The 115,343-nt window shown below is 72.4% G+C and carries 93 protein-coding genes and 3 pseudogenes; 42 read left to right on the top strand and 54 right to left on the bottom strand.

Annotation, left to right across the window (positions count from 1 at the left end; all coding sequences use genetic code 11):
* Positions 1-49: 49 nt before the first annotated feature.
* From OG440_RS35920 to OG440_RS35900, 5 genes are all read right to left on the bottom strand, one after another.
* Positions 50-550: a hemerythrin domain-containing protein gene (locus OG440_RS35920; RefSeq protein ID WP_406010933.1), complete on the bottom strand. Its 501-nt coding sequence runs from the start codon at positions 548-550 to the stop codon at positions 50-52.
* A gap of 206 nt (positions 551-756) precedes the next feature.
* On the bottom strand, positions 757-1,950 hold the full coding sequence (locus OG440_RS35915; RefSeq protein WP_406010932.1) for an acyl-CoA dehydrogenase family protein: 1,194 nt from the start codon (positions 1,948-1,950) through the stop codon (positions 757-759).
* Positions 1,951-2,024: 74 nt separating this feature from the next.
* Positions 2,025-2,645 carry a hypothetical protein gene (locus tag OG440_RS35910; RefSeq protein ID WP_406010931.1) on the bottom strand — a complete coding sequence of 207 codons (621 nt, stop codon included), beginning with the start codon at positions 2,643-2,645 and terminating at the stop codon, positions 2,025-2,027.
* Between the two features lie 131 nt (positions 2,646-2,776).
* Positions 2,777-3,844: a DUF2332 domain-containing protein gene (locus OG440_RS35905; protein WP_406010930.1), complete on the bottom strand. Its 1,068-nt coding sequence runs from the start codon at positions 3,842-3,844 to the stop codon at positions 2,777-2,779.
* Between the two features lie 544 nt (positions 3,845-4,388).
* Entirely contained in the window at positions 4,389-4,625 is a 237-nt protein-coding gene (locus tag OG440_RS35900; protein WP_406011579.1) for a hypothetical protein, read from the bottom strand.
* On the opposite strand from OG440_RS35900, the pseudogene OG440_RS35895 reads away from it, so the two are divergent.
* Positions 4,570-4,845 (top strand): annotated as a pseudogene (locus OG440_RS35895) (MFS transporter); the annotation flags it as partial. The gene OG440_RS35900 and the pseudogene OG440_RS35895 overlap by 56 nt on opposite strands.
* A gap of 51 nt (positions 4,846-4,896) precedes the next feature.
* Here the strand turns inward: OG440_RS35895 and OG440_RS35890 are convergent.
* Positions 4,897-5,757 (bottom strand): oxygenase MpaB family protein, encoded by an 861-nt coding sequence (locus OG440_RS35890; protein WP_406010929.1) that lies wholly within the window; start codon positions 5,755-5,757, stop codon positions 4,897-4,899.
* A gap of 285 nt (positions 5,758-6,042) precedes the next feature.
* Here OG440_RS35890 and OG440_RS35885 point away from each other — a divergent pair, with 285 nt between their 5' ends.
* The 3 genes from OG440_RS35885 to OG440_RS35875 all read left to right on the top strand — a co-directional run bounded on the left by OG440_RS35885 (position 6,043) and on the right by OG440_RS35875 (position 9,910).
* A complete protein-coding gene (locus OG440_RS35885) occupies positions 6,043-8,217 on the top strand; it encodes an FG-GAP-like repeat-containing protein (RefSeq protein WP_406010928.1) in 2,175 nt (724 codons plus the stop codon).
* Positions 8,218-8,427: 210 nt separating this feature from the next.
* On the top strand, positions 8,428-9,114 hold the full coding sequence (locus OG440_RS35880) for a LysE family translocator (protein WP_406010927.1): 687 nt from the start codon (positions 8,428-8,430) through the stop codon (positions 9,112-9,114).
* A gap of 115 nt (positions 9,115-9,229) precedes the next feature.
* Positions 9,230-9,910, top strand: coding sequence for a pyridoxamine 5'-phosphate oxidase family protein (locus OG440_RS35875; RefSeq protein ID WP_406010926.1), 681 nt, complete (start codon positions 9,230-9,232; stop codon positions 9,908-9,910).
* Positions 9,911-9,917: 7 nt separating this feature from the next.
* Here OG440_RS35875 and OG440_RS35870 read toward each other — a convergent pair whose 3' ends face one another.
* Positions 9,918-10,364 (bottom strand): hypothetical protein, encoded by a 447-nt coding sequence (locus OG440_RS35870; RefSeq protein WP_406010925.1) that lies wholly within the window; start codon positions 10,362-10,364, stop codon positions 9,918-9,920.
* A 413-nt stretch (positions 10,365-10,777) separates the two neighbouring features.
* Between OG440_RS35870 and OG440_RS35865 the strand changes: the two genes are divergently transcribed.
* Positions 10,778-11,602, top strand: coding sequence for a class I SAM-dependent methyltransferase (locus OG440_RS35865; protein WP_406010924.1), 825 nt, complete (start codon positions 10,778-10,780; stop codon positions 11,600-11,602).
* A 105-nt stretch (positions 11,603-11,707) separates the two neighbouring features.
* Here the strand turns inward: OG440_RS35865 and OG440_RS35860 are convergent, their stop codons facing one another.
* The 3 genes and pseudogenes from OG440_RS35860 to OG440_RS35850 form a co-directional block, all read right to left on the bottom strand.
* On the bottom strand, positions 11,708-12,061 hold the full coding sequence (locus OG440_RS35860) for a VOC family protein (RefSeq protein WP_406010923.1): 354 nt from the start codon (positions 12,059-12,061) through the stop codon (positions 11,708-11,710).
* Positions 12,062-12,202: 141 nt separating this feature from the next.
* Positions 12,203-12,340, bottom strand: a pseudogene (locus tag OG440_RS35855) (ATP-binding cassette domain-containing protein); the annotation flags it as partial.
* 12 nt (positions 12,341-12,352) lie between these two features.
* Positions 12,353-13,018, bottom strand: a complete 666-nt coding sequence (locus OG440_RS35850) for a DUF4097 family beta strand repeat-containing protein (protein WP_406010922.1) — start codon at positions 13,016-13,018, stop codon at positions 12,353-12,355.
* Between the two features lie 221 nt (positions 13,019-13,239).
* On the opposite strand from OG440_RS35850, the gene OG440_RS35845 reads away from it, so the two are divergent.
* Positions 13,240-13,995, top strand: coding sequence for a helix-turn-helix domain-containing protein (locus tag OG440_RS35845; protein WP_406010921.1), 756 nt, complete (start codon positions 13,240-13,242; stop codon positions 13,993-13,995).
* A gap of 100 nt (positions 13,996-14,095) precedes the next feature.
* Here OG440_RS35845 and OG440_RS35840 read toward each other — a convergent pair whose 3' ends face one another.
* Positions 14,096-15,889 (bottom strand): hypothetical protein, encoded by a 1,794-nt coding sequence (locus OG440_RS35840; protein WP_406010920.1) that lies wholly within the window; start codon positions 15,887-15,889, stop codon positions 14,096-14,098.
* Between the two features lie 323 nt (positions 15,890-16,212).
* Between OG440_RS35840 and OG440_RS35835 the strand changes: the two genes are divergently transcribed.
* The 3 genes from OG440_RS35835 to OG440_RS35825 all read left to right on the top strand — a co-directional run bounded on the left by OG440_RS35835 (position 16,213) and on the right by OG440_RS35825 (position 20,344).
* Positions 16,213-18,279 carry a DUF4139 domain-containing protein gene (locus tag OG440_RS35835; protein ID WP_406010919.1) on the top strand — a complete coding sequence of 689 codons (2,067 nt, stop codon included), beginning with the start codon at positions 16,213-16,215 and terminating at the stop codon, positions 18,277-18,279.
* A gap of 8 nt (positions 18,280-18,287) precedes the next feature.
* The gene (locus OG440_RS35830) at positions 18,288-19,847 is read left to right on the top strand and encodes a mucoidy inhibitor MuiA family protein (RefSeq protein ID WP_406010918.1); all 1,560 of its coding nucleotides are present in this window, start codon (positions 18,288-18,290) and stop codon (positions 19,845-19,847) included.
* A gap of 350 nt (positions 19,848-20,197) precedes the next feature.
* On the top strand, positions 20,198-20,344 hold the full coding sequence (locus tag OG440_RS35825) for a hypothetical protein (protein WP_406010917.1): 147 nt from the start codon (positions 20,198-20,200) through the stop codon (positions 20,342-20,344).
* A gap of 60 nt (positions 20,345-20,404) precedes the next feature.
* Here OG440_RS35825 and OG440_RS35820 read toward each other — a convergent pair whose 3' ends face one another.
* Positions 20,405-20,959 (bottom strand): DUF1360 domain-containing protein, encoded by a 555-nt coding sequence (locus OG440_RS35820; RefSeq protein WP_406010916.1) that lies wholly within the window; start codon positions 20,957-20,959, stop codon positions 20,405-20,407.
* Positions 20,960-21,218: 259 nt separating this feature from the next.
* Positions 21,219-21,689, bottom strand: coding sequence for an SPW repeat protein (locus OG440_RS35815; RefSeq protein ID WP_406010915.1), 471 nt, complete (start codon positions 21,687-21,689; stop codon positions 21,219-21,221).
* A 278-nt stretch (positions 21,690-21,967) separates the two neighbouring features.
* Between OG440_RS35815 and OG440_RS35810 the strand changes: the two are divergent.
* Positions 21,968-22,069: pseudogene (locus OG440_RS35810) on the top strand (hemerythrin domain-containing protein); the annotation flags it as partial.
* A 71-nt stretch (positions 22,070-22,140) separates the two neighbouring features.
* On the opposite strand, the gene OG440_RS35805 reads toward OG440_RS35810, so the two are convergent.
* The 4 genes from OG440_RS35805 to OG440_RS35790 all read right to left on the bottom strand — a co-directional run bounded on the left by OG440_RS35805 (position 22,141) and on the right by OG440_RS35790 (position 29,040).
* Positions 22,141-23,601, bottom strand: a complete 1,461-nt coding sequence (locus tag OG440_RS35805; protein ID WP_406010914.1) for an aminotransferase class I/II-fold pyridoxal phosphate-dependent enzyme — start codon at positions 23,599-23,601, stop codon at positions 22,141-22,143.
* Between the two features lie 156 nt (positions 23,602-23,757).
* On the bottom strand, positions 23,758-25,980 hold the full coding sequence (locus OG440_RS35800; protein WP_406010913.1) for a S9 family peptidase: 2,223 nt from the start codon (positions 25,978-25,980) through the stop codon (positions 23,758-23,760).
* Positions 25,953-27,737, bottom strand: coding sequence for an N-acetylglutaminylglutamine amidotransferase (locus OG440_RS35795; RefSeq protein WP_406010912.1), 1,785 nt, complete (start codon positions 27,735-27,737; stop codon positions 25,953-25,955). The genes OG440_RS35800 and OG440_RS35795 overlap by 28 nt, the downstream gene beginning before the upstream one ends.
* A gap of 115 nt (positions 27,738-27,852) precedes the next feature.
* Entirely contained in the window at positions 27,853-29,040 is a 1,188-nt protein-coding gene (locus OG440_RS35790) for a glutamate--cysteine ligase (RefSeq protein WP_406010911.1), read from the bottom strand.
* 340 nt (positions 29,041-29,380) lie between these two features.
* Here OG440_RS35790 and OG440_RS35785 point away from each other — a divergent pair, with 340 nt between their 5' ends.
* Positions 29,381-30,556 (top strand): amidohydrolase, encoded by a 1,176-nt coding sequence (locus tag OG440_RS35785; protein WP_406010910.1) that lies wholly within the window; start codon positions 29,381-29,383, stop codon positions 30,554-30,556.
* 115 nt (positions 30,557-30,671) lie between these two features.
* Here OG440_RS35785 and OG440_RS35780 read toward each other — a convergent pair whose 3' ends face one another.
* On the bottom strand, positions 30,672-31,484 hold the full coding sequence (locus OG440_RS35780; RefSeq protein ID WP_406010909.1) for an SDR family NAD(P)-dependent oxidoreductase: 813 nt from the start codon (positions 31,482-31,484) through the stop codon (positions 30,672-30,674).
* An 87-nt stretch (positions 31,485-31,571) separates the two neighbouring features.
* Positions 31,572-32,243, bottom strand: coding sequence for a transcriptional repressor LexA (lexA, locus tag OG440_RS35775; protein ID WP_406010908.1), 672 nt, complete (start codon positions 32,241-32,243; stop codon positions 31,572-31,574).
* A gap of 386 nt (positions 32,244-32,629) precedes the next feature.
* Here lexA and OG440_RS35770 point away from each other — a divergent pair, with 386 nt between their 5' ends.
* Complete coding sequence (locus OG440_RS35770; protein WP_406010907.1) at positions 32,630-34,453, top strand: serine/threonine-protein kinase; 1,824 nt, start codon at positions 32,630-32,632, stop codon at positions 34,451-34,453.
* A 127-nt stretch (positions 34,454-34,580) separates the two neighbouring features.
* On the opposite strand, the gene OG440_RS35765 is transcribed toward OG440_RS35770, so the two are convergent.
* Positions 34,581-35,003: a VOC family protein gene (locus OG440_RS35765; protein ID WP_406010906.1), complete on the bottom strand. Its 423-nt coding sequence runs from the start codon at positions 35,001-35,003 to the stop codon at positions 34,581-34,583.
* 103 nt (positions 35,004-35,106) lie between these two features.
* Between OG440_RS35765 and OG440_RS35760 the strand changes: the two genes are divergently transcribed.
* Complete coding sequence (locus OG440_RS35760) at positions 35,107-36,102, top strand: helix-turn-helix transcriptional regulator (RefSeq protein ID WP_406010905.1); 996 nt, start codon at positions 35,107-35,109, stop codon at positions 36,100-36,102.
* A gap of 143 nt (positions 36,103-36,245) precedes the next feature.
* Positions 36,246-37,424, top strand: coding sequence for a spore photoproduct lyase family protein (locus OG440_RS35755; RefSeq protein WP_406010904.1), 1,179 nt, complete (start codon positions 36,246-36,248; stop codon positions 37,422-37,424).
* A 56-nt stretch (positions 37,425-37,480) separates the two neighbouring features.
* Here OG440_RS35755 and OG440_RS35750 read toward each other — a convergent pair whose 3' ends face one another.
* Positions 37,481-38,182, bottom strand: a complete 702-nt coding sequence (locus OG440_RS35750) for a TetR/AcrR family transcriptional regulator (protein ID WP_406010903.1) — start codon at positions 38,180-38,182, stop codon at positions 37,481-37,483.
* Positions 38,183-38,333: 151 nt separating this feature from the next.
* On the opposite strand from OG440_RS35750, the gene OG440_RS35745 reads away from it, so the two are divergent.
* Both OG440_RS35745 and OG440_RS35740 read left to right on the top strand, forming a co-directional pair.
* Positions 38,334-39,875, top strand: coding sequence for an APC family permease (locus OG440_RS35745; protein ID WP_406010902.1), 1,542 nt, complete (start codon positions 38,334-38,336; stop codon positions 39,873-39,875).
* A 95-nt stretch (positions 39,876-39,970) separates the two neighbouring features.
* Positions 39,971-41,638: an amidohydrolase gene (locus OG440_RS35740; protein WP_406010901.1), complete on the top strand. Its 1,668-nt coding sequence runs from the start codon at positions 39,971-39,973 to the stop codon at positions 41,636-41,638.
* A gap of 152 nt (positions 41,639-41,790) precedes the next feature.
* Here OG440_RS35740 and OG440_RS35735 read toward each other — a convergent pair whose 3' ends face one another.
* The 5 genes from OG440_RS35735 to OG440_RS35715 all read right to left on the bottom strand — a co-directional run bounded on the left by OG440_RS35735 (position 41,791) and on the right by OG440_RS35715 (position 49,977).
* Positions 41,791-44,229 (bottom strand): FAD-dependent oxidoreductase, encoded by a 2,439-nt coding sequence (locus tag OG440_RS35735; protein WP_406010900.1) that lies wholly within the window; start codon positions 44,227-44,229, stop codon positions 41,791-41,793.
* A 207-nt stretch (positions 44,230-44,436) separates the two neighbouring features.
* Positions 44,437-45,414: an ABC transporter substrate-binding protein gene (locus OG440_RS35730; protein WP_406010899.1), complete on the bottom strand. Its 978-nt coding sequence runs from the start codon at positions 45,412-45,414 to the stop codon at positions 44,437-44,439.
* An 11-nt stretch (positions 45,415-45,425) separates the two neighbouring features.
* On the bottom strand, positions 45,426-47,399 hold the full coding sequence (locus OG440_RS35725; RefSeq protein WP_406010898.1) for an ABC transporter permease: 1,974 nt from the start codon (positions 47,397-47,399) through the stop codon (positions 45,426-45,428).
* On the bottom strand, positions 47,399-48,487 hold the full coding sequence (locus OG440_RS35720) for a glycine betaine/L-proline ABC transporter ATP-binding protein (RefSeq protein ID WP_406010897.1): 1,089 nt from the start codon (positions 48,485-48,487) through the stop codon (positions 47,399-47,401). Before OG440_RS35720 ends, OG440_RS35725 begins: the two co-directional genes overlap by 1 nt.
* Positions 48,488-48,507: 20 nt before the next feature.
* Positions 48,508-49,977 carry an aldehyde dehydrogenase family protein gene (locus tag OG440_RS35715; protein WP_406010896.1) on the bottom strand — a complete coding sequence of 490 codons (1,470 nt, stop codon included), beginning with the start codon at positions 49,975-49,977 and terminating at the stop codon, positions 48,508-48,510.
* 220 nt (positions 49,978-50,197) lie between these two features.
* Here OG440_RS35715 and purU point away from each other — a divergent pair, with 220 nt between their 5' ends.
* The gene (purU, locus tag OG440_RS35710; RefSeq protein ID WP_406010895.1) at positions 50,198-51,079 is read left to right on the top strand and encodes a formyltetrahydrofolate deformylase; all 882 of its coding nucleotides are present in this window, start codon (positions 50,198-50,200) and stop codon (positions 51,077-51,079) included.
* 103 nt (positions 51,080-51,182) lie between these two features.
* Here purU and betA read toward each other — a convergent pair whose 3' ends face one another.
* The gene (gene betA, locus OG440_RS35705; RefSeq protein WP_406010894.1) at positions 51,183-52,859 is read right to left on the bottom strand and encodes a choline dehydrogenase; all 1,677 of its coding nucleotides are present in this window, start codon (positions 52,857-52,859) and stop codon (positions 51,183-51,185) included.
* Positions 52,860-53,061: 202 nt separating this feature from the next.
* Here betA and OG440_RS35700 point away from each other — a divergent pair, with 202 nt between their 5' ends.
* On the top strand, positions 53,062-53,808 hold the full coding sequence (locus OG440_RS35700) for an IclR family transcriptional regulator (RefSeq protein WP_406011553.1): 747 nt from the start codon (positions 53,062-53,064) through the stop codon (positions 53,806-53,808).
* 9 nt (positions 53,809-53,817) lie between these two features.
* On the opposite strand, the gene OG440_RS35695 is transcribed toward OG440_RS35700, so the two are convergent.
* From OG440_RS35695 to OG440_RS35675, 5 genes are all read right to left on the bottom strand, one after another.
* Positions 53,818-54,948 carry an aromatic ring-hydroxylating dioxygenase subunit alpha gene (locus tag OG440_RS35695; protein WP_406010893.1) on the bottom strand — a complete coding sequence of 377 codons (1,131 nt, stop codon included), beginning with the start codon at positions 54,946-54,948 and terminating at the stop codon, positions 53,818-53,820.
* 126 nt (positions 54,949-55,074) lie between these two features.
* A complete protein-coding gene (locus tag OG440_RS35690) occupies positions 55,075-56,238 on the bottom strand; it encodes an NAD(P)/FAD-dependent oxidoreductase (RefSeq protein WP_406010892.1) in 1,164 nt (387 codons plus the stop codon).
* Entirely contained in the window at positions 56,235-56,597 is a 363-nt protein-coding gene (locus OG440_RS35685; RefSeq protein WP_406010891.1) for a bifunctional 3-phenylpropionate/cinnamic acid dioxygenase ferredoxin subunit, read from the bottom strand. The genes OG440_RS35690 and OG440_RS35685 overlap by 4 nt, the downstream gene beginning before the upstream one ends.
* Before the next feature lie 263 nt (positions 56,598-56,860).
* A complete protein-coding gene (locus OG440_RS35680) occupies positions 56,861-57,493 on the bottom strand; it encodes an MBL fold metallo-hydrolase (RefSeq protein ID WP_406010890.1) in 633 nt (210 codons plus the stop codon).
* Positions 57,493-58,581, bottom strand: coding sequence for an S-(hydroxymethyl)mycothiol dehydrogenase (locus tag OG440_RS35675; RefSeq protein WP_406010889.1), 1,089 nt, complete (start codon positions 58,579-58,581; stop codon positions 57,493-57,495). Before OG440_RS35675 ends, OG440_RS35680 begins: the two co-directional genes overlap by 1 nt.
* Positions 58,582-58,922: 341 nt before the next feature.
* Here OG440_RS35675 and OG440_RS35670 point away from each other — a divergent pair, with 341 nt between their 5' ends.
* Together OG440_RS35670 and OG440_RS35665 are read left to right on the top strand one after the other, a co-directional pair.
* Positions 58,923-59,291, top strand: coding sequence for a hypothetical protein (locus OG440_RS35670; protein ID WP_406011578.1), 369 nt, complete (start codon positions 58,923-58,925; stop codon positions 59,289-59,291).
* A complete protein-coding gene (locus OG440_RS35665; RefSeq protein WP_406011552.1) occupies positions 59,288-59,755 on the top strand; it encodes a BlaI/MecI/CopY family transcriptional regulator in 468 nt (155 codons plus the stop codon). Before OG440_RS35670 ends, OG440_RS35665 begins: the two co-directional genes overlap by 4 nt.
* A gap of 76 nt (positions 59,756-59,831) precedes the next feature.
* On the opposite strand, the gene OG440_RS35660 is transcribed toward OG440_RS35665, so the two are convergent.
* Together OG440_RS35660 and OG440_RS35655 are read right to left on the bottom strand one after the other, a co-directional pair.
* Positions 59,832-60,461, bottom strand: a complete 630-nt coding sequence (locus tag OG440_RS35660; protein ID WP_406010888.1) for a ScbR family autoregulator-binding transcription factor — start codon at positions 60,459-60,461, stop codon at positions 59,832-59,834.
* 188 nt (positions 60,462-60,649) lie between these two features.
* Positions 60,650-61,384, bottom strand: a complete 735-nt coding sequence (locus tag OG440_RS35655) for an SDR family oxidoreductase (RefSeq protein WP_406010887.1) — start codon at positions 61,382-61,384, stop codon at positions 60,650-60,652.
* A 110-nt stretch (positions 61,385-61,494) separates the two neighbouring features.
* Between OG440_RS35655 and OG440_RS35650 the strand changes: the two genes are divergently transcribed.
* Entirely contained in the window at positions 61,495-62,109 is a 615-nt protein-coding gene (locus tag OG440_RS35650) for a TetR/AcrR family transcriptional regulator (RefSeq protein ID WP_406010886.1), read from the top strand.
* A 192-nt stretch (positions 62,110-62,301) separates the two neighbouring features.
* Positions 62,302-63,222, top strand: coding sequence for an SGNH/GDSL hydrolase family protein (locus OG440_RS35645; protein ID WP_406010885.1), 921 nt, complete (start codon positions 62,302-62,304; stop codon positions 63,220-63,222).
* A 227-nt stretch (positions 63,223-63,449) separates the two neighbouring features.
* Here OG440_RS35645 and OG440_RS35640 read toward each other — a convergent pair whose 3' ends face one another.
* Positions 63,450-63,767: a hypothetical protein gene (locus tag OG440_RS35640; protein ID WP_406010884.1), complete on the bottom strand. Its 318-nt coding sequence runs from the start codon at positions 63,765-63,767 to the stop codon at positions 63,450-63,452.
* Between the two features lie 365 nt (positions 63,768-64,132).
* Between OG440_RS35640 and OG440_RS35635 the strand changes: the two genes are divergently transcribed.
* Entirely contained in the window at positions 64,133-66,232 is a 2,100-nt protein-coding gene (locus OG440_RS35635) for an FUSC family protein (RefSeq protein WP_406010883.1), read from the top strand.
* Positions 66,233-66,263: 31 nt separating this feature from the next.
* Here OG440_RS35635 and OG440_RS35630 read toward each other — a convergent pair whose 3' ends face one another.
* Positions 66,264-67,586, bottom strand: a complete 1,323-nt coding sequence (locus tag OG440_RS35630) for a cytochrome P450 (protein ID WP_406010882.1) — start codon at positions 67,584-67,586, stop codon at positions 66,264-66,266.
* A gap of 152 nt (positions 67,587-67,738) precedes the next feature.
* Here OG440_RS35630 and OG440_RS35625 point away from each other — a divergent pair, with 152 nt between their 5' ends.
* Both OG440_RS35625 and OG440_RS35620 read left to right on the top strand, forming a co-directional pair.
* On the top strand, positions 67,739-68,143 hold the full coding sequence (locus OG440_RS35625) for a DUF6153 family protein (protein WP_406010881.1): 405 nt from the start codon (positions 67,739-67,741) through the stop codon (positions 68,141-68,143).
* A gap of 100 nt (positions 68,144-68,243) precedes the next feature.
* Positions 68,244-68,906 carry a DUF305 domain-containing protein gene (locus OG440_RS35620; protein WP_406010880.1) on the top strand — a complete coding sequence of 221 codons (663 nt, stop codon included), beginning with the start codon at positions 68,244-68,246 and terminating at the stop codon, positions 68,904-68,906.
* Positions 68,907-69,027: 121 nt separating this feature from the next.
* Here OG440_RS35620 and OG440_RS35615 read toward each other — a convergent pair whose 3' ends face one another.
* Positions 69,028-69,726, bottom strand: a complete 699-nt coding sequence (locus tag OG440_RS35615; protein WP_406010879.1) for an SDR family NAD(P)-dependent oxidoreductase — start codon at positions 69,724-69,726, stop codon at positions 69,028-69,030.
* 141 nt (positions 69,727-69,867) lie between these two features.
* Here OG440_RS35615 and OG440_RS35610 point away from each other — a divergent pair, with 141 nt between their 5' ends.
* A complete protein-coding gene (locus tag OG440_RS35610; RefSeq protein WP_406010878.1) occupies positions 69,868-70,740 on the top strand; it encodes a helix-turn-helix transcriptional regulator in 873 nt (290 codons plus the stop codon).
* Between the two features lie 163 nt (positions 70,741-70,903).
* Here the strand turns inward: OG440_RS35610 and gap are convergent, their stop codons facing one another.
* From gap to OG440_RS35590, 4 genes are all read right to left on the bottom strand, one after another.
* Entirely contained in the window at positions 70,904-71,902 is a 999-nt protein-coding gene (gene gap / locus OG440_RS35605) for a type I glyceraldehyde-3-phosphate dehydrogenase (RefSeq protein WP_406010877.1), read from the bottom strand.
* A 107-nt stretch (positions 71,903-72,009) separates the two neighbouring features.
* A complete protein-coding gene (locus OG440_RS35600; RefSeq protein ID WP_406010876.1) occupies positions 72,010-72,966 on the bottom strand; it encodes a GlxA family transcriptional regulator in 957 nt (318 codons plus the stop codon).
* A gap of 126 nt (positions 72,967-73,092) precedes the next feature.
* A complete protein-coding gene (locus OG440_RS35595) occupies positions 73,093-73,395 on the bottom strand; it encodes a protealysin inhibitor emfourin (RefSeq protein ID WP_406010875.1) in 303 nt (100 codons plus the stop codon).
* Positions 73,392-74,603, bottom strand: a complete 1,212-nt coding sequence (locus tag OG440_RS35590) for a M4 family metallopeptidase (RefSeq protein WP_406010874.1) — start codon at positions 74,601-74,603, stop codon at positions 73,392-73,394. Before OG440_RS35590 ends, OG440_RS35595 begins: the two co-directional genes overlap by 4 nt.
* Before the next feature lie 569 nt (positions 74,604-75,172).
* Here OG440_RS35590 and OG440_RS35585 point away from each other — a divergent pair.
* Both OG440_RS35585 and OG440_RS35580 read left to right on the top strand, forming a co-directional pair.
* Positions 75,173-76,354, top strand: a complete 1,182-nt coding sequence (locus OG440_RS35585; protein WP_406010873.1) for a S1 family peptidase — start codon at positions 75,173-75,175, stop codon at positions 76,352-76,354.
* A 218-nt stretch (positions 76,355-76,572) separates the two neighbouring features.
* Positions 76,573-81,708 (top strand): hypothetical protein, encoded by a 5,136-nt coding sequence (locus OG440_RS35580; protein WP_406010872.1) that lies wholly within the window; start codon positions 76,573-76,575, stop codon positions 81,706-81,708.
* A gap of 174 nt (positions 81,709-81,882) precedes the next feature.
* On the opposite strand, the gene OG440_RS35575 is transcribed toward OG440_RS35580, so the two are convergent.
* Positions 81,883-83,541, bottom strand: a complete 1,659-nt coding sequence (locus tag OG440_RS35575) for a sigma-70 family RNA polymerase sigma factor (protein WP_406010871.1) — start codon at positions 83,539-83,541, stop codon at positions 81,883-81,885.
* A 314-nt stretch (positions 83,542-83,855) separates the two neighbouring features.
* On the opposite strand from OG440_RS35575, the gene OG440_RS35570 reads away from it, so the two are divergent.
* Entirely contained in the window at positions 83,856-84,260 is a 405-nt protein-coding gene (locus OG440_RS35570; RefSeq protein ID WP_406010870.1) for a hypothetical protein, read from the top strand.
* 138 nt (positions 84,261-84,398) lie between these two features.
* On the top strand, positions 84,399-85,589 hold the full coding sequence (locus OG440_RS35565) for an MFS transporter (protein ID WP_406010869.1): 1,191 nt from the start codon (positions 84,399-84,401) through the stop codon (positions 85,587-85,589).
* A gap of 332 nt (positions 85,590-85,921) precedes the next feature.
* On the opposite strand, the gene OG440_RS35560 is transcribed toward OG440_RS35565, so the two are convergent.
* Positions 85,922-87,544: an MFS transporter gene (locus OG440_RS35560; protein ID WP_406011551.1), complete on the bottom strand. Its 1,623-nt coding sequence runs from the start codon at positions 87,542-87,544 to the stop codon at positions 85,922-85,924.
* Positions 87,545-87,650: 106 nt separating this feature from the next.
* On the opposite strand from OG440_RS35560, the gene OG440_RS35555 reads away from it, so the two are divergent.
* From OG440_RS35555 to OG440_RS35545, 3 genes are all read left to right on the top strand, one after another.
* On the top strand, positions 87,651-88,595 hold the full coding sequence (locus OG440_RS35555; protein WP_406010868.1) for a hypothetical protein: 945 nt from the start codon (positions 87,651-87,653) through the stop codon (positions 88,593-88,595).
* Between the two features lie 122 nt (positions 88,596-88,717).
* Positions 88,718-90,196, top strand: a complete 1,479-nt coding sequence (locus OG440_RS35550) for a glutamate-cysteine ligase family protein (RefSeq protein ID WP_406010867.1) — start codon at positions 88,718-88,720, stop codon at positions 90,194-90,196.
* A 96-nt stretch (positions 90,197-90,292) separates the two neighbouring features.
* Positions 90,293-90,790 carry a peptidylprolyl isomerase gene (locus tag OG440_RS35545; RefSeq protein WP_406010866.1) on the top strand — a complete coding sequence of 166 codons (498 nt, stop codon included), beginning with the start codon at positions 90,293-90,295 and terminating at the stop codon, positions 90,788-90,790.
* Between the two features lie 92 nt (positions 90,791-90,882).
* On the opposite strand, the gene OG440_RS35540 is transcribed toward OG440_RS35545, so the two are convergent.
* Positions 90,883-91,614, bottom strand: a complete 732-nt coding sequence (locus OG440_RS35540; protein WP_406010865.1) for a flavodoxin family protein — start codon at positions 91,612-91,614, stop codon at positions 90,883-90,885.
* Positions 91,615-91,759: 145 nt separating this feature from the next.
* On the opposite strand from OG440_RS35540, the gene OG440_RS35535 reads away from it, so the two are divergent.
* Complete coding sequence (locus OG440_RS35535; RefSeq protein ID WP_406010864.1) at positions 91,760-92,761, top strand: NAD-dependent epimerase/dehydratase family protein; 1,002 nt, start codon at positions 91,760-91,762, stop codon at positions 92,759-92,761.
* 27 nt (positions 92,762-92,788) lie between these two features.
* Here OG440_RS35535 and OG440_RS35530 read toward each other — a convergent pair whose 3' ends face one another.
* Positions 92,789-93,898 (bottom strand): sensor histidine kinase, encoded by a 1,110-nt coding sequence (locus tag OG440_RS35530; RefSeq protein ID WP_406010863.1) that lies wholly within the window; start codon positions 93,896-93,898, stop codon positions 92,789-92,791.
* Between the two features lie 2 nt (positions 93,899-93,900).
* Positions 93,901-94,632 carry a response regulator transcription factor gene (locus OG440_RS35525; RefSeq protein WP_406010862.1) on the bottom strand — a complete coding sequence of 244 codons (732 nt, stop codon included), beginning with the start codon at positions 94,630-94,632 and terminating at the stop codon, positions 93,901-93,903.
* Between the two features lie 114 nt (positions 94,633-94,746).
* Here OG440_RS35525 and OG440_RS35520 point away from each other — a divergent pair, with 114 nt between their 5' ends.
* The 3 genes from OG440_RS35520 to OG440_RS35510 are packed head-to-tail and all read left to right on the top strand — an operon-like array spanning position 94,747 to position 96,901.
* The gene (locus OG440_RS35520) at positions 94,747-95,445 is read left to right on the top strand and encodes a glycosyltransferase family 2 protein (RefSeq protein WP_406010861.1); all 699 of its coding nucleotides are present in this window, start codon (positions 94,747-94,749) and stop codon (positions 95,443-95,445) included.
* The gene (locus tag OG440_RS35515) at positions 95,442-96,059 is read left to right on the top strand and encodes a DUF2064 domain-containing protein (RefSeq protein WP_406010860.1); all 618 of its coding nucleotides are present in this window, start codon (positions 95,442-95,444) and stop codon (positions 96,057-96,059) included. The genes OG440_RS35520 and OG440_RS35515 overlap by 4 nt, the downstream gene beginning before the upstream one ends.
* The gene (locus OG440_RS35510) at positions 96,056-96,901 is read left to right on the top strand and encodes a class I SAM-dependent methyltransferase (RefSeq protein WP_406010859.1); all 846 of its coding nucleotides are present in this window, start codon (positions 96,056-96,058) and stop codon (positions 96,899-96,901) included. The genes OG440_RS35515 and OG440_RS35510 overlap by 4 nt, the downstream gene beginning before the upstream one ends.
* A 319-nt stretch (positions 96,902-97,220) precedes the next feature.
* Here the strand turns inward: OG440_RS35510 and OG440_RS35505 are convergent, their stop codons facing one another.
* On the bottom strand, positions 97,221-98,549 hold the full coding sequence (locus tag OG440_RS35505; RefSeq protein ID WP_406010858.1) for a molybdopterin-dependent oxidoreductase: 1,329 nt from the start codon (positions 98,547-98,549) through the stop codon (positions 97,221-97,223).
* A gap of 65 nt (positions 98,550-98,614) precedes the next feature.
* Between OG440_RS35505 and OG440_RS35500 the strand changes: the two genes are divergently transcribed.
* The 4 genes from OG440_RS35500 (at position 98,615) to OG440_RS35485 (ending at position 103,963) form a co-directional block, all read left to right on the top strand.
* Positions 98,615-100,108, top strand: a complete 1,494-nt coding sequence (locus tag OG440_RS35500) for a hypothetical protein (RefSeq protein WP_406010857.1) — start codon at positions 98,615-98,617, stop codon at positions 100,106-100,108.
* Positions 100,109-100,301: 193 nt separating this feature from the next.
* The gene (locus OG440_RS35495; RefSeq protein ID WP_406010856.1) at positions 100,302-100,889 is read left to right on the top strand and encodes a hypothetical protein; all 588 of its coding nucleotides are present in this window, start codon (positions 100,302-100,304) and stop codon (positions 100,887-100,889) included.
* 168 nt (positions 100,890-101,057) lie between these two features.
* Positions 101,058-102,992, top strand: coding sequence for a glycoside hydrolase family 5 protein (locus OG440_RS35490; protein WP_406010855.1), 1,935 nt, complete (start codon positions 101,058-101,060; stop codon positions 102,990-102,992).
* A gap of 191 nt (positions 102,993-103,183) precedes the next feature.
* Complete coding sequence (locus tag OG440_RS35485; RefSeq protein WP_406010854.1) at positions 103,184-103,963, top strand: polysaccharide deacetylase family protein; 780 nt, start codon at positions 103,184-103,186, stop codon at positions 103,961-103,963.
* An 8-nt stretch (positions 103,964-103,971) separates the two neighbouring features.
* Here OG440_RS35485 and OG440_RS35480 read toward each other — a convergent pair whose 3' ends face one another.
* From OG440_RS35480 to OG440_RS35450, 7 genes are all read right to left on the bottom strand, one after another.
* Positions 103,972-105,012, bottom strand: coding sequence for a YihY/virulence factor BrkB family protein (locus OG440_RS35480; protein ID WP_406010853.1), 1,041 nt, complete (start codon positions 105,010-105,012; stop codon positions 103,972-103,974).
* A gap of 130 nt (positions 105,013-105,142) precedes the next feature.
* Positions 105,143-108,178: a glycosyl hydrolase gene (locus tag OG440_RS35475; RefSeq protein WP_406010852.1), complete on the bottom strand. Its 3,036-nt coding sequence runs from the start codon at positions 108,176-108,178 to the stop codon at positions 105,143-105,145.
* A 396-nt stretch (positions 108,179-108,574) separates the two neighbouring features.
* The gene (locus OG440_RS35470; protein ID WP_406011550.1) at positions 108,575-109,021 is read right to left on the bottom strand and encodes a hypothetical protein; all 447 of its coding nucleotides are present in this window, start codon (positions 109,019-109,021) and stop codon (positions 108,575-108,577) included.
* Positions 109,022-109,032: 11 nt separating this feature from the next.
* Entirely contained in the window at positions 109,033-109,923 is an 891-nt protein-coding gene (locus OG440_RS35465) for a DUF1932 domain-containing protein (protein ID WP_406010851.1), read from the bottom strand.
* 84 nt (positions 109,924-110,007) lie between these two features.
* On the bottom strand, positions 110,008-111,489 hold the full coding sequence (locus OG440_RS35460) for an MFS transporter (protein ID WP_406010850.1): 1,482 nt from the start codon (positions 111,487-111,489) through the stop codon (positions 110,008-110,010).
* 454 nt (positions 111,490-111,943) lie between these two features.
* A complete protein-coding gene (locus OG440_RS35455; RefSeq protein WP_406010849.1) occupies positions 111,944-112,915 on the bottom strand; it encodes a helix-turn-helix domain-containing protein in 972 nt (323 codons plus the stop codon).
* A gap of 49 nt (positions 112,916-112,964) precedes the next feature.
* Positions 112,965-113,612 carry a hypothetical protein gene (locus tag OG440_RS35450; RefSeq protein WP_406010848.1) on the bottom strand — a complete coding sequence of 216 codons (648 nt, stop codon included), beginning with the start codon at positions 113,610-113,612 and terminating at the stop codon, positions 112,965-112,967.
* 341 nt (positions 113,613-113,953) lie between these two features.
* Here OG440_RS35450 and OG440_RS35445 point away from each other — a divergent pair, with 341 nt between their 5' ends.
* Positions 113,954-115,279 carry an alpha/beta fold hydrolase gene (locus tag OG440_RS35445; RefSeq protein WP_406010847.1) on the top strand — a complete coding sequence of 442 codons (1,326 nt, stop codon included), beginning with the start codon at positions 113,954-113,956 and terminating at the stop codon, positions 115,277-115,279.
* The last annotated feature ends 64 nt before the right edge of the window (positions 115,280-115,343 follow it).

Raw genomic sequence — 115,343 nt, 5'->3', positions numbered from 1 at the left:
GCGTGTGCTCGCCCTCCGGCAGCCAGGGGGGTCACACGACGGGCCCCGGTCAGGAGCCGACGATACGACGCACGTTGTCCACGGACCCGCAGTCGGCCTTCAGCTGACGCTCCCTCTCTTCCAGGAACGCCTCGCCCAGCTCCTCCCGTCGCTCCATGGCGACGTTCTCGCGGGCACCGTTGAGGATCGTGCGTTCCTCCTCGTCGGTGTGGTGGGCGACGGCCTCGACGAGCTCCTCCAGCTTCTCGTCCCACTCCTCGGAGCCGACCTCGTCGACCTCCAGGAGCTCGAGGAGTGCCTTGTTGCCCTCGTCGTGCTCCTCCTCGCCGTGCTCCACCTCTTCGTCGTCGATCTTCTTGAAGCGCTTCAGGGCGGGGTACACCTTCGCCTCCTCCGCCAGCGCGTGCGCGATCAACAGGTCGGCGAACTCTCGCAGGGCCGCTGCCCGGTCGGCCTCGACGCTGCGCATCAGACGGAAGAGGTCCTCCATTCTTCTGTGGTCCTGGAGGATGAGTGCGACGACGTCTCGCGTGTCGGTCGTGTCAGGCATGTCGGCCATGGGGATGGGCTTCACTTTCGTACGAGGGACCTGGGCAGGACCGAGTACCCCCGAACGCCGACTTCATTGATCCCCGCCCCTCCCTGTCACCCCTGGTCATTGCTGGTCGTTGCTGGTCATCCATGGTCCTCCCTGCCCTGCGGCGGCTCACGCTCGCCCGGACAGCCGGACAGCCGGACGGGCGGACGGCCCGACGGTCAGACGAAGGCGCTCTGTCCGGTGATCGCCTTGCCGACGATCAGTGTGTTCATCTCCCTGGTGCCTTCGAACGAGTAGATGGCCTCCGCATCGGCGAAGAAGCGTGCCACGTCGTACTCCAGGACGATGCCGTTGCCCCCGAAGATCTCCCGGGACCAGGCCACGACCTCGCGCATGCGGGCGGTGACGTGGGCCTTGGCCAGGGACGAGTGCTCGTCCCGGAACACCCCCGCGTCCTGCAGTCCGGCGAGCCGACGCAGCATGCCCCAGCTCGACGTGATGTTGCCCAGGCACTTCACCAGGAGGTCCTGCACGAGCTGGAATCCCGCGAGCGGACGGCCGAACTGCTGCCTCTGCGTGGCGTAGCGCAGGGCCGCCTCGTACGCGCCGATCATGACGCCGAGAGCCTGCCAGGCGACCCCGCTCCGCGTGGCGCGCAGGACTTCCGCGACATCACGGAACGAAGAGGCGTTCCGCAGCCGATCGCTTTCCGGCACCCGGACGTCGGTGAGGGTGATGTCCGCGTTCTGGACGATGCGCAGCGACGTCTTGTGGGCGATCTTCTCGGCCTTGAATCCGGGCGTGTCCTTGGCGACGACGAATCCCTTGACCTGGTCGTCGTCGACATCGCGGGCCCAGACGACGATGAGGTCGGCGAAGGTGGCGTTGCCTATCCAGCGCTTGGCGCCGTTGAGGACCCATGTGTCGCCGTCGCGCCGGGCGGTGGTGTGCATACCGGCCGCGATGTCGGAGCCGTCCAGCGGCTCCGTGAGGGCGAACGCCCCGATGGTGTCCATCCTCGCCATGGCGGGCAGCCACCGGTCGCGCTGGGCCTGGTCGCCGCCCGCGTGGATGGCGTACATGGCGAGTCCGTTGTGGACGCCGAAGAAGGTGGCGACCGAAGCGTCGACACGGCTCATCTCCATCGCCATCATTCCGGTCAGCAGATGACTGGCGGTGGGGCCGTGGTCGCCATAGCCCTCGTACGACAGTCCGACCAGTCCACTCTCCCGGAAACGGCTGATCAGCTCCATGGGAAAGGTGCCGTCGGCCCAGTGCTCGGCCACCAGGGGCTGGACCTCGTCGCGCATGAAGGCCCTCGTCCTGAGCAGAACCTTGCGCTCCTCCTCCGTGAGATCCGCCTCGAAGTCGTAGAAGTCGGCCACGTTCTGCTGTTCCGTGAGTGAAGTCATGGGGCCCTTCTTCCACGCTTGTCCCGAGCGATGCGCGCAGAGGACCTCGTCGTCCCTGACCCACCCGCCTCGCTCTACCCGCCCTCGACGGCGGAGTTCGAGCGGGTCGCGTCGGCGTTCCTCCGCGCCCGGGAGCGGTCGAGGAACCATGCGCCCAGAGCCACCAGCACCGCCGCCCCGAGCCCGTACAGCGGGAGCCACCGGGTCGTGGTGGATGCCAGGCAGTCGGCGACGGCCTCACGTCGTTGGATGTCCTGCGTCCGAACCAGGGCCGCACGGTCGCGGTCCGCGAGGCTTCCCAGCGAGGCCTCCGTCCGCAGGCTCTCGTAGGCGCCCACCTCCTGGCACTCGCTGCGGGTGCCCGGCATCGGGAAGAGCCAGACCGAGCGTTGCAGCACGGGGGCCAGCGCGATCGCGACGCACAGGCCCACCACGAGGGAGTAGGCGACCAGGGTCTGTACATAGGCGCGGCGCGGGCCGGGCGTCCAGGGAGGCAGCCGGCAGAAGCCGACGATCACCGCGAGGAGGGTCATGCCGATGTACGCGGCGAACCACTCCCAGGAGCCGTCCGCCAGGGCGAACGTCAGGACGGCGGCGAGCCCGATGCCGATGACCCCTGCCTGACCGGGGGTGCCGTGGGCGCCCGGGTCGGCCGGCGTGGATGTCCCGGTGTGCCGAGCAGCGCGATCGCCCACGGTCTTTCCTCCCTCGTCCGAGGCCACCAGTCTTCGCGCACATCGCGCCGGTGGCCTGACACCGCGGGTCGGCCGGGCCCCGGAGCCGCCCGATCGGCGGAGCCCGCGGGGAAGCTGACGAGAGGAAAGCGCTAGGACTCTGCCAGCCATGCCAGCAGGCGGCCCCGCGACCAGCAGCGGCCGAGGGCCTCGGCGTGCAGGGCCGACCGGTCGAGCTCTACCAGGCCGATGATGCTGTGGCCGGAAGCGTGACGGTCACCCAGTGTCGGTACCGTCGGCGCGACTCCGACACCCTCCGCCGAGACCCACGCCACCGGCCGGCCGGCCGCCGCTTCCTCGAGGCGCCGCAGGAAGCGCAGGCGGCGTTCGGGCGGGAAGCGTGACAGCGCCCACGTCGTGGTGACGACCGGCAGGGCGTCCGCGGGCACGTGGGCGAAGGCGTCGGGCAGCATGTCGACGGCGTCGCCTCGCAGCAGGAGCGGAGGGGCCGTCGCCGCCAACGCGATCTCCGCTTCGAGCATCGCGGCCCGCTCCGGCTGACCGGGCCACAGGCAGGCGCGCAGCCACCGGGCGTCATCCGCGTCGCTCACGTCGAGCGGGTCGGGGTCGACGCCCACGCGGGCCACGACCTCGGGCATCGCCCGCGCCGGGACGGGCCGGTCCCCCACGATCGTCGCGGACAGCTGTACGGGAGACGACGAGGCGCCCAGCGATGGTCCGTTGCCGTACCTGATGCCGACGCGGTCGACACCGAGGTTGAGCCCGGCCGAACAGCCCACGTCGATCAGCCCCACCGCGTCCGCGCCCGCCCGCCGCGCCGCCTCGGCGACGGCCGGATACAGCACGGCGCCGCGTCCGCTCTCGTCGGTCCGGAGCCTCCGGCGCGTGGCGATCTCCACGACCGGGTCGGTCATGCACAGCAATGTGTCGATGGCCGCGTCGGCGGCGGCGTCGGCGTCCGCGGCCGCGTAGGCCGCTGCCAGCGCGGGGGCGCGTCCGGCGAGGGCGAGGTCGTGCAGCGCGGCAAGGACCACTGCGGGATGCCGCTTGCGTGCCGGCGCCGTCCCGATGGCGGACAGCGCCCTGTCGGACTCGCTCAGGGCGACGGCGACGCGCGCGTACAGCGGTGATGATTTTCCGGCCGCGTCGACCTCACCGAAGTGGCGGTACGTCTGAGCGAGTGTCCGCGTCCTTGCCACGGGTACGGTCCTCGCTTCCTGCGGTCGGTCCCGGCGTGCCGATGCTCCTGGTCATCGCAGGCGCCGTGCACGTGCGTCGGTGGCGTAAGACGAGCCGTGGCGAGGCGCGTTGCCGCCAGCGTGGATGACCGCGATCGGGTAGGCCCTACGGTATCCCTCGGCTGGTGCCCCTCCGTGCCGCACCGGCCCGGCCCCCAAAACCACGCGGCCGAACCGAGGTTGAGGACGTGCGGCCGTCACCTCGTGAAGCGCAGGTGTGCGGGGGTGTTTCGGGGGCAGAGGCGCTGTGGCAGAGGTGTTGCCGGGGGCGGCTCTGCCTGGGGAGGTCTGCGCCGCCCCCATTCCCTGCCCTGTGCCCCGCGATCCCCGGCCCTTGGCCCGGCCCCCGGCCCCGGCCGAACGCAGGAGGGGTGGCGTGTTCATCGTCCCCGGGTGAGTCGCGCGAAAGGGGGCAGAAGCCATTGTCAGCGCGGCAAACACCTGGTGCCTCACTGCGCACGCAGGTCATCTCACGCATGACGAGCAAGGAACTTCAGTGGCTGACCTACTGACCGACGGTCAGCCCGACCCAGCGCGGTCCGGGCCGACGGACGTCGCCGAACTGCCCCCGCAGGTCCGTGAGGACCTGACGCGCAGGCTGCGGCGGTACAAGCGTCCCTTCCGCGACGAGGACGTCCAGGTCGTCGAAGCACCGTTGCTCCGACGCGCGGTCGGTGCCTCGGGTGGCCGTGGCCGCGTTCGGCGGTACGACCCCACTGGTCACGGAGGCGCTGGTGAGCATCACCGGAAACGACCTGATGCCCGCGTTCTACCTGATGGCCGCCGGTGCCATCGGGTTGTTCACGGTCCGCTTCCTGCCCGAGAGCGCCCAGGTGTCCCTCCACGGCTCCCAGCCGATGGTGGGATCGGGGAAGGAGCGCCGGGAACTGATCGTCACCTCGCGGGAGCTGTACCCGCTCGCCGGTGACGAGGCGGACGAGAGCCGCGCGCGTCGGCGATAGTGCCACGAAGGTCCCCCGTACCGGCCGACCGCGACCTGGGCCGGCCCGCGATCACGTCGTGCCGGGTCGGCCCGGCGGGGTCATGACCCAGCGGATGGTCCGGGTCAGGGCCTGTCCGGTGGGGCGTACGGCGAGGTCCTCGACGACCGGGACCCGGGGCAGCCACAGCATGCCCCGGGCCCAGGGCGGGAGCAGCACGACGGCGTTCACGGCGAGCCCGGCGTACAAGGGGCGTGCCGCGAGGGGCAGGGGAGGCTGGAACAGCAGGAAGCGGGCGGTGGCCCGGGCCTCGGACGTGGCCTCGAGTTCGCGGCGGTAGGCGGTCAGGCACGCGGCCAGCTCGCGACGGTCGCGCGGTGGGTCGCTCACCCCCAGCGCCTCGGCGACCCGCGCGGTGTCGGCGACGTAGGCGTCGTAGCCCGCGGCGTCCAGCGGGTGGGCTCCGAAGCGTTCGTGGGCGCGCAGGAAGCTGTCCGTCTCGGCCGCGTGCACCCAGCCGAGCAGGTGCGGATCGGCCGCGTGGTACGGGACGCCCGCGGCCGTCGTCCCCCGGATCCGCTCGTGGATGGCGCGGACGGTGTCGACCGCGCGCTGAGCGTCCGGGGCCGTGCCGTAGGTCGTCACGGCCAGGAAGGTGCTGGTGCGTTGCAGTCGGCCCCACGGGTCGCCGCGGTATCCCGAATGGCCGGCCACCGCCGCCATGGCGAGCGGGTGCAGGGACTGCAACAGCAGCGCGCTCAGCCCGCCGATGAACATCGAGGCGTCGCCGTGGACGGTGCGGATCGGGCGGTCCGGATCGAACCAGCGCGGGCCGGGGGTGTCGTGGATGCGGGCACGGGTGGCCGGTCCGTCGGGACCGGCGACGCGGCGGAACAGGGCACGGCCCAGCTGCTCACGGACTACGGTCAGCACGGTCGGCCTCCTCTCCTCCTGCTGTCCAGTGTCCGTGATGCCCGTCCGAATCCGGGCACGGTCGCGCTCACCCTTCGCCGGTACGCCCCTCCCCGGCGGCAGACCGGGCCGCGGGACGCGACAGCGGCCGCCGCTCCCCCGCGGGCCCGGCGATCAACCTCCGCCCGCGCCGCCCCGCTCCGCACGCCCGGCATCGATCATTCGGTTCCGTACAACCCGCGGGATGCCGTGCGGGTCATAGCTTCCGAGACGACGACGGGACCGCTCGTCACACAGGGGGCCGGCATGAGCACTCGCACGATCAGACGCACCTCGTTCACGATCGGGACCGCCGTCGCGCTGGCGGTCGGCGGCCTCGGCCTCGCGCCGACGCCGGCGGCGGCCGCACCGGGTGCGCCACGGGTGACCGACGACGAGACAGTGATCCCGTTCGGCACCAGGGGGGACCTCAAGGCCTACGTCGAGACCCTCGCGCTGGGCGGCGGGAAGCTGAGCGTGCTGGGGACGGCCGACCCCGAGCCGCAGCGCGCGCTGTGGGAGTTCGACCTCCCGGCCGTCGGTACGCCCCGGCCCGGACCCCGGCAGCTCGCGGCGTCCCACGTCTGGACGGACTACCCGTGCGAGGGCGTCGACCCCGCGGAGTACACGTGCGGCGCGTTCTACTCCAAGCTGTGGGCGCTCGGCGACGGCCGGGTCGGCTTCATGACGCCGTTCGGCGGCCAGGAGGCACTCGGGGGCGGGGCGCCCAAGGGCGAGCTCGGGCTGGGCACGTTCGACTGGGAGTCCCCGGACCACGTGGTGGCCGCCGGCGGTTCGTACGTCGCGGTCGACGACGACGGCGTGCAGCGCATCGGCTCGTTCGCCCCGGGTGTGTCCTACCCGGGGCAGGTCCACACCCGGTCGGTCACCGCCGTGTCCCTGTGGGGCACGAAGATCTGGAAGCCGGGCGGCGTCGCCGGCACGGTCAACTCGTACGACCTGGTCACCAAGGCGACCTCGGCGAACGTGGTGCTCGGCTCGGGCTGCGTCCCCGACGACCTGCAGACCGTCGGGCGGTGGCTGTACTGGCGCTGCTCCGCGTCCCGCAAGGCCGGGGTGTGGGACAGCGGCACCGGCAAGAACATCCCCGTACCCGGCGCACTGCCCGCCAAGGTCGGTGACGGCTATCTGGTGCAGCAGTCGGCGGACCGGCGGACGGTGACCCTCACCGACTTCCACCTCGGCGGGGGCCACCCGGCCGCCACCTCTCCCTTCGCCACGGCCCCCGACGAGGCGGGGATCAGCATGCTGACCGTCGACCGCTACGGCGGCCACGTGGCCTACGTCGACGGCGAGCAGATGATCCACATCCGGCCGGTGACGGTGCCGCGATCGCGCATCAGCCTGTTCGACTCGCGCACCGACCCCACCGTGGATCTGCGCACGGCGAGCGACCGTCTGTGGGAGGGCACCTGGCGGTTCACCCGCCCGCCCGCCTCCTGGAAGCTCACCGTCAAGGACGCGTACGGCAGCACCGTCCGCACCCTCACCGGCGACTCCCACGAGGGCGCCGCCGTCCGGGCCTCCTGGGACGGCAGGAACGAGGCGGGCGAGAAGGCGGTGAGCGGCCGCTACCACTGGACCATGACCGTGGACCCGGGCGACGGCGGCGCCGTCCGCACCCTCCCCACCGGCGACTTCCGGCTCTCCGGTGGCCGGTCCGCCTTCCACGACGCCGACACCGACGGCTACGGCGAGCTGTACACGATGACCGGCGGGGGTCTGCTCGAAGCCCACCGGTTCGCCGACGGCAGGCCGACCGACTCTCGCGGTTGGTCGGGCTGGAGCCAGGGCACCCGCTTCGTCCCCGTCGGGGACATGACCGGGGACGGCTGCTCCGACATGCTCAGCAGGACCACCGACGGCAAGCTGTACCGGCACTCCGGCGGCTGCACCGGCGTGTTCCTGCCCGACGCCGAGCGCACCCTCGTCGGGACCGGCTGGAACGGCTTCGACACCGTCGTCGCAGCCGACGACTTCACCGGTGACCACCGCACCGACCTGCTGGCCCGCCAGACCACGACCGGCCACCTCTACCTGTACCGGTCCGACGCCCAGGGCTCGTTGGACCCGGGCGTGCGCGTCGGCACCGGATGGAAGGGCTACACCGTCGTCGGTGCCGCCGACGTGACCGGCGACGGCATCGGCGACCTCCTCGCCCGGGACGCGGGCGGCGAACTGTGGCGCTACGACGGCAACGGCACCGGCGGCTTCAAGCCTCGGACGCTGGTGTTCCGGGACTGGGGCGTCGGCCGCGACGCGATCGTCGCGGTCGGCGATGTCACCGGCGACGGCTTCCCCGACCTGGTCTCCCGTACCACCGACGGCAAGCTGCTGCGGAACAAGGGCTGGGGCGACGGCACGTTCAGCGCCACCTACACCCTCGCCTCCGGCTGGCAGAAGTACGACGCCCTGTCCTGAGGCGACACCGAAGGTCACCGAGTGACGGCCCCGCACCGCGTGCCCCGTGCGCGCGCCGTGCGCCCGTGCGTCCCGGCGCGACGAGCGCGGTGTTCTCGCGAGAACTCCTCGCTCGGCGCATCGGGTGGCGAATCCGTGGAACGTGCCCAGGCACGAGAACCACGGAAGCGCCTCCCGTCCGTCGGGCCGGGATCGAGAGAGGAGTGGGCCTTGTCGGTCGATCTCGCGGGTTTTCTCGGTGTGGTGATGGTGGCTTACCTGGTGCCCGGCCCGGACTTCCTGGTGATCGTCCGGGCCGCCACGGTACGCGCCTCACTGGGACGGGCGGCGGCGCTGGGAGCCCAGACCGGGCTGTGTGTGCACATGGTGGCCGCCGCCCTCGGCCTGTCCGTGGTGGCCGCCCGCTCGCCCGTCGCCTTCACGGCCGTCAAGCTGGCCGGAGCCGCCTACCTGGTGGTGCTCGGCGTACGCGCCCTGGTGGCGGCCCGTCGTGCCGCCGTCGCCCGCCGGAAGGGGAACGGGCCGGTGGAGGGTGCGAGCGACGGCGGGCGGGAGCAGGCCACCGGCCGAGCGGACTCGGGACCCGGTGGGTGGCGGGGCACCTGGGGGCGGAGTTTCCTGGACGCTTTCCTCACCAACGTGCTCAACCCCAAGGCGGCGCTGTTCTTCCTCAGCGTCCTGCCGCAGTTCGTTCCTCACGATGGCTCGCCGACCAGGCAGATCTTCTTCCTCGGGACGGTGGACGTGCTGATCGGCGTCGTCTACTGGCTGGCTCTGGTGAGCGTCGCCGGCAGGCTGCGCGTCCTGTTGAGCCGGCCGGCGTTCAGGCACCGGTGGGACGTGACCACCGGTTGGCTCTTCATCGCCATCGGGGTCGGTGTCGGCGCAGCCAACTGAATTCCTTCGCTTTCAGTGGAAACCACGGTACGAGAAAACCGATTCGGTTGATCACTGGCCAACTGGCAACGATATCGGTAGCTTCTGGGGGCGCGCACGTAGCGAAAGGACCGACGTGAACCACACCCCCCTCCCTCCCACGCTGCCGGACACCGACCGCACCCGTCACCGTCGTCTGCGGGACCAGGGAAGCCTGGAACGTGCCGCGCTCGACGCCGTCCTGGACGCGGGCTTCCTCTGCCACCTGGGGGTGGTCGTGGACGGGCACCCGATGGTCGTTCCCACGGTCTACGGGACCGACCACCGGAACCTCTACCTCCACGGATCGGTGGCCGGCCGAAGCCTGATCGCGTCGCCCCGGGCGACGGTGTGCGTCACGGTGACGCACGTCGACGGCCTCGTCCTCGCCCGGTCGGTGTTCGAACACGGCGTGAACTACCGCAGCGCGATGATCTACGGCGTCCCGCGCCCGGTCACGGATCCGGAGGAGAAGCTCGAAGGGCTGCGCCTCCTGACCGAACAGGCCGCACCGGGACAGTGGGACCACGCACGCCGGCCGAACCGCAGGGAACTGGCCGCGACGGTCCTGCTCGCCCTCTCGCTGGAAGAGGCGTCGGTCAAGACACGCAGCGGGGGGCCGGACGACGGCGACGGACCCGACGCCGCCCTCGGGATCTGGGCCGGGGTCCTTCCCCTGCTCTCGACCTGGGGCGCACCCGAGACCGACCCCCTGCTCCCGCCCGGCATCGAGGTCCCCGACCACGTCGAGTCCCGCGAGGGCACTCGGCTCGGGTGATCGGCGGTCAGCAGGCGTCGTACTTCCAGGCGTCGCCCTCCAGCGCCCACGGCTGCTTCGTCTGATCGAACTTGGGCAGGCCCTCGACCTTGTAGGTGGCCAGGCCGACGTCGCCCGAGACCTCGGCCCGGACGTCGGTCGCCGCGTGGTCGGGTCCGTAGTCCGTCGCGGCCTGCCGCACGACGCCGGCGTACGTGTCCTTGGTGATCTGCTTCGCGCAGCGCGCGGACAGCATGGCGTACGCGGTGTCGGTGTCGGCGGCGAAGTACGAGGCGGTGTAGACGGCGACGGCGGCCATGAGGTCGTCGCCCTCGTGCGCGGCGGGCACGCTCACGGTGGGCTCGGCGGCGGGCGTCCCGCTGTCGCTCGCGGCCGGGGCGTCGTCGGTCGAGGAGCAGGCGGTGAGCGCGGCGAGGAGCAGGGCCGCGGTGGCGATGGTCGCGCGGGTGCGCATGGATGTCCCCCCTGGACGGTGGTGCCGAAAGGGCATGGTGACACGGCGACGAGGAGCGACGACCACGCAGGTGGGATATCGGAGGGACCCTGTGACAAGGCGGCCATGGGCAGGTGACACTCGGGCACGTCAGCCGCTCCCTTCGCACGACGCCCGGTCGGACTGCGGGGTGGCACGTGTGGCGGGCGCCCCCTACCCGCCGATTGGCTCAGGCACGGCGCGCCTCGGTCACGGAGGCGGCGGTCGGTGGAGGATCGGGGCGCGGCGGCCTCGGGACGGGCCGTCGGGCTCCGCCCCACCGTGTGAAGAGGTCCGGCCATGAGACCGTTCGACGATCCGCTGTGCCGGCCACGCGCGGTCCGGGCACCAGCCCGCGTCACGGTCAGCGCCCTCGACGTGCCGTGGACCGCGAGGTGAGCGGCGCCGCGCCCGGGGAGGCGCCGGGCGGCGGCCGTTACGGCGAGGCCGTCTTCCGTCCCGAACAGACGGGCGAGGGCGAGCGCATCGACTTCGGCGCCCTCGCCTACGACGACACCACCATGGCCCGGCTGCGGGCCCTCGGGGCCGGCCCGGGATGGCGCTGCCTCGACGTGGGGGCCGGCACGGGAACGGTCTCCCGCAGACTGCTGGAGGAGGCCGGGGTGGCGAGTGTGCTCGCCGTGGACCGCGACGTTCGTTTCCTCGAGGCGCGGCCCATGCCCGGGCTGGACGTGCTGGAGGCCGACATCAGCGCGCCGGACGCCCTGACCGGCGTGTTCTCGCTCGTTCACGCCCGCTTCGTGCTGATGCATCTGCCCGAACGCGAGCGCCTGATCACCGCGTTGGCCGATCTCGTCACGCCCGGCGGTGTCCTGGTGCTCAGCGACGCGATCGACCTGACGAGCGACCGCACGCCCGACACGCCGTACAGCTCCGTGATGCGGGCGATGTGGCAGGGGCTGCGGACCGGCATCGGCACCGACGTCTCCTGGGTGCCGTCGTACCCGCGCCTGCTGCGGGCGGCGGGGCTCGTCTCCGTCGCCGCCGAGGTCCATGTGCCGCCGCTGCTGCCGGGGAGCCCCATCAGCCGCTTCTGGGCGGACACCTGGGAACGGAGCCGAGCGGCGATGGTCGCCACCGGCCTGGTCGACGACACGGCCGTCGACGAGGCGGTCCGGTACCTGGGCTCCGTCGAATGCGCCGCGCTCTCGGCCGGCATGCTCACCGTCTGGGGCCGGAAGCCCGCAGCTTCCGTCTAGTTCACCACCAACCGGCCGCTGCGCAGGGCCCCTTCGACGGTGCCCGGCCGGCGTTCGTCGCCGGGCAGCCCCTACGAGAGCGGCACCGTTCGAGTGGAGGCGCGGTCAGGCGGGCTGCCACAGCTCGATCCGATTGCCCTCCGGGTCGGTGACCCAGCCGAAACGGCCGACGCCCTCCATGTCCTGCGTCTCCTCGGTCACGTCCGCTCCCCCGGCGCGCAGTTGCGCGAGCATCGCCTCCAGGTCGCGGACCCGGAAGTTGAGCATGGTTCCCTGGGAGCGGGACCCGAAGTAGTCGGTGTCGGACTCGAACGTCGCGAACACCGTCGGCCCGGCCTCCTGACGCCACAGGCCGTGCTCCTCGGCGTCCAGGCCCAGGCAGTCGCGATACCAGGCGCTCAGGGCCGCCGGGTCCGTAGCCCGCAGGAAGTACCCACCGATTCCCAGCACACGTTCCATGCCGCCATCTTGCCAGGACGGCGACCGGCCGGGCCGGCAACGCCATCCCTCCCTTCACCCCGGGACGCGAACGAGGCGGCGTGCGCCGACGGGGTGTCGGGGTACGCCGCCTCGGGGTGGGCGGGTGGTGGGGGGTGTCCCGGTGGTCTTGCCGGCGCCGTTCGGCCCGAGCAGGGCGAAGATCGTTCCCTCGGGGACGGCAAGGTCGATGCCGTCGAGCACGAGTTTGTCACCGTAGGACTTGCGCAGCCCGTTCGCCGCGATGGCGGGGTAGGTCATGTCGATCGCTCCTCAGAGGCTGCGGGCGACGATGTCGCCGTAGGCGGTGGTCGCGTGGATGCTCAGGGCGGGGGCGCCGTCGGTGTTCTTGAGCGCGTTGTGGATGCGGCCGTAGGTGGTGCCGGCGTCCAGGGAGGCGGAGACTCCGCGGGCGGCTCCGACCGACACCTCGCCGGCGTCGGTGCGCAGCATGAGCGTGCCGCGGACGGCCTCGGCGATACGGATGTCGCCCTTCTTGGTGCTGATCTCCGCGGGACCGTTGAGGCGGCCGACCGCGACGTCACCGGCGAGCAGGGTGAGGCGGACGCTCGCGGCCTCGTCGAGCTTGACCGAACCCTGCGAGCTCTTGAGGACGACGTCGCCGAGGCGGCCGACGCCCCGGAAGTCGGCGTCGGCCGCCTGCCCCTCGACCCAGGAGTCGACGGGCAGTCGGACGGTCACCTCGACGGATCCGGAGTTGCCCAGGACGCGGTTCCGCGCCGAGGCCTCGATCCGCAGGACCCCGCCGCCGAACTCGACCCTGACCTGCTCCGCCGCCTTCACGTCACGGCCGTTCGAGGCGTTCGCGGGCAGGACCTCGACCGTGGTGTCGGCCCGATCGGCGGCGATGAACCGGATGCTCCCCGCGGGGATGTCGAGGACGGCGGTGATCGAGCCGGGGGTGTCGAACGTCTGCATGATGCTCTCCTTCGATCCGTTGTTTCCGACACCGGAAAAGCTACGTTGCATTCACAGTTCCATCAACATCTTCGTTGCACATGGTCGACATAAGACCAGTTGAGAGCTGCTATTTCGTTGCAATGGCTGGCGATTCAACGCAACGCAATAGGCGCGATCGTTGCAATGGATGAGAAGTGAACGCTATGCTGGGGGCCACACGGCGCACGAAGGAGACCTCAATGCCGGGAGGCAGACTCACCCAGCAGGAACGTCAGCAGATCTCGCTGGGACTGGCCGACGGCCTCGCCTATGCGGAGATCGCCAGACGTCTCGACCGTCCGACCTCGACGATCACACGCGAGGTGATGCGCAACGGCGGGCCCACCACCTACCGCGCGGACCTGGCCCACCGCGCCACCGAACGCCGTACGCACCAGCGCAGGCCGGCCGCGCCCCGGGGTGCGGAGGCGCCCGCACCGGCCCACGGACGCGACGCCGAGGCCGTCCGCGAGTACGAGGAGATGTTCACCACCCTCCTCATGGGCCAGGGCCTGCCCAAGATGATGTCCCGGGTGCTGACCTGCCTCTACACCACCGACGCGGGCAGCCTCACCGCGTCCGAGCTCGTCCGGCGCCTCGAGGTCAGCCCGGCGTCCGTCTCCAAGGCGGTCGCGTTCCTCGAGAGCCAGGGCCTCATCGGCCGGGAACGGGACGAGGGCCGCCGTGAGCGCTACCTCGTCGACAACGACGTCTTCTATCAGTCGACGATCGCCAGTGCGCGGTCCAGCGCCCAACTCGCGGACGCCGCGCGGCAGGGTGTCGGCGTCCTCGGCTCCGGCACCCCGGCCGCCGTCCGCCTGGAGAACATCGCCCGCTTCGTCGACTTCGTCGCCGAGGGCATAACCCGCGCCGCGGAGCAGGCCCGTGAGGTCCTCCACACGAAAGCCAAAACGCCCTCGGACGGCACGGCCGAGCCGGGTCCCGGGCGCGGATAGCCGCCCGTCCGGACGGTCCCGGCCGGCCGTGGACGTCACGGGGAGCCGTCGGCGGCGGTGGACCGAGCCCCGGGCGAGGGTCCGCCCCGCCAGGGTGCGGTCAGGACAGGGGCGGCAGTTCCCCGCCGGACGTGGTGTCGTTCCCGGAGGACAGCGACTCCTTGATCGCGCGGAAGAAGGACCGCCGCTCGACCACCTGCGCACCCGGCGCCTCGGCCAAGGGCTCGGGACGGTGCCCGAAGCCGGCCGGCAGGGAGGGCAGCCCCAGCGCCGCGAAGGCCTCGTCGACGTGCTGCCGCGGTTCACCGGTACCGCGCAGCACCGCCGTCAGGGGACGGGGGTCCGTCTTCCCGTAGGCAGCCGCCAGCGTGGTGGCCCGCTCCGCCGCCTCCTCCTGCGTCGGCATCTCGGCCGGGTCGGCCCACCAGGCGTGGGCGGCCACCAGGCGGCCGTCGCGGTAGAGATGGAGCGTGTAGTCCGCGCCCTCCTTGACCGCCACCAGGACCGGCCACTTCTCACCCCGGCTGAAGGTACCGACCAGCCGGGGCAGCGCGCCCTCGCCGAGCAGGGTGCCGCGCAGGCCCTTGCGGCGACCCGGCGGATCGGCCGAGGGTGCCGTCTCGACGAACGTGCCGCCCCCGCGCGCCGGTGCGAGGCGCATGGTGGTGCCGGTGATCAGAATCGCCTCGCGAACGTCCCGCAGCGGCGCGCCGACCAGCGCGACGGCCATGACCGAAAGAGGGACCGCGGGACGGGCGGGCTCCTCCGCCGCACCCGCCGCACCGGCCGCACCGGCCGCACGGGCCGCACCCGGCATACCAGCCGCACCCGGCGATCCGCCGACGGTCGGCTCCGGTACGGGATCGCCGAAGTAGGGCGTCCGGCGGGCGACGGCGGCGCGGACCCCCTGGCGCATCAGGAGGAAGATCTCCCGCGGGTCGCCCAGGTACGCCCAGGGAAAGGTGCGCGCGTCGGTGCCGATGAGCCGGAAGACCTCCAGGGCGTCGGCCTCGCGCCCGGAACGGATCAGCGCGAGCGCGAGGTGGTTGCGGAAGCCCGCCGCCCGCCCGTCACCGGCCGCGTACGCGGCGGACAACTCCAGGCCCGCCTCGACGATCCCCTCGATCCGGGACCAGGCCACCGGCCCCTTCCCCATCCCGGCGTCGTGTTCCAGCGCGTATTCGGTGACCGCGTGCAGGGGCAGTCCGCGCAGCGGGGAACCCTCGGGAGCCGCCGCCGCGGCCGACTCGGCGAACTCGAACATCTCCGCGTGGGAGCCGTACCACTTCTGCGCCAGGTAATGGACCGCGTGGGAGTGCAGACCCACGTGGTGCGGGTCGGCTTCGCGCCCCCGCGCCAGGTACTCGTCGAAGGCCTGGCGGGAGGCGCCGAGCCCCATGGCGTGGGCGATGAGGATCCGCCAGGGGACGGGGTCCCCGGGGTTGAGGTCGGCAGCCGTCCGCAGGACCGGTGCGGCATCGCGCAGGACGGCGTGAAACGCCTGGAACTGCTCCCGCGACACATGGCGGGCACGCGCGGCGGTGCGTATCTCCCATGCCCGGTCGATCTCCAACTCGGCTGCCACCAGCGCGAGATCGGGGTCGCCCGGCCGCTGCCGGCGCCAGTCGCCGAGCCATCCGGTGTGGTGCAGGGCGAGTTCGGCCAGGCCGGTGCTGTACCGGCCGCGCCGGTCCCAGTCACGGGCGGCGCGCGTCCCGGCCATCAGCTCCGCCGCCGGCTCCCAGGCCCCCGACCGAGCCGAGGAGAGCGCGGCTCGCAGCGCGGGGTCCGGCGCGTCCACCTCCACGGCCCCGTCCGCCGGCAGCCCCTCACCGGTGGCCGCGAAATGCCGCAGCATCCGAGGCAGCGCGAGCACTCCGGGCAGCTTGCCCACCACCAGTTCCTCCCCCGGCGGCCCCCGGCCGCACACAGTCGACCGTCGACGCGGCGCACACCTTACCGACCGGGCGCGGGACGCCCGACGCCGAGGCGACCGGCCCGGCGTACGCGGCGGACGAGGCCGGGAGGCGAGGTCGGTGGGCCCGGGCCCGGGGCAACGCCGGAGGGGCGAAGAGAAGGGCCGCTGTCCAAGATCCGTCGGGCGGGCCACCCGGGCGTAGGCTTCGCTCAGCACGGACACGGCGGGGGGCGGGGCACATGACGACGCGTACGGCATGGGGTCGGACGGCACAGAGGTGGGGGTCGACCCTGGATTCGGTGGTGGTGTACGCGCAAGGCGCGGTCTGCCGCCGTCTGGCCTCGGGCAGTGTGCCGCCGGACGGCCGGGTACGGGTGACGGGACTGCCGCGAACGCTCGACCCGGGGTCCCTGCGAGCCCGTGTCACCGGCACCCCCGGTGTGCGCGTCACCGAGGCACGGGTGGAGGTCGAGGCCGAGCCGCCCGCCACGGCCGTCCCCGACACCCTGCGGCGCGAGATGGAGCGACTGCGGGACGCATGCGAGGCGGCGCGGGGGCGCCGGGACCGGCAACTGGGCCTGATCGAGGAGGTCAAGGGCCTGCGCCCGGTGCCGCCCGCCCGCAGGCGCGACGACCCGCACCGCCGCACGCCGGTGGACGCGTGGCTGGAGCTCGCCGCGTTCGTCGACGACCGGCTCACCGCACTGCACACCCGTCTCGTCGAGTTGGAGGAGACGCTGGACCACGCCGAGCACGCGCTCTCCGTGGCCGCCGACCGGCTCGCCCATGCCTCCGCCGACTCCCCTGCGGCGCATGTGGAGACCACCGTCTCGGCGGTGCTGACTCTCGACGGCACCGGTGACGCGGAAGTCGAGCTGGAGTACGGCGTGCCCGGCGCGGTCTGGGTGCCGGCCTACCGGCTCACCTACCGTCAGGACGACAGCAGCGGCCGTCTGGTGCTGCGCGCCTCGGTGGCCCAGCGGACCGGCGAGGACTGGACCGGCGTACGCATCGCCCTGGCGACCGCCGACCTGCGGCGCCGTACCGACCTGCCCACACTCCGCTCGATCCGGATCGGGCGCCGTCAGCCCGCCCCGCCGCCGTCCGGCTGGCGCGAGCCGCCGTCGGGTCTCGCCGACCTGTTCGCCGGGTACGACGCGTCACCCCTGCGGCAGGCCGCGGCCGCCGGTCCCCTGACTCCCGGCGCCGGCCCCGTGGCGGCCGGCCCGGCGTACGTTCCGGTTCCGCCGATGCAGCCGGCACCGCAGGGCTACGGCGAGTCGCTCGCCGGGGCGCCGCCGGTCTACGGCGCACCGGTCCCGACGCCTCCGCCCGGCAGCGCGGGCGGCGCCTACTCCCCACCCTTCGGCGGCGGCACGGCCGAGGGCGCGGAGCCGGTGCCGTCACGACCGGGCAGCAGGCCGCGGGCCCGCAGCATGCCCCTCGCGGCGCCCGCAGCCCTGGCTCCCCCGGCCCCCGCGGCGCCCGGCGCCGCCGCGCCGTCGCAGGCTGTGGCACCGACGGCCGGTCCGCCGCGGCCGAGCGGCGCCGAACTCGACTACACCGGCCTCGTGTTGTGCGGCTCCGACGAGCCGGCCGGCCGCCGCGGGCGGCTGTTCCCGGACTCCCCCTTCGACCCGATGGCGGCCGAGTACCGCCGCCGCGCCGAGACGGTGACCGCGCTGCCGCTCCCCGGGCACGCCGTACGGCCTCGCGAGTCGGCCGGTTCCTTCGACCACCGCTTCGACGCCGTCGCCCGCGCCGACATTCCCTCGGACGGCACCTGGCACACCGTCACCGTCGGCGAGATCCCGGTCGGTCTGCGCACCGAGTACCTCTCTGTGCCGTCCGTCGAGCAGACCGTCTACGCGACCCTCGTGTTGTCCAACTCCACCGACCAGGCTCTGCTGGCCGGCCCGGTGGAAGTCACGGCCGGTGACGACTTCCTGCTGACCACCGCCCTGCCCACGCTCGCCCCCGGCGGCGAGTGCCGGGTGGGACTCGGCCCGGCCCAGGGCGTCCGGGTCACCCGCCGTACGAACCTGCACGAGTCGACCGCGGGGCTGCGCAACAACACCACCGTGCTCGACCATCGCGTCCACGTGGAGCTGGCCAACCAGCTCGGCGAACCCGTCACCGTGGAGGTCCGCGAGCGGGTCCCGGTCACCTCCGACCCGGACATCCGGATCGAGGAACGGGCCGACTGGACGGCACCGCGTGACGGCGCCGGCCCCGAGCGGCACGCCCCCGGCACCCGTATCTGGCGGGTGGAACTGCCCGCCGGCGCCACCACCGCCCTCGACGGCGGTTACGAGATCCGCATCGCGTCCGCCAAGACGCTGGCCGGCGGCAACCGCAGGAGCTGACACACCACATGTCCATGGCACAGGAGTCGATTCCCCTCCCCGTCACCGCCGTCACCTGTCTGGAGGACCGCGCCCACGTCGAGCGCACCACCGTGCTCGACCTCGAAGCGGGAGTCCAACGGCTGCGTCTCGGGCCCGTCAGCGCGCTGGCCGTCGACCGTACGCTGCATGCCGAACTGACCGCCGAACACCCGGCGACGGTGCTCGACGTGCGGATCGTCCGCGACTGGACACCGCGCCGGCCGCACCCCGCCGCCGACGACTCCGCCCTGCGCCACCGCGAGCACACGCTCGAAGAGGAACTGCTCGCCCTGGGACGCCGGCGCGACCGGCTGCACGCCCGCCTCGACGCGCTGGGCCGTCTCGCGGCCGATCTGCTGCGCGAGATCGCCGAAGGTGCCGGCTCGGGAGAGACCGAAGGCCTGCGGTGGACCCGCGAACTGGACCGGGTGGACGAGGAGCGCGACTCCTACGGTGAGCAACTGCGCGTCCTGGACGCCCGGTCGACCGCCGTCGGGGCCGAACTCGGCGAAGTCCGGCGGGTCATGGGTCTCGTGGAGGAGCAACCCGCAGAAATGACCGGTCACATCGAGCTGACCCTCGACGCCACGGCCGCCGGACCGGCCGGGCTGCGCCTGAGCCACCTCACGCCCTGCGCGCTGTGGCGGCCCGCCTACCGAGCCGTACTCGACGGCGGCTCCCTCACGCTGGAGACCGACGCGATGGTCTGGCAGCGCACGGGCGAGGACTGGTCCGACGTACGGCTGACGCTGTCGACGGCCCGCTCGGCACAGTCCACCGAGCCGCCCCGGCTGGACGAGGACCGGCTGACGCTCCAGGACCGCACCGCCGCGGAGCGCCGCACCGTCGACGTCGAGGTGCGCGAGGAGGAGATCGCGGACCTCGGTCCGACACCGGTGCTCGGTCTGCCGGGCCTGGACGACGGCAACGAGGTACGGGTGCTGAACTCCCCCGCGCCGGTCTCCGTGCCCTCGGACGGACGCGCCCACCGTGTGCCGCTCACCTCTTTCACCACGACGGCCGGCCTCGAGTACGTGTGCACACCCGAGCTGTCGCCGCTGGTCACCCAGGTCGCGCGGTTCGACAACCGGTCGGGCCACGCCCTGCTCGCCGGCCCCGTCGACCTGATCCGCGGCAGCGGATTCATCGGCCGCGGCACACTGGACTTCACGGCCCCCCATGCCCCCGTCGAGCTCGCCTACGGCAGCCGCGACGACCACCGGGTGGTCCGGCACACCGAGGAGACCCGCGACACCGCCGCACTCACCCAGCGGACCGTGCTGACCCGCACCGTCCGGCTCCATGTGTCCCGGTTCTCGTCCCCCGGCGAACACGGCGACCGGCTGATCGTCCTGCGGGAACGGATCCCGGTCTCGGAGGTGTCGGCGGTCGAGGTACGGCTGCGCAAGGAGGCCTGCTCCCCCGCCCCCGACACGGTCGACGCGGACGGCATCGCCGGCTGGAGCCTGGCCCTGCCACCCGGTGGCCGACGCACCGTCACGCTCGTCTACGAACTGTCGGCGAGCGCCAAGGTCGCCGGCCTGTGAACCGCCCCGCTCCTCGCCACCTGCCGTGACGAAACCACACCGGCCCCGCCACGGGTGGGGCCGGACGGGTCAGTGGTCACGCAGCAGGGGTGGCACCGGCCGGTACCAGGTCTCGGCAGGACGATCCGGCCGTGTCGCGCGCCGGTCGTCCGGGCGCGGGGAGGGGTCCGGCACCGGCACCGGCTCCGCCCTACGGCGGCCCCGCCGCGTCCACGTCGCAGGACGGGTGCGCTCTCCTGCTCGGTCGGGGTACTCGGCTCTCGGCCGCAGAGCACGCCGGCACGGTGTGAGCCGCGTGGACACCGGAGCATGAGCACCGGAGCATTGGAGCACCGAGAGGAAGGCCGGTCATGAGTGAGCAGACACCGTCCCAGGCCGAGGGCGAGCGCCACGAGGAAACACCGGAAGGCACGGCGGAGCACGGGCATCGCGACGTGCCCCGGACCACCCCGTCGCAGGCGGAGGGCGAGGACACGGGGGAGGACGAGGACCAGTAGAGCACCGGCCGGCGAAGGAGCGGCTGAGCCCGTCCCGTCGGCGCTGTCGGACTCCGGTCGCTAGTCGGCCGTCGACGGCCCGGTGGTCTTGTCCACGAGTGCCGCGTACGCCAGTTGCAGCGCGTCCGCCCCGGCGAGGGCGGCGAGTCCGCCCATGGCGGTGCGCGTGGCGCGGGGCCAGAGCAACTGGCTCGCGGTCAGGGTCGAGACCACCCAGACACTCGTGCAGAAGGGACAGGTCACCAGCTCGCCGACGGTGTCCTCGCCCTCGTCGGCCCGCGGCTCCTCATGCAGTTCGGCCGGGCCCTGCGGACCGAGGTACCGGGTGAAGGGGGCCCGCAGCGGACTCGTCACCGCCGCCTTGCTCAACAGTCGGCTCAGCCGGAAGGCGGCCAGTGACGTCAGCACGATGTCGGAAGGCTCGGGGCGGTCGGGCAGGGGGCGCCCACGGAGCCGTACCGCCATCGCCCAGGCCGCCGTGTACGCACCGAAACCGGCCATGGCCGTCAGATAACCCCCGAGGGGCCGCTCGGATCCCGCTGAATAGTCCCGCTTCGTACTGCGGAGGAATCCGTGCAGACGTCGTGCCAGGCGGTGGTCACCCGTTGTGCTCATGTGCCGCTCCAGTCCCGCTCGTTCACCGGTCCGTCCTGCCGCCGTTCTCGTGCTCTGCCCGGTTCCGTCGGCGCATGGGCTACCGGGTCCCCACCAGGGAGTACGGCAAACGAAGCCGGCGCAGGCCCACTCCCCGCTCGGCCGTAGGCCGTCGGTCCCGCCTCCCGAAACCCGCAAAGGAGGACGGCGATCGCGGGGTCGCGGTCGCCGTCGGTATCGGTGTCGGTGTCGGTGGTCCGGTCGACTCGTAGCCGCCGCGTCAGCGGGCCATCCGGGCCGAGCGGCCACGATCACCCCTGTCCGTGTCGCCGGCCGCGGCGCTGGCGGCCAGCGCGAGCAGCAGGGCGATGACGCCGACGATGATGTTGTTGACCACGGTACGTGTGGTGTCCACGTTCCCGGCCACCACCCATGGCGCGACGATGGTCCAGACGCCGAGCACCGCGGCTGCCCACGCCCGGGCGTGGGTGCGCTCGTAGGCGTGTCCGAAGCCGCCCATCAGCAGTGCGTAGGCGACGCCGGTGATCAGGTTGTTCACGGTCAGGGTGCTGAAGTCGTTGAAGCCCGCGATCCAGGGGGAGGCGGCCAGGTACAGGCCGGTGATGAGGGCCATCGCCTCGACGGCCTGCCCCTGCTGGGTGGTCACCGCCCGCTCGGCCCTGGCATGGCGCTCCCGCATCTCCAGGATGTCCGGATGCGACTCCATCGTCGTATGAGTCTGGTCGGTCATGATCGCCTCCTGATTCGGGGACGCACCTTCCATGTGTCCCGGCGTCCGCCCGAGTACCCCCTCCACCGCTCACCCTCCCGCGTAACTGCGGGCAATATGGCGGAAACCTGACGGATCGGGCGGACGTTCCGGCGGAGGCACGCACGGGCGCCCGGATGCCGCGCCGCGCCCCGGACTCCGCACCCCGGATGCCGCGCCGGTCGGGCGTATCGCGGCGGGAAGGGTTATGCGCAGCGATCGGCGGACGATGGCCCTGGACGGAGAGACACAGTCCCCTCGGTGTGGAATCGGGCCTGGCGAACATGGCCCTCGGGCCGGTCGCCGCCCTCATGGACCGCACAAAGGACGCGGTGCGCAAAGCCATGGGCAAGGAAGGCTGAGGCCGGCGGCCTTCAGGGGCGGCAGCCCGGCCGTTCGGACGGGCTGCCGTTCGGAGGGGAAATCTCCGTGCTCAGCGTCGTACCACGCGCAACGACCGCACCGTCGGGTCGGCCGCGTCCGGGATCAGCACGCCGTGCTCGACTCCGCTGCGCAGATAGTGGAGAACCTCCTCGGTGATCACCTCTCCCGGGGCGATCGCGGGCACGCCCGGCGGGTACGGACTGATCATCTCCGCCGCGATCCGGCCGGCCGCGCGCTCGGCGGGCACGTGGTCGACCTCGGCGAAGAACGCGTCACGCGGCAGCATGGCCTGCTCCAGTTCCAGGTCGGAGGGTGCCGGCAGGTGGACAGGCGACCGGCGCTCGATGGAGTCGGCGCCTTCGACGAGCGCACGCAGGGCGTCCAGCAGGACCTTCTCGGTCTCGTCGTCGTCGGCGTACGTGATCGAGGCGCTGAGACGGCAGGAGTCGGAGCCGCCGACGTCGACGTGCCGGTGGGTGCGCAGCCATTCGGCGGCCTGCATGCCACTGATGCCGAGCCCCCGGACATCGATCACGATCTTCAGGGGGTCGAAGGAGGCGGCGAGCCCCTCGTCGACGATCTCCCGGCCCATCGGCCGCAGGCCGGACAGTTCGGCTGCCGCCGTGCGGATGCGTTCCGCGCGGTGCAACGCGTCGTCCAGGAGGTCGTGCCCTTGCTCGACCATCTGGCGGCGCCAGCCGTCGAGCGTCGCGTACACGAGGGACGAGGCACTGGTGGTCCCGAGCAGGTCCTCCCGCTGTTTGAGGACCTCCGGCGACACCCGGTCGTACTGGAGGTGGAAGACGGAGCTCTGCTCGACGGCACCGCCCATCTTGTGGACGCTGGTGACCACGAGGTCGGCCTCTGCGTCCATGCCCCAGGCGGGCAGCCCGGGATGGAACGGCAGGACGGCGCCCCAGGCCTCGTCGACGATGAGGGGCACGTCGTACTCGTGGCACACCCGGGCGACGCCCTGGATGTCGGCGCAGGTGCCCCAGTCGGTGGGCGTGATCAGCAGCATGCCCTTGGCGTCCGGGTGTACCCGCAGGCGGCGGCGTACGTCGTCGGGCTCCGGCGGGTGGGCGATGTGACGCTCGGCGTCGAACTTCGGGTGGACCCAGATGGGTTGGACCCCGTTGACGACGACGGCCGCGATCACGGACTTGTGCGCGTTGCGGGAAAGGAGCAGCTTCTCGCCGGGGCCGGCCACCGCCAGCATGGCGGTCTTGATCGACAGGGAGCTGCCGCAGGTGGAGAAGAACGCCTCGGTGGCGCCGACCGCGTCCGCCATCAGTTCCTGGGCCTGACGGAGCACTCCCTGGGACTGGCGTCGGTCGTCCAGCCCGTTGAGGGACAGGACGTCCGAGCGGAACACGTCCAGTCCGACGATCTCGGCCACTCGCGGGTCCACACCGCGGCCCTGCTTGTGTCCGGGTGGGCCGTAGGCGATGTCCCCACGGCGCCGGAACTCCTGCAACGCCTCCAGAACGGGTACCCGCGAGTGATCCATCGTGCCTCCCAGCCGCACAACCCGGGACGGCGCCGCGCACGCCTTCCTCGAAGCACCGAGTGCACCCGCGAAGGGCCGTCGAAACGCCGTGGGTGAGTGGGGCGGCCCGGCGTGCCCGTGTCGCGCAGGGGCCGGCGCGACCGGCGGCCAGGCTGTTCAGCCGGTCAGGTGGCGTGCCAGCCAGTCCGCGGCGGCCCGGCGGAACAGCCGCCGGTTGTCCGCGCGCAGGAAGTCGTGCCCCTCGTCGCGCAGGGTGAGCAGCTCGGCGGGGATACCGCGGTCGCGTGCGGCCCGTACGAACTGTTCGGACTCCCCCGGCGGAACGTTGGTGTCGTGTTCGCCGTGGACGGCGAGTACGGGGACGCGCAGCGCGTCGATCCGCGTCATCGGCGAGAGCGCGCGCAGCAGGGCGCGGTCGCGCTCGGGGTGGCCGTATTTGTGGGCCGCCGATTCCGCGAGCCAGGGTTCGGTACCGGCGAAGAAGGTCGCGAAGTCCGACATGCCGCAGACGGCGACGCCCGTGCGGAAGAGATCCGGGTGCCGGACGAGGGAGGCGAAGGTCAGATAGCCGCCGTACGAGCGCCCCATGACCGCCAGCCGGGTGGGATCGGCGGGGCCCGCGGGCACCGCGTGGGCGGCGCAGTCAGCGACGTCGTCCAGCGCGGCGAAGCGTCCGGCGCCCAGGTCGGCGTCGACGAACGACCTGCCGTGCCCCGAGGAGCCGCGCACGTCGGGGGCGAAGACGTCCAGTCCCCGCCCGGTCAGTTCGTGGTACAGCGGGCTGAAGACCGGGCGTTCCTGCTCCTCCGGGCCGCCGTGCAGGTGGATCACACAGGGGGCGGGGTCTCCCGGGGCGCGGCCCGGGGCCCGGTAGTACCAGCCGCTGAGTGGCAGGCCGTCGCGCGCCGTAAGACGTAGCAGGACGGGGCGCACGGGCCGGCGGACCGGCCCGGCGGCGTCCTCGTCACGGGACGACCAGGGGGTGCGCAGCAGGGACACGCCTTCGTGGGACGACCACACGCCGGGCCGGCGCTGGGAGCCGGACAGGGCCGACAGCAGTCCCCGCGGTCCGGCCGCCTCGACGCGCGTGACGACCTCGTGGGGCAGGGGGACGTGCGTCGTCGGCAGCGGGCCGTACGGTGCGCGGCGGGCCGGGAGGATCTCGACGAGTTCCAGCCGGCTCGCGCCCCGTTCGTTCCAGGACAGGGCGGCGGTGTGGCCGTCGTGCGACACGGCCAGCAGGTCGAGGTCGCTGTCCGGTCGTTCCGCCACGACGGACCTGCCGTGCGGTCGGCCGTCGGCGTCGAGGGTGACGGCGACGAGGGCCGCGTACTCGCGATCGGCGTCGCTGCGCAGCCACAGCGTCCGTCCGTCGGGTGAGAACCGGCCGATCCACGGATCGCCGTCGGCGACCGGGAGGGTGCAGGTCGTCGCCGAGTCGACCGTGCGCCGCACGACCGCCTCCCGCCGTCCGCGCGGACCCCGGCGCAGCAGCACGAGCCCGCCGTCGCGGCTGAGGTCGCACACGCGCAGGGTGGCGGCGTGCGTCTCCGTGGCGAGCAGGACGGGGGACGCCAGTGCGTCGGGATCGATGAGGTAGGCCGACAGACCGCCGTCGGAGCGGACCGACGGCACGTCGGGAGTCAGGGTGTCGAGCGTGGGCACGGTCCGCCCGGCCGCCTTCGCCGTGTCGTACGGGGTTCCGCCGAGGAGGGTGGCCCGGCCGTCCCGGTCGGCCCAGTTCGCCGGCAAGGTGATGTCGCCGGCCATGGGTCCGGCGCCGTTGGTGGATCCGCGGGTGTCGGGAGCGGCGAGCGTGACGGCGACGGCCGAGCCGTCGTGCGCCCAGGAGCCGAGGTAGGCGGTGTGGCCCGGGTCGGCCCCGGCCAGGACGCGGCGGCCGGTGCCGTCGGGCCGTACGCACAGGACGCGGGAGTGCTCGCCGCCTCCCGGGGCGGTGGTGTACGCGATCCAGCGGCCGTCCGGTGACCAGGACACCTCTTTGACCGGGTCCGGGAAGGAGTCGAGGAGGTGCACCTCGCCCCCGTCGACGGGCCCGGCCCACAGCTGCGGAACGCCGCCCCGGTCGCAGATGAAGGCCACCTCGGAGCCGTCGGGGTTGGCGGAGGGATACCAGCAGCCGTGGGAGCGCAGCCGCGTCACGGCGTCCCGCGGGCCGCTCGCCTCGGGCAGCAGGACCGGCGCGGGGGCCGCCGCGGCGGCGTCCCGTCCTTCCGTCGGCCGGGCGTCGGGCGGCGGGGCGGGCGGCGCGTCGGCTGCCGCGGGACGGGCGACGACGGGCGTCGAGGTGAACACCGCGCCGGTCGGGGCCGCCGGTGTGGTCCCGTCGCTCACGTGATGCCGTGCGTCTGAAGCCATATCTCCAGCAACGCTACCTGCCACAGGGCGTTTGCTCCCCGTTTGGTCCGGTGCTCGTCGGGTGCCTCGAGGAGCTGGGCGACGTACGACTCCTGGAAGAGACCGCGCTGCCTCGCCTCGGGGGCCTCCAGCGCTTCGCGCACCCGCTTCAGGACAGGGCCCGCCATGTGCCTGATCGCGGGCACCGGGAAGTAACCCTTGGGGCGGTCGACGATCTCCCGGGGCAGCAGCCGGCGGCCGGCTGCCTTCAGGACGCCCTTGCCGCCGTCGGCCAGCTTGAGTTCCGGCGGGCAGGCCGCGGCCAGTTCGACGAGTTCGTGGTCGAGGAACGGCACGCGGGCCTCCAGCCCCCAGGCCATGGTCATGTTGTCGACCCGCTTGACCGGGTCGTCGACGAGCATCACGTGGGTGTCCAGGCGCAGGGCCGCGTCCAGGGCCGTCTCGGCTCCGGGGACCGCCATGTGGTCCCGGACGAAACGGTTCGAGACGTCGTCGTCGGTCAGCATGCCGGGTTCCAGGATCCGGGCGAGGTCGGCGTGCGGCCGGTCGAAGTACGTGTCGGCGTACCGCTCGGCCGCGTCCGCGCGGGCCGCCTCGGCGAGCCGCGGGTACCAGTGGTAGCCGGCGAGCACCTCGTCGGCGCCCTGTCCGCTCTGTACGACCTTGACCTCCTTCGACACCTGCTCGGACAGCAGATAGAAGGCGACCACGTCGTGGCTGGTCATCGGCTCGCTCATCGCGGCGACGGCGCCGTCCAGGGCCGTCGACACCCGGTCGGAGGGCACCATCAGCCGGCGGTGGTCGGTGCCGAACTCGCGGGCCACCAGATCCGAGTACCGGAACTCGTCGCCCTCTTCCCCGCCCTCCGACTCGAACCCCACGCTGAAAGTCATCAGGTCCCGCTGTCCCTCCTGGGCCAGCAGCGCGACGATCAGACTGGAGTCGAGGCCGCCGGAGAGCAGTACGCCGACCTGGACGTCGGAGACCATCCGTCGGCGTACGGCCGTACGCAGCGCCTCGAGCATCGCGTCGCGCCAGTCGTCGGCGCCCATGTCCGCGTGCTCGGCGCGGCGGGTGTAGGACGGCTGCCAGTAGCGGTGGTCGTGTTGGGTGCCGTCCGGTTCGACGACCCGGACGGTGGCCGGCGGGAGCTTGCGCACACCGCGCAGGACGGTGCGCGGGGCGGCGACGGTGGCGTGCCAGCTCAGGTACTCGTGGACGGCGACCGGGTCGAGCGAGGTGTCCACGTCGCCGGCGGCGAGAAGGGCGGGCAGGGAGGACGCGAACCGCAGCCGCCCCGGCGTCCGCGCCAGGTACAGCGGCTTGATGCCGAGCCGGTCGCGCCCCAGGACCACGCGGCCGGACCGGTGCTCGACGAGGGCGAAGGCGAACATGCCGTGGAAGCGCTCCACGCAGGCGGTGCCCCACTGCCGGTAGGCCTTCAGCACGACCTCGGTGTCGGAGGTCGTGCTGAACCGGTGTCCCAGGCTCCGCAACTCTTCGCGCAGTTCCCGGTAGTTGTACACACAGCCGTTGAAGACCCCGGTGACCCCGGCGCGGGCGTCGGTCATCGGCTGTGCCGCGTGGTCGGACAGGTCGATGATCTTCAGTCGCCGATGCCCCAGCGCCACCGCGCCCCGCGTCCAGATGCCCCGGCCGTCGGGACCGCGGTCGGCGAGCCGGTCGCTCATGCGCTCGACGGCCGCGAGGTCGGGTCGGTGACCGTCGAAGCGGATCTCCCCGCTCAGGCCGCACATGACATGCCGCCTCCGTTTCGCTGGGCGTGGGCCGAGAGCCCGTACGTGGGTGCCGGGCGGTCGGCGCGGAAGAATGGGACGTCGGTGTCCATGGCGTTCCTGACGTTCATGGCGTTCACCTGCGGGTCAGCGGTCGTGCGAACCGGTGGGAGGGGCTTGTCACACCGGCGGCGGTCGAAAGGTTCCTGCGGTGGGTGTCGACCGTCCGGCCGGGCGCGCGTTCGCCGCGGGTCTCGGCGATCAGCATGTCGACGCAGGCCAGCAGATCCTCTGCCGCCGCGACACGGCGCATCCGGTGAGCCGCGCTGCCGTCGGTGAGGGCCTCCTCGGCCAGGGCGCCGACGGTCTCCCGGTCGCCGTGGGTCTCCAGGGCGGGGCGCAGCCGGGTGAGGAGCTTGCGGACGACCTGCCCGGCGGGCACCTCCTGATGAGTCTCGGGATCCACCAGGCCGCCTTCGAGCCCGGACCGGGCCGCCCGCCACGAGGCGCCGCGCAGCCACTCGTGCCGGCCGTCGCAGTTTGGGGCAGCGCCCGTCCGGAGCCGCTCGCGGGCGTCGGTGACCAGGGCCCGGAACAGTCCGGCGACGAGTACGACGGTCTCCGCGCGCGGGCAGGAGTCGCAGATGCGCAGTTCCAGCGTCTGCAGGTGCGAGGAGGGGCGTACGTCGTAGTAGATCATCCCGGCGTCGCTGATGATCTTGGACCTGACGAGGTCGCTCACCGTGGCGTCGTACTCGGCCGCGCTCGCGAAGCAGCCGACCGGGCCCGCGGTGGGCCAGCGCTGCCAGAGCATGGTGCGCCAGCTCGCGTACCCGGTGTCCGAGCCCCGCCAGAACGGCGAACTGGCGGAGAGCGCGAGGAGCACGGGGAGCCAGGGGGAGACCGCGCACATCACCCGTACCGCCGTGTCGCGGTCGGGGACGTCCACATGAACCTGGGCCCCGCAGATGAGCTGCTCGTCGGCGACCGTGCGGTAGTCCTCGATCATGCGGCGATAGCGCGCTCCGGCGGTGGGATGCGCGGCCGCCGGCGGCGCGAGGGGCGCCGCGCCGGCGGCCACCGCCGCGAGTCCCAGCGAGGACGCGGCGGTGTCGAGCTGCCGTCTCGTCTCGGTGAGGTCGGCGTACAGCTCGTCGAGAGACGTGTGCACCGCGCTGTTCGACTCCACGGTCGACTGATGCAGCTCGGTGGTGAAGGTACGCCGCGGGAGGCGTCGCAGGAGCGAATTGGCGCGCGGCACGAGCAGCCCGCTCTCCACCTCCAGGACGTGGAACTCCTCCTCCACTCCGATACGAACGCTCACGGTCACTCCTCGGGGTGATGCGGAGCGGCTCATCGCCGCAGGCGAAGGGTCCCCCACCGGCGCACGCGGCGGCAGTGAGGAACTTCGAGTCACCAGATCGCCGAATTTCAAGCACACATTACATATGCGACTTGAGCAAATCCTCCGTGATCGGATACATGGCCAGTGACACCGGGGATCAGGACCGGCCCGGCACCGCCGACTATGCCGTCGCGAAGACCTCGTGCGACGTCCGGAAGCAGTCGTCGACGACAGAACCGACCCCCCTTCGCCGGTTCGGAACGCTCCTCGGGTGGAACCCGGCCCGGCACGGAAGCCGTCGACCCCGAGGAAGTCCCAGGTGTCCAGCTCGCTGTACCACCGTGTCCACGAAGAGGTCGCCCGGCGCTCCGAAAGCCTGTGGTCGGTGGCGTGCGCACTGCACGCGGATCCCGAGACCGCCTTCGCCGAACACCGGGCGACGGCTCTGCTCACCGGCGAACTGGAACGCGCGGGCTTCACGATCCGAAGGAACGTGGCCGGGCTGCCGACGGCGTTCACGGCGGCCTCGGGCCGGGGACGGCCCACCGTGGCACTGCTTCTGGAGTACGACGCCCTGCCCGGGCTCGGCCACGCCTGTGGGCACAACCTCATAGCGGCCGCCGGCCTCGGCGCCGCCCTGGTGGTGGACGCCGTGCGGCAGGGCACAGCGGGATCGGTCCTGGCGGTGGGCACGCCGGCCGAGGAGGGCGGCGGCGGCAAAGCCCTCGAGGTACGGGCCGGCATCTTCGACGACGTCGATGCCGCTTTGATGTTCCATCCCGGGGTGTACGACTGGGCGCGGGCGCCGCTGACGGCGCAGGAGCAGTACACGGTCGGCTTCCGGGGGCGCGCCGCCCACCCCACGGGGAACCCGACCCAGGGCATCGACGCCCTCGCGGCGCTGATCGAGCTGTTCAACGTCCTGTCGGCGCTCGGCCGCCGACTGCCTGAGGGCTCTCACGTGCAGGGGATCATCACCCACGGCGGCACGGTTACCAACATCGTCCCCGAATACGCCGAAGGGCGCTTCGGGCTGCGGGCCCTGACGACCGACGCCCTCGACACGCTGGCGGAGCGGCTGCGCACCTCGGCACAGGGCGTCGCGCAGGCGACCGCCACGTCGGTCGAGGTGGAACGGGCGAGCATCCGCTACGAGCACTTCCGGGACAGCCAGGTGCTGTCCGGCCGGTTCGCCGGACACCTGGACCGGGCCGGGATCACCCTCACCCCGCCCGAGCCCGGCGTCCACCTGGGCTCCTCCGACATCGGCAACGTCAGCGGGCGGGTGCCCGCCATCCATCCCTTCGTCGCCATCATGGGATCCGACGGCAGTGATCACACGCCGGAGTTCGCGCGGGCCGCCGCCTCCGAGCGCGGCCGTCACGTGCTGATGACCGTGGTGGAGGCGCTGGCCTGCACGGCGCTCGACGTGCTGCGGGACGCGGATCTGCGGGATCAGGCCTGGAAGGGACACGACGCGGGTGCGGCTCGGTGACGGCCGCACGGGCGGCCCCACGACGCGGAGCCGACGGAGCGGGCCACGACGGGAGCCTGCCGTCAGGTGTCCCTCCGCCCGTACCGGCGCGGCAGGCTTGCGCCGCGGGCCGACCTCACGACGTGCCTGACGCGTCCTCGTCGGCCGAGCCCGGCTCCGCCATCCTGCGATGGGCGGCCGCCTTCGCGCTGTCCGGGAGGATCCTGTTCACGAGACCCTGCGCCTTGGTCTTGGCCGAGCCCGCCACGGTCTTCCTCCTGCCGGCCATGAGTGCCTCGAAGCCGTCCTTCGCGACCTTCGCCGGGTCGTCCTTCTCCTGCCGTCCGACCTTGGTGTCCTCCATGTCGGCGCGCCGGAAGAACTCCGTCTCCGTGGGGCCGGGCATGAGCGCGGTGACGGTGACGCCCGAGTCCTCGAGTTCGTTCCGCAGAGCCTGCGCGAAGGACTGCACGAACGACTTGGACGCGTTGTACACGGCCTGGAACGAGCCGGGCATGGTCGCCGCGATCGAGGAGGTGAACAGCACCTTGCCCTCGCCCCTGCGCACCATGTCCGGCAGCAGCCGCTTCGCGAGCCGTACCGTCGAGGTGATGTTGAGGTCGATGATCCGGATCTCGTCCTCCAGGGCGGTCTCGACGAACGGCCCGCCCTTCCCCACACCGGCGTTGAGAGCCGCGGCGGCCAACGGCGTGCCCTCGGCGGTGACGGCCGCGTACAGCCGGTCCACACCACCCGGTTCCGCGAGGTCGACCTGAACGGCCCTGACCTCCGCTCCATGGGCGCGGATCTCGTCCGCCGCCAGGTGCAGCCCACCGTTCTCCGCGGTCAGCAGCAGGTTGTAGCCGTGCTCGGCGAATTGCTTGGCCAGTTCGAACCCGATGCCGCTCGAGGCACCCGTGACGAGGGCCAGAGGCTTCTTGTCGTCCATGCCCGCCGGGTACCCCTGTGCACCGTGACAGAAGCGGGTCCGCTCGGCCTGGTCGGCGGACGACACGCGAGCAGGGAGACGCGCGGGCTAGAGCAGGCGCAGGACGCCGACGACCTTGCCGAGGATCTGCGCCTGGTCGCCGCGGATCGGCGCGTAGGCCGGATTGCGGGGCATGAGCCACACCTGCCCGTCCTGTCGGCGCAGCACCTTGACGGTGGCCTCGTCGTCCAGGAGGGCCGCGACGACGTCCCCGTGATCGGCGCTGTCCTGGCGCCGTACCGTCACGATGTCGCCGTCGCAGATCGCCGCGTCGATCATGGAGTCACCGGAGACCGTCAGGGCGAACAGGTCGCCGTCGCCCACGACCTGGCGGGGCATGGCGTAGACGTCCTCGACCATCTCCTCGGCGAGCAGCGGGGCGCCGGCCGCGATCCGCCCGACGAGGGGTACGTCCACCCGTGTCTCGCTCCTGGTGCCCAGGTCGGGCGCCCACGAGGGCCGGACCCGGTAGGCGCGGGGGCGTTGCGGGTCGCGGTAGAGCACGCCCTTGCGTTCGAGGGCCATCAGCTGGTGGGCGACCGAGGACGTGCTGGCGAGCTCCACGGCCTGGCCGATCTCCCGCATCGACGGCGGGTAGCCCTGTCGGGCGACCGATTCCGTGATGTAGCGGACGATGGCCGACTGGCGGTTCGTCAGCTCTCCTTCGGCGGTCCGTGGCCCCGGGGGACGGCCCCGGCGGGCGGACGCGGTGTTCTCCATCCGGGGCACCTCCGTGCAAGATCGTTCGGAATGACCCTAACCTGTCATCCCCCCTAAATGGAACACCTTATCGAATCCCGCACGCCCCGCCCAGGGCGCCTCCCTTCCTGGCCGTCGGGGGTGGCGGCCGGAGGTCGGAGCGCAGGTGTTCCCGCCTCACGGGCGGTTCCGAGGACGCGCGGCACGCGAGAAGAGCACATTTGTACGAGACGTCACGGAACGTCCCCTGGGCGGATTCTCGCCAGTAGGGTGAGCGAGCGGTCGAGCGAAAGACCCACCGCCGCCCGGGAGTTCCGGATGTGCCGCCCTTTCGTCTGCCGCTGTTCCGGAACTTCGGGCGGCCGGGCTGATGTCGCGCCGCCCTGTGCCACCAGGGGGGCAGAGCCATGCGGGTGCTCGCGGATCGATACGAACTGGTCGAAGCCGTAGGCCGCGGGGGAATGGGGGAGGTCTATCGCGCCACCGACCGGGAGCTCGGCCGGACCGTCGCGGTGAAGGTGCTGCCGCCGGAACTCACCCGGCACGAGGAGTTCCGCGTCCGGTTCCGCCGGGAGGCGCGCACCGTGGCCTCGCTCAACCACCGCAACGTCGCCGTGCTGCACGACGTCGGCGAGGACACCACCGACGGCGAGACGACGCCGTTCCTGGTCATGGAGTTCATCGAGGGGCGGACCCTGACCGCCGCCCTGGCCGACGGCGCGTTCACCGTCGTCAGGGCGCTGGCGGTCGCCAGGGACATCGCCGACGCCCTCGCCCACAGTCACGCGCAGGGCCTGATCCACCGCGACATCAAGCCGTCCAACGTCATGCTGACGTCCGAAGGCTCCATCAAGGTCCTGGACTTCGGGATCGCGAAGGTGGTCGCGGAGACCACCACCCGTCTCACCGCGACGGGTATGACGGTGGGCACCCCCGCGTACCTCTCCCCCGAGCAGCTCACCGGCCGGCCGGTGGACGGCCGCTCCGACCAGTACTCCACGGGCTGCCTGCTCTACGAACTGCTCACCGGACGCCCGCCGTTCCTCGGCGACTCCCCCTTCGCGGTGATGCACCAGCACATCAGCCAGGACCCGGTCGCGCCCTCCCGGCTGCGGCCGCAGGTCCCGACCGTGGTGGACGACCTCGTGCTGCGGACCCTGGCGAAGGACCGCGAGCAGCGCCTCGGCAGCGCGGCGGAGCTGCGGGACGCGCTGGCGGCGACCCTCACCGCACTGACCGCCCCGGCCGCCGCCCCGGTCCCGCGGACCGCCACCCCGGCCCCGGGCGGTACACCGCCCGCGCCCGCCGTGCCGCCCGCGCGCTCGAAGGCCGGCACCCCGGTGGGTCCGGGGCACACGGCGCTGGCGCAGCAGGAGACCCGTACCGCGCCGACACCGCCCAGGCCCGCCGTTCCGCCTCCCGGCGGGCCGGTCGACTCGGCCGTCCCCGGCACCGTGGACGGTGTCCTGCCGTCGTACACCGCGCCGACGAGCGGCGGCCCGTCGTCCCCGCCGTCCCCGTCGGGCGATTCACGGTCCACCCCCACGACCGGCAGGATCATCGCCCTGCTGGGGGTCGTCGTCTCCGGTGTCGTCAGCCTCGGATACCAGGACGTCTACGCGGACTCGTCCGACGAGCTCGCCGGCGTGTGGGTGGCGGCCGTCGTACTCGGGCTGGCCCTGTTCCGCTGGCTTCCCCTCACCTCGACCGTGCTGTGGTGGGGGGCCGGCGCCCTGGTCGTGGCGAGCGTCGCCGTCGGCGGCGGGGTCGACGACTACGGCTACACCTCGGTCACGGAGTCCGACTTCAGCACCCTCTACTCCTACGACTCCACCTACGGCACCTACTCCGCGCTGCCGGCCGACTCCTCCGGCTACCACCTCTTCGAGGACGACTACAGCGGCGGATACGATCCCGCGCAGGCCGACGTCAGCCGCGACTACACCGCGCACGACAACATCGAGATCCTCGCCGTCCCGGCACTCGTCCTCGCCGCGCTCTGCCTGGTCCGCGCGTTGAGCCGCCGACGCCTCTCGCCCCTCGCGGCCGCCGCCGGTGTGACCCTGGGCGGCGTGGGAGTCGGCTGGCTGGCCCTCGGTGCGGACGAGCAGACCGGGCTGTTCTCGGTGGCCTGGGTGGTGGTCGTCGCCGCCGCCGTCGTCCAGGAGATCCGCGCCCGCAGGAACACCCCGCCTCGTGTCCGTCGCCGACTGCGGTTCGTCACGGCCTAGGTGTATTGACCCGCAGGGTTGTCGGCGCGGCTGATCGAGGTCGCTCGTCGGGCCGGAGAGCCCTGCCCCGCTCTCCGGCCCCGGGCCCCCGGTCCCGGACGCAGGCTCACCGGCCCCGTGCGCAGGCTCACGAGGCCGGTGCCACCCGGTCGTGCACGGCGAACTTCGCGATCGCCGCCGGGGTGACGGGGGTGAAGAAGTTGACGAGATTGCCGTCGGGGTCGCGGAACAGCAGCGACCGGTTGCCCCAGGGCATGGTGGTGGGCTCGTTGACGAAGTCGGTCACGAAGCCGGTCAGGTTGTGGTGCACGCGGTCCACGTCGTCGACGAGGAACTCGAGGATCACGCTGTGGTTGTCGGCCGGTCGGGACGAGCCGGGCGCGAACAGCGGGACCGTACGGGTGCCGGCGAGGGCGAGGGTCGCGCCGGGGAACCCGAGTTCGGCGAAGTCCTCGGTGAACCATGTGGCCGCTACTCCGGTGGCCCGCTCGTAGAACGCGACGAGGCGCGCGACGTCGCCGGTGATGATCCGGATCGAGGCGAAGTCCATGGTGCTCTCCCTGGTGCTGGTGCTGGTGCTGGAACCGTTGCGCCTCGCACGCTAGAACGAATAGTGGACGGAATCGGTCCACTATTCGCGTTAGCCTCGGAACATGTCCCGACCCACCGGCCGCGTGCTCACCCTCCTCGAACTGCTCCAGTCGGGCGGCACCCGGACGATGAGCGAACTCGCCGACCGGCTCGGCGTGGACGGCCGCACCGTACGGCGCTACGTGGACCACCTGATCGACCTCGACGTACCGGTCGAGTCGGTGCGCGGCCGCTACGGCGGCTACCGTCTCGCCCCCGGTTACCGTCTGCCGCCGCTCATGCTCGGCGACGACGAGGCGATCGCCGTATTGCTCGGCCTGGTCGCCGGCCGCCGGGCGGGGCTGACGACGACAGCCACCGCGAGCGAGACGGCGGCGGCCAAGATCCGGCGCGTGCTGCCCGAGCGTCTCGCCCGCCGGCTCGACACGGTCCTGGAGTCCCTCGCCTTCACCGAGGCGCCCGGCGAGTTCGCCACCCCTGACGCGGGGGTGCTGCTCACCGTCGCCGACGCGGTACGTCACCGTCGGCCGGTCTCGATCAAGTACACCGACCGCGGCGGCCGGCGCGGTGACCGCACCCTGCACCCGTACGGGGTGGTGGCCCATGCGGGCCGGTGGTACGTGACCGGCACCGACCCCGGGATCGAGGAGGAACGGACCTTCCGTCTCGACCGCATCACCGACGCGAGGACCCTGCCCGGCTCGTTCGAGGCGCCCGCCGGGCCGGACCCGGCACAGCGGGTCCTGTCCGGGTTCGCCACGGCGGCCTACCGGCACGAGGTGACCTTGCGGATCCACGGGACGGTCGAGCAGATCCGCTCCCGGCTTCCCGCGAGCGTCGCGACCGTGGAGGAGCCGGCGTCCGCCACGGGCGCGGATCCGGCGAGCGAGCGCTGGCTGCTCGTCGAACTGCGGGCGGAGCGACTCGACTGGCTGCCCCCGGCGCTCGCCTCGCTCGACCGGCCGTTCACCATCGAGCGCCCGGAGGAACTGCGCGACCTCGTCATCGCCCTCGCGGACCGCCTCGCGAGCAACGCCCGCGGGTCGGCGTCCCGCTGACGTGCGCCGTAAGGTGGGCGGTACGGATTCAACCGTTTGATCCGTTCGGTCCCTTCGGTCCGTCGGTCCGTTCGGTCCGTCGGCCCCTCCAGTCCGCTGAGACCCACTTCCGTCAGTCCCACTCCAGCCGAACCGGAACGTTCATGCACTCCCCGTCCGCCGCCTCGGACGACGGCTCCGACGCCCTCTTCGGGCTCGACGCCCTCGGTCCCGCGCCCGCCGCACCGAGCACCACCCGGCCGTCCTTCCGGGACTCCGACGCCGCGCGGCGACTGCTGCCCGTACGCGAGATCCACGCCGAACCCGCGGCCGCCGCCTCGCCGCGCGGGCGGCAGATCATCGCCCGGTTCCCCGGGGCGCGGGTGATCGAGGTCGAGTCCCACTGGGGCATTCCGGGGCTGCACGGCAACGAGGGGAACGTCGCGCGCTGGGTCCGCGTCAAGGGCGAGACGCTCGTCCTCGGGGAGCGGAAGTCGCCGAGGACTCGGCCCAACGGCCGGTCCGCCGACTGGATCGCACCGGGCGCCTCCAACGGCTGCGCGATGGCCTGCGCCTACTGCTACGTGCCGCGCCGCAAGGGGTACGCCAACCCGGTCACCGTCTTCACCAACATCGACCGGATCGTCGCCCACATCGGCCGGCACATCGCCCGGCAGGGCCCGAAGACCGAGCCGAACCAGTGCGATCCCGAGGCCTGGGTGTACGACATCGGTGAGAACGGCGACTGTTCGGTGGACGCGCTGATCTGCGACAACACCGCGGATCTCGTGCACGCCTTCCGGCTGTGGCCGACGGCCAAGGCGTCCTTCGCGACCAAGTTCGTCAACCCGGACCTGCTGACGCTGGAGCCGCGCGGCCGGACCCGCATCCGTTTCTCGGTGATGCCCCCGGAGGACTCCCGGCTGCTGGACGTGCGCACCTCACCGGTCGCCGAGCGGATCGCCGCCGCCGCGGACTTCCTGGACGCGGGGTACGAGGTGCACTTCAACCTCTCCCCCGTCGTCGTCCGTCCCGGCTGGGAGGAATCCTGGACGGAACTCCTCGATCACCTCGACGACGTCCTGCCCGAGCGGGTGAAACGGCAGGCCGCGGCCGAGGTGATCATGTTGACGCACAACCGGGAGCTGCACGAGGTCAACCTGGGCTGGCACCCCCGTGCCGAGGACGCCCTGTGGCGGCCCGACCTCCAGGAGAACAAGCGCTCCGAGAACGGCGCGCTGAACGTCCGTTACGCGGGTCCCGTCAAGGCCCGGGCGGTGGAACACCTTCGTGCGCTGATCGCAGCCCGAGCCCCCTGGCTGCGCGTGCGCTACGCCTTCTGAAGGCCGTCGCGACCCGCGTCCCGATCACGGATCAACCGATCCACCTATCCACCGGATCACCGCGGCCGGCTTTCCGGCGCGCGGGCTCTCAGCGCCTCCAGCAGAAGGTCGATCGCCTCCTCGAAGGAGCTGTCCTCCATGGCGTGCAGCTCCCGGCGCACGGTGGTCAGCGCGGGATACGACGCGGGGTCCAGCCCCTGGTACACCTCCCGCCACGCCCGGTCGTCGCTCTCCCGCTGCTCCCGTGGGAGGGCCTGGCACGCGGCGTCCATGGCCGCGTGGCTGAGCACGGTGTTGATGAACGTCAGATAGAGGCGCGTCGCGTCGGCCGGTCCGAAACCCGCGGAGAGCAGGAGGCCGATCCCGGCCTCCACGGCGCGGATCTCGTTCGGGCGGCGGGTCACGCGGTACGAGGCGAAGGCGGCCGCGCGCGGGTGGGCGAGGTATCCGGCGCGGACCCGCAGGGCCATCTCGCGCAGGGCGGCCACCCAGTCGTCCCCGGGGGCGAAACCCTTCATGGCGTCGCCGATGATGCGGTCGGCGATGGCCAGCACCAGGTCGTCGGTGCCGTGGAAGTAGCGGTAGAGGGCGCTGGGGTCGCAGCCCAGGGCGGTGCCCAGCCGGCGCACGCTCAGCGCCTCGGAACCGTGCTCACCGATCAGCCGCAGGGCGGTCTCCACGATCAGTTCCTCCGACAGCAGCACCCCCGAGCGGGTGGGGCGACGGCGGCTGCGCTCCTGCGGGACACGGGTGGTCATGGCGGGTGCTCCTGTCGGTCGGGGCCGCGTAGCAGCAGTGAAGGGGGCCCGCACCCTTATGTCAACAGGATTGACGCAAGACTCGCGCGAGGTGTTCCATCACATTTCCGCGCGGCTCTTCCCTCGTCCTCCCTCCCTGCGAGGAGCCTTCATGACCTCCCTGTCGCCTCAGCCGTCCACCCCGCCCGCTCCCCCGTCCGCGGTCTCCGCCGGTCGGCCGGTCTCCGGTCTGCGCCGTTCCCTCGGCGTGGTCGACGGCGTCGCCATCGCCGCCTCCAGCACCGCGGCCACCACCAGCATCGCCATCGGCATGGGCACGATCGCCACCATCGTGGGCCTGCAGGCCCCGGCGCTGCTGCTCCTCGCCTTCCTGCCCGTCCTCGGCATAGCCACCGCCTACGCCCGCCTCAATCGCTCCGAGCCCAACTGTGGCAACGGTTACACCTGGGTCGGCCGGACCCTCGGCCCCTGGCCGGGGTTCCTCACCGGATGGGTCACCGTCGTCGGCTCGGTCATCTTCTGCGCCTACACCAGCGCGGTCATGGGCTCGGTCGTCCTGATCTTCGCCAACAAGGCCGGCCTGCACACCCTGGCGGGCATCGCCCTCGACCCGGCGTCCACCGGCGTCAGTACGGCCGTCGGGCTGGTGCTGCTGCTGGGCCTCACCGCCCTCGCCGTCACGGGCACGCGCACCACCACCCGCTTCCAGTTCGTGCTGCTGGTCTTCGAGTACGCCGTGCTGCTGGGGTTCTGCGGCTGGGCCCTGATCACCGGCGCACAGTCCTTCTCCCTCTCCTGGTTCAACCCCTTCGAGATCGCCGACGGCACCGCCTTCGCCCAGGGCATGGTCCTCGCGGTGTTCTTCTTCTGGGGCTGGGACGCGGCGTTCAGCGTCACCGAGGAGACCAGGAAGCCGGACGACGCGGCCCGCGGCGGTCTGATCGCCCTGTTCGCGATGCTCGGCCTGTTCCTCTTCGCCTCGGTCGCCTTCCAGCGGGAGATGAGTCTGAGCGAGCTCATCGAGAACGGCCCGCAGGCCCTGCCGTATCTCGCGCGGAAGCTGGCCGCCGAGCCCTGGGCCACCCTGCCCGTGGTCGCCCTGATGTTCTCCGCGGCGGCCTCCGTGCAGTCGACGCTGATCCCCACGGCGCGCGGACTGCTCGCGATGGGCCGGGACCGCACCATGGGTGCGGTGTGGACCCGGGTGCACCCGCGGTACGGCACGCCCGCCGCCGGAACGGTCGTGGTGCTGGCCATCGCCTCCTCGATCGCCCTGCTGGCCGTCGCCATGCCGCGGCTGAGCGACATGCTGCTGGCCGCCGTCAACGCCATCGGCCTGCTCGTGGCCCTCTACTACGGGCTCACCGCGCTCGCGTGCGCCGTCCGTTTCCGCTCCGCCGGGCGCGAAGGGCTGCGGACCGCGGTGCTCGCCGTGGGGGTGCCCGCCGTGTCCGGTCTGGTGCTGCTGGGCCTCGGCGGCTATCTCGGATACTCGTACCTGACCATGAGCGACCACTTCGAACTCAGCCCCGACAACGGGTGGTTCATGTTCTCCCTGCCCGCCGTCATCGTCCTCGCCGGCCTCGGTATGGCCGCGGTCGCCAAGTACGTCCGCCGTTCGCCGTACTTCACCACCGGACGCGGCACCGACGCCGAGGCCATCGTCCTCCCCATGGACCGCACGGCCGTCTGAGTCGTCGTCCGATCCCGGTCGGCCGCACAGATCCCCCTGCGCTCCCGCGCCCCCCTTCTCCACCCTCGCCCCTCCCCTCCATGGAGTCCACACCCATGTCGCAGTCCCAGGTCACGGGCCCCGCCGAGCTCGTCCTCACCGGCGGGCCCGTCCACACCGTCGATCCCGCCCGCAGCCGCGCCACCGCCGTGGCCGTGCGCGACGGGCGGATCACGGCCGTCGGCCACGACGAGGTGCACGCGCTGATCGGCCCGGACACCGAGGTCGTCGACCTCGCCGGCAAGCTGTTGCTGCCCGGCTTCCAGGACGCCCATGTGCACCCGCAGGGCGCCGGCCTGGAGCTCGGCATGTGCCACCTCGCCGACACGGTCGACCCGGACGAATATCTGCGGCGCGTCCGGACGTACGCCGACCGGCACCCTGACGCCGAGTGGATCACCGGCGGCGGCTGGTCACTGGAGGCCTTCCCCGGCGGAGCCCCCACCGCCGCGGCCCTCGACGCGGTCGTCCCCGACCGGCCGGTCTTCCTGCCGAACCGCGACCACCACGGCGCCTGGGTCAACACCCGGGCGCTGGAGCGGGCCGGCATCGACGCCCACACCCCCGACCCCGCCGACGGCCGCATCGAACGCGACGCGGACGGACGCCCGACCGGCATGCTCCAGGAGGGAGCCGTCCACCTGGTGGGCCGACTGGTGCCCGAGCCCACCCCCGAGGAACAGCTGACCGCCCTGCTGCGCGCCCAGGCCGTGCTGCACGCGTACGGGGTCACCGCCTGGCAGGACGCCATCGTCGGCGCCTACGCCAACATGACCGACCCGGCCCCCTCCTACCGCACGGCCCTCGACCGCGGACTGCTCACCGCCCGCGTCGTCGGGGCCCTGTGGTGGGACCGCGAACGCGGTGCCGAGCAGATCCCCGAACTCGTCGCGCGGCGCGAGGAGTTGAGCGGGGGCCGGTTCCGCGCCGGCGCGGTGAAGATCATGCAGGACGGCATCGCCGAGAACCACACCGCCGCCATGCTCGACCCGTACCTCACCGGCTGCGGCTGCGCCTCCGCCACCAGCGGCATCAGCTTCGTCGAACCCGGCGAGCTGAAGAAGTACGTGACCGAACTCGACGCGCTCGGCTTCCAGGTGCACTTCCACGCCCTCGGCGACCGCGCCGTGCGGGAGGCGCTCGACGCCGTCGAGGCGGCCCGGACCGCCAACGGCACCCTGGACACCCGCCATCACCTGGCGCACCTCCAGGTCGTCCACCCCCACGACGTACGACGCTTCCGGGCCCTCGGCGCCACGGCCAACCTCCAGATGCTGTGGGCCGCCCACGAGCCGCAGATGGACGAACTCACCCTGCCGTTCCTGGGCCCCGAACGGGGCGCCCGGCAGTATCCCTTCGGCGACCTGCTGCGCGCGGGCGCGACGCTCGCCGCGGGCAGCGACTGGCCGGTGAGCAGCCCCGACCCGCTCCAGGCCATCCATGTCGCCGTCAACCGCGTGTCCCCCGACGCTCCCGAGGGCACCCCGCGGTTCCTCCCCGGACAGCGCCTCGATCTGGGCACCGCCCTCGCCGCGTACACCGCGGGCAGCGCCCACGTGAACCACCTCGACCACCTCACGGGCAGCATCACCGTCGGCAAGGCCGCCGACCTGGTGGTCCTGGACCGGGACCCGTTCACCGGGCCGCCCGAGGAGATCGCGGCCACCCGGGTCCTGGAGACCTTCGTGGACGGCAAACGCGTCCACGCGGCACCCGACGCCTGACGACTCGACGCCCTGACGCCTGAACGACCCGGTACGGCGGTTCCGCCGTACCGGGTCGTTCAGGCGTGCTCGCTCACCCGGGCGCGCTCGCCCTTGTTCACGGCGGGTCGCTCAAGGGCGCGGAGGACGGGGCTCGCGCTCTCCCGATCCGCTCAGCCACGGAGGCGGGACATCGTCGGGTCGAACAACGGCTCCTCGGCCACGACCGCCTCCACCCGCCGGTCGAAGTAGCCGATGTGGACCGCGGCCCCGGGGACGGCGAGGTCCGCGGGGAGCCAGGCGTAGGCGATGCCCTTGCCGATCGTGTAGCCGTAGGCGGCGCTGGTGACGTAGCCGACGACGCGGTCGCCGTCGTAGACCGGCTCGTTGCCGAGGACGAGCGAGCGCGGGTCGTCGATGGTGAGACAGGCCAGTCTGCGCCGGACGTCGTCCTTGCGGCGCTCCAGGGCGGCCTTGCCGAGGAAGTCGCCCTTGTCGAGCTTGACGGCGAAGCCTACGCCGGCCTCGTACGGGTCGTGCTCGAAGGTCATGTCGGTACCGAAGGAGCGGTAACCCTTCTCCAGGCGGAGGCTGTTGAAGGCGCCACGGCCGGCGATGACGCCGCCGAGCGGCTGGGCCGCCCGCCAGAGCGTGTCCCACAGCTTCAGGCCCTGGTCGGCGGTGGTGTAGAGCTCCCAGCCGAGTTCGCCGACGTACGACAGCCGCATCGCGGTGACCGGCACCGAGCCGACGTAGGCGTGCTTCGCGCGGAAGTACTTCAGGCCCTCGTTCGAGAAGTCCTCGTCGGTCAGCGGCTGGAGGACCTTGCGGGCCAGGGGGCCCCACAGGCCGATGCAGCAGGTGCCGGGGGTGAGGTCGCGTACCTGGACGGTGCCGTCGGCGGGGAGGCGGCGGCTGAACCAGTCGAGGTCCAGGTTGCCGTTGGCGCCGACCTGGAAGAGGTCGGGGGCCAGGCGGGCGACGGTGACGTCGCTGCGGATGCCGCCGTCGTGGTCCAGGAGCAGGGTGTACGTCACCGAGCCGACCGACTTGGCGACCTTGCCGGTGGTCAGCCCCTCCAGGAAGTCGGCGGCGCCCCGGCCGCTCACCTCGAGCCGCTTGAGGGCCGTCATGTCGTACATCGCGACGGTCTCGCGGGTGGCCTGTGCCTCGGCGCCGACGATGGGCGACCAGTACCGCGCGGCCCAGTCGTCGGGGACGGGGATGTTACGGCCCTCGGTCAGCCGTGCGTTGGCCTCGTACCACTGGGGGCGCTCCCAGCCGTTCGCCTCCAGGAAGAAGGCGCCGTGCTCCTGCTGCCGGGTGTGGAAGGGGCTCGTGCGCAGGGGGCGCGGGTCACCGGACGGCTGGAGGGGGTGGAGGATGTCGTAGACCTCGACGAAGTTGCGGCAGTCGCGGGCCAGCACGTACTCCGGGGACAGCTGGTGCGGCTCGAAGCGGTTGACGTCGCACTGGTGCAGGTCGAAGGACGAGCAGAAGCCGTCGACGAGCCATTCGGCCATGGCCCGGCCGACTCCGGCCGAGTGGGTGACCCAGACCGCCTCGGCCACCCAGAAGCCCCTGACGTCCGGGGACTCGCCCAGCAGCGGGAAGTTGTCGGTGGTGAAGGAGAACAGGCCGTTGATCCCTTCCTCGACCTTGGCCTCCTGAGTGGCGGGCAGCAGGGACCGGGTCTCGGTCCAGGCGTCGGCGAAGTCGTCCTCGGTGAACTTCAGGACCGACGGCATGCCGTCGGCCTCGTCGACGGAGAGGATGTCGTCGGCCGAGACGGGCATCGGGCGGTGGCCGTAGTAGCCGATGCCGATGCCGTCGAAGCGGTCGCGGTAGTAGAGGTCGGCGTCCTGGTGGCGCAGGATCGGCCGCACCGCCTCCTGCGTCTGGCCCGCGAGCGCCGGGACCGGTCCGGTCCAGGCGAGCTGGTGGGCGAGCGGGGTCAGCGGGAGGTTCATGCCGACCATGCGGGCGATCCGCGGGCCCCAGATGCCGGCGCAGCACACCACGATGTCGGCCGCGATCTCCCCCTGGTCGGTGAGGACACCGCTCACCCGGCCCTCGCCGTGCCGGACGTCGAGCACTTCGTGGCGGGCCAGGAAGGTGACTCCGCGCTCGGTGGCCCGCCGGATCTGCGCCTCGACGGCGAGGACGGCCTTGGCGATACCGTCCGTCGGGATGAGCAGGCCGCCGAGGACCCTGTCCCGGTTGACGAGCGGATGTCGCTCGACGCACTCGTCGGCGCTCAGCAGGCGCGCCTCGATGCCCCAGGCGGAGATCCAGCCGTGCCGGCGGTGCAGTTCGGCGAGGCGCTCGGGGGTGGTGGCCACCTCGAGGCCACCGACCTGGAGGAAGCAGGGCTTGCCGTCGACGTCGAGGGAGCAGAACTTCTCGACGGTGTAGCGGGCCAGTTCGGTCATGGTCTTGGAGGAGTTCGTCTGGAAGACCAGGCCCGGGGCGTGCGAGGTGGAACCCCCGGTCGCGGGAAGCGGTCCCTGGTCGACCACGGTCACTTCGGTCCAGCCGCGCGCGGAGATCTCGTCCGCGAGTGCCGCTCCCACGACGCCCGCTCCGATGATCACCACTCGGGGTCCCGCCATCGCCGCACCTCCGGATCGAAAACCAGTCGAGTTGCTTGCTGCGCAACATGGTTCAGGTTGCGCAACTCAATGTGCCCGCCTCGGCCAGGGGGTGTCAAGAGGTCCGGTGTTGTCGGGAAACAGCCCGTAACGCGGCGATGCCCGGCGGGCGGCGCACACAGGTGCACACCGCCCGCCGGGCATCCCGGAACGTCTCGCCGACGTGGGTTACTTGATCCAGGCGTCGACCTTGGCGCGGTTGGCCTCCACCCACTTCTTGGCCGCCGCGTCCGGCGACAGCTTGTCCACCGCGATGTACTTGGCCACGGTGTTCTGGTCGTCGTTCGTCCAGTTGAACTTCTTCACCAGGTCGTAGGCCGGGCTGCCGGACTTGGCGAACTCGGCACTGACGATCTTGTCGAGGTCGTAGACGGGATAGTCACAGGCGATCTTCGCCGCGTCGGCGTCGCATCCCGTGGTGTAGGCGGGCAGATCGACCTTGACCAACGGCACCTCGGACAGGAACCACTGGGGCTCGTAGAAGTAGCCGATCACCCATTCCTTGTTCTTCTCGGCCTTGCGGAAGGACTGGATGAGCGCCGTCTCGCTGCCCGCGTACACCACCTTGAAGTCCAGCTTCAGGTTCTTCACCAGCGCCTCGTCGTTGGTGACGTACGACGGGTCCCCGTCCAGCAACTGGCCCTTGCCGCCGGACTCGGAGGTCTTGAAGTTCGCCGCGTACTTGTCGAGGTTCTTCCAGTCGGTGATGTCCGGGTGCGCCTTGGCGAGCCACGGCGGCACGTACCAGCCGATGATGCCCTTGTTACCGGTCGAGCCGGCCGCCACGGCGGTCTTCTGCTGGGTGATGTACTTCTTCTTCAGGTCGTCGTGGCCCCAGTTCTCCAGGACGGCGTCGACCTCGCCGGTCCCGAAGCCCTGCCAGGCGATCTCCTCCTTCAGGTCCTTCTTGGTCACCGTGCAGCCGAGGTCGTGCTGCGCGACGTAGGCGACGACCGCCGCGTCCGCCTCGTAGCCCACCCACGGATTGACGGCGAGGTTGAAGGTGCCGCACTTGCCCGAGCTGCCCGAATCCGCGGAGTCGTCACCGACCTTCGCGCCGCCGCAGGCGGTGAGGGTCAGCCCGATGACAGTCACGACGGCTGTGCCGGCCACGCCGGTTCTCCACTGTCGTACTTGTGTTGCCATGCTGGTGCTCCTTATGCGCTCGCGCGTCGCGCCGCTGCCTGGGTGATCCGGTCGAACATGACTCCGAGAAGGACGATGGCGAGTCCCGCCGCGAGCCCCTTCCCGTACAGCTCCCCCTGTGAGAATCCGGCCACGACGTCGTAGCCGAGGGCGCCCGCTCCTACCAGGCCGCCCACAACAACCATCGACAGCACGTAGATCAGGCCCTGGTTGGTCGCGAGCGTCAGGGCACCGCGTGACATCGGCAGTTGAACCTTGGTGATGATCTGCCAGGTGTTGCACCCGGCGGACGTGGCCGCCTCGACGGTGGTCTCGGGCACGGCCCGCACCCCATCGGCGATGATCTTGATGGCGACCGGCGCCGCGTAGACGATCGCGGCGACGATGGCCGTGAAGCGGGTCGCGCCGAACAGCGCCAGGAACGGCACGAGATAGACGAACGGCGGCATGACCTGCGCCGCGTCCAGGGAGGGCCGCAACAGCCGGTCCACGAGCGGGCTGCGCCCCATCCACACCCCGAGGACGATGCCGAGCAGCATGACCAGCACCGTCGCCACGAGGGTCGAGGCCAGCGTCGTCATGGCGTCCGACCACAGGCCGGTGCCGACCAGCAGGCCGAGGCAGACGGTCGTGGTGACCGCGGCCCACGGGCCGCCGAGCACCGCTCCCTGCGCGATCAGCACCGCGCCGACGAGCCACCACGGGGAGTCGGTGAGCAGTGACTGGAACGGGTTGAGCAGACCATTGGTGATGGCGTCGCGGAAGGCGTTGGTGAGACCCGACAGGTTGTCCTGCGCCCAGGTGGTCGCGGTGTCCGCCGCGCTCGCGATGGAGCTGCCGATGGCGCCGTCGCCGGGGAACTCCGCCGCCCACAGATAGGTGTGCGACAGGTAGACGAGGACCACGGCGACCGCCGCGCCCGTTCCCAGCAGCGGGTTGCGCCACTTGAGGAAGCGGTTCTTCGAACGGCGGGCCGTCTCCTCGCGGACACTGGCGGCGGTGGTGACCCGGTCGAGGACGATGGCCATGACCACGATGGCGAGCCCGGCGTTGAAGGCCGTTCCCACGTCGAGCGACTGGAGGGCCTGGACGACGGTCTTGCCGAGGCCGGGCGCGTCGATCAGGGCCGCGATGGTCACCATGGCCAGGGCGGCCATGATCGACTGGTTGACGCCCATCACCACGGTCCGCTTGGACAGGGGCAGCAGGACCTTCAGCAGTGCCTGCCGGCGGGTCGCGCCCAGCGATTCCGCGGCCTCGACGGTGGTCTCCGGCACCGAACGGATGGCGTGCGCGGTGATCCGGATGGCGGGCGGTGCCGCGTAGATCACGGTGGCGATCGTGGCGGAGGCACCGCCGATCAGGAAGAACAGGGTCAGCGGGGCGAGGTAGACGAAGGTCGGCATCGTCTGCATGAAGTCCAGGAAGGGCGTCACGATCCGGTTGACGCGGTCGGACAGCCCCGCCCACACGCCCAGCGGGATCGCGAACAGCAGCGCCACGAAGACCGCGGAGAGGGTGAGCGACAGGGTGTCCATGCTCTCCTGCCACAGACCCTGCAAGCCCAGGAAGGTGAAGCCCGCCACGGCCAGCAGGGCCACCCGCCAGTTGCCCACGGCCCAGGAGACGTAGCCCACGATCCCGACGACGCCGAGCCATCCGATCTGCGGCAGGGGGCGGCCGGCGGAGGGCTGCGAGATCAGATGCCGGATGAAGGTCACCAGGTTGTCGATGACCAGGCGGATCTCGTTGAAGAAGTAGAGGAACAGCGGGTTGGAGTTGCGGTCGGCGCCGATCGAGTCGTTGACGTCGTTGAACCACCGGTGCAGGCCGGTGAGGTCGGCCGCCGCCAGCGTCATCGTCTGCTTCCCGCGCAGGACGACGAAGAGGAGCAGCCAGGCCACCAGGATCACGGCCACCACCGTGCGCCGGCGGACCTTGCGCACACCGGCGAGCGGTGCGGACTTCTCCAGGGCGACGGCCATCACGCGTCGCCTTCCCGCCCGGCGACCACCGCGAGGATCTCCTCGTCGCCGACGATGCCGAGCAGTTTGCCGTTCTCCACGACCTTGACCGGCCGGTCCGCCGCCAGTACCGCCCGGGTGGCCTCCTTCACCACGACGTCCGGGCCCAGCTCGGGGCCGTCCAGCGCGTCGTCGGGCTCCGCGGGGCGCATGATCCACCGCAGGGTGAGCACATCGCCGCGCGGCACGTCCTTGACGAAGTCGCGCACGTAGTCGTCGGCCGGGGCGCCCACCAGCTCGTCGCCGGTGCCGCACTGGACCATCTTGCCGTCGCGCATGATCAGGATGCGGTCGCCCAGTTTCAGCGCCTCGGAGAGGTCGTGGGTGATGAACACCATGGTCTTGCCGACCTCGTGGTGCAGCCGGATGACCTCGTTCTGCATGTCGCGGCGGATCAGCGGGTCGAGCGCCGAGAAGGGCTCGTCGAAGAAGAGCACGTCCGGGTTGCCGGCCAGCGCCCGGGCGAGGCCCACGCGTTGCTGCATACCGCCCGAGAGCTGGTCGGGGTAGGAGTTCTCGTAGCCGGAGAGACCGACCAGTTCGACGACCTCCAGGGCCCGCTTGCCGCGTTCGGCCCTGCTCATGCCGCGGATCTCCAGGCCGAAGGCCACGTTGTCGACGACTCGGCGGTGCGGCAGCAGCCCGAAGTGCTGGAAGACCATGGAGAACTTGCGGCGCCGCAGTTCGCGCAGGCGTCGGGCGTCGGCCTGGCGGATGTCCTCGCCCTCGAAGACGAGTTCACCGGCGGTGGGTTCGATCAGCCGCGTCAGACATCGCACCAGGGTGGACTTGCCCGAACCGGACAGGCCCATGACGACGAACACCTCGCCCCTGCGGACGTCGAAGTCCACCTCCCGTACGGCGGCGGTGCAGCCGGTCCGGTCCATGAGTTCGCGGCGGGTGAGGCCGCACAGCTCCTCCGAGTCCGGTACCTGGTCCGCCTTCGGGCCGAACACCTTCCACAGCCGGCGCACGGATATGACCGGGGTACCGTCCGCATCCTCGGGCGCGCCGTGCCGCTGCGGCACCTCGGTCTGTGTTGGGGTCATGATCGACCTCTCTTCGGCGTTCAGCCGCGGAACCAGTGCTGCGGCCGGGGTTGGATGTTCTGCCAGATGTGTTTGGGCTCTCGGTACTCGTCCAGGCCGGTCGGTCCCAGCTCCCGTCCCACGCCCGAATGCCCGAAGCCACCCCATTCCGCTTGCGGCACGTAGGGGTGGTAGTCGTTGATCCACACCGTGCCGTGACGCAGCCGCCGGGCCACCCGCTGGGCCTTGCCGGCGTCCTGTGTCCACACGGCTCCGGCCAGGCCGAACTCGGTGTCGTTGGCGATCCGCACGGCGTCGTCCTCGTCGGTGAAGCGCTCGACGGTGAGCACGGGCCCGAAGGACTCCTCGTGCACGACGCGCATGTCCTGCCGGCACTCGTCGAGGACGGTGGGCGGGTAGTAGAAGCCCTCGGCGAGGGCCGGGTCGTCGGGCCGTTCCCCGCCGCAGCGCAGCACGGCGCCCTCGGCGAGGCCCGTGGCGACGTACGCCTCGACCTTCTCGCGGTGCTGCGCGGAGATCAGCGCTCCGGTGTCGGCCTCGGGGTCGAAGGGCCCGCCGAGGCGGATCCGCCGGGCGCGGCGGACCACCTCGTCGACGAGCCGGTCGTGCAGCGCGTCCTCCACGATCAGCCGGGCGCCGGCCGAGCAGACCTGCCCCGAATGCAGGAAGACGGCCGTGAGAGCGAAGTCCACGGCCGTCTCGAAGTCGGCGTCGGCGAAGATCACGTTGGGGTTCTTGCCGCCGAGTTCCAGCGCCACCTTCTTCACGGTCGCCGCCGCGGTGGCCATGATCCGTTTGCCGGTCTCCAGGCCCCCGGTGAAGGAGACCATGTCGACGGCGGGGCTCTCGGAGAGCGGGGCGCCGACCTCGGGCCCGGTGCCCAGGACGAGGTTGGCGGCGCCGGCCGGCAGTCCGGCCTCGGCCAGCGCCCTCATCAGCAGGATCGAGGTGGAGGGGGTGAGCTCGCTGGGCTTGAGGACGATCGTGTTGCCCGCGAGGAGAGCCGGGGCGACCTTCCAACTCGCTTGCAGCAGAGGGTAGTTCCAGGGGGTGATCAGCCCGCACACGCCGATCGGCTCGTAGACGACGCGGCTGACGGCGTCGTCGCGTCCGGTGTCGATCACCCGGCCTGCGGCGGTGCCCCCGATCCCTCCGTAGTAGCGGAAGCAGGAGACGACGTCGGCGATGTCGTACTCGCTCTCCACCAGCCGTTTACCGGTGTCGAGCGACTCCGCGCGGGCGAACTCCTTGGCGTCGCGCTCGACGAGGTCGGCGGTACGCAGCAGCAGCGCGCCGCGCTCCCGCTCGGAGGTGCGCGGCCAGGGTCCCTCGTCGAAGGCGCGGCGGGCGGCGGCGATCGCCGTCTCGGTGTCGGGACGCGTCCCTTCCGAGACGGTCGCGGTGAGGGAGCCGTCCGCGGGACAGCGGATCTCCCGGCGCCCGCCCTCCGACGGGTCCCGCCATTCCCCGGCCACATACAGGTCTGCCACGCGCCAATGCCCTTCAGCCCGAAATGCGTTGCGCATCATGCATTCAATTGCTTGTGGTGGAACACCTTGACGAACGCCACAGACCTGCGTCAAGAGGGCGGGGGATGACGATTTCGCCAGGGGGGCACTTGCGCGGTCACCCTTGACCGACAGCGGCGTCGAGTCGACCATGTTGCGTATCGCTCACCATGTTGTGCAATACGCACCGTCGGAGGTCACCGTGCCCCCTGATCACCCTCGTCCGCAGTCCGGTCGTGAGTACGTCCTCACCCTCTCCTGTCCCGACAGCGCCGGGCTGGTCCACGCGGTGAGCGGCTTTCTCGTCCGGAACTCGGGCAACATCCTGGAAAGCCAGCAGTTCGACGACCGGCTCCAGGGCCGCTTCTTCATGAGGGTTCACTTCGACGTCCGCGACCCGGACGCGAACGTGAAAACACTGCGTTACCGTTTCGGTCCCGTCGCCGAGGCCTACGGCATCACCTGGGCCCTGCGCGAGGCCTCGACCCCCACCCGGACACTGATCATGGTGTCCAGGTTCGGGCACTGCCTCAACGACCTGCTGTTCCGCCGGCGCACCGGCGCGCTCAACATCGAGATCCCGGCGATCGTCTCCAACCACCGGGACTTCGAGGGCCTGGCGAAGACGTACGGCATCCCCTTCCACCACATCCCCGTCACCAGGGACACCAAGGCCGAGGCCGAGGCGCGCCTGCTGGAGCTGGTGCGGGAGCTGGACGTCGACCTGGTGGTACTGGCCCGCTACATGCAGATCCTCTCCGACGACCTGTGCAAGCAGCTCGAGGGGCACGCCATCAACATCCACCACTCCTTCCTCCCCAGCTTCAAGGGCGCTCGACCCTACGACCAGGCCTACGACCGCGGGGTGAAGCTCGTCGGCGCGACGGCCCACTATGTGACCCCGGACCTGGACGAGGGACAGATCATCGAACAGGACGTGGTGCGGGTGGACCACTCGCTCGCCCCGGGTGACCTGGTCACGGTCGGCCGGGACGTGGAGGCACAGGTACTCGCGCACGCCGTCAAGTGGCACAGCGAGAGCCGCGTGATGGTGTACGGCAACCGCACGGTGGTCTTCCGCTGACCGGGCGGCGACCGTGGGGCGGGTCCGGCAGCGGGCCCGCCCCACGGTCGTATACGGCCGACGTCGGCCGAGCATCCCGTCCGACGCCTGCGGACGGGCCCGTTCAGGCCCGGCCGGCCTGCTGCCGGTCGTCGCGGTGACGGTAGTAGACGGCCTTGGACGGCGCCTGCGGCTCCTTGCCGAGGATCAGGTCGGCGGCCTTCTCGGCGATCATCATCACCGGCGCGTAGATGTTGCCGTTGGTGACGTACGGCATCACCGAGGCGTCCACCACGCGCAGCCCCTGCGTGCCGTGCACCCGCATGCTGGTGGGATCGACGACGGACATCTCGTCGGTGCCCATCTTGCACGTACAGGACGGGTGCAGGGCGGTCTCGCCCTCCTTCGCGACCCAGGCGAGGATCTCCTCGTCCGACTCCACCTCCCGGCCGGGCGAGACCTCCCCGTCGTTGTACGGGGCGAGCGCGGGCTGGTCGAGGATGTCGCGGGCCACCCGGATCGCCTCGACCCACTCGCGGCGGTCCTGCTCGGTGGAGAGGTAGTTGAAGCGCAGCGCCGGGTGCTCGCGCGGGTCCTTGCTCTTGATCTTCACGGAGCCGATGGCGTCGGAGTACATGGGGCCCACGTGCACCTGGTAGCCGTGGCCGCCGGCCGGCGAGGAGCCGTCGTAGCGGACCGCGATCGGCAGGAAGTGGAACATCAGGTTGGGGTAGTCGACGTCCTCGTTGCTGCGGGCGAAGCCGCCGGCCTCGAAGTGGTTGGTCGCGGCCGGCCCCTTGCGGAAGAGCCACTGGAGCCCGATGAAGGGGGCGCGCCACTTGGCCATGTACGGCTGCATGGAGACCGGCTGCTTGCACGCGTACTGGACGTAGACCTCGAGGTGGTCCTGCATGTTCTCGCCGACGCCCGGCAGGTCGTGGACGACGTCGACGCCGAGGGCGCTCAACTCCTGCGCGTTGCCGACGCCGGAGAGCTGGAGCAGCTGCGGCGAGTTGATCGCGCCGCCGCACAGGATGACCTCCGCGGCGCGGACCTGCCGGGGCGCGCCCTTGCCGCGCCGGTACTCGACGCCGACGGCCCGCTTGCCCTCGAAGAGCACCCGCGTGACGAGGGTGCGGGTCCTGACGGTGAGGTTGGGCCGCTTCCTGACGGGCTTGAGGTACGCCTTCGAGGCCGACAGGCGCCGCCCGCGGTGGACGTTGCGGTCGAACTTGGCGAACCCTTCCTGCCGGAAGCCGTTGACGTCGTCGGTGGGTGCGTAACCCGCTTCCCGGGTGGCCTCGAGGAAGGCGCCGAAGAGCGGGTTGGTCGCGGGGCCGCGTTCGAGGACGAGGGGTCCGTCGTGGCCGCGGAACTCGTCGTCCGGGTCGGCTGCGAGGCAGTTCTCCATGCGCCGGAAGTACGGCAGACAGTGCGCGTAGTCCCAGGTCTCCATCCCGGGGTCGGCCGCCCAGCGCTCGTAGTCCATCGGGTTGCCGCGCTGGAAGATCATGCCGTTGATGCTGCTGGAGCCGCCCAGCACCTTGCCGCGCGCGTGGTAGACGCGCCGGCCTCCCATGTGGGGCTCGGGCTCGGACTCGTACTTCCAGTCGTAGAACCGGCTGCCGATCGGGTACGTCAGCGCCGCGGGCATGTGGATGAAGACATCCCACGGATAGTCGGAGCGACCGGCCTCGAGGACCAGCACCCGGTTCGCCGGGTCGGCGGAGAGCCTGTTCGCCAGTGCGCTGCCGGCCGATCCGCCGCCGACGATGACGAAGTCGTAGTGCAGGGGAGCCATGATGCCTCGTCTCGCTCGCGCCGTAGATACGCGAGGCATGGTAATGGAGGTAGCGTCATGCGCACCAGGTTGCGAACCGCGCAACTTGCAAGGTCTTCGTTTCGGCTTCGCTGCTTGCCGTCGTGTTGTTTACTGCGCGTATAGTTGTGTCGTGAGCAACCACAGCCAAGACACCGAAACGACAAGTTCGCAGGCCGGCGGAGTGCAGTCGGTCGACCGAGCCATCAGCGTCCTGGAGATTCTCGCCCAGCGCGGCGAGGCGGGCGTCAGTGAAGTGGCCGCCGAGATCGATGTTCACAAATCCACCGCGTTTCGTCTGCTCGGCGCCTTGGAGGCGCGCGGTCTGGTGGAGCAGGCGGGCGAGCGCGGCAAGTACCGACTGGGCTTCGGCATCGTGCGGCTGGCCGGTGCGGTGACCGGACGCATCGACATCACCCAGCAGGGCCGCCCCGTCTGCGAGCGCCTCGCAGAGGAGATCGGCGAGACGGTCAACATCGCCGTCATGCAGGAGCACTACGCGATCAACCTCTACCAGGTGCGCGGCCCCGGGGCCATCACCGCGCACAACTGGGTCGGCCAGCTGACCCCGTTGCACGCCACCTCCAGCGGCAAGATCCTGCTGGCTTACCTCCCCGCCAAGGAGCGCGCCGCGCTGCTGACGGAGACCGGGTTGAAGAAGGTCACCCCGCACACCATCACGGCCAAGACCAAGATCGAGAAGAACCTCGCCGAGGCCCGGGAGCGCGGCTACGCCTGGACCCTGGAGGAGCTGGAGATCGGCCTGCACGCCATGGCCGCTCCGGTCCGCAACCGCGACGGCGAGGTCATCGCGGCGCTGAGTGCCTCGGGGCCCGCGTACCGGTTCACCGAGGAGCGTCTGCACGAGCTCTCCCCGGTGCTGCTCAAGGGCGCCGAGGAGATCAGTCACCGGATGGGCTATCTGGGCTGAGCGGCCCGGCTACCGCGGGCGGGCACCCAGGCGCTCGTTCACCCAGTCGTGGAAAGCGCCGATGTGGTGCTCGCTGGGCACCAGCACCCCGCCCTTGGCGTACATGCGGGAGCTCATCCCGGGCTGGGTGCGCTCGCACGCGTCGAAGTCCTGCCGGTTGACCCGGTCGAAGAGTTCCACGGACCGGCTGACGTCCTTGCCGCTCTCGACGACGTGCGGGAGGTAGAGCCAGTCGCACTCGACGATCGTGCGGTCGACGGCCACCGGGTACATCCGGTGGAAGATCACATGGTCGGGGACGAGGTTGACGAAGACCTGCGGCCTGACGGTGATCGCGTAGTAGCGGCGGTCCTGGTCCTGCGCCACCCCGGGAATGCGGTCCAGCCCTTCGGAGCCGTCCACGGTGAAGCCCCGGACCTCCTCGCCGAACTCGGCGCCGTGCCCGACGTAGTACTGCGCGGCGTACCCGTCGGCGAACTCGGGGAGCACCTCGGTGAGTTCGGGGTGGATGGTGGCGCAGTGGTAGCACTCCATGAAGTTCTCGATGACGAGCTTCCAGTTCGCCTTCACGTCGTAGACGATGCGTCGGCCGACCGAGAGGCTCTCGATGCCGTAGCGCTCGATCGACTCCACGTCGCCGAGCCGGGCGACGACATCGCCGACGACGGCCTCCTCGAAGGACGGCGGGTCCTCCGCGAGGCAGACCCAGACGTAGCCGAGCCATTCCCGGACGGCGACGGGGGCCAGACCGTACTCGGTGCGCCCGACGTCGGGCATCTTGGTGAGGTTGGGCGCCGCGACGAGCTTGCCGTTCAGGTCGTACGTCCAGGCGTGGTACGGGCACTGGAAGGCCCGCTTCACTTCGCCCGTCTCCTCGGTGCGGAGTCTGGCCCCGCGATGCCGGCACACATTGAAGTAGGCGCGGACGGTGTTGTCCCGCGCGCGGGTGACGAGGATGCTCTCGCGGCCCACGTCGACCGTGCGGAAGGCGCCGGGCTTCGCCAGCTCGGAGGCGCGTGCGACGCAGAACCACATGGTCTCGAATATGTGCTCCTGCTCCTGGGCGAAGACCGCCGCATCCGTGTAGGAGGAGCCGGGGAGGGTGGCGATCAGGCTGTCCGGCAGTCCGGTCGAGGTCACAGGTCACTCCTCGGGAGACGTCAGGGAGGGGACATTCACGCGCCGGGAAGAGCGACTCCCGCGTTGTGCATGAGGCAACACTGCGTGCAATACGCAACCGCAGCATGAAATGCCGCGGGCGTGGTGTCAAGACGTCGCGGCGGCGAGCTGCTTGCGCCAGCGCATGAACAGCCGGGGCTGGTTCATGCCGAGCACCGCGACCGGATCTCCGGCGCGCCGGTAGACGGCCAGGACGTTGCGCTCGTCCACGGCGCCTTCCTCGACGGTCACACTGTCGGCGCCGGCCGCATGACCGGCGAACTGGATCCTGACGCCGTACTGGTCGGACCAGAAGTACGGCGGCCTGGGCGGACCCGGCGCCACCGCGCCCCCCGCCAGCAGCGCGGCGACGGCGGCGTCGGGGCGCTCCCGCGCGCCGGTCCAGTGCTCGACGCGGCGGTGGGCACCGGCGCGGGGGTCGTACCAGTTGGCGCAGTCGCCGACCGCGACCACCCCGGCCAGGCCGGTGCGGCCGTCGGCGCCGCACTTGACGCCGTTGTCGAGCTCGACGCCGGAGCCCTCCAGCCACTCCACGCACGGGCGGGCACCCACGCCCACGACGACGAGGTCGGCCGGGACGCTGCGGCCGTCGTCGAGCAGGACGGCGTCCACGGCCCGCTTCCCGCCGAGCCCCTTGACGCCCACTCCGCACAGCAGCCGTACGCCGTGGTCCGTGTGCAGGCCGGAGACGATGCCGCCCATGGCCGCACCGAGCGGCCCCGCCAGGGGCGTCGGGGCCGCCTCCACGACCGTCACTTCGAGCCCCAGGGCGTAGGCGGTGGAGGCCACCTCCGCACCGATGAAGCCGCCGCCGATCACCACCAGCCGTCCGCCGCGGCCCAGTTCGTCACGCAGGGCGCGGGCGTCGTCCAGGGTGCGCAGGACGTGCACCCCGGCCAGGCCCTCGGTCCCGGGCAGCGTGCGCGCGGCGGCGCCGGTCGCGACGACGAGGCCGTCGGCGCGGACCTCCCGTCCGTCGGCGAGCCGCACGGTACGGCCGGTGCGGTCCAGGCCGGTGGCTCGTACGCCGAGCAGCCACTCGGCGCCCAGGTCCTCGTCCCGCGACTCCAGTGCGAGATCCGCCTCGCCGAGCGTGCCGGCCAGGAACTCCTTGGACAGCGGCGGCCGGTCGTAGGGGCGATGGAGCTCGTCGCCGATGACGACGAGCCGTCCGTCGTAGCCCTGCTTCCTCAGCGAGCGCGCCGCCGAGAGTCCGGCGAGCGAGGCGCCCACCACGGCCACGGTCCTCACGCGGAACCCCCGGTGAGCCGGGACGCGACGCAGGGCGGCAGGTTGGGGGCGTCCGTCGACACCCGGACGTGGACCACGCCGTCCTCGAGGACGACCTCGTGCGTGCGCACCGGGAGCTTGGCCGGCGGGGCGTCGACGGCGCCGGTGCGCAGGTCGAACTTCGAGGCATGCAGCGGGCATTCCACCTCGCAGCCCTCCAGCCAGCCGTCGGCGAGCGAGGCGTCCTGGTGGGTGCAGGTGTCGTCGATGGCGAAGAGCTCGCCGTCGTCGGTATGGAACACCGAGACCGGCGGATCGATGTCGAGCCGGAAGGCCTCACCTCGCGGGAGATCCGCGAGACGGCACGCGGGAATCTTCATGACACCTCGGTGCGTATGACGAAACGGATTGCGGTAAGCGCAACATCAGTCTGGAGTCGGCCCGAATCCTTGTCAAGGCATTCACAAGCCGTACAACTCGGCGCTCGGAGTTGCGCTATACGCATGATGATGCGCAATACGAGACGTCAGGGGCCGGCCGCCCCCCTGTCGGTACAGGGGAGTGACGACATGAAGGCGGCCCGCCTCCTCACCCTGTGACGGGTGGGGAAACGGGCGCGCGGCCCCGTGTGCCTGCCGGACGGTCAGAAGCCCCGGTCGATCCACTCCTGAAGGTGCGGAGCCTCGGCGGCGACGGTGGTCGTCTTCCCGTGACCGGTGTACACGACGGTGTCGCGGGGCAGCGTGAGCAGCCGGTCGCGGATCGAGTCGACGATGGTGGGGAAGTCGCTGTACGACCTGCCTGTCGCCCCCGGCCCGCCCGCGAAGAGCGTGTCGCCGCCGAAGAGCGCCGTCAGCGCCGGCGCGTACAGGCAGACCGCGCCGGGGGCGTGGCCGGGGGTGTGCAGCACGGTCAGGGCGACGCCGGCGATGTCGAGGACCTGCCCCTCGGCCAGTTCACCGTCGGGCGCGCGGTCGGGGTGGGTCTGCTTCCACAGCGGCAGGTCGTCGGGATGGAGCAGGACCGGGGCGCCGGTGAGCGCGGCGAGGGCGGGCGCGGCGTCGATGTGGTCATTGTGGGCGTGGGTGCACACGATGGCCCGCAGGGTGCGTCCGCCGAGCGCCTCGGCGATGGCCCCGGCGTCGTGCGCGGCGTCGACGACGATCACCTCCTCGTCGTCGCCGATGATCCACACGTTGTTCTCGACCTCCCAGGTGCCGCCGTCCAGCGCGAACGTCCCCGAGGTGACCAGGTGTTCGATGCGCACCCCGGCCATCAGAGGAGCACCACCGAACGCAGGACCTCGCCACCGTGCATCCGGCCGAACGCCTTCTCCACCTCGTCCAGCCCGATGGTCTCCGTGACGAAGGCGTCCAGATCCAGCCGTCCCTGCAGACAGAGGTCGACGAGCATCGGGAAGTCGCGGGAGGGCAGGCAGTCCCCGTACCACGACGACTTCAGCGAGCCGCCGCGCCCGAACACGTCCAGCAACGGCAGCTCCAGCTTCATCTCCGGGGTCGGCACGCCGACCAGGACGACCGTGCCGGCGAGGTCGCGGGCGTAGAACGCCTGCCGGTACGTCTCGGGGCGGCCCACCGCCTCGATGACGACGTCGGCGCCGAAGCCGCCGGTCAGCTCGCGGATCGCCTCGACCGGGTCGGTCTCCCGGGAGTTGACGGTGTGCGTCGCGCCCAGGGTCCTGGCCGTGGCCAGCTTCCGGTCGTCGATGTCCACCGCGATGATCTTCGCCGCGCCCGCCAGCCGGGATCCGACGACCGCCGCGTCACCGACACCGCCGCAGCCGATGACGGCCACGCTGTCACCGCGTCCGACGTTCCCGGTGTTGATGGCGGCGCCGATGCCCGCCATCACGCCGCAGCCGAGCAGTCCCGCGGCGGCCGCCGACACGGCCCGGTCGACCTTGGTGCACTGCCCGGCGGCCACCAGTGTCTTCTCCGCGAACGCGCCGATGCCGAGCGCCGGGGACAGTTCCTCTCCGGTCGAGGCGAGGGTCATCTTCTGCCGGGCGTTGTGGGTGTCGAAGCAGTACCAGGGCCGTCCGCGCCGGCAGGCACGGCACCGGCCGCACACCGCTCGCCAGTTGAGGATGACGAAGTCGCCGGGTGCCACATCCGTGACGCCCTCCCCCACCGACTCCACGACACCCGCGGCCTCGTGCCCCAGCAGGAAGGGGAAGTCGTCGTTGATGCCGCCCTCGCGGTAGTGCAGATCCGTGTGGCAGACCCCGCAGGCTTCGATCTTCACCAGCGCCTCGCCCGGTCCGGGATCCGGCACGATGATCGTTTCCAGGCTGACGGGGGCACCCTTGCCCCGCGCGACGACAGCACGGACCTGGTGCGTCATGGCCACTCCTCGGCTAGGTACGAGACCTCAGTGGATGTTGCTTATGACGACACGCATCTCACGTGCCGCAACGAAGCATCGTGGAGCGCCCACCCGAGGTCAAGGCCCCCGCAGCCTCACGGCAGGCGGGGGAGGCAAAGCCTTTCAGGCTCGGTCCACCCGTGGTCGGCACAAGAAACCCCAGAGGTCCGTCCGGAACGGAAAAGCGGCGTTCTGCTTGATTTGCAAAAGCCGGAACAGTGTGAGCGACGCACCCCTCCGGCGAAGTTCTCCTCGACCACATCACGTACGGAAAATCACCTCCCAACAGCTGGTTTCCGCAGGTCCGTTGAGCGCTCGGCATGAGCTTCGTGCCGATGACCCACGGCGCGGTCCACGCCGTCGAGCATCAGGAGACGGGCATCGCCTCCGCGCTGCTGAACACCGCCCAGCAGATCGGCGGCGCGCTCGGTCTCGCCGTCCTGTCGACCGTCTCCACGAACGCCGCCGCCGACCGGCTCCCCGAGGCGGCCTCGGCCCTCTACCGGGGCCTGGCCGTCGGGGACTCGGCCCTGGTCCGGAAGGCGAGCGGGGCTCTGACCCACGGCTACACCGCGGCCTTCGCCATCACCGCGGTCATGTTCCCCGCCGCGCCGGCGGTCACCGCGGCCGCCATCGACGCGAAGAGGCGACAGCACACCGAGGGCGCACCCGCCGTCCACCTTCGCTGACCTCGGCCCCCGCACGCCCCCTTCACGCCCCCGCCCGCCGGAAGAAGCCGGTCGCCCACACGGCCGGCCGGTCGCCGACCGGGCGGCAGGTCGGTCGGGTTCTTCCGTACGCCGCGCCGGAGGCGGGCGTCCTGGCCGCGCTCCGGGCCGCCGACGGACCGCTCACCCCGGCCGCCGCGCGGCCGGCACTCGGAGCGGACCTGGCCCGCACGACGGTGACGACGATCCTGACGCGCCCGCACGCCAAGGGCGCGGTCACCCGCGCATACGCCGACCGGGGCTGTGTCCACTCCCCCGCCCAGGACGCACCGGGTCTCACCGCCCGCCGCACGCACGCCGAACTGGACACGGACGCCGACCGCTCCACCGCCCTGACCCGCTTCGCCGCGGGACTCGCCCCGAAGGGCAGGGACTTCCTGCGGACCCTGCCCGTCGGTGACGACGGAAGGTCGAGTTCGCCTTGAGTGACTCCGGGTGAATTCCCGAGGCCCTCCCGTGCTCGCCGAACCTCGTGCCGTCCCGCACGGCACGGGCCATCGGCTACTCGGGGAGTTCGTCCAGGGCCTCCCCGACCCCCGAGAGCCGCGAGGCAGGAACCGGCGAGCCCGCCAGCCATGGCAGGAGGAAGGTCCACAACTGCGTCACGCGGTCCACGGAGAGCCAGTCGCGATCCACCGCGCCCAGCACCTCGAACCCCGCCGTCGCCGCCACGATCACGGTCGTCGCGGCGTCGACCGAGACGTCCTGCGCGAGCTCTCCCTCGTGCTGCGCCCGGACGATCAGGTCGTGCACCCACGTCCGCCACCACTGCAGCATCTGCGCCCCGTTCTTACGGGACGGATCACAGCTCAGCCGGAACCCCGCCCTGATCACGGGATCGGTGACCACGGCCATGAGCAGGCTGCACGCGGTGTGCACGAGGGACTGCAACACCGTGTCCGCCGTGCTGCCACATCGTCGCGCCAGTTCCTCCACGGAGTCCGCCGCGGCCCTCTCCACCTCACCGGCGAGATCGTTCTTGCTGGCGAAATGGAAGTGCAGGGCGCCGGTACTCACACCGGCCCGCTCGCTGATGACGGGAAGGGAAGCCCGCGCGTACCCCTCGGCGGCGAACAACTCGGCAGCCGCTCGGACAAGTGACTGACGTGTGAGCGCCGCTCGCGCCTGCATGACCATCAGGTCTCCCTCCCTCCACCCCGACAGGACGACGCGGGACCGGGCCCGCTCGTCCGAAACGTGGAGAGCATCCCACCGGTGATCTGCTAGTAAACCGCGCGTTTGGTATTTTTTTCCGGGGTGATGCCCTCCCCACCTCCGCTGTGGGCTCGAAGTGCCCGACGAGCGGGGTGAATCGCGGCTCAGGCGATGCCGCCGTTCGCGAACAGGACCTGTCCGTTGACCCACCGTCCCGGGCCTGCCAGGAAGGCCACCGTCTCGGCGATGTCCTCGGGGGTGCCGAGCCGTTCCAGCGGGGGCTGCGCCGCGAGGCGGTCGATCGACTCCTGGTCCTTGCCCTCGAGGAAGAGCGGGGTGGCGGTCGGGCCGGGCGCGACGGCGTTGACGGTGACGTCCCGACCGCGCATCTCGCGGGCCAGCACCAGCGTCATGGCCTCGACGGCGCCCTTGCTCGCCGCGTAGGCCGCGTACCCGGGGAAGGCGAGCCGGGTCACGGAGGTGGAGAAGGTGACCACCGCCCCGCCGTCGCGGACGCGGCGCGCGGCCTCGCGGGCCACGACGAAGGTGCCACGGACGTTGGTCCGCATCAGCTTGTCGAAGGCGTCGAGATCGAACGTGGCGACCGGCGCGAGGGTCATCACGCCGGCGGTGTGCACCACGACGTCGATCCCACCGAACACCCCCTCCACCACGGAGAAGGCCTCGGCCATGGCTCCCTCGTCCGCGACGTCGCCGGCGACCGCGACCGCCCTGCCGCCGGCCGCCTCGACGGCGGCGACGGTCTCCTGCGCCGCCGCCTTGTTGCCCGCGTAGTGCACACCCACGGCCATGCCCTCGGCCGCGAGCCGTCGGGCCACGGCCCGGCCGATCCCCCCGGAAGCGCCGGTGACGAGTGCGACGCGTGTGGTCTCGGACATGATGCTGCCTCCAGTTTGTTTATGAACGCTGTGTTCATATAACCACGTGGTGAACGCTCCGTCCATATGTCAGGCTGTGGCGTGTCGGACGATGCCTGGAGGTCGGCACCATGCAGAAACGGTCGGAGCCCGAAGCCGCCCCCGGACCACGGCGCGGTCGCGGCCGGCGCCCCGCCGACGAGGTGCGCGCGGACGTCCTCGACGCGGCCGGCGGTCTGCTCCTCGACAGGGGGATGGCCACCTTCACCATCGAGGCGGTGGCCGAGCGCGCGGGAGTCAGCAAGACGACGATCTACAAATGGTGGCCGTCCAAAGGCGCGCTCGCTCTCGACGGCTACTTCCACGTCGTGGAGTCCGCGCTCGCCTTCCCGGACGGCGACGACCTCGAGGCCGACCTCACCGCGCAGCTCCACGCCTTCGTACGGACCGTCACCGAGACCCCGGCGGGGCGGGTGATCGCCGAGCTCATCGGCCAGGCGCAGACCGATCCCGAGCTGTCCGCCGCCCTGCTGGAACGTTACTCGGGCCCGCGGCGGGAACTGGCGGTACGGAGGATGCGGCGGGCGCAGACAGAGGGCCAGCTGCGCGGCGACGTCGATCCCGAGGTCCTGGTGGACCAACTGTGGGGCGCCTGCTACCACCGCCTGCTGATGCCCAACCTGCCCGTCACCGAGGAGTTCGCGACGAGCCTGATCACCAACCTGCTGCGCGGCGTCCGCGCCTGACGAGGGGCGGAGGACGACCGGCGCGGCCCCCCCGTCGCGGACGCGGCCGCCCCCGCTTCCTGCCCCAACACGTTCGCTCCCGGCTCTGGCCCCGGTGACCTACCGGGCGGTATACAAGCCCAGTCGAACGATGAGCCGACCGTACGGGACGGCGTCGTCGACAGGGCGTGGGCTTCAAGGGGGAGGAACTCGATGCAGCGCGACGTACGCACGGGAAGACCGGCCGGTCACGGCCGAAAGGGCGTCACCTTCCTGGCCGCACTGGGCAGTTGTGCCCTGGTCGCCGCCTCCGCGGCACCGGCCGCGGCACACGGCGGTGGCGATGGCGGTGGCGGCAGCCGGTACGTGGCGCTCGGCGACTCCTACACCTCCGGGCCGCTCATCCCTCGGCAGGTGGACGCCAACTGCGCCCGCTCCGACCACAATTACCCGTCGATCGTCGCGGATCGGCTCCGGACGGCCACGTTCAAGGACGTCAGCTGCGCCGGTGCGACCACCGAGCACATGTGGAAGGCGCAGGGCACCAACGGCCCCCAACTCGACGCGGTGGGGCGGAACACCGACATCGTGACCGTCCAGATCGGCGGCAACGACATCGGTTTCGGCTCCATCATCGGCACCTGCGCCCAACTGGCCGCGCAGGACCCGACCGGAGACCCCTGCCGGCGCCACTACAACGCCTCGGGCGTCGACCAGCTCACGGTCGCGACGGTCAAGACCGCCCCCAAGGTCGCCCGGGTCCTCCAGGCCGTGCACGCCCGGGCCCCGCACGCCCGGATCCTCGTCGTCGGGTACCCGGACCTGCTGCCCGACGACGGCAGCGGCTGCGCGCCCTCGGTGCCCTTCGCGACGCAGGACTTCCCCTACCTCCGCGACACCGGCAAGCGGCTCAACCAGATGCTGCGACTGGTGGCGCGCTGGAACCACGCCGAGTACGTCGACACGTACGGCCCGACCATCGGCCACGACATGTGCAAGTCCCCGGCCGAGCGGTGGATCGAACCGTTGCAGCCCGCGTCCCCCGCGGCTCCCGCGCACCCCAACGCCAAGGGCGAGGTAGCCATGGCGGGAGCGGTGTGGCAGCGCCTGACACACGGGCGTGGCGGCCACTGACCGACGAAGGCGAGCGGTGAGCGGTGAGCGGTGAGCGGCGCACAGTGTGCCGTGACCGTGGGCCGTGATCATGGGCGGACATCGTGGGCCCTGATCGTGCGCCGTGATCGATGATCGGTGGTCGGTGGTCGGTGCGCCGGGGTCGGTCGTGGACGTCCGGCGCGGTTCGCCTTCGCCCGGTCCGCGCGGGGCGGGGCCGCGCCCCGGCTCCGCCCCGCGCCGACCGCTCACACGTCGGAATCGATACCGGTGACCACCGCCGGCCCCAGCGGCGCGCTGCTGTCGTCCAGTCCGGCGGCGTGCAGGGCGGAATCCGCGAGCCTGCGGGCGTCCTCCTCCGCGAGAGGACCGCTGTCCGCCTCGACGGCGAGCCGGATCGTGAACGTGTCGTCCTCGTTCACGGTGAGCGGGTCCAGGTCCTGCGCGCTGCCCATCCGCGTGCGGTGCGGATCGGCGGGGCGCAGGGCGCGGCTCAGCCGCGTGCGCGTCTCGTCCTCGACCCCGGCGGTGAAAGTGCCGGGCACGGTGATCACGTACGTCGTCACGGTGTTCCTTTCCTCGGTCCTCGGGTCCTCGGTCCTCGGTCCTCTGATCCTCTGGTCCTCGGGTTCTGGTCCTCGGGTTCCCTCCCGCATACCCCGGAGCGGGCCGGTCGATCTCCACTCCCTCCGGGAAGGCCACCGACGGCCCTCCCCTGCCCCACGGAAGGGCCTGAGCGCGGGGCGTACGTGCCCCGCGCCTGAGCTTTCGGTGCAAACCTCACAGCCATGCACCCGTAGGCGAGCGTCCCGAAGCGCGGGGACCAGCAGCGATGCGCGGGGCGCGGCGTCGCCCACCTGCGTGAGCTCCCGACCCGCGCGACACTGAAAGCCGCGGATGATCCTCGGGTGGCGCGCGGAGAGGAGCGCTGATGCCCAAGCGGCCGTCGCTCGCCGAATCCGTCCGGGCCGGCCGGCGTGCGACGCGTGTCACGGTCGCCGCGGCGGCCGGGTTCTATCCGGCCGCGTACATCCTCGATGAGCCCGTGACCGCGGTCTACGCCCTGTTCACGCCCATCGCGTTCGGCGTCCTCTCGCCGGTGCCGGGATCCGGTCGCCGACGGGCGGCGACCGTGCTGCGTGCCCTGCCCGCCGCCGCGGCCCTCACCGCCGCGGGCACGGCCCTCGCCGTCCAGACCTGGTCGGCCGTGGCGGGCATGCTCGCCGTCGGGTTCGGGCTGATGTTCGGCTCGGTGTGCGGGCCGCGCCTGGCCGGCACCGTCCCCGGGCTCCAGCTGTTCTACATCCTCGCCTGTTTCCCGCCGTTCGCCCCCGGAACGCTGCCCCAGCGACTGCTCGGCGTCGCCGTCGGCGGGGCGCTGCTCGTCCTGTGCGAGGTGGTGGTGCTTCCCGATGCGCCGGATCCGTCGTACCGCGACCGGATCGCCGACACCCTGGACCTCGCGGCCCACGCCGCCCGCTCCCTGATCCGTACCCACGGCTCGGAACCCGGTCCGGCCGCACGCCTGAGGGCGGCAGGCCGGGACCTGCGCTTCTCGCGGCAGCCTCCCGGTGCCCGCCCGACCGGAGCGGGCAGGGCGGACCGAGCGCTCGCACAGGCGGGATCCGCGACCCGACGGCTCGTCGACCAGTTGGCCGCCCTCACCGAGGCCGGCCCCGCTCCCTCGGACCTGGCCTCGCGGAATCTGCTGAGCGGCACCGCGGCGGCGTGCGCCGAAACGGCCGGCGCGCTGCGCCGGAGGCGCCCGGCGGCCGGGCCCGAACTGATCGAGGAGATGATCGCCCAGTTCCTGACCGCACGCGACGGTGACCCCACCGCGCGGGTCGCCCGCCCGCACCCCGTTCTGCGGCGGCAGTCGACGGTGCTGACGATCGCGGTGTCCGCCGTGACCGTGCGCACGGCCGTCGCCCTGGCGCTCGACGGCCGCCGACCGGTGCACGGCCTGCCCCGGGAGCAGTTCTGGTACGCGTGGACACCGACCGTCCGTCTGTTCACGGTCCGGCTCGCCGGGAATCTGACGCGGCGATCCGTCGTCTTCCAGAACGCGCTGCGCAGCGCGTGCGGTCTCGCACTCGCCCGGCTGGTGGCGGGCTCACTCGACCTGTCGCACGGCTTCTGGGTACTGCTGACCGTGCTGACCCTCGGGCGGACCACGGCGGGAGCCACCTGGTCCGCCGTCCGCGCGGCCGTCGTGGGGACCATGGCCGGCGCGCTCGCCGCCGGACTGCTCCTCATCGGCGCGGGGCCGTCCACCGAGGTGTACGCGTTCCTGCTCGTGCCGATGATGCTGATCGGCTTCGCGGTGGGCCCGCTGGAAGGGCCGGCGTGGGCGCAAGGGCTGTTCACCCTGGTCGTCTCCACGGCGTTCGCGCAGCTCGCCCCCGTGACGTGGCGGCTCGCGGAGACGCGTGTCGTGGACGTGCTGACCGGGAGCGCGGTCGGGTTGCTGTGCGGGGTGCTCGCCTGGCCGTTCGGGGCCCGCGCCGAGACGCGGCGCAGCATGACGGCACTGCTCCGGTCCGCCGCGCCCGTGGTGCGGGCCACCACCGCCGCCGCGACCGGTGACGGCCCGGCGGACGGCGACGCCGCACGTCAGGCCGTCCGGCTGACCCTGCACCGGCTACGCATCGCGGAGGGCTCGTATGCGCAGTACCGCACCGAGCCCTCCGGACCCGTGCCGGAGTCCGAGGCCGACTACCTCGCCGCGCTCAACTTCGGCTCCCGTGTGCTGGTCGGCGCCTACTGGCTGCCCCGGACGGACCGGCCGCCCGAACTGCCCGCCGCCGCCCTGCACTGGGCCCGGCACATCGGGGAGGAGGCGGAGACAGCCATCGTCCGGGCTGCCGACTTCCCCCCGGGCGGCGTCCGTGTCCGCCTGACGCCGCCGCCCTCCCTGTCCTCCGAGGCCCCGCCACGAGTCCTGTCCCTCCTGAGCGACATCGAGGTGTGGCTCGACGCGCTCGCGGCGGACCTCAGGACGAGCACCGGCCACGGGACGGCCGCCTCCTGACCACCGCGGAGCCGGGACGCTCCGCAGGTTCTCAACCCATCACGGTCGCGAGAGCGGGTCCCTCGGGACGGACGGTCATTCCGTACGCCGTCCTGGTGGGAGTGGAGGAGAACACCAGGGTGTGGACCGGCAACAGGTGTTCGAGCAGCACGGTCGACTCGCGGAGCGCGAACTGAAGGCCGAGGCAGGCACGGGGACCGATGCCGAAAGGGAAGTAGGCGCCCGGGTGCGTGGGCCGACCCCCCGGGGTGACGAACCTCCGTGGGTCGAAGTGCTCGGGATCCGGCCAGAGTTCGGGATCGCGGTGCGTGAGGTACGGGCAGACGAGGATGTCGGTGCCCGCCTCGACGGTGTACCCGGCGAGGATGTCGTCCTCGGCTGCGTGACGGGGCAGGATCCACGCGGACGGATAGAGCCGGAGTGTCTCGTGGATCAGGGCCTGGAGGGCCTGACGGCGTTGCGGCGAGCCCTCGGCGCCGGCCGCGAGCGCCTCTTCGCGGGCGCCGGGGTACCGATCGAGCAGCAGATACAGCCAGGTCAGAGTCGTCGCGGTGGTCTCGTGACCGGCGGCGAGCAGGGTGACCAGCTCGTCGCGGATCAGCTGGTCGGTGTACTCGGGATGCTCGGTGCCGGCGTCGGTGAGAACCTGCAGCAGACCCGGGCCGTCCGGGCCGGCCGACCCGTTTCTGGCGGCGTCGATGGCGTGCCGGGCGACCGCGTCGATCCGGGCGAGATCCGTGGCGACGGCGTCCCGGGCGTCGGAGGCATCGGCGGGCAGGGTCGGAAGGGCGTTCGCCACGACTGCCACGGCGTCCAGTTCGCGCTCGGTCGCGTCATCGAGGGGGTGCCCGGTGAGGGAGCGCCAGATGGCGTCCAGGGCGAAGCGACGCATCTCCCGCCCGACGTCGACGCTCTGCCCGGTCCGGGCGTGACCGGCCCAGCGCTCGGCGGTGGTTCCGGCGGCGCCGGTGATCCGCTGTTCGTAGCGGCGCATCCCGGTCCCGGTGAACTGGGACTGAAGCAGGCGACGTTGACGCTTCCACGCCGAACCCGTGGCGGCGAGGACCCCGTCGCCGATCAGCAGACGCGCGCGGTGGGAACGCTTGACGTACCGCTCCGGGTGCCGGGCCAGGACGTGCTGGACCGCCGACGGGTCGGTGACGAGCACGGTGGGAGACGGCCCGATCCGGAACGCGGCGACACCGCCGCACCGTTCGCGCACCCGGGCCAGCAACTCGACCAGCTCGCCTCTCTCCGAGCGCCACCGCTCCACGAGTTCCGACTCGGCTTCCGGGACCGGTCGTCCCGTACCGGAATCGAGCGAGAGGGAGCCGTGACCGGCTTCTGATTCCATGATTCTTCTCCTGGTCAACCGCTGTGCCGGGCTGCGAGAGAGCACTGACGCGGTGCGGACTGTACGGGATCGCACACCTTCGGTGACAGCGCCCCGGGTCGCCTCGCAACCCTCGAACGCGCCCCTCACAGGGTCCGTCTAGGATGATCCCGATGCAGAGTCGTGAGCGGGGCCGGCTTGAGCGACCGCCCGTGCGGCGGTGGCGGGCGCTGCTCGTGCTCGGACTGCTCGCCGGGATACTGGCCATGCACGCCCTGGCCCCTGGCGGCACCGGCCACGAACACGCCGGCGGGCCACCGCACATGACGGCCGTCTCGGTCAGCGCTCATGACGACTGCGCGGGGGACGGCGGGGACTGCGGCGGAGGACACCTCCATCACGCGGACGCGACCTGTGTTGCCGCCGGGGTGAGCGGTGCGCCGTCCCTGCCCGCGCTCGTTCCCGCCCCGGTGACCGTCCCGGTACGCGCCGCCGACCTCCGCTCGGACGTGACCAGGGCCCCGGACGGCGCACGCGCGCCACCCTCCCTGGCGGAACTCCAACTCCTGCGGATCTAGACACCGTTCGGCGTCGCGTCACCGGTACGGCGACGCGACGCGCCCCGGCACGTCCAGATCCCTTTCCGCACCTCGCGGGACAGACAGCAGGAGTTCCAGCATGCGCGACACCCGTACCCGTACCCATACCCGGAACCGCCGGGCCGCCCTCGCGGCCGTCTCCGTCACCGCCGTGCTCGTCCTCGTGGCGTGCGGCGGCAACGGCGGCGACACCGGCCACGCGGGCGGTCACCGCACCGCGTCGTCGTCGGCGGGTGCCGACGCCACGGCCGGAGCGCACAACGCCCAGGACGTGTCCTTCGCGCAGGGCATGGTCCCCCACCACCGGCAGGCCCTCGACATGGCGGAACTCGCCGCCGACCGGGCCTCGTCCGCCGAGGTCAGGGACCTCGCCTCGCGCATCGAGAAGGCGCAGGACCCGGAGATCAGGACCCTCAGCGGCTGGCTCACGTCCTGGGGCGAGCCCGTCCCGGCGTCGGACGGTTCCACGGGCTCCATGCCCGGCATGGACCACTCGGCCGGGTCCGGGATGCCCGGCATGATGGACGGCTCGGACATGGACGAACTGGAGAAGGCGTCCGGCGCGGCCTTCGACACCATGTTCCTGACCATGATGACCGCCCACCACGAGGGCGCCGTGGCCATGGCCACCACCGAGCGGAGCAAGGGCAGGTACGGCCCCGCCACGTCCATGGCGGACGACATCATCGCGGCGCAGACGGCCGAGATCGCCGAGATGAACAAGGCCATCGGCAAGCACTGACGAAGGAGAGGAGAGGGCCGCTCTCAGCGGCGGCCCTCTTCCCCCCTTTCGCCCACATCCACGCGGGCGTTCGATGGCTCTCGGGGTGCGGCACGCGCGCGCCGACGGCCGGACGACGGTCTCAGCGCGGGTCGATCGGGCCGGTGCGGTCGATGAAGCGTCCCGAGCCGGCGCCGGGCGCCTCGGTGGCGAGTCGGACGATGGCGTCGGTGCCCTCGGTGACGGACTGGGGGCCGCTGTGGCCGTTGAGATCGGTGGCCGTGTAGCCGGGATCGGCGGCGTTGACGCGGATGTCCTTCAGCCCCTTTGCGTACTGGGTGGTCAGCATGGTGAGGGCGGCTTTGGAGGCGGTGTAGAGAGGGGCGACGACGGAGGACTCGACCCGGGACGGGTCGTGAGTGAACGCGAGCGATCCCAGACCGCTGCTGACGTTGACGACGACCGGGTCGGGCGACCGGCGCAGCAGGGGGAGGAAGGCGGTGGTCGTCCGGATCACGCCGAAGAGGTTGACGTCGAAAACGCTGAGCGCGTCCGCGCCCGTCAGCTCGCCGGGTTCACGGTGCGGGCCGGTCACGCCGGCGTTGTTGATCAGAACGTCGAGCACGCCTTCGTGCGCGGCCACATCGGCCGCCGCGGCGGCGACGGAGGCGTCGTCGGTGACGTCGATACGGACGAACCGCGCGCCCAGGGCCGCCGCGGCCGCGGCGCCCCGCTCCGGGTCACGGGCTCCCAGGATCACGGTGTGACCGAGCTCGATGAGGCGGCGGGCGGTCTCGTGGCCGAGACCCTTGTTGGCTCCGGTGATGAACGTGGTGGTCATGAGTCGATCGTCCCCACCAGGGCGGCGCCGGGCCAGGGACGCTTCGACCGTAGGAACGGGAGTACCAGGATCGCCGCGGTCAAGCCACGACCACGGTCGGTGAGGCGGTGAGGCGGTGAGGCGGTGAGGCAGGATGGGGCCATGGCGACGAACGCGGGAGCTGGGCTGGGCGCGACGATCCGTGCCTGGCGAGAGCGGCTGTCCCCGTCGGCCGTGGGCCTGCCGTCGGGCCGGACGCGGCGCGCGGCCGGGCTGCGTCGCGAGGAACTCGCCGAACGCGCCGGTGTGTCGGTGGACTACGTGGTGCGTCTGGAGCAGGGCCGGGCCACGGCCCCCTCGGCCCAGGTCGTCGCCTCTCTGGCACGCGCCCTGCGACTGACCGTCCCCGAACGCGACCACCTGTACCGCATGGCCGGGCTGGTTCCCCCGCCCGACGACCTGATCCCCGACGGCATTCCGCCGGGCGTGCAGCGCGTGCTGAACCGGCTCGGAGAGGTCGCGGTCGCCGTGTTCGCCGCGGACTGGCAGCTGATCTGGTGGAACCGTGGGTGGGCGGCGCTGCTCGGGGATCCGTCGACCGCACCGCCCGAGCTGCGCAACTTCGCCCGAGAGCGGTTCCCGGTCGGTTCCGACGCCGTGCGCATCGCCCGCTGGCCGGTGGCGGTGATGAACAGCGCCGACTCGGACCTCGCCATCGTGTCCGACCTGCGCCGCGCCACCGGTCGTTTCCCCGACGACTCACGCCTGAGTGGGCTGGTCCGGGAGCTCACCGCGGGCAATCCCACGTTCGCCCGGCTGTGGGCGAGCGGCGCGGTGGGTGCCCACCGCGAGGACCACAAGACGATCGAGCATCCCGAGGTCGGGTCCGTCGAAGTGGACTGCGATGTCCTGACGGACGGCGAATCGGACCTCAAGATCGTCATTTTGAGCGCGGCGCCCGGCAGCGCGCATGACGCCAGGTTGCGTCGCGCGTTGGCCGCCGACACCGGCAGCGCGCCGACGCGCCTGTCCTGAGCCCTCCCGAACGACCTCGGGCACGCCGGACTCCGCTGTTCGCCGCCGGACTCCGCCGGTCACGCGGGGCGGCCCCCGAGGGCCGGGGGACCATGCCGGCGGACCCGCCGACCCGTCGGCGGAGCGATCCGCGGACGGTCGGCGGGTCCGGCAAGGCCCACGGTCAGCGCGCGGCGAGCAGTTCGAGGGTGTCGATCACACGGTGGGAGAAGCCCCACTCGTTGTCGTACCAGGCGACGACCTTGACGTGGCGGCCGTCGACGCGGGTGAGGGCCGAGTCGAAGATCGACGAGGCCGGGTTGCCGGTGATGTCGGACGACACCAGCGCGTCCTCCGAGTACTCCAGGACGCCGGCGAGCGGGCCCTCGGCCGCGGTGCGGTACGCCGCCAGCACGTCCTCCCGCGTCACCTCACGGGCGACGGTCGTGTTGAGCTCGACGATCGAACCCACCGGGACCGGCACCCGGATCGAGTCACCCGACAGCTTGCCCTCGAGGTTCGGCAGCACGAGGCCGATCGCCTTGGCGGCGCCCGTCGTGGTCGGCACGATGTTGACGCCGGCGGCACGGGCCCGGCGCGGGTCGCGGTGCGGACCGTCCTGGAGGTTCTGCTCCTGCGTGTAGGCGTGCACCGTCGTCATGAAGCCGTGCTCGATGCCGGCGAGGTCGTCGAGTACGGCGGCCAGCGGGGCGAGCGCGTTGGTCGTGCACGAGGCGTTCGAGACGATCGTGTGCAGCTCCGGGTCGTAGGCGTCGGTGTTGACGCCGTACGCCAGCGTGACGTCCGCGCCGTCCGAGGGCGCGCTGACCAGGACCTTCCTCGCGCCCGCGTCGAGGTGTGCGCGGGCGGCCTTGGCGGAGGTGAACCGGCCGGTCGCCTCCAGCACGATGTCGACGTCGAGCTCCGCCCACGGCAGCTGCGCCGGTTCGCGCTCGGCGAGCACCTTGATGCGGCGGCCGTCGACGACGAGTACATCGCCGTCGACGGTGACCGGGCGGCCCAGCCGGCCGGACGTCGAGTCGAAGGCCAGCAGCCGCGCGAGGGCGGCGGGCTCCGTGAGGTCGTTGACGGCGACGATCTCGAGGTCGCTGTCGCGCTCGAGGAGTGCGCGCAGCACGTTGCGTCCGATGCGGCCGAATCCGTTGACGGCGATGCGAGTCATGAGTGATGTCCCTTCGGTTCGCCACCAGCCTCGCGTGCGACGCCTCTTCGCGCCCCAGGCGTGAGCGCCATGGTTCGAAAGGATCCCGCCACGCTCGCCACGCCCGGCTACTCGCCCTTGGCGAAGGTGCGCCGGTACTCGCTCGGTGTGGTGCCGAGAATCTGCTGGAAGTGCGTACGGAGGTTCGCCCCCGTGCCGAGTCCGACGTCGCCGGCGATCTGCTCGACGCCGCGCTCCGAGCGTTCGAGCAGCTCACGTGCCATGTCGATACGGGCGCGCATCACCCACTGCATGGGCGTGTACCCCGTGTCCTCGACGAAGCGCCGCGAAAAGGTGCGTTCCGAGACGGCCGCGTGCCGGGCCAGCGCTTCGAGGGTGAGAGGCTCGTCGAGCCGGTGCAGCGCCCACTCACGGGTGGCGGCGAACCGCTCCCCCAGCGGCTCCGGCACGCTGCGCGGCACGTACTGCGCCTGGCCGCCGCTTCGGTAGGGCGCGGCGACCAGCCGTCGGGCCGCGTGGTTCGAGGCGGCCACGCCGAGGTCGCGTCGCAGGATGTGCAGGCACAGGTCGATCCCGGAGGCGGCACCGGCCGAGGTCAGCACAGTGCCCTCGTCGACGAACAGGACGTTCTCGTCGACCTGGACGAGCGGATGCTTCGCCGCCAGTGCGCGGGTGTAGTGCCAGTGGGTCGTGGCGCGTCTGCCGTCGAGCAGGCCCGTGGCCGCGAGCGCGAAGGCCCCCGTGGAGATGGCGGCCAGCCGGGCACCCCGGGCGTGGGCGGCCAGCAGCGCGCCGAGGACCTCCGGCGGCGGGTCGTCGAGGTCCGGAAAGCGGTAGCCGGGAAGAAAGACGACGTCGGCCCACTCGATCGCGTCCAGACCGTGGGCCACGTGATACGACAGCCCGTCGCCGCCGGTCACCAGCCCGGGCGCCGCGCCACACACCCGCACCTCGTAGGGCATGCTCGCGCGGGTCGTGAACACCTGGGCGGGGATGCCGACGTCGAGCGGCTTGGCCCCCTCGAGCACGAGGACGGCGACACGTTGCAGGCGGGAGGACGACACGCGGGACAGGGTACGGGGGGTGCGAACGCGCATGGCGCGTCGACTCCGCCGGGCCGGGCGGCGCCGTCACACACCGGGCTGCCGACGACCGGGCGGCCCGACGCCCCGGCGGCCCGGTGCCACGCGTCACTCCTGCGCGAAATGCTTCTTGAGCCACGTCAGCAAGGCCGCGAACGCGGGGGTCATGGCGGCGTCCGACTGTTCGAGAACCGTCACGCGGTCGCCGTCCCGCACGGTGATCGTGTAGCTCATCGCGTCCCTGGCCCGGCCGTCGTCCTCCTTGCCGGGCGTCGAGACGGCCGCCGCCAGAAGTCGGCCCAGTTCGGCCGCGGCCGTCTCGGGCAGGGCATCCGCGTCCAGCACCTTGGGCGGGCGGCCGAGATGGGCCGCCGCGGCCAGCCCGCCGTAGGTCTCCAGAGTCACCGTCACCTGGTGCCCTTCAGCGCGGCCACTTCCTGGGCCAGCCCCGTGACCTTGTCGTTCAGTGTGCCGATCTGCCTGTTGAGAGCCGCCGCGGCGTCCTCCCGGCGTGCGCCGCCGTTCCCGTTGACCGCGAAGCTCCGTACCCGGGCGACGCCGGTCGGGACGCCGGTGATCGGGACTTCCACCTCCTGCCAGGCCGACAGGACGGCCGACTGCTCGGGGCTGCCGGCGCCGAACAGTTCTCCGGCCTTGTGGAAGGTGGTGCCGGCGAAGTCCTGGAACCCGTCCTCGGCACTGGACGCCTTGAGCGCTTCATACCAGAGGGTTCCGGCGGCCCCGTATGCGAACTCGCCGATCCGCACGGCCGTCAGGTAGAACGCCTTGTTCGGGATGCCGGAGTTGTAGTGCACAGCCCCGAAATCCCCGGGCTTGTTGTCGGGCATGTGGACGAATCTGCTCATGCGGTCGGGCTGGGGGTCCTTCCCGAACTTCGGATTGTCGAAGGCGTGCCCCGGGTTCTTCATCGATCGCAGGGCGTCTCCGGCGATTCCCGGAGTCCACACCTCGGCCCCGATCAGCCAGTCCGCCTCCTCGGCGGTCTGCTTCAGCGACCACTGCTCGACCAGCGACCCGAAGACGTCCGACATCGACTCGTTCAGCGCCCCGGACTGATTGTGGTACTCGAATCCCGCGGTGTGATCGGTCACTCCGTGCGCCATCTCGTGAGAAGCAACCGTCTGGGATTTGGTGAGGTCACCGAGTTCCCTTCCGTCCCCGTCGCCGAAGAGCATCTGCCGTCCGTCCCAGTACGCGTTGTTGACCTGGAAGCCGTAGTGGACGTATGCGTCCAGGCGCATCCCGTGGCCGTCGATCGAATTGCGCTGGAAGACCTCTTTGTAGAAGTCGCGCGTCAGTCCGAGGGCGTCGAACGCCCGGTTGACGGACGGGTCGTCGGCCTCCGGGCCGTCCTCCGGCCTGACCAGGACCGCGTCGGCGAGGAATTCCCTCTGCTCGCAGTCGAAGACGGTGCGCCGACCGTCACCGGGGGCGGCCGCGCCGGAGAAGGACGCCCGGACCGTTCGCTCACCCTGTAGGCGGGCAGTGACCAGCAGGGTGTCCAGGGCGGACTTGCGTACCTCGGTGTTCTCGCTGTCCAGGAGTTTTTCGAGGATGTACGGAGGGACGATGCAGTTGATCGGACGAGTCCTGCTCATGGGACACCTCCCGAGTGAGAGACCGACGGCGGAGCAATCATCGCTTCGACGGCCTGCTCGGCTTTTCTCAGCTGTTATCAGATCACCGTTCATGGCGCGCGACCATCAACACGCGGAAGGTGATTCGACGTTCAACATGGCCGGTCGCAGACAATCCCGCGGGTGTCCGCTGGTGTGGCGGCAGCGGGAGAGGCTTAGGGACCGGCCATCCCCGTTTCCAGCGGCGCGGTCACGCTGATGTCACCAGTCTCCCGCCGTGGGTGGTGACTGGCAAACGCGACGCGAGGGGAGCGAGGACCCTTCTCCTCACGGCGAGAAAGCATCGGAAAAGTCTCGTCGCGCTTCTGTCGCCTGTCGGGCGGCGGGCCGGTCAACTGCGAGACCGCCGCGCGAAGTTGCGATCACGGACCGGCCCGGCACGCACTGCCGATCAAGGGACCGAAACAGGGCTCGCATTGGCCTAGACCTGGCACCCACGCCCGGCTAGGCTCTGCCGCGCCACATCTGAGAGCGCTCTCACCCATCCGCTGTTCCACCCCCACTCACTGGAACGACGAAGGGCAACTCCCATGAGACGCACAAGGTTCAAGCACGTCTGTCTGGCCGCGCTCCTGACGCTCGCCGGGCTCGGCGGCGCGGGTACGGTTCCCGCGGCGGCGAGCGGGGGCGGTGCCGAGGCCTCGTCCTCCCCGTCGGCCGCCGGCGCCGCCCCCGCCTCCGCCGCACTCGTCGACGCCATGCAACGGCAGTTCGGGCTCGACGAGGAGCAGGCGGTCGCCCGGTTGAAGGCCGAGCAGGACGCCACCGCCCTCGAACCGAGGGCGCGCCGCACTGCGGGGACGGCCTACGCGGGCTCCTGGTTCGACGCCGCCGACGGGCGTCTGACGGTGGCCCTCACCTCGGCGAGCTCGCCGGCCACACGCGCGGCGATCCGCGCGGAGGGAGCCGGCGTCCGGATCGTCGAGCACAGCGCACGGGCGCTGGACGCGGCGAAGTCACGCATCGACCGGCTCTCCGCCCCCTCGTCGGTGGGTGGTTGGCACGTCGACGCGGCGGCGAACAGCGTCGTGGTCACGGTCGTCCGCGGCAAGGCATCCGACAACGATGTCCAGCGGTTCCTGACACAGGCCCGAGCCGCCGGGCCCGTCACCGTCGAGACGGTCGCGGCGGCCCCGCGCACCTTCGCGGCGGGAACGGTCGGCGGCGACCCGTACTACACGGGCAACGTCCGCTGTTCGATCGGCTTCTCCGTCTACGGCGGGTTCGTCACCGCCGGTCACTGCGGCCAGGCCGGTGCGGGCGTGCGGGGCTGGGACGGCTCGTACATCGGCAACTTCCAGGGCTCCTCGTTCCCCGACAACGACTACGCCTGGGTCAACGTGGGCAGCGGCTGGTGGACGGTGCCGGTCGTGCTCGGCTGGGGCACGGTCTCCGACCAGCTGGTGCGCGGCTCGGCCGAGGCACCGGTGGGCGCCTCCGTCTGCCGGTCCGGCTCGACGACGCACTGGCACTGCGGCACGGTGCTGGCGAAGAACGAGACCGTCAACTACAGCCAGGGCGCGGTGCACCAGATGACGAAGACCAGCGTGTGCGCCGAAGGCGGCGACTCCGGCGGCTCGTTCATCAGCGGCGACCAGGCCCAGGGCGTCACCTCCGGCGGCTGGGGGAACTGCACCAGCGGCGGCGAGACGTGGTTCCAGCCGGTGAACGAGATCCTCAACCGCTACGGGCTCACCCTCCACACCTACTGACCGCGAAGGGCGGACCGAGGGGCTGCGGGCGTCCGGCGTACGTCGGGTGCGCGTCCGGCTTCCGGGGCCCCTCCCGGTCCGCGCGGCGAGGGAGCGGCCCCCTGTCCGGGGCCGTCTCCCTCGCCCATGGCCGGCGCCCGACGACCGCCAGGCGTACGGCAGTTGAACACTTCGCTCGACGCCTTTGCGGCCGCCGGAGCGTCCCTACGCTGACGCGCGTGCGAGAACAGCGGCAGGCGGGCGACGACCGTCAGGGCAGGGCTCCGGAGCGGTCCCCACGGGCGATCCGGACGGCGGGCCGGAGCAACGGTCCGAACCCCCTGCTGGGGCTTCAGCAGACGGCGGGCAACGCGGCGACCGTCGCCGCCCTGACCGGCGCCGGCCCGTCGACCGCCCGTCGCAGGCCCCCGCTGGTTCCGCCCGCCATCGAGGAGGTCGGCGACGACGCGCTCGAACTCCCGGCGTATCTGCGGGACATGGAGGCGGCGGGACTGTCCACGGCGTACGGGCTCACCGGCCACGAGTTCGTCACCACCACGCTGTCCGATGCCGTCGGCCGGCGTGACGGTGTGGTCGCCGAGATCGCCGCGGAGCTCGCCGGGCGGCCCGAGTCCTTCTTCGGGCGTGGCCGGGCCTTCGCCGTCACCGGGGTGCGGGGGACGGACCGTTACGACGTCACGGTGAGCGTCTCGCCCGCCGACGACGACCGTCCCGGCGTCTTCTCCACCGAGGGGACGGACAGCGAGGGCGCGGCGACCAAGATCGACGTGCAGCACCACACGGCCGCCACCGTCGCGCAGAGTGCGAGCGGTTCCGCCTCGAAGGGCGTGGCCTTCACCGGGTTCGGGCTGGCCCCGGTCGCACCCGGTGTCTGGGTCGGCGGGGCGGCCACCGTCAACGCCCAGCCCTTCCAGTCGTCACGGGACTCCCGCACCCAGCGAACCACGGCGGAGCCACGGGTCCTGCGCAGCGACAAGGGGTCGGTCGAGGTGGCACGCCGGGTCCGCTACCACGTACGGATCATGAAGGACGGCGAGCGTTCGGCCCGTCACGCGGGTGGGTCCGGCGGCCTGACGATGCGGGTGCCGGTGGAGCATCTGGTGCCGGTGACGGCCGGGCCGGTCCCCCGTCCGCGACCGGTGGCTCCCGAGACCGCCCGGGCCGTGTCGCTCGCGGATTCCATGGCCCCGCTGGCCGTCTCGGATCAGGCCGCGCCGCACCAGGGCGGCGGCGGGCTCTTCGACGCCGTCGCCTCCGCGCTGCATCCGTCCCTGACCTGGCCCGGTGCGCCCGGCCGGGCCCGGCTGTACGAGGCCACCGCGACCGCGACCGTGCTGGAGGACCTGCCCCGGCTGTTGCGGGACGGAATCGTCGGCGAGGACCTGACCAGCAGGGACGGCACCACCACGGGCACCTACCGGATGCGGGCCGCGATCACCGGGCTGGCCCCCGGGTGGAGCACCGGCAAGACGCAGCTGCGCACGCATCAGCAGTCCCAGCACGCGGTGACGGACACCGCGGGCAAGGGCCGCGGCGGCGCTCTGGGCGTCGGTCCGGCGGCGGGGTTCGGTGTCCTCGGCAACGCGGCAGCCGTTCGCGGCACGGTCATGCCCGTCGCCGGGGCGCGCAAGGCGCGGTTCAGCGTGGCCGAGCAGACGGTGTCCAGCCGGCAGGGGGCGGAGGTGCGCGGCGAGAAGGTGCTGTATCTGGGCACCGTGCTGTTCACCGTCGAGGGCACCGGCCCGACCTCGCCCCTGACCAGGGCGCGGGGCGGCGGCCGTACCGCGCACCACACGATGCGGGTCTGGGTCTCGCTGCGGGCCGACGAGGCGCAGGAACTGGGGCTGCCGCTGCCCGAGGGCGTGACGGCCGGCGAGCTCGTGACCCGTCCGGGACGCGCCGGGACGGACGCCGGGCAAAAGGGGAAGGGGAAGGCCGCGGCGACCGCGCGGGACCTGGCGGAGGGCGACGAGCGGGCGGGCGAGGACGGCGCCGCCGAACGCGACACGCGGCACCTGCCGTTCGGCGCGATGGGCTCCAGCGTGGCGATCAGCCGGCTGGACACCGCGCCGATGATGCGGGCAGTGACACGGCTGTTCGCCACCGACGCCCGGCTCGCCGGGTATCTTCCCGCCTTCGGCGAGGAGGAGCAGCCGCGTGATCTCGGCCCGGAGGAGGCGGAGGTCCAGCGGCGCAACTACCGCGAGCTGGTGACCGTACTGTCGGAGACCAACCTGAGGGTCAACAAGGACCAGTTGCTGTCGTCCGGGATCCGGGTGCGGCTGCGCCGCAAGTCCCGTTTCCACGCGCACGACGTGCAGCTGAGGGTGACCGGGGCGCTGCGGGAGACCGGCCATCTGGGTGAGACCAAGGACTGGCTCGTCCGCAGTCACGCGGGCGTGACGAGCAACCTCCAGAGCGGGCGGGCGAGTTCGCGTACGGTCGGCGGTATGGCGCTCGGCCAGTTCCGGCTGGTGCCCGGCGCCCTGACCCTGTCGGCGCGTGCCGAGAAGGGCCGTACGACGACCCGGCGCGGGCTGGCCGGGCCGACCCTGCGCACCGACGTCCTCACCAACGGCTCCGAGGACGCGAGCGTGTTCGGCGGGGCGTTGAGTCTGAACGTCGACGTCACCATGACGTCCCGGCAGCGCAAGGCGGCCCGCGCGCTGACCCCCGGTGCACCGGGCCGGGACGCGCCCGCCGCCGAACGGGTCGGGACGCTGCCCCTCGACGCGCAGGACGTGCGTCTGCTCACCCCGACCGCGTTCACCCTGGACGGCGATGCCAAGCGGCACCTGGACGAGGCGACCGATGCCCGCAGGGCGGGTCACCGCGACACGCGCGCCGAGTTCGCGGCGGCGGGCATCGGTGACCTGGCCGGCCTGGCGTCGCGGCAGCTGGGCGGCCGGCGGGGCGTGCGGGACTGGACGCTCGTGGAGACCGTGGGTGACGGGCAGCCGGTGCGGGACCTGGCGTTCGAGCTGCTGGCGCGGGCCGCCGCCCGCAACAGGGCGGCGCGGGAGGACCGCGCGCTGGAGACGGAGGGTCTCGCGCCGCGGCTCGCGATCGAGGACCGGTTCAGCCCGCAGGCGGTCACGGCGGCGCTGCGGCAGGCCGTCTCGGCCGGCTGGGTGGTGCAGAACCTGCGGCACGCGCGGCGGCTGGCCGGGCTGACCGGAGCGGTCGGCACGCGGTTCGCGCTGACCGGTGGGCGGGTCGTCCATCAGGGCACGGGGGCGGGCACCGAGACCTTCGTGCTGGGCGGGCATCAGGTCACCGGGCAGGAGGGCACGAGTCACCACGTCTCGGTGCAGGGCGGTCTGACCGGCGCGGAGAACGATGCGCAGTGGCGTCTCGCCGAAGGGGTGGCGGCCGGCCGGAACCTGGGCAGCGGCGACACGACGGCGTCCACGCTCGTCGGCACCGTGGAACGCAACGCCCACACCTCCCGCAAGAGCCCGCTCTATCTCGTGCAGTGCGATCTGGTGGTGCGGATGGTCGCCGAGGTCGCGGTGACGGGCGGTGGCCCCTACGTGGCACGCGGGGGCCGTACGGTGCCGGGGGCGGTGGCGGTGTGGCTGACGGAGCGTCAACTGAGGGCGGCGGGGCTGAAGGTACCGGGCGAACAGGGGCGCGAGGACACGGCCCCGGGTCCGGGCACGACGTCGGCGGGCACGTCGGGAGAGTCCGGGACGTCCGGCACCTCCTCACGGCCCGCGGGGACGACACAGGCCGGCAAGGAGGCGGCGGCGGCCTCGGCTTCCGGCGGGCCTCCGAGGAGCGCGCCGCTGGTGCCCCCGGCCCCGGTTCCCGGCCTGGCCGAGTCGCTTCCCCTCGGCTTCGGCATGATCGAGGACCTGCCCGACTTCGTGCCGCTGCTGGAGGCGGTCCGGGGGCGCCTCGGAGCCTCCCTGGCCGACGAGCTGCTGCCGCGGACCCGGCTGGCGGACCGCAACGACAACGTGCAGCGGCTGCTGCGGGTGCTCGACCGGGACGGCTCGGCGGGCCTGCTGTCGAGCGCGATGGACGGCGGGGTGGGCGTCGAACTGCTCGACGGGCGCAAACGGCCCTACCGGGCGCTGTTCCGCGTCCGCAGGACCGGGCGGGGCAGCTATGTCGAGTCCGCGTCCGACGGCCGGGACATGGAGTACATCACCTCCGCCGCCGCCCAGCGGGCCACCGCGCACGACGAGAGCGACAGCCGGGGAGTCGAGGCGGTCCTGGCCGGTTCGGGGAAGCCCGACGGGGGCGGGGGCCCGTTGAAGAGCGTCGGCGCGGCCGCGGGACTCGGTCTCGGCGCGAGCGACTCGCGCCGCTCCGTGGGCATCGGGCGTGCGCAACTGGGCGTGAAGACCGTCGCCGAGGCGACGTCCGCTCCCTCGGCCCGGATGAACGTGCCGATCGAGGCGACCCTGGAGGTGTTCTCCGGCAACCGCCGGGTGGCCCTCGCGCCGTTGAGGAACCTGAGCCTGACCCACCGGATGCCGGCGGCGGATCTGCGTGCGCTGTCACACCTGGCCCCGGTGCCGCCCCGACAGGTCGGCGCGCATGCGATGGCCGCGGAGGACGCGGGCGCCGACCGGCTCGGCCCCTGGCGCGACCTGGGGGTCCGGCTGCCGATGGAGGCCCAGGTCAACGGGTTTCGGGGGACGCCCAGGGTGCGGCAGGCGGTCGACGACGCGGTCCGGCGGGCGGGCGGCGGCGCACGGTTCCGCACCGGTGGCGAGGCGGCCTACCACCTGCTGCGCGAGGCCGTCTCCACGGAGTGGCTGATCGCGGCGCTGCCGCTGCTGACAGCCGCGGGTGTCGACCTTCCGCCGGTGCACGCGAGCGGGGCGTCGGGCCAGGACCTGCGCGCCTCGCTGCACGCCCGGCTGCGCGCCGGCCGGGTGCTGGGCGTGGGCGACAAGATGACCTTCGAGACGGTCGCGCAGAGCGGACTGGACGCGCCGCGCCCGGCGGCCACGGACGGCCAGCAGGCGAACGAACACGGCCGGTCGGCGCGCGGCCTGCTCGGCGCGGGGGTGCTGAACGCCGACGAGTTCCGGATGAACCAGCTCCTCGGCACCGTGGACGGCTCCGGCGGCGCCGCCGCGACCGCCACCGGCGCCGCCGGGTCGATACCGCTGCACAAGCCCAAGGCCGAGTCGGTGCTGGTGCAGTTCACGCTGGACGTGCGTGCGGTGGCGAAGGTGAGCGACCGGGTCCGCCCGGGCCGCCGCGCGACGGCCGTGCAGGAGGTCACCCTGCCGGAGCCGGTGGTCGTCCGGATGCCCGCGCCGGCGGTGCGGCGCATGCTGGCCGACGCGGCGAACGCGGGGCTCCTGCGGGACCCGGGAGGCCATCTGGCCTGAGCCACCGGCCGCGGTGGCGCCGTCCCGCCGGATCGGGCGTCGCCGCCGGCGTGGACGACGAGCCTGCCGCGTCCCGCGAGCGCGGCCGGTCCCCCGCCTCCGCGTCACCGGCGTCGGCCGCTCCCGGCGGGCCTGCGGCGCCGGGCAGGGCCGTCCCGCCACAGCGTGCGCGGGTCAGAGCTTGGCGCCGAAGGCCTGTGTCCACCACGGGCCGCCGTCGCCGTCGTGGATTCCCACGCCGATGTTCTTGAAGGAGCAGTTCAGGATGTTGGCCCGGTGCCCCTCGCTGTTCATCCAGGACTCCATCACGGACGAGGCGGTCTGCTGCCCCTTGGCTATGTTCTCGCCGTAGGTGGACCAGCGGTATCCGGCGGCCGTGATGCGCTGGCCGGGGTCGGCGCCGTCGGGGTTGGTGTGGTCGAAGAAGTCGCGGGCGGCCATGTCGTCGGAGTGGCCCTGTGCGGCGTTGCGCAGCAGGCCGTCCTCCGTGAGCGGGCCGCAGCCGGCCGTCGCCCGCTCCTTGTTGACCAGGGCGATCACCTGGGTGGAGAGATCGGACGAACCCGCCTGCACGGTCGGCGTGCGGGAAGCGGTCCGCTTCGGCTCGGGCGACTTCGCCGGCGCCGCCGCGACGACGGTCCGGGAGGCGCGGGGGGTCGGCGAGGCGCTCGCGGAGGGCGACTTCGACCCGGACGCCGTCGGCGACGGGGACGGCGACGGCGAGCCGCCGCGGGCACTGTCCGGCGTGGGACGGTCCGAGGCCACCGCGTCGTTCGCCGGCTGTACGGCGGTGCTCTCCCCCGTCCCGCCGTCGGGCTGGGTGCCGAAGTGGTAGAGGCCGCCGCCGGCCACGCACACGGCCACGACCGCGCCACCGACCGCCCGGCGGCGGGTGCGGCGCCTGCGCCGGGCGTCGGTACGGGAGATGCCCCGGTCGGATGTCCGGTCCTTCGTGGCACGGCGGTTCGCCGGCGGGACGGACCCGCTGCGCACCTCGCCGACGTCGAGCGGGGTCGCCGAGCCGACGACGGCGAGGGTGTCGGTGACGGCGTGCGTCCTCGCCAGCAGGGCGGACGACGCCGCGACCAGCGCCAGCCCGGCCAGCAGCCCCTCGGCGGGCATCAGCCCGCTCCACAGGCCCGAGCAGCGCGCGCAGCCGCGGGCGTGCCGGGCGACGCGCTTGCGCCACAGTGCCGAGGGCCTGCCGTCCCAGCCGACGAGCGCGCCGCTCAGTTCCGGACATTGCGGGCGTGAGTCCAGCGCCCGCACGACGACCCGGGCCGCCTCCAGCTGCGCCTTCATCCGCTGTACGCGCACCGCCGTGTGCTCCTGCGTCAGGTCCAGGGCGGCGGCGATCTCGGCCCGGGTCAGTTCGCCCGCGCACTCCAGCCACCACAGGGACAGCAGTCCCCGGTCGTCGGGCTCCAGCCAGCGCGTCGCACGCGCGGTCTCCTGCCGCTGCCCGGACAGCTGGAGCTGCGTGATGGTCAGGTCGACGAAGTCGGCTCCCGGATCGGCGAGGTCGTCGGCCTCCTCCATGGCGCCCTGGAGGGGCTGCTGCCGGTTCCAGTGCGCCCGGACCTGGTTCATCGCGATGGCGACGAGCCAGGAACGGAAGCTCGTGGGATCCCGCAGCGAGTCCAGCGAGTCCAGGGCGCGCAGCATGGTGTCCTGTACGACGTCGTCGACGTCCACCGAACCGTTCAACGCCCGGCCCACGATGTTGTAGACGAGCGGAAGGTACGCGCCGACGAGCGCGTCCTGGGCCGCCTGGTCGCCCGCTCGGGCGGCGGTCACCAGCGCCGCCGCCTCCACCGTGTGCCGTGTACTCATTACGACTTCCCTGTCCTCGACGCCGAACGGTGCTGTCCGTCATATGGGGGATCTCCGCGGTCCCGCCGGATAACAGTTCCCCGGAAATTCGTGCGAGGAGAGACTCACCGCTTCGGTGTCGCGAGTGCAAGGGGAGCCGTCACATCGGGCGCCGCGCGCCGGCCGCGGTGTCGCGTGACGAGGATGCGCGGCGGGTCGTGAACGCCCTCGTCGCAAGGGCGTCGGCCTCCTGGCCTCCGCGACTACGGTGGCCCGGCCGGTCCGCCGTGTCCCACGCCCCCGGCGACGACGTCCGCACGGCACGAGGAACCCCTATGACACGAATGCCCGTCACCGCCAGATACGCCCGCACCCTGCTCATCGGCCTGGGCGTGTCCGGCATCGCCTGCTCGGTGCGGTTGGCCGTGGCCGCGGCCGTCTTCGAGTCCGGCGCGCTGGGCGGGCTGGTGGTCGGGATGCTGTGGCTCGCGGCGGCCGGGTGCGCGGTGCTCGCCGTGGCGGCGCTGGTCATCTCGGCGAGGTTCGCCGACGGCGGCGGCGCGGTGCGCAGGGGCGCGGTCGCCGTCGGCTGGGTGATCCTCCTGGGCGGTCTGGCCGCGACCTTGGCGCATCACCCCGCCTGGAGCGCCGGCGCCGCCCTGGGCGCCGCGCTGGTGGCGCTCTCCAGCGGTACGGCGACCAGGGAGTGGTTCGGGCGAGCCCGGCTCTCGCCCGCCTGAATCGGCGTCACGTCCGCCGCGCGGCGGGCAACTGCCGGGCGGGCGCGGAACCGTGGGTCGGGCAGCGGGGAAGCGCGACTCGGGGTGTCGGGCACGTCGGCCCTCGGCGGGGTCCCGCGCGGGGTTACTGTCACCGGCATGGACCGTGATCACCGAGGATGGCTCCCCTGTCTGCTCGGCGGAGCCGTCTTCGCCGTGTGCATGGCCGGAACCACCCTGCCGACTCCTCTCTACGGCCTCTACCAGGAGAAGTTCGGCTTCTCCGAGCTGACGGTCACCGTCGTGTACGCGGTGTACGCCTTCGGAGTCATCGGTGTGCTGCTGCTGGCGGGCAACGCCTCGGACACCGTGGGCAGACGGCCGGTGCTGATGGCGGGTCTGGGATGCGCGGCGGCGAGTGCCGTGTGTTTCCTCGCCGCCACCGGGCTGGGCTGGCTGTTCGCGGGGCGGCTGTTCTCGGGCCTGTCCGCCGGGCTGTTCACCGGGGCCGCCACGGCATACGTGATGGACCTGGCGCCCCCCGGCGGCGGCTCACGGGCCACGTTCGTCGCGACGGCCGCCAACATGGGCGGGCTCGGCTGCGGTCCGCTGCTCGCCGGCGTGCTCGCGCAGTACGCCGACTGGCCGCTGTACCTGCCGTTCGTCGTGCATCTCACCCTGGTGGCCTGTTCGGCGGCGATCGTGGCCTGGCTCCCGGAGACGGTGCGGCAGCGCAGGGCGCTGCGCACCGTCCGGCCGCAGCGGCCCGGCCTGCCCGCCGAGGTACGCACCGTGTTCGGACCGGCGGCGATCGCCTCGTTCGTGGGATTCGCCCTGTTCGGGGTGTTCACCTCGGTCAGCCCGGCGTTCCTCGCCGACTCCCTCGACGTGCGCAACCACGCGGTGAGCGGTCTCATCGTCGCGCTGGCCTTCTTCGCCTCGACCGCCGGGCAGCTGCTCGTCGGCCGGGTCGGGGTCGGGCGGTCGCTGCCGCTGGGCTGCGGCGCGCTCCTGGCCGGGCTCGCGCTGCTCGCGGCCGCGTTGCGGTGGGAGCTGCTGCCGCTGGTGGTACTGAGCGCGATCGTCGGCGGGGTCGGGCAGGGGCTGGCGTTCCGCGGCGCGCTGTCCGCGGTGGCCGGAGCGTCTCCCGAGGACCGTCGCGCGGCGGTGATCTCGACGCTCTTCGTGGTGGCCTACACGGGCATCTCGGTGCCGGTGATCGGCGTCGGCGTACTGGTGGGACCCCTCGGTCTGGAGGGGGCCGGACTGGTGTTCATCGCGTGCATGGCCGTCCTGGTCTCGGCGGCGGGGGCCTATCTGCTCCGGCGGCCGGTGCGGGTGGAGGCCTGAACGCCTGAGCGGCACGGAGACACGCTTGGCCGCAGCCGTACGGGTGGGGTCGGTCCGGGGGCGAAGCGACACGGGGCCGACCGGCGTTGTGCAGAACCCATCCGTCATCACCGGAAAGGCCCCTTGATGCGACGTACCGCCTTCCTCGCCGTCTGCGCCCTGCTCAGCGCCGCGGCCATGGGATTCTTCACCACCAGCGCCGTTCGCAGCCGCTGAGACCCGGAAGCCGGGGGCGGCCTTCCGGCTCCCCCGGCTTCCCCGCTTCGCCCGCCGTCACCCGTCGCCCGTGCCCCTCGCCGCCCCCGCCCGTCGCCCGTCGTCCGGGTGACCGGTCAGCGAGACCGGTCAGGGGTGTGCGAGCGGTCGTCCGTCGGCCCGTCGGTCCGTTCCGTGCCGCTCGTGCCGCCGGGATGCCGGAGCGCGCACAGGTAGCCGACGGCCAGGGCGATCGCCATCCCGTAGAACACCCACTGGTTGGCCTCGGCGAAGTCCATCCGGATCGCGGACATCGAGTCCTGCACCGTCCGCGCGACCGGCCCGGCGCCGTCGAGCTGCCGTTCGTCGGCATTGCCGGTGATCGCCTCGGCCACGTTCCTCGCCGCGCCCTCCGCGGCCCCCGAAGGCACCCCGCGCGACTGGAGCGTGTCGGTGACGTTGTCGGTCATGCGGTGGGTCAGCAGGGTGCCGAAGAGTGCCAGGCCGACGCTCGCGGCGTAGTTGCGGATCGTCTGCGTGATGCCGGTGACCTCACCGTAGGAGGCGTCGATCGCCCGGTTCACCGCGTCGGTGGAGGCCGGCGCGAGGATGAAGCCGATGCCCGCCCCCGCGAGGGCCGCGTAGGGCCACTGGTCGTGCATGGACAGGTCGGTCAGTTTCCCGGCCCAGAGCGCGAAGCCCACCGCGCCGACCACACACCCCGTTTTCATGGCCGGCCGCGCACCTCGTTTGTCCAGGATCCGCCCGCCCCACTGCGAGGCGAGCGCGAAGCCCACGAAGAAGTACAGCAGGTACAGGGCCGCCTGGTTGGGCGAGGCGCTCAAGGACACCTGCGCGTAGACGGAGGCGAAGAAGAACAGCGGGACGAACGCGAACATGGCGAAGAAGAGCACGAGCGAGTCGGCCACGAAGGCCCGGTCCCGGAAGACCACGAGCTTGACCAACGGGTGGGCCGTGCGCAGTTCGTAGCGGCAGAACAGCCACAGCACGGCCAGGCCGCCCAGGACGCAGACCCAGGTGAGGACACTGTCCCAGCCCCAAGCGGCCGCCTGCTGGAAGCCGAGCACGCACGCGCCCATACCCACCGCGATCAGCACCGCGCCCCGCACGTCCAGGGGCTCGTCACGGCGGCGGTCGGACACGCGGGCGAGCGCGGTCAGGATCAACGCGACGACGGCCACGGGCACGTTGACCCAGAAGATCGCCCGCCAGGTCCAGTCCGTGAGCCAGCCGCCGAGAAGCGGCCCGACGGCGGTCAGGGCGCCGGTGACACCGAAGAACAGGGCCAGGGCTCGGCCCCGTCGCTCCACCGGGAAGACCGCCACCACGACCGCGAGCGCGGCGGGGAAGAGCAGGGCCGCGCCGAGTCCCTGGGTCGACCGGAAGACGATGAGCCACGTCAGCGCGAAGTCGCCGCCGGGTACGCAGCCGCACAGGACCGACGAGATGACGAACACCAGAGTGCCCGCCACGACGACGCGTCGGGGACCGAGCACATCCGCCAGTCGTCCGCCGAGGGCGAAGAACGCGGCCAACGCGAGGAGATAGGCGTTGACGACCCATTGCATCCCGGAGGCGGACAGACCCAGTTCGCGGACGATGTCCGGCGCGGCGATCGACACGATGGTCTGGTCGATGAACGTCATCGCCACCGCGAACATCATGGCCGCGAGCGCCACCGACTGGGAGGGCCCGCGCGGGCCTTCCTGCGCGTTTCCGGCCCGCTGCTTGGTGTACATGCCAGTCACGCCCTCAGTCTGTACCCGCCCGGCGGGCGACGCATCCGCGTGCCGTCCCGGCTCCCGGACCGCCGGGATGCGCCGGAGCCCCGACGGGTGGACTCTGATGATCATGGTGCCAAGGGGTGCAGGACCCGCTCGACCCGCCGCGGGGCACGAGCTGGAACGGATGCTCGACGAGCTCTACGCCACCGCGCCGTCCGACTTCGTCTCCCGACGCGAGCGGCTGGCCGCCGAAGCCAGGCGCGACGGGCGCGGGGACGATGCCCGTCGGATCCATGCCGCCCGGCGCCCCACCCTCGCCGCCTGGGCGGCGAACCTGCTGCTGCGCTCACAGCCGGCGGAGAGCGAGCGGTTCCTGGAGCTGGGGCGGGCGCTGCGCGAGGCGTACCGGACCCTGGACGCCGACGGGATCAGGGAACTGTCCGAGCAGCGCCGCGGTGTCGTCGCCGCGCTCTCCCGGCAGGCCGCCGAGCTGGCGCGTGAGGCCGGGCACGTCCTGTCGGGCGCGGCCCGGCAGGACGTCGAATCCACCCTGCGCGCCGTGCTGGCCGACGAGGACGCGGCGCGGCGGTGGGCCACGGGTCGCCTGGAGAGCGTCCTCACGCCGCCGGCCGACTTCCCCTCGCGTGGCACGGCGGCCGCCGCCCCCTCGCGCGGCGCGTCCCGGCGGGCGCCCGCGCCGCCGGACACGTCATCCCGGGCGAAGGACGAACTCGCCGAGCGGCGCCGGGAGCGGCGGGGGCAGCTCGGCCGGGCCCGCCGGTCGGCCGAGGCCGCCGATCGCCGGGTCCGTGAGCTGGGCGCGGGACGGGCCGACGCCGACACGGCCCTCCGGCGGGCCCGCGAGCGGCAGGACCGGGCCCGTGAGCACGTGTCCGCGGCGGAGGAACGGCTGCGCGAGGCCCGCCAGGAGCTCCGGGGCGCCGAGCAGGAGCGGCAGGAGGCCGAGGAGCGGCTGCGGACCGTCGCCGAGGCGGTGGACGAGGCCGAGCGGGCGGCCCGGGACGCGGCGCGGGAGGTGGCCCGGCTGGCCGAACCGATCCGGTAGGCGCGCGCCGGCCGATCATCCCCGCGGCATGCCGTGGACCTCGCGTGCCGCATGGTGAGGGGCGTCCGGTGATGCGACGCTGGAGGCAGGGGCGTGCGACCCAGGACAAGCCGGGAGGGCCGATGGGACGTGATGTCCCGGCGCTGGTCTTCACGCGCGAGGACCGTCGCCGGTACCGGATCAAGATGCAGGAGTGCCTCGATGTGTTCGCGCAGATGCTGCGCGAGTCACGGTTCGAGTCCGAGCGGCCCCGGGTGGGTCTCGAGATCGAGCTGAACCTGGTCGACGACCAGGCCGAACCGACGATGCGCAACAGCGATGTGCTCGACGCGATCGCGGATCCCGCCTGGTCCACCGAGCTCGGCCGCTTCAACCTCGAGATCAACGTGCCGCCGCGCCGTCTGACCCAGGGCGGCCCCGACGCCTGGGAAGCCGAGATCCGTGCCGCGCTCAATCACGCCGAACTGGGTGCCCGGTCGGTCGGCGCGCATCTGATCATGATTGGCATCCTCCCCACGCTGCGCCAGGAGGACGTCGGCGAGTCGTCGCTGTCCGAGAACGCCCGTTACCGCCTGCTCAACGACCAGGTGTTCGCCGCGCGGGGCGAGGATCTGCACATCGAGCTGGACGGTGTCGACCGGCTGCGGACCTACGCGGACACGATCACGCCGGAGGCCGCGTGCACCAGTACGCAGTTCCATCTCCAGGTCTCCCCCGACGAGTTCGCCGCCTACTGGAACGCGGCGCAGGCGATCGCCGGCGTCCAGGTGGCACTGGCGGCGAACTCGCCGTTCCTGTTCGGCAAGGAGCTGTGGCACGAGACCCGGATCCCGCTGTTCGAGCAGGCCACGGACACCCGCCCGCAGGAGATCAAGGTGCAGGGGGTGCGGCCCCGGGTGTGGTTCGGGGAGCGGTGGATCACCAGCGTCTTCGACCTGTTCGAGGAGAACCTGCGCTACTTCCCCGCGCTGCTGCCCCTGTGCGACGCGCAGGATCCGCGCGACACGCTGACCGGAGGGGACGTTCCGGAGCTGGGCGAGCTGACCCTGCACAACGGCACCATCTACCGCTGGAACCGTCCGGTCTACGCCGTCGCCAACGACCAGCCGCACGTCAGGGTGGAGAACCGCTGTCTGCCGGCCGGTCCGACCGTCGCAGACACCCTCGCCAACGGCGCGTTCTACTACGGCCTCACCCGGGCCCTGGTGGAGGACGAGCGGCCGGTGTGGTCACGGATGTCCTTCCGGGCCGCCGAGGACAATCTGCACACGGCGGCACGGGACGGCATCGACGCCCGGTTGTACTGGCCCGGCATGGGCGAGGCGCCGGTGGCCGAGCTCGTACTGCGGCGCCTGCTGCCGCTGGCGCACCGGGGGCTGGAACTCTCCGGGATGGACGCCGCCTGGCGGGAGCCGTTGCTCGGGATCATCGAACAGCGGTGCGTCACCGGCCGTAACGGCGCGGTCTGGCAGAAGGAGATGTTCCAGCGCGTCATCGCCTCCTCCCACTCCGGGCGCCACGAGGCGCTGCGGCGGATGACGCAGCTCTACATCGACTACATGCACCTCAACGCACCCGCCCACACCTGGCCTGTCGACTGAACGGCCACCTCCTCGGACCGCGTCGGCGGGAGGCCGTGAGGGCCGACACGACCCCCTCGATTCGGCATGGCTCGCGAGACCGTGCAGGATAGAACCATGACCTTCAAGATCTACTTCGACATCACCATCAACGACGAGCCCGCCGGGCGGATCACCTTCAACCTGTTCGACGACGTCGTCCCGAAGACGGCCGAGAACTTCCGCGCGCTGGCCACGGGCGAGAAGGGCTTCGGTTTCGCCGGCTCTTCCTTCCACCGGGTCATCCCGGAGTTCATGCTCCAGGGTGGCGACTTCACCCGCGGCAACGGAACGGGCGGCAAGAGCATCTACGGCGAGAAGTTCGCCGACGAGAACTTCCAGCTCAAGCACGACCGGCCCGGCCTGCTCTCCATGGCCAACGCCGGCCCGAACAGCAACGGCTCGCAGTTCTTCATCACCACGGTCGTCACCAGCTGGCTCGACGGCAAGCACGTGGTGTTCGGCGAGGTCGCCGACGAGGCGAGCATGGCCCTCGTCAAGAAGATCGAGTCCTACGGCTCGCGCAGCGGTTCGACCTCGGCGAAGATCACCATCGCGGAGTCCGGCCAGCTCTGAGCCCCGCACCGAGCGCCCGCCGGCCGGAGGTACTCCCCCGGCCGGCGGCGCGAGCGGCGACGTTCCGCCGGTCCGCCACCGCGCGCCGGTCGTCAGCGGTGCTCGGGGTTGGGCGCGTCGGAGCGGCAGCCTGCGTCCCACTCCGAGCGCCGGTTGCCGTGGGCGGGTACCCCGCCGTTGCGCTTGAGCAGGGCGGCGAGGTGCATCAGGTTCCACGTCATGAAGGCCGTGTTGCGGTTGGTGAAGTCGTTCTCCGGACCGCCCGAACCGGGGTCCAGGTACGAAGGCCCGGGACCCGCCGCACCAATCCAGCCGGCGTCGGCCTGGGGCGGGATCGTGTAGCCGAGGTGCTGGAGGCTGTAGAGGATGTTCATCGCGCAGTGCTTCACGCCGTCCTCGTTGCCGGTGATCAGACAGCCGCCGACCCGGCCGTAGAAGGCGTACTGGCCCTGCTCGTTCAGCAGGCTCGAGCAGCCGTAGAGACGCTCGACGACCCGCTTCGTCACGGAGCTGTTGTCACCGAGCCAGATCGGTCCGGCCAGCACCAGGATGTCGGCCGCCATCACCCGCTCGAACAGGGCCGGCCAGGCGTCGGTGGCGAAGCCGTGTTCCGTCATGTCCGGGTAGACGCCGGTGGCGATGTCGTGGTCGACGGCCCGGATCTCGTCGGTGCTCACCCCGTGCGCCTCCATGAGGGCCCGGCTCTTGTCGACCAGACCCTGGGTGTGGCTGAGCTGCGGGGACGGTTTGAGGGTGCAGTTGACGAACAGGGCGCTGAGGCCGGCGAAGCGGTGGGTGTCGTCGGAGGAGGGCGGAACGGGCATGACGGTCTCCCTTGCTGAAGGCGTGGAAAGCCTCTCGCGGCGAGTCCGTCGTGTCCCGGTCCGACGCGCGTTCCGCGTCTTACGGAGTGATGACGTGCCGGGCGGGTCGCGGGTCCCGGCTCCGCCGCGGCCCTAGCGTGGTGGCATGCGTGTACTGGTCACCGGCGGTGCCGGATTCATCGGGTCCCATGTCGTCGACGCCCTGCGTGCGCGCGGGCACGAGCCGCTCGTGTACGACGTCCGGCAGGACCCGGCGGCCGACGTACGCGACCCCGAGGCCGTGGCCCGTGCCCTCGCCGGGGTCGACGCCGTCTGTCACCAGGCGGCGATGGTCGGGCTCGGCGACGGGGTCGCCGACGCGGCGGAATACGTCTCGCGCAACGACCTGGGCACGGCCGTCCTGTTGGCCGCCATGGCCGGGGCCGGCGTCGGGCGCCTCGTGCTCGCCGGGTCGATGGTCGTGTACGGAGAAGGGCGGTACGAGTGCGGGGAACACGGCGTGGTGCGGCCGCTGCCACGGGCCGTCGCCGATCTGGACGCGGGCCGGTTCGAGCCGTCGTGCCCGGCGTGCGGCCGGGCGCTCGCCCCCGGGCTCGTCGCCGAGGACGCGCCCGCCGACCCCCGCAACGTGTACGCCACCACCAAGCTCGCCCAGGAACACCTGGCCGCCGCATGGGCCAGGTCGACGGGCGGGACGGCGGTGTCGCTGCGCTACCACAACGTGTACGGGCCCCGGATGCCCCGCGACACCCCGTACGCCGGGGTCGCCTCCTTCTTCCGCTCCGCGCTGGCCCGGGGCGAGGCTCCGCGCGTCTTCGAGGACGGGCGCCAGCGGCGGGACTTCGTGCACGTACGGGACGTGGCCGACGCCAACCTGGCCGCGCTGGACGCCGACCCGCCGCAGGGCGTCCTGACGGCGTACAACACCGGCAGCGGGGAGCCGCACACGGTGGGCGAGATGGCGCGGACCCTGGCCGCCGCCTACGGCGGGCCCCAGCCGGTCGTCACCGGCGAGTACCGGCTGGGCGACGTCCGCCACATCACGGCGGACTCCGCCCGGCTGCGGGCCGAGCTGGGCTGGAAGCCCCGGGTCGGTTTCCAGGAGGGGATGCGGGAGTTCGCGCGGGCCGGACTGCGCGGGGACTGAGCGGCCGGGGCGGGAGCCGGCCGTCCCTCAGGGGGCCGTCGGCAGGGTGACCTCGAAACGGCAGCCGCCCGGGATGTTGCGTACCGTGGCCCACCCCTGGTGGGCCTCCACGATCCCGCGCACGATGGCCAGGCCCAGCCCCGCGCCGGCCGGTGGCGTCCGGGCGTGGGTGCCGCGCCACCCGGTGTCGAAGACCCGCGCCAGATCCTCCTCGGGGATGCCGCCGCAGCCGTCGGTGACGGAGACGACGACCCCGGCGGGCGAGCGTTCGGCGGCGACGGCGACCGTGCCGTCGGCGGGCGTCCGGCGGATGGCGTTGACGAGCAGGTTGCCCAGCACCCGGCTCATCTCCTTGCCGTCCACCTCGACCGGGAGCGGCTCGACGCGGCCGCCGACGAGCCGTACGCCGTGTTCGCGGGCGAGCGGGTCGGCGCCCGCGAGGGCGTCGCCCACCAGGTCGTACACGGAGATGCGGGTTGTGGAGAGCGCGAGCGCCCCGGCGTGTATGCGGGAGAGCTCGAACAGGTCGCCCACCATGGCGTTGAGCCGCTCCACCTCGGTGCGGATCTGGCGCAGATAGCGGACGGGGTCGGTCGCGACACCGTCCTCCAGCGCCTCCGACATCGCGCGCAGTCCGGCCAGCGGAGTGCGCAGGTCGTGCGATATCCAGGCGACGAGTTCGCGCCGGGACGCCTCCAGCGCGCGTTCACGGTCCCGGGACTCGGCGAGCTTCCCGCTGGTCGCCGCCAGTTCACGGCTCAGCGCGTCCAGTTCGGCGGTGGTCGGGCCGTCGGGGGCGGTGAAGGCACCGCCGTCGCCGAACGAACGGGCGGCACGGGTGAGTTCACGGCTGCGGGCGACCACCCAGCGGCCGAGGAGCAGCGCGGTGGCCAGGGAGACCACCGCGGCCATCGCCACGACCGTCGTCACGACGCTCAGGTCGTGCCCGGACAGGAACATCGCCTGCGCCACGGCCAGCGTGCCCGCCAGCATCGCGGTCACGGCGACGGCGGCCACCACGGTGAGCGACGCGGTGAGCGAACGGCGGCGCAGCAGCCACAGGGTGCCCGCGCCGAGCAGCCCGGCGAGCACGGCGCCGAGGAAGGCGTACAGGGCGATGAGCAGGGTGTCGCTCACGGTCACTCCCCCTCTCGGTCGGGTCCGGGTTCGAAGCGGTAGCCCACGCCCCACACGGTCCGGATCAGCCGCGGCCGGGCCGGGTCATCCTCCACCTTGCCGCGCAGCCGGCGCACGTGGACGGTCACGGTGGACAGGTCGCCGAACTCCCAGCCCCACACCTCGTGCATCAGGTCCTCCCGGCCGAACGCCCGCCCCGGGTGCCGCAGGAAGAACGCGAGCAGGTCGAACTCACGCAGCGTGAGAGCGAGTTCGGTGCCGTCCTTGGTGGCTCGGCGGGCGCCGGGGTCGAGCGACAGGCCGGCCGCGCTCAGCGTCCGCGCACCGGTGGCGGGCCGGCTGCGGCGCAGCACCGACTCGATCCGCAGCACGAGTTCTCGGGGGCTGAAGGGCTTGGTGACGTAGTCGTCGGCGCCGACCTCCAGGCCGAGGATGCGGTCGTCCTCGTCGCCGCGCGCGGTCAGCATGATGACCGGCACGGGTCCGTGCCCGCGCATCCGGCGGCACACCTCGAGGCCGTCCATGCCGGGCAGCATCAGGTCCAGCACCACCAGGTCGGGCCAGTGCGCGGCGGCCCGGGTCAGCGCGGTCGGGCCGTCGTCGGCCCGGTCGACGACGTAACCGGCCCGGTCCAGATATCCGGCGACGACCTCCGAGACCGTGGGGTCGTCGTCGACGACCAGGACCCGGGCGGATCCCGGTGGAGGGGGCGGGGGCTCGTACGGCTGCTGCATGCGCCCAGCCTCGCACCGCGCCCCGCTCCGTGCCGCGTCCGGGGCGTCCCGACGGCCGGACGTCCGCGTTTCGTAAGGAGCCGAAGCCCGGTTTGCCCTATTCGCGTTCGTAGGGTGAGGACCGTGACCACGGACGTAGAAGTAGATGTCGTACTCCCCTGCCTCGACGAGGCCGAGGCGCTCCCCTGGGTCCTCGCCCGCATCCCGAGCGGCTGGCGGGCCCTCGTCGTCGACAACGGCTCCACCGACGGCTCGGCGGAGATCGCCCGCGCGCTCGGCGCGAGAGTCGTCCACGAGCCCCGCCGGGGCTTCGGCGCCGCCTGCCACGCCGGACTGACCGCGGCCACCGCCGACGTCGTCTGCTTCTGCGACTGCGACGCCTCCCTGGACCCGGCGCTGCTCGTGCCGTTCGTCCAGGAGGTCCGCGCCGGCACGGCGGACCTGGTGCTGGGCCGCCGACGGCCGCAGGGCCGGGGCGCCTGGCCCGCGCACGCCCGGGCGGGCAACCTCGCGCTCGCCCGGCTGCTGCGCCGCCGCACCGGGCTGCGCCTGCACGACCTCGGCCCGCTGCGGGCCGCCCGCCGCGAGTCGCTGCTCGCCCTCGGTCTCACCGACCGGCGCAGCGGCTACCCCCTGGAGATGGTGGTGCGCGCGGCCGACGCGGGCTGGCGGATCGCCGAGCACGACGTGCCCTATCTGCCCCGCACGGGGGTGTCGAAGGTGACGGGCACCTGGCGCGGCACCTGGCAGGCGGTCCGGGACATGAGCGGCGTCCTCAACGCCGTTCCGGCGCGCGAAGGGGTCGCTCGGTGACCACACTGCTCGTCATCGCCAAGGAGCCCCTGCCGGGGCGGGTGAAGACCCGGCTCACCCCGCCGTTCACCCCACGGGAGGCGGCCGCGCTGGCCGAGGCGGCGCTGTCCGACACGCTGCGGGCCGTGGCGGCCACGCCCGCCGGCCGCCGCGTCCTCGTGCTGGACGGGGCTCCCGGCCCCTGGCTGCCGCCCGGCTTCGACGTCGTGGCGCAGTGCGCGGGCGGACTCGACGAACGGCTCGCGGACGCCTTCGCCCGGTGCGACGGCCCGACCCTCCTCATCGGGATGGACACCCCGCAGGTGACGCCGGAGCTGCTGACCGTCGACTTCGACGGCTGCGACGCGTACTTCGGCCCGGCGCGGGACGGCGGCTTCTGGGCCCTGGGGCTCGCGGAGCCCGATCCCGCTCTGCTGCGGGGCGTGCCCATGTCGACGCCTTCGACGGGCGCCGTGCAGCGGGCGCGACTCGTCGGCGCGGGGCTGCGGGTACGCGACCTGCCGTGTCTGCGGGACGTCGACACCGCCCCGGACGCGGCGGCCGTCGCCGCGCTGGTCCCGCGCAGCCGGTTCGCCGCCCGCCTCGCCGGGTGCACTGCGGCGGTGAGCGGATGAGCACCGCGTACGACCTCACCGGAGCGGGGCCCGTCGACGGCGGCGCGACGGGCGTCGCGGAGGTCTCGGAGATCGCCGTCGTCGCCGCGGTCGCGGGGACCGCCACCGACTGGGCCGCGGCCGACCCGTACAGCGCCGCCCTGCGCACCGGCCGGGGCCCGCTGTTCCTGCGCCGCTCCGACGGCTGGCTGCTGCCCCTGGAGGTGGAACGGTGGTGCGCCCGCGCCGACCGGGCCGATCTGGCGATCCTGGACCGGTGCGAGGGAGCCGTGCTGGACGTGGGCTGCGGCCCCGGCCGCCTGGTGGCCGAACTCGCCGCCCGGGGACGGCCCGTGCTGGGCATCGACGTCAGCGAGGCCGCCGTCGCCCACACCCTGGAACTGGGCGGGCAGGCGCTGCGGCGGTCGGTCTTCGACCCGTTGCCGGGCGAGGGGCGCTGGGCGACCGTCCTGCTCATCGACGGCAATGTCGGCATCGGCGGCGACCCGCCCGCCCTGCTGCGCCGCGCGGCGGCCCTGCTCGTCCCGGGCGGCCTGCTGATCGCCGAGACCGTGCCGGTGGACGTGGACGAGCGGGCCGAGGTCGAGGTCGTCGACCTGCCCGGGGCCCGCGCCACCGGCCGGGCGTTCCCCTGGGCGCGGCTCGGCACGCCAGCCCTGCTGCGGTACGCGGCCGGCGCGGGCTGGCGGGCGGCCGGTCAGTGGACGGCGGGCGGCCGCTGCTTCGTCGCGTTGCGCAGTCGCAGCGCGAGCAGCAGCGCCGAGCCGCCGAAGAGCACCGCGGTGATCAGCAGCCAGTGGGCGAGGAACCCGTCCGCCGAGCGGCCGGTGGCCGACCGGTAACGAACGTCCACCATCCCGCTGATCAGCGGGAACCACACGAGCAGCAGCAGCCCGGAGAGAGCGGCCGGCACCCGGACGTACATCACCCACCGCCGGTGACCGGTCGCCCCGAGCCCCTGTACGACAGCCCGGTCGGCCACGGCGTACAGGGGCAGCAGCACGAGGTCGTGCAGCAGCGCCGCCCCCACCCACCACAGGGCCACGCCCAACCAGTCGTCGGCGAGGAGCCGTACGCCCGCGTAGGCGGCGAGCGCGAACGAGCAGGCGAGCAGGAGGATCTGGAAGGGACTGCCGATCGGCGGCCGTCGTCGCACGGGTGTCATCGCGTCTCTCCGAACGTCATCCGGGCCACCCACTTGGTGTTGAGCACGCCGGGCGCGGCGGGCACGATGACGCGCGCCGGGTGGCCGTGGTCGGGGGTCAGGGGCTCGCCGTTGACGTACAGGGCGAGCAGGGAGCGCGGGTCGGCGACCTGGTTGGCGCGCAGGGCGGCGTGGCGGAAGGCGCCGCGCCGCTGGAGGGACTCGACGAACACGTCCGGCGGGTCGCCGTCGTAGCCGACGAGCGCGGCCAGGTCCCGTAGCCGCACGCCGCGCCACCACTGGTCCGAGGTCGACCAGCCCTCGACGCACGCGATGGGCAACGCCGAACTGTGCAGGGGGAGTTCGAGGAGCTGCTCGCGACTGAGACGGAGGGTGCCGGTGGGCCCCGTGACGACGAGCCGCCACGCGTCCTCGTCCGTCTCCGCCGCGGTGATCCCGGCGTACGCGGCCGTCTTGTTGATCTGGAAGCCGTTCGGGCCGCTGCCCGGGTCGGTTCCGCCGTGCGGGGCGAGCAGGGCGGTGCGCCGCGGGAACCCGTCGAAGCTCTGGCCGGCCGTCGTCGCGAACAGCAGCAGCGAGCCGCCCCCGACGAACCACAGTGCCCCGCGCCGCGAGACGGTCGCGGGATCAGGGCGCGGGGAGACCAGCTCCCGCGAGGCGGCGTCGGCGGGCGCGGACGCCTGCGAGGGGCCCGGCTCCCGCTCCTCCCGCAGACGGCGCACATTGCGTACGGCCGCCGGTGTCTTGAGTACCGCGTGGGCGACGAACGCGGCGAAGAAGACCCACGCGCCGTAGAAGTGCAGGGGGTAGAAGGAGCCGGGGAAGACGTAGTCGAGCTGGACGTTGAGGATCCCGGTCGTGAACTCGAAGAGTGCGCCGCCGACCAGCATCAGCAGGGAGATCCGTTCGAGCGCGTGGGCGAGCGAACGGGCCGGCGGCAGCGTGAACAGCTTCGGCACCACCGACCACAGCTTGGCCAGCAGGACGGGGACGAGGGTGATGCCGAGGGTGACGTGGACGCCCTGGTTGAGCCGGTACAGCCAGTACGGGCGGGTCGGCCAGGCGAACAGATAGAAGCCGAGGATCCCCTTGTCCGGGGTCTTGTCGTTCACCGGCGAGAGGTCCGGGTTGTAGGCGGCGTACGAGACCAGTCCCGTCACGAACAGCACCGTGATGCCGGCCAGCAGCACCAGGCCGAGTACCGAGGTGAACCAGGGGCCGCGCAGCGGGCTGCGCCAGAAGCCGGGAGAGGTGGGGAGCCGTGAGTCGTCTCGCATGTCCCGACCGTAGGCCGCGGCACCCCCGGGAAAGGGTGCGCGACCCATGACGAAACGCTGACGTCCGGCCCGGACGGCGGCTCGCGGGCCGCCGCTCGGCCTAGCGTGCCCGTGTGACACGCACCCTGCGCTCCGCCGAGCCGCGAGCCCCGCGCTCCGTCGGCCCCACCCGCGATCTCCGCCGTGACCTCCGCCGTGACCTGTACGCGGCAGGCGCCGCCGTCCTGCTCGTGACGGCGGCCGTGCTGATCGGTTTCCACATCCAGCGCACTCGCCACACGCTCCGGGTCGAATGGCCACCCCTGCTGGCCAGTTGGGGCCCTCACGTGGGGCCCGGGACGCCGGCGGCCGTCCTGGTGGCGATCGCGACCGTGGGGTACGGTCCCGCGCTGGCCGCCCGCCTGCCCTGGCGGGCCCTGCTCGCGACGGCCTGGGGCACGGCCACGGCCTGGATCCTCTCCCTCGCCCTGATCGACGACTGGCAGCGGGGCGTCGCCGGCCGGCTCACCACCCGCCACGAGTACCTCCAGGTCGTCGGCCGTTTCCACGACGTCCCGGCGGCACTGCGCGACTTCACCCACCACATCCTCCTGGAGTCCCCCGACAACTGGCCCGCGCACGTCGCCGGTCATCCCCCGGCGGCGACGCTGACCTTCGTCCTGCTCGACCGGGTCGGGCTGCGGGGCGGGGGCTGGGCGGGAACGTGGTGTGTCGTCGTCGGCGCGACGGCCTGTGTGGCCGTGCTGGTGGCGGTGCGGGCGCTGGCCGGCGAGGGGCTCGCGCGGCGGGCGGCGCCCTTCCTGGTGCTGGCTCCGGCCGCGGTGTGGATGGGGACCTCGGCCGACGCGTACTTCGCGGCGGTCGCCGCGTGGGCCGTGGCACTGCTGGCGCTGGCGGTCACGGGACGCCCGGTGCGGAGCGCGGCGCTGGGCTCGGGCCTGCTGTTCGGCCTGACCTGCTACCTCTCCTACGGCCTCACGCTCGTCGCGCTCATCGGCGCGGCGGTGCTGCTGATCGGCCGGGGCCGCGTCCGGGAACGTCCCGGACTGCTCGTGTTCCTGCTCGCCGGGGCGGCCGTCGTGCCGGCGGCGTTCGCCCTCGCCGGGTTCGACTGGTGGGAGGCGTACCGGCTGCTGGTCACGCGCTACCGCCAAGGCGCGGGCGGGGTCCGCCCCTACGGCTACTGGGTCTGGGCCAATCTCGCCGGCACGGTCCTGATCACGGGCCTGGCGACGGCGGCCGGTATCCGGCGGACCGGTGCGCGCCTCCTCCGCCACCGCGGCACCATGCTCGCGCGACCGGGCTCCGACGCCGCCCGCGCGACCCCGGCGCCCGACGCCGGGGCGACCACTGCCGTGGCGAACCCGCCCGACCCGCACCCCTCCGGCGCGGACGCCAGCCTCGCCCTCCTCGTCGCCGCCGCCCTGCTCGCCCTGCTCGCCGCCGACCTGTCCGGCATGAGCAAGGCCGAGACGGAACGCATCTGGCTCCCCTTCGCCGTGTGGCTCCTGTCGTCCTGCGCGTTCCTCACCCGCCCACGCGCCTGGCTGGCCGCCCAGGCGGTGCTTGCCCTGCTGGTCAACCACCTGCTGCTGACGGGCTGGTGAACCGTGTGGACGAGGCCGTGACGCGGGCTCCGGCGCCTGGCCCGCCGGTGCCCGCGCGACCGTCCGCGAGCGCGCGGGGCGGTCGGGCGGACTCGCGCCATATCGAGACGGAAAACAGTGCAACCTAGGGGGCAATCAGGGTGTCTCTGTTGTTAACCGACACAACCACCCCACACGTCCTTCGGGGGAGATCATGGTGCGAAGCAGAACCCTCTGGGCCACCGCCGCGCTGCTGGCCGCCGCGCTCGGCGTCGCCGCGGTCCCGGCCACCGCCGCCCCGGCCACCGCCGCCCCGGCCGCGGCGACCCGGGCCGCCGCGGCCTGCCCCACCGGCTGGGGCAGCCTGGGCAAGACCCATTCCGCCGGCACGGCGACGCCGCTGACCAACGTCAGGACCGGCCGGCACGACTGTTACGACCGGTTCGTCGTCGACGTCCCGGGCGCGGGCGCCGCCGAACTCGGCTTCTCGGTCGCGTACGTCGACCGGCTCTACCAGGACGGCTCGGGCCGCCCCATCGCCGTCGGCGGCGGTGCCGTCCTGGAGGTGCGGGTCGACGCGCCCTCCTACGACCCCGAGACCGGCACGCCCACGTATCCGGGACGGGTGGCGCAGCCCCTGCCGGGTGTGAACCTCGCGGGGTACAGCACCTTCCGGGACACGCGGTACGCGGGCAGCTTCGAAGGGGTGACGCAGTTCGGGCTCGGTGTCCGGGCGCATCTGCCGTTCCGGGTGCAGCGCCTGGCCGACCACCTCGTGGTGGACGTCGCACACACCTGGTGACCCCGGACGCCCGGACGGCTCCCGGCGCCCGGCCTCGCGGGCCGGCGCCGGGCGTGGGCGGTCCGGGCGGCCGAGCGCCGGTTCAGGCGGCCCCCGGGACATCTCCGGCGGGATTTCGTAGGCTGTCGGTCGCCGTTCGCCACCCCACCGCGCCCCGCAGAGGACCGGATGCAGACCCTCAGACTTGTCAAGTACCTGACATTAGCCGTGGTTCTCGTGCTGCTGGCCCCGGCACCGACCGCGGCCGCCGCCCCGTCGGCCGTCACCACGCCCGTCGCGGCCGACCAGGGCGCCCTCGCCGCCGGGGCCACTCCCCCGGCGGCGGAGGACTGGCAGCCACCCCTGTCCACCCGTGGCCGCTACATCGTCGACGCGCAGGGGCGCCGTTTCCGCCTGAGATCCGCCAACTGGGACGGCGCCCAGGGCTCGTGGTCGGGAAGCGGCAGCACCGCCGATCCCGCCGCCCACCACGCCGGCCAGAACTCCTTCGGCATACCCCTCGGCCTGGACCGCGCGCCGCTGTCCGCGCTGCTCGCCGACTTCCACCGGCTCGGCATCAACAGCATCCGGCTGCCGTTCTCCAACGAGATGATCCGCACGACCACGCCGGTGCCGGACGCCGCCGTCGCCGCCAACCCGCAACTGCGCGGCGGCACACCCCTCCAGATCTTCGACGCCGTCGTGGCCGCCCTCACCCGGGACGGATTCGCCGTCATCCTCAACAACCACACCAACACCAGCCGCTGGTGCTGCGGTGTGGACGGCAACGAACGCTGGAACAGCGCTCGGTCCACCCGGCAGTGGACCGACGACTGGGTCTTCATGGCCCGCCGCTACTCCGCCGACCCCCGTGTCGTGGGCGCGGACCTCTACAACGAGGTACGCCGTGACGTACTGGACGACCCCAACTGGGGTCTCGGCGACGACCACGACTGGTACGCGGCGGCCCAGCTCGCCGCCGACCGCATCCTCACCGAGGCGGACCCCGACCTCCTCATCGTCGTCGAGGGCATCAACTGGACCGGGCTGCCCGTGGACGGACTGCCGCACGAGCGCCCCACGCTCGCGCCCGTGCGCACGCTCTCGCACACCCTCCTGGACGCCCACAAGCTGGTCTACTCCGCCCACTTCTACGGCTACACCGGCCCCCGGCACAGCGGTGCCACCGGGATCGGCGAGACCCACGACCCCCGCTACCAGGACCTGACCCGGGACCAGCTGTCCCAGGTCCTCACCGACCAGGCCTTCTTCGTCACCGCGGAGGGACAGCACCACACCGCGCCCGTGTGGATCAGCGAGTTCGGCATCGGCGCCCAGGAGACGGGCGCCGCCGCGCGCACCTGGTTCGGCGACGTCACCGACTACTTCGCCGACCACGACGCCGACTTCGCGTACTGGCCCCTCGTCGGCTGGGAGGGCCACGACGACTGGGCACTGCTGCGCTACGACAACGCGGGGCGACGGTACGGCATCCTCGACCAGGCCGACTGGCGAGGCGCCGCCTGGGATCACCTCATGACGTCCCCGACCCGCACCGGGACCGTCCCGCCGGTGCCCGTGCGCCGCATGCTCGCCACCGACCACGGCGACGCGGTGCGCTCCCGCCGGGTACGGGCCGGCGGCGACTGGGACCCCGGGGCCACCAAGGCCGCCTGCCCCGACGGCCTCCGGCTGATCGGCCTCAGCCACACCGGCGGCCGGGGCCTGTGCGCCGACACGACCGGCGGGGACCTGCGGACCCCGGACGACACGCAGACGGTCGTGACCGACGAACGTCACGTCCCCGCCGGCGGCGACTGGGCCGGCGGCCACACCAAACTCCAGTGCCCCGCCGGGCAGTTCCTCATCGGCTACAGCCGCCGCGGGGAGCGCGTGTCGGCCGCCCTGTGCGTGCCCGCCCGCACCGCGCTGGGCGGCACCGGACGGACCGTCTGGTTCGACCGGTCCGACAACCGGCCCGCCGACAGCGGCGGCGACTTCGCCCAGGGCCGCTACAAGGGCCAGTGCGCAGCAGACGAGTACGCCGCGGGCATCGCCTTCACCACCCGGTTCGCCGTCGCGCCGGGCCCCGCCGCCCTGCTGTGCGTCCCGTTGAGCCCGTGATCACCGCGCCCTCAACGGGTGGCGCACGGCCCTGCGTTGCGGGCGCGGCCCGCTCCCGCGTCCCGGAACATCCGCGAAAGTGTCCGTGATCGGTAACAGAGGGATCCCGCAGGGCCCTTTTCCCGTCCTGACAGCTGCAGGGGATTCCACCGAGGCACGGAATCCACCGACACGACACGGACAGGGCAGACATGGCGCGGCATGGCGGGCGGGGATGGTACGGCCGGGTTCTCGCGGCGGCGGTCGGTGTGACGGCGATGGCCGCCGCCACCTCGGTGTGGAGCGCGCAGGCGGGTCCGGTGGACGCGGGGAAGGCGGGAGCGGGTGCCTCGGCGCGGCCGTCCGCCGCGGGTGCCGCGCCCGCTCGGGTGTCGGTGGACATCGCCCACGCCTCGGACCACGGCGCCCGCGGCGTCAACATCACCATCGACGACGGGCCGGACCCCGAGTGGACTCCGCAGGTCCTTCAGGTGCTGCGGGAGAACGGGGTGAAGGCGACCTTCTGCATGGTGGGCACGCAGGCCCAGGCCCACCCGGACCTGGTCAAGGCCGTGGTGGCGGACGGGCACCGGCTGTGCGACCACACGGTGTCGCACGACACCGCCATGGACACCAAGGCCGATTCCTACCAGTCGCAGCAGATCCTGGACGCCGAACGGATGATCACCGAAGCCTCCGGGGGTGTCCGCCCGATGTACTACCGCGCGCCGGGCGGCGCCTTCACCCCCTACAGCCGCGATCTCGCCGCCTCCCGCGGTATGCGGCCGCTGGGCTGGAACGTCGACACCAAGGACTTCGAGCGGCCCGGCACCGCCGCCATCGTCGCCACCGTCAAGGCCGAGGTGTCCAACGGCCCGACCGTCCTGTTCCACGACGCGGGCGGGGACCGCTCACAGACCGTGGCGGCGCTGCGCGAGGTCCTGCCGTGGCTGCGGGAGCAGGATTACTCCTTCGGCTTCCCGGTGCGCTGAGCACGCGGTCACTCGGCCTCCCGCCTGTCGTCCTCGCTCCAGGCCCGGGTGTCCCGGGGCTGGATGTAGGGCTCCTCGTCCTCGGGCAGCCCGCCCGCAACGGCCCGCTGCCGGGCCAGTTCGGCGTCGAACTCCAGACCCAGCAGGATCGCGATGTTGCTGATCCACAGCCACACCAGGAAGACGATCACTCCGGCGAGGGTGCCGTAGGTCTTGTTGTACGAGCCGAAGTTGGCCACGTAGAAGGCGAAGCCGGCGGAGGCGATCAGCCAGATCACCAGTGCCAGCACGCTCCCGGGCGTGATCCACCGGAATCCGCGCGCCCGAACGTTCGGCGTCGCCCAGTACAGCAGGGCGATCATGATCGTGACCAGGACGACCAGCACCGGCCACTTGGCGACGGACCACACGGTCAGCGCGCTGTCCCCGATGCCCAGCGCGGCGCCGGCCTGGCGAGCCAGGCCGCCGGTGAACACGACGATCAGCGCGCTGGCGACCGCGAGCACCAGCAGCACCACCGTCACCCCCACGCGCAGCGGCAGCACCTTCCACACCGGCCGCCCCTCGGGCATGTCGTACACCGCGTTGGCGCTGCGGATGAACGCGGCGACATAGCCGGAAGCCGACCACACCGCCAGCACGAGACCGACGATCGCCATCACCGAACCGACGCCGCCCCGGCCTTGCAGCTGCTGCACCGCGTCGCTGATGATGTCCCGGGCCGAACCCGGGGCCACCTTGCGGAGGTTGTCCAGGACCTCGTCGGTCGCCGACTTGCCCGCCAGCCCCAGGAGCGACACCAGCACCAGCAGGGCCGGGAACATCGACAGCACCCCGTAGTACGTCAGCGCGGCCGCCCGGTCCGTGAGTTCGTCGTCCTGGAACTCCCGGAACACGCCTTTGAGCACGGCCGTCCAGGAGCGCTTCGGCAACTGTCCCGGCCCGTCCGGCGCCCGCCGTTCCACCTGCTCGTCCGGCCCCGCCTGCCGCTCCCGACCGGTCGCCGACGCCGTGGAGTCGTCACGGTCGGATTTCGATGTGCTTGCCATGACAGCGGAGTAACCGCAACCGGACGAACCATGCGCGGGCTGTGGGGGCCCGACCCCCTGACCCCGGGATGCGAGCGGCCGTGTCGCGGCTCACCCCCCGTGTGGCGTCGCGGCCCCGGTCCCCTTTCCCTCAGCCGACCGTGGCCTGCGCGTACGGCACGAGGCGTACGGGTCCCACGAGTCCGTGGTCCTGTCGGGCGACGGCGCCGAAGACCGCGGGCTGGGCGACCCGGAGCCGGTTGACGAGGGGGACGGCCACCTCCACCTCGATCACGTTGCGGCCGCGCCGGAGCAGGGTGCCCACGTCGACGACCGGGTGCAGCCTGTCGACGACCGGTGCTGCGGTGCCGTTGACGGTGACGCGGGCGGTGTCGGAGACCTGGCCGAGTTCCAGGTGCGCGCCGTGCGCGGACGTCCACCCGGACGGCAGGTCGATCGTCGTCCGGTAGCGTCCGATGCCCGCGGAGTCGGCCAGCTCCGGGATCCCCGACCAGGGCAGCAGCGTGTCGAGGGTCAGCGTGCGGTGCACGTGGTCGGTCCGGGTCGGGGAGGACCCGGGGTACCAGTCGTCGACGTCCAGCTGCCAGCGGCTCGGGACGAGGGGGGCGGGTACGGACGGGACGACCGTGGTAACCGTACGGCCCGAGGAGAGCCGTGTCGTGCGGGTGCCCGCCTCGGTCGAACGGATCGTCAGCGAACGCCCGTCGAAGAGGGCTTCGGACGCGTCCGTTTCGACGATGTGCGGCCGGGCCCCGTTCCGGTCGCCGAAGAGGTTCGGACGCCCCAGGGCGACGATCATCGTCTCGCCGGGCTGGAGGGCGACCCGCACGGTGACGTCGCCCTCCTCCTCCTCGGTGTACCGGGCGATCCGCGTGACCTCTCCCGTCCAGGGGTCGAGCAGGTAGGGGATCGTCGTTCCGCCCCGGGCCCTGCGGGTGTGGCGCAGTGTCACCTGGTGGTCGATCGGGGCCACGGGCGGCTTGACCGTCTCCGCGTGCTTGCCGTTGCAGAGGTAGTAGAAGTCGGTGTCCCGCGTGACGCGGTGTGCGTTCAGGAGCGTGGACGCGGTCGCGTGGCGTACGTCCGGGGTGACTCCGAGCCCGGTGAGGGCGTCGCCCACGGCGGCCTTGTCGGTGATCCGGGTGACGTGGGGCAGGGCGAGCAGCCGGGCCAGAAGTTCCCGCAGCCGGTCGCTCTCGCCGTCGTCGGGGACCCCCGGCGTGAGCGGCTGGTCGAAAGCTCCCAGCAGGACGATCGGCAGCCCCGCCTCGGCCAGCGTCAGCAGACGGCGTGCGTCGGCCGTGGCGAGGGTGGGCGTGGAGGAGTAGAAGAAGTCGCCCTCGACGAACAGGGCCTTGTAGGCGGGTCCGTCCGGGGCGAGCCGGCCGCCGGAGACGGTGGCGTTCGGCAGGTCGAGCAGCGGACCGCTGAGGAACTGGTGGCTCCAGCCGAGCGGGATGCCGGTCGCGGTGAACCAGGACGCGCCGATGCCGGTGGCGGCGTAGCCGGTCTGCCGGAAGACGGCGACGTCCGCGCGGGCGGTGCCGGACTGGAGCACGCCGTGCACCCGGCCGAGGTAGGCGGCGATGTCCCCGACGTGCTGCCAGGTGGGCTGCCGCGGACCCCACGACTCGCCGTAGCCGGAGGCGCCGTTGTAGGGGCTGAAGGCGGCGAAGCCGGGCCAGCTCGCACCGGGCACCGTGGCGTAGGAGAAGCCGTGGACGACGGTCTGGTTGACGCCGGCCGCGTAGGCGCCGCCCATGGTGCGCAGGAAGCGGTCCCAGGTGGTGCTGTACGCGGAGCCGTTGTAGGCGCCCGCCTCGCAGGACAGCACCGTGTGGCCCGCCATGTCCCTGCCGCCCGCGAGGCAGCGGAAGTCGTCGAGGTTCTTGAAGCCGAGGGACTCGCCCTCGGGGATGTCGAGGATCGCCGCGGACTCGATCGCGTCGGTCTGGAGTCCGTAGGGCTGAGCGCGCAGGGACATGCCGAGGGAGTGGGCCCAGTCCCGCAGCGCGCGGACGTGGTGCCGGTTGAAGAGTTCCGAGAAGGTCTCCCAGAAGTCGTGTCGGATCTGCCGGGTCAACTGCGCCTCGAAGGCGAACACCTGGTTGCTGTCGCTGAGGACGAGGGCGGGCAGGTAGGGCAGCAGAGGCCGCCCGGTGTGCTGGGCGAACGCCTCCGGCAACGAGGCGGTCCAGGTCAGGCCGTCCGTCTCCAGTTCCACGGAGTCCTCGAAGAAGGCGCCGCCCGCCGCCTTCAGCAGGCTCCGCACGGTGGGGGTCAGCACCTGCCGCTCCCAGAAGCCGGTGACGGCCGCGGTGCCCGCCGGGGCGAGGTGGTCGACGACGTAGGCGGCGGGCGCGGAGTGCGGGCCGGACTCGGGCTGCTGACCGCTGCCGCGCGTCCAGTAGGAGATCAGCACCCACTCCCCGGAGTCGGGGGACGTCCAGGTCAGGGTGCCGTCCGCGGCGACGGTGGCGGTGAGGTCGCGGACGCTGGAGAAGTCGAGTCCGGTCTCCTTGCGCGTGGAGTTCGCCGTGTCGACGCGGGCGGCCTGCACGGCGAGCAGCCGCTGCCGGGTCACCCCCGCTGCGGGCGCCTGTACGGGGGGCGGCACCGGTCCCTGGAAGGTGGCTCCGGCGCTCAACGCGGCCCGGCCGTGGACGAGTTCCTTGGCGGCCGCCTCGTCGTCCGGGGTGACGCCGGGAACGGCGACGGGCCAGCTCGGGCCGAGGGTGAGGTCGATGGTGAGGCCCCGTCTCGCGGCCCGGCGCAGCGCTGCCTCGACGCCGTCGCGCCAGGGCCGGCTGCCCCACCCGTGGTGCTCGGTGTCCAGGACGGACTTGTCCTTGACGCTGTGATGGACGGCGGCTATCTCCGCGCCGCCGAATCCCGCGTCCGCGATCTGGTCGATCTCGCGGGCGATCTCGTCGGTGTTCACCAGACCGTCCGGCCACCACCAGCGGAACCTGGGCCGCACCGAACGGGCGGGAGCGGCGAACCAGTCCGTGGCCGGTCCGGGCGTCCCGGCGACGGACGGTGCCGCCGCGGCGGCCGTGCCGGATCCCAGGGCGGCGACGATCCCCGCCGCGATGCCCGTGGTCGCCCCGGCGGCGAGAACCGCTCGCCGTGACATGCCGCCACCCTGCTCGACCGGTTCCCGCATACGTGCTCCCCAGATGGTCGTTCTCGGTTTTGAATCGTTTCAATCCGACTCGAACGCGGGAACGCTAAGCCTCGGTCCGGAGCAAGGTCAAGAGGTCGGCCGGATCAACTCGCCGAAAGACCGCGGGCCATGGCCCGAGTCGGGAGGGGACGGTGTGCCCGTCCGCGCGAGGGCCGGCGTGGGCGTGGTGCACGGTGTGGTCGGAGGCGTGGTGGACGACGCGATGGACGGCTCGGCGGCGAGGACACCCCGGGCCGGTTCGCGGGAGCGAAGGTCGACCCGGCCACGACCCGACCCCCGGACCTGCCCCGACACGATGCCTGCACGACCCGGACACGACCCGGCCCCCGGCGGTTTCCCGCCGGGGGCCGATCTCCTGACCACGACCGTGAAGGGTCAGATCCGACCGCCGGTGAGCCGGGTGAGAGGGCCCTGCGGGGAGCGGCCGGAGCGACGGCCCACGGCGTACGAGGCCGCCGTCAGCGCGGAGAGGCCGGCGCCGACACCGGCGGCGATCAGCTTCCGGTGCGCGATGACCGTCCATGCCGTCTTTGCGGTCGCGGCGACATGGCCGGACGTCGTCACGATCGCCTGACGGCCCACCTCGACACCGCGCGAGGCGGTATGCGCCGCACTCTGCACGGCGCCGGTCGTCACCTCGGCGGAGCGCTGGACCCCGTTCTTGGTGGCCGACGCGGCGTCATCCGTCTTCGTCGCGGCGCTCTTCGCGGCCCGGGCCGCCGGAGCGGTCGCCTTGTCTGCGGTGCGCCGCGCCTTGGACGCGGTCACCCGCTCGCTTGCGGACTGTTCATTCGTCTTCCTGTTCGGTTCACTCATGGACATCGCGTTGCCGCTCACCGCGACGGCAAACCCTCCGGGTCGCGCGACGTGGACGACGGTGTCCCCTGAACGAGATCGGCGATCAACTGCTCACCGGTCACGGCCTGGTCGTCCTTGTGCGCCTCCCATCGGCCGAACGTCCGCGCGGCCGCCTCGGCGAGATCGGACGGCACCCCGACGTCCCGGCAGGCCCGGGCGATCTCGCGCATCTCCGGCTCCCAGCGCCATGCCCGCGATCCGGCGGCGGCCAGGTGTTCCGGCGCGGCCAGCGGGGTGTCCGGCAGCATCTGCCGCGCCAGGTCGCGCAGGTCGTCCAGCACCCCGTGACCGTGGGCCAACGCGCAGGCCTGGGCGGCGAGGGCGTACGAGATCTTGTTGTACGCGGCGAAGGCCAGCTTGAGCGCCGACGCCCGCCCGATCGGCCCGGCCAGGGTGACCGGGGTGAGCGCGGTGCCGTCGAACAGGGCCGAGACCCGTGCCACGGCCGTGTCGTCGCCCGAGAGATACAGCCGGGTCCGTCCCGTCTCGCGCGGGGGCGGTCCGGTGATCCCGCCGTCCACCACGGTCACGACGCCGTCCTCGAACACGCCGGTGATCTCGGCCATCCGCTCGGGACTCACCGCGTTGGCGTCCACGTAGACGCCCCGGAAACCCACCGCCGCCACCTGTCCTGCGACGTCGAGCGCGGCAGCGGGGGGACAGACACTCAGCACGATCTCACAGGTCGCGGCCAGTTCCCGGAGACTCGTGGCGGACCGCAGTCCGTGGGCGACGGCCCGGTCCCGACTCGCCGCCGACCGGCCCTGCGGCAGCCACCAGACCTCGGCTCCCGCCGTCACCGCCTGCGCCGCCACGCGTGCGCCCATGGCTCCCGGATGCAGAATTCCCACGTCTCGATGCCCCATGGGCGGACCCTAACCGGCGGGCTGCCCCTCGGGCCACGACGAGCGGACCACGGGGACACACCCGGCGGGCCGACGCGCCGTGCCTCAGCCGGCGCCCGGGATCGTGCCGCCCTTGAGACGTTCGAGGTCGGAGGGGCGGACCTGGATCACCACGATCGCGATGAGAGCCGCCAGGACCGTGAAGATCGCCGCCATGACGAAGGCGGCCGAGACGCCGGCCGTGAGGACCTCGTCGGACCAGGGGGCGGGGAGTTGCCCGGTACGCCGGAAGGTGAGGCGTTCGGCCGGGGTCGCCTGCGCCAGGAAGTCGGGGACCTGCTTGTCCGCCTCGTTGCGGCTGGCCGTGCCGTACATCGTGACCAGGATGGACAGGCCGAGCGAACCGCCCACCTGCTGGGTGGCGTTGAGGAGGCCGGAGGCGGCGCCGGTCTCCAGCGGCGACACGTTGGACAGTGCCATCAACGTGAGGGAGACGAACTCCATGCCCATGCCCAGGCTGAAGACGAGCATCGGGCCGAGGACACTGCCCGCGTACGTGGAGTCGACGTCGGTGAGGGTCAGCCAGGACAGGCCGCCGGCCGCGAGGATCGCGCCCCCCACCATGAAGGGCTTGGGGCCGTAGACGGGCAGGAACCGTGAGGCGATCCCGGCGCCGACCGCGATGACCGCGCTGACCGGCAAGAAGGCGAACCCGGCCGCCAGCGGGCTGAATCCGAGCACGTTCTGCACGAAGAGCGTCAGGAAGAAGAACATGCCGAAGATCGCTGCGGCGAGGCACAGCATGATGCCGTAGGTGCCCGCACGGTTGCGGTCGGCGAACATGTGCAGCGGTGTGATCGGCTGCCGGGAGCGCCGCTCGATCAGGACGAACACCGCGAGGACGACGACGGCCGCGACGAACGAGGCCACCGTGAGCGCGTCCCCCCATCCTTCCTGCGCGGCTCTGATGAACCCGTACACCAGCAGCACCATGCCGACGGTGGAGGTCAGCGCGCCGGCGATGTCGAAGTGTCCGGGGTGGCGTTCGGATTCCTTGATGAAGCGGGGTGTGGCGAGGGCGATGAGCAGCCCGATGGGAACGTTGACGAACAGCACCCACCGCCAGTTGAGCCACTCGACGAGGATCCCGCCCGCGAGCAGGCCGATCGCGCCGCCGCCCGCAGAGACCGCGGCGAAGACCCCGAACGCCCGGTTGCGCTCGGGTCCTTCCCGGAACGTCGTGCTGACCAGGGAGAGGGCGGTCGGGGACGCGATGGCGCCGCCGACGCCCTGAAGTGCGCGCGCGGCGAGGAGTTGGGCCTCGTTCTGGGCCAGTCCGCCGAGCAGGGAGGCGAGGACGAAGAGCAGCACTCCGAAGATGAACACCCGCCGTCTGCCGAGGATGTCGCCGACCCGGCCTCCGAGCAGCAACAGGCCGCCGAAGGTGAGTGTGTAGGCGTTGACGACCCACGCCAGGCTGGTGGTGGAGAAGTCCAGGGAGCGCTGGATGTCCGGCAGCGCGATGTTCACGATGGTGATGTCCAGGACCACCATCAACTGGCATGACGCGATGACCAACAGCGCCATCGCGTTGCCCCCACCATCCTGTCGGGCGGTGGTCCGGGGCGCTGAGGTCGGCTGCGGGGAGCTGCTCATGACATGGTCGCCCGCTCGTAAGCGGGCCCAGGGAGAGGTCAGGGGACGGACACGTCCGCTGTCGGGTCCACCGTTAGACGCTACGCCCGTGGTCTGACCGTCACCACTCGATCATCCGTGGGCCGTCGTCGGGGGAGGTCGTCGGTCGGCCGACGTCGAGGGGGCGGTCGTCGGTGGGAACCGTGGGCCGTCGGAGAGCGGTGCGCGTGCGCGGCAGCGTCCGTGCCGTGCCAGGACTCCCCCGTCGTCCTGGCACGGCCCCGCTGTCGCGGCGGTGCGCCGCGGTGATCACCAGGATGCGGGTGGGGCGGGTGGTGTGTCGTTGGCGTACGGTCCACAGCTGCTTGGCGGAGCGTCCACCGGCGCCGGCCGAGGGGAGGCCGTCCTATCTCTCGGTCGGTGCCTGTGCGCGCAGTTCGCTGGGCGGAAGGCCGTAGGCGGTGCGGAACGCCCGGGTGAACTCGGCGGCCCGGGGGTAGCCCCAGCGGGCGGCGACGGCGCGGATGGGCAGTGCGCGCAGCCGGGGGTCGGCGAGGTCGCGGCGGGCGTTCTCCAGCCGCTGGTCGCGGATGTAGGAGGCCACGGTGAGGCCTTCGGCCTGGAAGAGGCGGTAGAGGTAGCTGCGGGAGACGTGGTGCGCGGCGGCGATCCCGGCGGGAGTCAGGTCCGGATCGTCCAGGTGCCGGTGGATGAACGTCTTGACCTGGAGGGCGAGGGTGCGCTCGCGGGTCTCCGGCGGCAGCCGGGGGTCGGCGTCCACGGTGTGCGCGAAAAGGGCGGTGACCAGGTCCGTGACGACCGTGCCCAGCCGGGACGCGTCCGAGGGCTGGTACGAGGAGGTGTCCGCGACCAGTTGGCGCAGGAACTGCGAGAGCAGCGCGCCGATCCCCTCGCGGCCCGACAGCAGGCTTCCCAGGACCTGATCGGCTCGGCGGTCGGGCACGGCCACCAGAGCTCGCGGCACCTCGACGCCGAGGACGGTGACGGGCTCGGAGCCGGTGAGCACCTCCCACGAGCGTGAGGAGGAGTTGATGTGGAAGTCGTTCATCCGGTAGGCGGCCTGCTGTCTGCCCCAGTCGGCCGCTCCCTCGCCCTTGAGCAGGAGGGACAGGTGGTACGTCTCGGGGTCGGACTGGCGGATGAGTTTCGGCGTGCGGCGGAAGACCAGGTGGTCGAAGGTGGCCGGCCACACCACGACGTCGCCGAGCGTGATCAGGCGTTGGCAGCCGTGGTAGTCCGCGTGACGGTCGCTGCTGAGCCGCATGGGTGCGTGGGTCCGGCCCATGCGCTCCGTCCACGCCTCGAACCGGTCGCTCACCGGCAGGTCCGTGGTGCGGAAGACCGACTCGTGCAGCACGGGCGTAGTCAACCACACCGGCTTCGCGGGCCTGTTGGTGGCGGTCGGGTCAGCCCAGGTGGGCGGTGTCGACGGTGACGGACCCGGTCTCGGAGGCGGTGACGGTGAGGTAGCCCGGGTCGCCGTTGCGGTCGAGGAAGCACATCGCGTACCCGACGGAGACGGCCGTCTTCCGTACCGGGTTGTCGGCGACGGCCTTCCGGCAGCCCTCTGCCGTCGGCACCCCGGACGAGTCCCACGAGGCCAGTCGGCCGCTGGTGGACATGAGATAGCCGCCCTGGAAGTAGAGGGCATCCGTACCGGCGCCGGCGACCACGGGCGGTGTGGGGGTGAAGTCGTAACCCGTGGGGGCTTTCTGACCGTCCGCCACCTCCATGACGAAGCCGCGCACCAGCGCGGTCGAGGGCGAGGACGTCGTGTCGGGCAGGGCGGCCGTGACCGCCGCGCCTCCTCCCCCGACGACCGCCACGGCGGTGAGTCCGGCGATCAGGGGATGGGCGTACGCCATGCTGAGCAGGGGTCCGATCACCGGGATCGAGAACTTCATCTGCGTGTTCTTCTGCGTGATCCTGGCGCTGCCGCTCGCGGTCGCCGTCTGTGTCGAGGAGTGGTGGGTGCCGGGCCGGGGTGGCTCGAAGGCGTCGTCGCGGGAGTCGTGGTCGCCGAGGTGCGCGCCCCGCGTGCGGTCGGTGTTCATGGCCCGGGACGCTAGCGACAGACGGCCCCGCGGTCTTGTTTTGTCGGAGATTGTCGTCAACGGTCCACATATAGGCATCCGTTGGGCTGCGCGTGACCGGTGAACGCAAGGCTTCGGACTTGCTACCGAGCGGTCATATTACTGAACCGTAACCTACCGACCGCTACCCGAGGTAACGCCGCCCTCGCTACGGTCCTGACAGTTCGTCTAAGAGCGGTACGGGGCAACGGTGGACGACCGGAGCCCCGTACCGCTCGGTCGTCACGGTCCGCACCCCACCGGACCGTCCACCACCCGAGCCGCAGACGAAGGCTCGGCCTCCCCCTCACCGGAGGTCCGCCATGCCCGCCCCCACCCGCCTGCTGGCCGCAGCCGTCACCGCTGCCGCCTGCCTCGGCGTCACCGCCGTACCCGCCGACGCGACCGCGCAGTCGGACGCCGTGGTCTCGCGCGGCGTCACCATCCCGACGTTCTACAACCCGCCCGCCACCCTCCCGGCGGCCGACGGCGCCCTGATCCGCTCCGAACCGCTCCCGCTGGCGCTGAGCCTGCCGGGCATCGACGGGCCGCTGCCCGGCACGGCGACCCGCCTGATGTACAAGTCCACGGACTCGGCCGGCCGCCCCATGGCGGTCACCGGCGCCTACATCGAACCGGCGGCCCGCTGGACGGGCCGCGGGGCACGGCCGATGGTCGTCGTGGCCCCCGGCACCATGGGCCAGGGCGACCAGTGCGCGGCCTCCCTCGGCCTCGAACACCCACTTCTCGTCAACGGCCAGACACTGTCCGTGGGTTACGAGGACCTGGCGATCTACCGTCTCCTCGCCCGGGGCATCGCCGTCGCGGTCACGGACTACACCGGGCTGGGCGCGACCGACCGGCTGCACACCTACGTCAACCGGGTCGACGAGGCCCACGCCGTCCTCGACGCCGTCCGCGCCGCCCGGTCCCTCGACGGCACATCGCTGACGGCCGGCTCCCGGGTGGCGCTGTTCGGTTACAGCCAGGGCGGTGGGGCCACGGCGGCCGCCGCCGAACTCCAGCCCTCGTACGCCCCCGACGTCACCCTCGCCGGGACCTACAGCGGCGCTCCGCCCGCCGACCTGGCCGCCGTCACCAAGGCCATCGACGGCAGCGACCTGGCCGGCGCGCTGGGCTGGTCGGTCAACGGCTTCCTGGAGTCCGACCCCGCCCTGGTGCCGATCGCCGAAGCGCACCTGAACGCGGCGGGCCGCGCCGCCCTCAAGGACCTGTCGACGATGTGCGTGGGCGACGCGCTCCTCTCCTACAACTCGGCCGAGAGCACCGCCTGGACCACGGACGGCCGCTCCCTCAGCGACATCGTCCAGTCCGAGCCGGCCCTCAAGGCGTTCCTGACCGACCAGCGCATCGGCACCCTCGCGCCGACGTCCCCGGTCCGGCTGGCGACCGGCACCGCAGACGACCTGGTACCGCACGCCCAGGCGCGCGCCCTCGCCGTCGCGTGGTGCGCCAAGGGCGCGGACGTCACCTACAAGCCGGTGATCGTGCCCGGTCTCGGCAGCTCCCTGATCAACCACTTCACGCCGTTGCTCGTCGACCAGGGCGACGCGATCTCCTGGCTCACGGACCGGCTCAACGGCAGGACGGTCACGTCCAACTGCGCGACCCTTCCCTTCCAGCCCTGACACGAGTCAGCGCGTCAGCCCTGACACGAGTCAGCCGGCGGGTGGCGGCCGGTACGCGCAGTCG

Origin of the sequence: Streptomyces sp. NBC_00637, from assembly GCF_045161545.1 — a bacterium.
GTDB lineage: Bacteria > Actinomycetota > Actinomycetes > Streptomycetales > Streptomycetaceae > Streptomyces.
This window is presented reverse-complemented; position numbering and strand designations above follow the sequence as displayed.

Bases quoted from the DNA above. Each gene is read 5' to 3' on its own strand.
- OG440_RS35920 (WP_406010933.1), bottom strand. From the start codon at position 550: ATGCCTGACACGACCGACACGCGAGACGTCGTCGCACTCATCCTCCAG.
- OG440_RS35915 (WP_406010932.1), bottom strand. From the start codon at position 1,950: ATGACTTCACTCACGGAACAGCAGAACGTGGCCGACTTCTACGACTTC.
- OG440_RS35900 (WP_406011579.1), bottom strand. From the start codon at position 4,625: ATGCTCACCAGCGCCTCCGTGACCAGTGGGGTCGTACCGCCGAACGCG.
- OG440_RS35885 (WP_406010928.1), top strand. From the start codon at position 6,043: ATGAGCACTCGCACGATCAGACGCACCTCGTTCACGATCGGGACCGCC.
- OG440_RS35870 (WP_406010925.1), bottom strand. From the start codon at position 10,364: ATGCGCACCCGCGCGACCATCGCCACCGCGGCCCTGCTCCTCGCCGCG.
- OG440_RS35860 (WP_406010923.1), bottom strand. From the start codon at position 12,061: ATGGAACGTGTGCTGGGAATCGGTGGGTACTTCCTGCGGGCTACGGAC.
- OG440_RS35850 (WP_406010922.1), bottom strand. From the start codon at position 13,018: ATGCAGACGTTCGACACCCCCGGCTCGATCACCGCCGTCCTCGACATC.
- OG440_RS35845 (WP_406010921.1), top strand. From the start codon at position 13,240: ATGCCGGGAGGCAGACTCACCCAGCAGGAACGTCAGCAGATCTCGCTG.
- OG440_RS35830 (WP_406010918.1), top strand. From the start codon at position 18,288: ATGTCCATGGCACAGGAGTCGATTCCCCTCCCCGTCACCGCCGTCACC.
- OG440_RS35825 (WP_406010917.1), top strand. From the start codon at position 20,198: ATGAGTGAGCAGACACCGTCCCAGGCCGAGGGCGAGCGCCACGAGGAA.
- OG440_RS35820 (WP_406010916.1), bottom strand. From the start codon at position 20,959: ATGAGCACAACGGGTGACCACCGCCTGGCACGACGTCTGCACGGATTC.
- OG440_RS35815 (WP_406010915.1), bottom strand. From the start codon at position 21,689: ATGACCGACCAGACTCATACGACGATGGAGTCGCATCCGGACATCCTG.
- OG440_RS35805 (WP_406010914.1), bottom strand. From the start codon at position 23,601: ATGGATCACTCGCGGGTACCCGTTCTGGAGGCGTTGCAGGAGTTCCGG.
- OG440_RS35800 (WP_406010913.1), bottom strand. From the start codon at position 25,980: ATGGCTTCAGACGCACGGCATCACGTGAGCGACGGGACCACACCGGCG.
- OG440_RS35795 (WP_406010912.1), bottom strand. From the start codon at position 27,737: ATGTGCGGCCTGAGCGGGGAGATCCGCTTCGACGGTCACCGACCCGAC.
- OG440_RS35780 (WP_406010909.1), bottom strand. From the start codon at position 31,484: ATGGACGACAAGAAGCCTCTGGCCCTCGTCACGGGTGCCTCGAGCGGC.
- lexA (WP_406010908.1), bottom strand. From the start codon at position 32,243: ATGGAGAACACCGCGTCCGCCCGCCGGGGCCGTCCCCCGGGGCCACGG.
- OG440_RS35770 (WP_406010907.1), top strand. From the start codon at position 32,630: ATGCGGGTGCTCGCGGATCGATACGAACTGGTCGAAGCCGTAGGCCGC.
- OG440_RS35765 (WP_406010906.1), bottom strand. From the start codon at position 35,003: ATGGACTTCGCCTCGATCCGGATCATCACCGGCGACGTCGCGCGCCTC.
- OG440_RS35760 (WP_406010905.1), top strand. From the start codon at position 35,107: ATGTCCCGACCCACCGGCCGCGTGCTCACCCTCCTCGAACTGCTCCAG.
- OG440_RS35755 (WP_406010904.1), top strand. From the start codon at position 36,246: ATGCACTCCCCGTCCGCCGCCTCGGACGACGGCTCCGACGCCCTCTTC.
- OG440_RS35750 (WP_406010903.1), bottom strand. From the start codon at position 38,182: ATGACCACCCGTGTCCCGCAGGAGCGCAGCCGCCGTCGCCCCACCCGC.
- OG440_RS35745 (WP_406010902.1), top strand. From the start codon at position 38,334: ATGACCTCCCTGTCGCCTCAGCCGTCCACCCCGCCCGCTCCCCCGTCC.
- OG440_RS35740 (WP_406010901.1), top strand. From the start codon at position 39,971: ATGTCGCAGTCCCAGGTCACGGGCCCCGCCGAGCTCGTCCTCACCGGC.
- OG440_RS35735 (WP_406010900.1), bottom strand. From the start codon at position 44,229: ATGGCGGGACCCCGAGTGGTGATCATCGGAGCGGGCGTCGTGGGAGCG.
- OG440_RS35730 (WP_406010899.1), bottom strand. From the start codon at position 45,414: ATGGCAACACAAGTACGACAGTGGAGAACCGGCGTGGCCGGCACAGCC.
- OG440_RS35725 (WP_406010898.1), bottom strand. From the start codon at position 47,399: ATGGCCGTCGCCCTGGAGAAGTCCGCACCGCTCGCCGGTGTGCGCAAG.
- OG440_RS35720 (WP_406010897.1), bottom strand. From the start codon at position 48,487: ATGACCCCAACACAGACCGAGGTGCCGCAGCGGCACGGCGCGCCCGAG.
- betA (WP_406010894.1), bottom strand. From the start codon at position 52,859: ATGGCTCCCCTGCACTACGACTTCGTCATCGTCGGCGGCGGATCGGCC.
- OG440_RS35685 (WP_406010891.1), bottom strand. From the start codon at position 56,597: ATGAAGATTCCCGCGTGCCGTCTCGCGGATCTCCCGCGAGGTGAGGCC.
- OG440_RS35680 (WP_406010890.1), bottom strand. From the start codon at position 57,493: ATGGCCGGGGTGCGCATCGAACACCTGGTCACCTCGGGGACGTTCGCG.
- OG440_RS35675 (WP_406010889.1), bottom strand. From the start codon at position 58,581: ATGACGCACCAGGTCCGTGCTGTCGTCGCGCGGGGCAAGGGTGCCCCC.
- OG440_RS35670 (WP_406011578.1), top strand. From the start codon at position 58,923: ATGAGCTTCGTGCCGATGACCCACGGCGCGGTCCACGCCGTCGAGCAT.
- OG440_RS35660 (WP_406010888.1), bottom strand. From the start codon at position 60,461: ATGCAGGCGCGAGCGGCGCTCACACGTCAGTCACTTGTCCGAGCGGCT.
- OG440_RS35655 (WP_406010887.1), bottom strand. From the start codon at position 61,384: ATGTCCGAGACCACACGCGTCGCACTCGTCACCGGCGCTTCCGGGGGG.
- OG440_RS35650 (WP_406010886.1), top strand. From the start codon at position 61,495: ATGCAGAAACGGTCGGAGCCCGAAGCCGCCCCCGGACCACGGCGCGGT.
- OG440_RS35645 (WP_406010885.1), top strand. From the start codon at position 62,302: ATGCAGCGCGACGTACGCACGGGAAGACCGGCCGGTCACGGCCGAAAG.
- OG440_RS35635 (WP_406010883.1), top strand. From the start codon at position 64,133: ATGCCCAAGCGGCCGTCGCTCGCCGAATCCGTCCGGGCCGGCCGGCGT.
- OG440_RS35630 (WP_406010882.1), bottom strand. From the start codon at position 67,586: ATGGAATCAGAAGCCGGTCACGGCTCCCTCTCGCTCGATTCCGGTACG.
- OG440_RS35625 (WP_406010881.1), top strand. From the start codon at position 67,739: ATGCAGAGTCGTGAGCGGGGCCGGCTTGAGCGACCGCCCGTGCGGCGG.
- OG440_RS35620 (WP_406010880.1), top strand. From the start codon at position 68,244: ATGCGCGACACCCGTACCCGTACCCATACCCGGAACCGCCGGGCCGCC.
- OG440_RS35615 (WP_406010879.1), bottom strand. From the start codon at position 69,726: ATGACCACCACGTTCATCACCGGAGCCAACAAGGGTCTCGGCCACGAG.
- OG440_RS35610 (WP_406010878.1), top strand. From the start codon at position 69,868: ATGGCGACGAACGCGGGAGCTGGGCTGGGCGCGACGATCCGTGCCTGG.
- gap (WP_406010877.1), bottom strand. From the start codon at position 71,902: ATGACTCGCATCGCCGTCAACGGATTCGGCCGCATCGGACGCAACGTG.
- OG440_RS35590 (WP_406010874.1), bottom strand. From the start codon at position 74,603: ATGAGCAGGACTCGTCCGATCAACTGCATCGTCCCTCCGTACATCCTC.
- OG440_RS35585 (WP_406010873.1), top strand. From the start codon at position 75,173: ATGAGACGCACAAGGTTCAAGCACGTCTGTCTGGCCGCGCTCCTGACG.
- OG440_RS35575 (WP_406010871.1), bottom strand. From the start codon at position 83,541: ATGAGTACACGGCACACGGTGGAGGCGGCGGCGCTGGTGACCGCCGCC.
- OG440_RS35570 (WP_406010870.1), top strand. From the start codon at position 83,856: ATGACACGAATGCCCGTCACCGCCAGATACGCCCGCACCCTGCTCATC.
- OG440_RS35565 (WP_406010869.1), top strand. From the start codon at position 84,399: ATGGACCGTGATCACCGAGGATGGCTCCCCTGTCTGCTCGGCGGAGCC.
- OG440_RS35560 (WP_406011551.1), bottom strand. From the start codon at position 87,544: ATGTACACCAAGCAGCGGGCCGGAAACGCGCAGGAAGGCCCGCGCGGG.
- OG440_RS35555 (WP_406010868.1), top strand. From the start codon at position 87,651: ATGATCATGGTGCCAAGGGGTGCAGGACCCGCTCGACCCGCCGCGGGG.
- OG440_RS35550 (WP_406010867.1), top strand. From the start codon at position 88,718: ATGGGACGTGATGTCCCGGCGCTGGTCTTCACGCGCGAGGACCGTCGC.
- OG440_RS35545 (WP_406010866.1), top strand. From the start codon at position 90,293: ATGACCTTCAAGATCTACTTCGACATCACCATCAACGACGAGCCCGCC.
- OG440_RS35540 (WP_406010865.1), bottom strand. From the start codon at position 91,614: ATGCCCGTTCCGCCCTCCTCCGACGACACCCACCGCTTCGCCGGCCTC.
- OG440_RS35535 (WP_406010864.1), top strand. From the start codon at position 91,760: ATGCGTGTACTGGTCACCGGCGGTGCCGGATTCATCGGGTCCCATGTC.
- OG440_RS35525 (WP_406010862.1), bottom strand. From the start codon at position 94,632: ATGCAGCAGCCGTACGAGCCCCCGCCCCCTCCACCGGGATCCGCCCGG.
- OG440_RS35510 (WP_406010859.1), top strand. From the start codon at position 96,056: ATGAGCACCGCGTACGACCTCACCGGAGCGGGGCCCGTCGACGGCGGC.
- OG440_RS35505 (WP_406010858.1), bottom strand. From the start codon at position 98,549: ATGGGTCGCGCACCCTTTCCCGGGGGTGCCGCGGCCTACGGTCGGGAC.
- OG440_RS35495 (WP_406010856.1), top strand. From the start codon at position 100,302: ATGGTGCGAAGCAGAACCCTCTGGGCCACCGCCGCGCTGCTGGCCGCC.
- OG440_RS35490 (WP_406010855.1), top strand. From the start codon at position 101,058: ATGCAGACCCTCAGACTTGTCAAGTACCTGACATTAGCCGTGGTTCTC.
- OG440_RS35485 (WP_406010854.1), top strand. From the start codon at position 103,184: ATGGCGCGGCATGGCGGGCGGGGATGGTACGGCCGGGTTCTCGCGGCG.
- OG440_RS35480 (WP_406010853.1), bottom strand. From the start codon at position 105,012: ATGGCAAGCACATCGAAATCCGACCGTGACGACTCCACGGCGTCGGCG.
- OG440_RS35475 (WP_406010852.1), bottom strand. From the start codon at position 108,178: ATGCGGGAACCGGTCGAGCAGGGTGGCGGCATGTCACGGCGAGCGGTT.
- OG440_RS35470 (WP_406011550.1), bottom strand. From the start codon at position 109,021: ATGTCCATGAGTGAACCGAACAGGAAGACGAATGAACAGTCCGCAAGC.
- OG440_RS35465 (WP_406010851.1), bottom strand. From the start codon at position 109,923: ATGGGGCATCGAGACGTGGGAATTCTGCATCCGGGAGCCATGGGCGCA.
- OG440_RS35460 (WP_406010850.1), bottom strand. From the start codon at position 111,489: ATGGCGCTGTTGGTCATCGCGTCATGCCAGTTGATGGTGGTCCTGGAC.
- OG440_RS35450 (WP_406010848.1), bottom strand. From the start codon at position 113,612: ATGAACACCGACCGCACGCGGGGCGCGCACCTCGGCGACCACGACTCC.
- OG440_RS35445 (WP_406010847.1), top strand. From the start codon at position 113,954: ATGCCCGCCCCCACCCGCCTGCTGGCCGCAGCCGTCACCGCTGCCGCC.